This is a genomic window from Streptomyces sp. EDA2-14 (genome assembly GCF_054963755.1).
Genome location: NZ_JBUEGE010000026.1, coordinates 1 through 109,461, shown reverse-complemented (window position 1 = coordinate 109,461; position 109,461 = coordinate 1). Strand labels below are relative to the sequence as shown.

Genomic DNA, 109,461 nt, shown 5'->3' with positions numbered 1-109,461 from the left:
CGGGGCTTGTCCTCGCGGCTGTTGGGCCGTTCCGACGTTCCAAACTTTAGCGGATTCCCCGTCCCCGAGCTAATCGGGGGTTCGGAATTGAATTCGGGCATGCCGAATAGAATCCCGGTTGGAAGGTCGTGCTGAGGTTTGGTGCCGCTGAAGCGGCGAAGTTGCTGTCGCAGAACCGTTACGGCCCCGTGGCAACTCGAAGTACCTTACGGACCGGCCGAGGGCGTGTCAACCTTCCCCGGCGTCGAACTTCAAGTGGTTTTCAGTCGAGGTCGTTGAGGCGGCCGCCGGCGTCCGGCTGGGCGTCCTCCACCCGACGTAGAAGACGGGTGAGGACCTCGCCGAGGGCGCCGCGCTCGGCTGCGGAGAGGTCCTGGAGGAGGTCCTCCTCGAAGACGGTGGCGAGGCGCATCGCCTCCAGCCACTTCTCGCGGCCCTCCGCGGTCAGCTCCACGATGACGCGGACCCGGTTGTTCTCGTCGCGGTCACGGGTGACCAGGCCCTCCTGGACCATGCGGTCGATGCGGTGGGTCATCGCGGCGGGGGTCAGGCCGAGGCGCTTGGCGATGTCGCCGGGGCCCAGCCGGTAGGGAGCGCCGGAGAGGACGAGGGCCTTGAGGACCTCCCAGTCGGTGTTGCTGATCCCGATCTCGGCGGTCTGGCGTCCGTACGCCACGTTCATGCGGCGGTTGAGTCTGCCGAGTGCCGAGACGATCTGCTCGACCTGGGGGTCGAGGGCCTGGAACTCGCGCTGGTACGCGGCGATCTGCTCTTCGAGCGTCGGCTCGGCAGCCGGCGCGCCTTGGGTGTCCGCCATGCCGCGCAGTATGGCACGACCTTGGTTGGCGTTGAAGTCCTTGGGTGTGTACTCTTTAGCTTCTAACTTTAGCTTCGAAGTCTTCAGGGGTAAGGCCCCGAGCAGTGAAAGGGCAGGTGAAAGTGACCAGGGCGATGGGCGCTGCGATGCGCCGGATTCAGGTGGGAAGCGCGCTGAGCGCGTTCGGCATCGGCTTCACGGTTCCGTTCCTCTACGTGTACGTGGCGGAGGTCCGGGGCCTTGGCTCCAGTGCGGCGGGCATCGTGCTCGCCGCGTTCGCCATGGCCGCCCTGGTCGCCCTCCCCTTCGTCGGTCGCGCCATCGACCGGCGCGGTCCGCTGCCCGTACTCGTCGCGGCCTCGGTCGTGGCGGCCGTGGGCGCGGTCGCGCTCGGGTTCGCCACCAATGAGCCGGCCGCCATCCTCGGCGCCGCGGTGCTCGGTGCGGGTACGGCGGTGCTGCAGCCGGCCCTCGCGACGATGATCGTGTGGTGCTCGGCGCCGGAGACGCGGACCCGTTCGTTCGCCACGCAGTTCTTTCTGCAGAACCTGGGGCTCGGTATCGGCGGGCTCATCGGCGGACAGATCGTGGACGAGTCCCGGCCGGACAGCTTCCTGCTGCTCTTCGGCATCGAGGCCGTGATGTTCCTGGTGCTCGCCGGGATCGTGCTGACCGTGCGGATGCCGCAGGCCCCCGCGCTCGCCGAGGGCATGCCGAAGGGCGAGGGCCACGGGGGCATGCGGGCGCTGCTCGGGCACCGGGCGATGGTGCAGCTGTGCGTGCTGGGCTTCGTCCTGTTCTTCGCCTGCTACGGGCAGTTCGAGTCGGGTCTGAGCGCGTACGGCGTCGAGGCGGCCGGGATCTCGGCGTCCACGCTCGGCATCGCGCTCGCCGCCAACACGGCGATGATCGTGGTCGCCCAGTTCGCCGTGCTCAAGCTGGTCGAGCGCCGCAAGCGCACGCGGGTGATCGCCGCGGTGGGTCTCATCTGGACCTTCGCCTGGCTGGTGGCCGGGTACGCGGGGCTCGGGCACGGCAGCCAGGCGATGGCGACCGCCGCGTTCATCTCCACGTACGCGCTGTTCGGCCTGGGTGAGGCGATGCTGTCGCCGACCGTGGCGCCGCTCGTCGCCGATCTCGCTCCGGCCGGTTCGGTCGGCTCGTACAACTCGGCCTTCGCGCTGGTGAAGCAGCTCGCGCTGGCGGTCGGGCCCGCGGTGGGCGGGCCGATGGGCGCGGCGCTGCACGGGCCGTACATCGTGACGTTCGTGCTGTTCTCGCTGGCGATCACCGTGCTGGCGCTGCGGCTCGGCAAGCGGCTCACGCCGGTGCAGGACCAGCCGTCGCTGGCCGGCACCCGCGTGGTGATGCAGAGCTCGCCGGAGCCCGCCGCCGTCACGTCCGGCTGAGCCCTCACGCCGGGGGCGGTTCCTGGCCCTTGCCGGGTGGGAGGACGAACTCGCACCACACGGCCTTGCCGCCGCCCGGCGTGCGCCGCGATCCCCAGTTCGAGGCGATCGTGGCGACGATCGCGATGCCGCGCCCCGTCTCGTCCGCCGGTTCCGCGCGGCGGCGGCGCGGCAGGTGGTCGTCCCCGTCGGTCACCTCGATGATCAGGCGGCGGTCCGTGCGGCGCAGGCGCAGCCGCATCGGCGGGGTGCCGTGCTGAAGCGAGTTGGCGACGAGTTCGCTGGCCGCGAGGACGCCCAGGTCGTGGAGTTCGTCGGCGAAGCGCCAGCTGGTGAGGACGCCGGACGCGAAGGCACGCGCGCGTGGCGCCGCCTCCACACCACCGAGGAGTTCGAGCGCCGCGTTGCGGAAGCGCTCGCCCTCGGTGCCCTTGCGGGCCGGGTGCTGGAGGACCAGCACCGCGACGTCGTCGTCGTGGTCGGCGGTGACACCGGCCGCGCGGATCAGGCGGTCGCAGATCACCTGGGGTGTGCCGGTCGCGCCCGCCAGGGCGTTCTCGAGCGCGGCCACTCCCTCGTCGATGTCCTCGTCGCGCCGCTCCACCAGGCCGTCGGTGTAGAGGACCGCCGTGGATCCGGCACCGAGCGGGACCGATCCCGAGGCGTGCAGCCAGCCGCCGGTGCCGAGCGGCGGCCCCGTGGGTTCGTCGCCGCGGTGGATCCTGCCGTTCTCGTCGCGTACGAGGATCGGCAGATGGCCCGCGGACGCGTAGACGAGGCGGCCCTCGTTCGGGTCGTGGACGGCGTAGACGCAGGTGGCGATCTGATGCGGGTCGATCTCCGTAGCCAGCCCGTCGAGCAGCTGGAGCACCTCGTGCGGCGGGAGGTCGAGGCGGGCGTAGGCGCGGACCGCGGTGCGGAGCTGGCCCATCACCGCCGCCGCTCGCACGCCGCGGCCCATGACGTCCCCGATGACGAGGGCCGTGCGGCCGCCGCCGAGGGTGATCACGTCGTACCAGTCGCCGCCGACCGCTGCCTCGGTGCCGCCGGGCTGGTAGGTGGCCGCAATGCGCAGATCGTCCGGTTCCTCCAACTCCTGGGGCAGGAGCGAGCGTTGGAGCGTGACCGCCGTCTCGCGCTGTTCGCGCTCGCTGGTGCGCAGGCGCTCGGCCGCCTCCGCGTGGTCCGTGACGTCCGCCGCGAAGACCAGCACACCGGGGCCCTCAGAGGTCTCCAGCGGGGTGCAGGTGACGGTGTACGAGCGGCCTCCGGACGTCTTACGGGACTTGACCGTGCGGGGCTTGGCGCTGCGCAGGACCTGGTCGAGGAGCGGCAGCAGGCTGAGTTCGTCGAGCTCGGGCAGGGCCGTGTGCGCGGGTTCGCCCGTGGGGCGCTCGCCGAAGGCCGCGACGTAGGCGTCGTTGACGTACTCGACGCGGTGGTCGGGGCCGTGCACCAGGGCGACGAGGGCGGGGATGCGGTCGAGGACCTTGCGGACGTGCAGCTCGTCGACGCCGCCGACGGCTGCGGCCGCGCCGCTCTCGTCGCGTGGCTCCTCTTCGGACAGGTGCTCGGCGCGGGCCGCGGGCACCGCGCCGTCGCCCCGCTGGTGTCCACTGTGGTCGGCCCGCGCCGCGGCGCGGCGCTGCGTTCCGGGGAGCCGGGCGCTCCAGCGCGTGAAGTTCACAGGGGGAAAGCCTCGTGGGGTCGAGGGCGGGCGAGGGGCCCGCCCAGGGTCGTGGACCAGTCTGGCCGACCGTACTGACAAACGTCAGACGCCGGTCCGTGGGCGGGAGTTCCACGCTCCGGTCACCGGTGGTGCGTCGGGTCCTTCAACGGCTCGCTCAGGGCGATCCCTTCGGGTTTTCCGGGGGTCCCGGCGGGGTGTCGCGGGTGGGTCCTCCAGATGGGTCCGTAGGGGGGACCGTCCCGGCCGCGAGTTCGAACTCGGCGCGGGGCCGTTCCAGCGAACCCAGCGAGACGATCTCCCGCTTGAACAGGCCGGAGAGCGTCCACTCGGTCAGGACGCGGGCCTTGCGGTTCACGGTGGGCACCCTGCTGAGGTGGTAGACGCGGTGCATGAACCAGGCAGGGTAGCCCTTCAGTTTGCGTCCGTAGACATGCGCGACGCCCTTGTGGAGTCCGAGGGAGGCCACCGAACCGGCGTACGCGTGCTCGTAGTCGGCGAGCGGTTCGCCGCGCAGGGAGGCCGTGATGTTGTCGGCGAGGGCGCGGGCCTGGCGCACCGCGTGCTGGGCGTTGGGCGCGCACTCCGTGCCGGGTTCGCCGGCGGTGATGTCGGGGACGGCCGCGGCGTCGCCCGCGCCCCAGGCGTGCGGGGCGCCGTCGACGGCGAGCGTGGCGGTGCACTTGAGGCGGCCGCGTTCGGTCAGCGGCAGGTCCGTGGCGGCGAGCAGCGGGCTCGGTTTGACGCCGGCCGTCCACACGACCGTACGGGTGGGGAAGCGGGAGCCGTCGCTGAGCACCGCGACGCGGTGCTCGCAGGATTCGAGGCGGGTCTCCAGGCGCACGTCGATGTTGCGGCCGCGCAGTTCGCGGATCGTGTACTGGCCCATTTCCGGGCCCACTTCGGGCAGGATCCGGCCCGAGGCCTCCACGAGGATCCACTTCAGGTCCTCGGCCTTGACGTTGTGGTAGTGCTTCGCCGCGTACCGGGCCATGTCCTCCAGTTCGCCGAGCGCCTCCACGCCCGCGTAGCCGCCTCCTACGAAGACGAAGGTCAGCGCCGCGTCGCGGATCGCCGGGTCGCGGGTGGAGGAGGCGATGTCGAGCTGTTCGATGACGTGGTTGCGCAGGCCGATGGCCTCTTCGACGGTCTTGAACCCGATGCCGAAGTCGGCGAGCCCGGGGACCGGGAGGGTGCGCGAGATCGAGCCGGGCGCGAGGACCAGTTCGTCGTATGTGAGGGTGGCCGCGCCCGTGCCCTCCTCCTCACTGGCCAGCGTCGTGTACGTGACGGTGCGCTTGGCGTGGTCGATGGAGCGCGCCTCGCCGACGACGACCTGGCACTGGTCGAGCGCGCGGCGCAGCGCGACGACGACGTGGCGCGGCGAGATGGATCCGGCGGCGGCCTCCGGCAGGAAGGGCTGATAGGTCATGTACGGGTCGGGGGTGATCACGACGATCTCCACGGCACCGCTCTTGAGCTCCGGTTTGAGCTTCTTCTGGAGCCGCAGAGCCGTGTACATCCCGACGTAACCGCCGCCGACTACAAGAATGCGCGCAGGTTCCCTCACCCTCCCATGACGCATCGGGCCCATGCGTTTGTCCACAGCCCCGACCATTTGTATGACGACCGGAAGTACCCTTCCCGGCCCGGCTGCGGGCCTGCGCGCGCGTTAGCTGCGCAGGTCAGGGTTGGAAGCGGGGGCGCGGGGCGGGTCTTCGGGCGGAGTGGCCGTCATGGCGCAATCCAGTACTTCCTTCTTTCGAGGGGCACCCGGTGCGGAACCTGCCTCTTCTGAATCGCCCCCCGCTGAACTATGTTCGTCTCCTGTCGGGGTGTCCGGGGGGATACGCGGGCGGATCGGGAAGCGGTCCTGGAAATCGCTGTCAGTTCCTGCGCCTCCGACAGACAATGGCGGGGAGTGTCTCCGGGGGGAGACGTCATTACCGGGGGATCACATATGCACATTCAGGACTCTCATTGGACCTCGACCTCTGCCGTCGCGCCCGCGGGCGCCGGCGCAGGGGCCAACGGGCGTGGGGCGGGCGACAGTTCGCGCTCCACGCCGCTGCGGGTGGACGCTCAGCGCAATCTGGAGCATGTGCTGCGCGCGGCCAGGGAGGTCTTCGGCGAGCTGGGGTACGGGGCGCCCATGGAGGACGTGGCGCGGCGCGCTCGCGTCGGGGTGGGCACGGTGTACCGGCGTTTCCCCAGCAAGGACGTACTGGTGCGACGGATAGCCGAGGAGGAGACGGCTCGGCTGACCGATCAGGCGCGCACGGCGCTCGGACAGGAGGACGAACCGTGGTCGGCGCTCTCGCGCTTCCTGCGGACCTCGGTCGCCTCGGGCGCGGGCCGGCTGCTGCCCCCGCAGGTGCTGCGGGTGGGGGTCGCCGACTCCGATGAGGGCGCGCGCGACGAGGTGCGCGTCCCCGAGCAGCGCGCCGCGACACCGGAGCTGCGGCTGGTCGAGCAGCGGCCGGGTGTCGGTGGCGAGGGCCTGCCCGCGGACGACGCGGGGGCCGCGGCGCTCCTCGAGGTCGTGGGCCGGCTCGTGGATCGCGCGCGGGAGGCCGGTGAGCTGCGCTCCGACGTGACGGTGTCGGACGTACTGCTGGTCATCGCGACGGCGGCCCCGTCGCTTCCGGACGCCGCGCAGCAGGCGGCGGCCTCGTCCCGGCTGCTCGACATCCTGCTCGAAGGGCTGCGCTCGCGGCCCGCGTGACCGAGCGGCAACCGGACAAAAAAGATGGACCGGACAAGGTCGGACCGGCCGAGCCCCCGCCGGAACGACGACGTCACCGCGGGTTGACCACACCGTCACTCGCGGTCAACCCGCCGTCCGGGCACGGCAGTTGGGGCTTCCCCGAACGAGTGATCCTTAGGGATTGCGTACGCGAAATCTCCACGGATGAGTGGTTGCCGTGCAGCACCCGCTGCGGGGCCCCTCCCGTGTGGCACTCTTTCCCGGTGATCGGGTCAGAGTGGGCGGTCGGGGGCATTCCGCAATGAGCGTTGACGGGCGCGACGAGCAGCGGCCCGAGGGCGGCGGCACAAGCGCCGAGAACCCTCGCCCGCAGCAGGTACCGAGCCAGGGCGGTCCGGGGCGCACGCCCGCCGAGCAGCCGCCCGTCCAGACATCCGTGCCGTCGCAGCGCGAGAGCGGCTCGTCCGGGGCCGCCGACGGCGAGGTCCCCGCGTCCGACGCCGATCTGATCGGCCGCATGCGCGCGGGCGACGACAGCGCCTACGAAGAGCTGTACCGCCGCCACTCCGCGGCCGTGCGCCGCTACGCCCGCACCTGCTGCCGCGACGGGCACACCGCCGACGACCTGACGGCCGAGGTCTTCGCCCGCACCCTTCAGGCCGTCCACAGCGGCAGCGGCCCCGAGCACGCGGTGCGCGCCTACCTGCTGACCACGGTGCGCCGCGTCGCCGCGAACTGGACGAAGTCGGCGAAGCGCGAGCACCTCGTCGACGACTTCGCCGTGTTCGCCACGCAGGACGCCCGCTCGCGGGAGGCCAGCGACGACGACACCCTCGACCTGGGCGCCGACGTCCGCGCGATGCACGAGGCCGAGCAGTCGATGGCGATGCAGGCCTTCCGCTCGCTGCCCGAGCGCTGGCAGGCCGTGCTGTGGCACACGGAGGTCGAGGAGGAGTCGCCCAGCGACGTCGCCACGCTCTTCGGGCTCGACGCCAACGGCACGCGCGTGCTCGCCAAGCGCGCCCGCGAGGGCCTCAAGGAGGCCTACCTCCAGGCCCATGTCTCGACCACGCTCACCCAGTCCGAGGAGTGCGCCCGCTACGCGGACCGGCTCGGTGCCTACGCGCGCGGCAGTCTGCGCACGCGGGCGGAGCGCGGCCTGCGCAAGCACATGGAGGAGTGCGCCAAGTGCCGCCTCGCGGCCGGCCAGCTCAAGGAAGTCGCCAGCGGCATCCCCGGTGTCGTACCGATTGCGGTCATCGGCTGGTTCGGCGCCGCCGGGTACGCGAAGGCCGCCGCGTTCATCGGCGGTGGTGCCGCGGGAGCGGCGGGCGCGGCCGGGGCCGGTGCGGCCGCGGCGACGGGCGGCGGCTCCACGAGCGGTGCCGCCGGCGGCGCGGCGTCCGAGGGCCTTGGCGCCCCCGCGAAGGCCGGGATCGCGGCCGGTGTGGTGGCGGCCGGTACCGCCGTCGCGCTGGCGATCGCGCTCACCGGTGACCCGCAGCCGAAGCCGGAGGCGCACAAGAAGTCGCCGCCGCCCGCCGCCCAGCCGATCGAGCCGAAGAAGCCGAAGCCCGAACCGAAGAAGCCGACGCCGGAGCCGAAGCCACCGGTGGCCAAGCCGACACCGCCACCGCCGAAGCCCGCTCCCAAGCCGACGCCGAAGCCCACGCCCAAGCCGACGCCCCCGAAGCCGAAGCCGACCCCGAAGCCCACGCCGCCCAAGCCGACGCCGAAGCCGACGCCCCCGCCGGCACCGGCCGTCTATCCGGTCAACGAGCTGAAGTACGACACCCTCGGCGACGGCTCGGATCCGGAGATCCGACTCGGCGAGAGCAGCTGGGTGTGGCAGCGCTACGGCCTGTCGATCGACGGCAAGCAGTACGCGAAGGGCGTCACGACGCACTCCGAGTCCTCCGTCACCATCGACCTCAACCGCAGCTGCACGGCGTACGACGCCTATGCCGGGGTCGACGACATGACGCTCGGTCTCGGCGCCGTCCGGTTCTCCGTCTACGTCGACGGGGCGCGGGCCTGGAGTTCGCCCGTGGTCAAGGGCGGGTCGCCCGCGGTACCGGTGCATGTGAACGTGTCCGGGGCGAAGACGATCCGGCTCGTGGCCGAACCGGACAGCCCGGCCGATGCGGTGGCGCTCGCCGACTGGGCGGAGTCCCGCTTCACCTGCAGCTGATCACCCGGCGTCAGTCACCCGTACCGGCATCGGTGTCGGCGTCGATGTCGGTGTCGATGTCGGTGTCCGTGTCGGCGTCGGCGTCGATGTCGGCCGAAAGCTCCGCCAGGAGCTGCTCGTGCGTGAGCGTGCCGCCCACTACCCGCTCGGCCTCGTACCGCTCGTCACCGAGCTCGGCCCGCGCCCGGTCGTCCTCGCCCTGGTACTCCTCGCGCTCGGGCATCGACCTCGGCAGACCGGCGCGCATCCCGTCGGCGGCGGCGAACAGGCGCACCGCGCGCGCCGTGTCTCCGGCGCGCGCGTGCAGCTTCGCTCCGACGTCGACGAGGCCCGCGGTCACCGACTCGGCGATCAGTCCGAGCGCCTGGTCGCGCAGCAGGCGGACCAGCTGCGCGAGGGCGGCCTCCGGGCCCGACTCGGCTGCCGTGATGCGCACGTCGACCCCGCCGAGGGCCGCGACGAACTGCGGTGGCGGCGTGCCGCCCGCGGCCACCGCGCGCGCGGCGTCGCAGTGCTCGCGCGCAGCGGCAACGTCGCCGTCCGCCAGCATCAGGTACGACCACAGCAGCCGCGCGAAGGCCGCCGTGTCCACCACCCCGTACCGCTCGGCCTCGTCGGTCGCCATGTCGAGCGTCTTCTGGGCGGTGGCGCGGTCGCCCGCGCGGAAGGCGATCTCGGCGAGGCGCGCCATGAGGAAGGGCGACTCGGCGTACGCCCCCACTTCGTAGGCGAGCAGCAGCGCCTCCTCGTACTCGCCCTTCGCCTCCTCGAACCGGCCGCGCCCCATGGCGGCCTCGCCCGCGGCGCTGCACACCTGGGCCCGCATCCAGCGGTCGCCGACGCGGCGGCTCAAGGCCCGCAGCTCGGCCAGGTCGTCGTCGACACCGCTCATGTTGCCCGGCATGTCGACCGCCATGTGCGCGCGGAACATCAGCGTGACGCCCAGCTCCCATTCGCCGCCGAAGCGGCGGCAGTTGGCGACGGCGGCGTCGAGGTCGGCCCGTACGTCGCGCCCGTCGAGGAGGAACAGCGTGAACGGCCAGATGATGCCGGGGAAGCGGGCTCCCTGCGGGTTCGGCGGCTCGAAGACCTTCTGCACGCGCAGCGCGTACGCGCGCTGCTCCTCATCGGCGAGGGCGGTGTGCGGATAGACCTCGGAGCGCAGGAACAGGGCGAGCAGCCGCAGGTTCATCTGCGGCCAGTACAGCGGGTCCCCGGGGTCGTCGGGGAGCTCGTGCTCCGGCAGCATCGCCACGATGCGCTCGACCCAGTTCGAGCCCTCGTGGCGGTAGTTGCGCAGCCACCAGAACCAGCCCACGTTCAGCACCAGGGCCATCGCCGACTCCAGGTCGGCCGTCCCGGGGCCCGAGCTGACGCGGGTCAGCGCCGCGCGGATGTTGTCCAGCTCCGTCTCCAGGCGCTGGATCCACGGGAGTTGCTCGGCGGAGCGCAGCTTGGGGTCCGCCTCCTCGACCAGCGCGCGTACGTAGGCGATGTGCCGCCGCTCGGCCGCCGCGAGCAGCCCGGGGTTCCCGGCGGCGCGCTCCGTCGCGTACTCGTGGATGGTCTCCAGCATGCGGTAGCGCATCCCGGCGTCGCGCTGCTCCTGCTGGGGCGCGGCGACGAGCAGGGACTTGTCCAGGAGGGAGCCGATGACGTCGGCGGCCTCTCCGGCGGAGCACACGGCCTCCGCCGCCTCCAGGTCCCAGCCGCCCGCGAAGACCGACAGCTCGCACAGGGCGGTGCGCTCCTGCTCGTCGAGCAGGTCCCAGGACCAGTCGACGACCGCGCGGAGGGTCTGCTGGCGGGGCAGCACCGTGCGGCTGCCGCCGGTCAGCAGGCGGAAGCGGTCGTCGAGCCGGTCCGCGATCTGGCGGGGCGTGAGCAGTCTGAGGCGGGCCGCGGCCAGCTCGATGGCGAGCGGCAGCCCGTCGAGGCGGCGGCAGATCTCGGCGATGGCCGACTGGTCCCGGCCGGGGTCGAAACCGGGGCGGACCGCGGCGGCCCGCTCGGCGAACAGGCGGTGGGCGGGGTCCGGAGGAAGCGGCTCGACGGGGCGCACTGACTCCCCCGGTACGCCGAGGGGTTCGCGGCTGGTGGCGAGGATCGTGAGGCCGGGGCAGCGCGTGAGGAGGGTCTCGGCGAGCTGGGCCGCGGCGCCGATGACGTGCTCGCAGTTGTCAAGGATCAGGAGCAGGCTGCGGTGGGCGCAGTGCTCTACGAGGAGGCTGGTCGGGTCCGTCTGGGGACTCGACAACTCGTTCGTCATCAGGACCGTCTCGCGCAGGTCCAGGGCGCTGACGACCGCACCCGGCACCGCCCCCGGATCGTCGAGCGGCGCCAGCTCGACCAGCCAGGCGTGGGAGAGGGACGCTGCGGCCTCCTCCGCGAGGCGGGTCTTGCCGGAGCCGCCGGGGCCCGTGAGGGTGACCAGGCGTGCTCCTCGCAAGTGGGAACGGATGGCCGCGAGTTCGGGTTCCCGCCCGACGAACGAGTTCAGCCGGGGGCGGAGGTTGCCGGTTCGGGGGCGCGGGGCGAACACATGGAGCCCCTGCGGCGATTGAGCAGCGGGGCCCGGGGCAGAGCCCCGCGACGTCGCCCCCGGCTGGGCGCTCGGGGCGGGGGCGTTCAGCAACTCCATGTGCAAAGCGGCGAGTTCCGGCCCGGGGTCCGTCCCCAGCCCCTCCGCCAGCACACACCGCGCCCCCTCATACGCGGCCAGCGCATCCGCTCCGCGCCCCGCGTCCCGCAGCGCACGGATCAACAGGGCGTGCAGCGGCTCGTCGTACGGGTGCGCGGCGGTCAGCTCCCGCAGTTCCGGTACGAGGTCGTGGGCGCGGCCCAGGCGCAGGTCCGCCTCCACGCGCGCGCGGGTGGCGTCCTGGCGGCGGGCCTCGTGGCGGGTGGCGGCCGGGTCGTCGGGGAGGTCGACGAGGGCCGGTCCGCGGCACAGCGCGAGTGCTTCCCGCAGCGTGCGGGCGGCGGTCTCCGGGTCGTCCGCGGCGAGGGCCGCGGTGCCCTCACGGGTCAGGCGCTCGAAGACGTACAGGTCGATGTCCTCGCGGTGCGCGGCGAGGCGGTAGCCGCCGGCCTCGGAGGTGACGGCCTCCTTGCCGAGTGCGCGGCGGAGCCGGCCGACCAGGGCCTGCAGGGCGGCCGGGGCGTCGGCGGGCGGGTCGGCGGCCCAGACCTCGTCGATGAGCGCGTCCGTGGGGGCGGTGTGCGGGGTGTGCAGGGCCAGCGAGGCGAGGAGTGCGCGCAGCCGCGGGCCGCCCACGGGTACGGGGGTGCCCTCGTCGTCGTATGCCTGTGTGGTTCCCAGGATCTTGTACTGCACTGAGGCATTGTCGCCGCCCCGCGGCTTCAGGGCCCAGTTTTTTGCCCCGCCCGGCCGTCGGCCCCCGGTGGCCCGCCCGGCCGTGGGTGCGCCGTGGCCCGCCCGGTCCCGCTCGCGGCGGTTACCTCGGTCCCGCTCCCAGGGCGCGCTCCGGGACGACGCTTCCCGTCGGCACCGCACGCGCGCGTGCGGGGGTGCCGGTCCAGCAGGTGCCGCGCCGGGCGAGGAGGCGGCGCAGCCACAGTTCGAGGGCGACCAGCTCGGCCAGGCCGTCGAGCGGCAGCGGTTCGCCGTCGGCCGCGGCGCGCACGGCCTTGCGGACGACGCGGGCCTCGACCAGGCCCGTCTGGGCGAGCAGCGGTGTGTCGAAGAGGCCGATCAGGTGGTCCGCCGCGAGGCGCAGTCCCGCGCGGGTCGCGGCGGACGACGAGGCGTGGGAGGGGGCGCCCCAGCCGGACGGCAGTTCGCTGACGCCCGCGCCTTCGAGGACGCGGCGCAGGATCTCGGCGCGGGCCCCCGGCTGGACGCGCAGCGCCTCGGGCAGGGCGCGGCAGGCGCGGACGACCTGGTTGTCGAGGAAGGGGGCGTGCAGCCGCTGGAAGCGGACCTCCGCGGCCTGTTCGAGGATGCGCAGGTCGGCGGCGTGCCGGGCGAGGCTCGCGCGGGCCCGGAACTCGCCGGGGCGCTGTCCGGGGCCCGGTCCGGGGCGGGACGTGCCGTCGTGGAGACGAACCGATACTTCAGCGAGCGCCTCCCCGGTCAGCCAGCGCGCCGCCGGCCCGGGTCTCGCCCACGCGAGGGCGGCGAGCGAGGCCCCCACGGCGCCGCCCGGCTCTTCGAAGCTGCGTTGCAGGAGGCGGCTGGAGAGCCCTTCGAGGCCCGCCTTGTAGGGCGTACGGGCGAGTTTCCTGGCCGCTCCGTAGACGCGCGCCGGCACGCTCAGCGAGCCGTCCACCTTCGTGAGCGCGGCCATGGGGCGCACCATGTGGCGCCTGCGCCGGTCCATCAGCAGGTCGGCGAGGCGCGCCGGGTGGGCGTCCAGGACCTGGCGGGCCCCGTAGCCGGTGAAGTGGTCGGCGCTTCCGGAGGTGAGGCGGGCGCGGTGGCGGGCGGCGGTGACCAGGGACGGGCTCGGCTCGTCGGTGAGCGGTCCCTCCAGCTCGGCGTACGGGAGCGCCTCTTCGCCCGCCGCCACCACGACGTGGTGGAGACGCGGGTTCGCCGCGAGCGCCCCCGCCCTCGCCAGCTCGGCCTCGTGCTGGTCCGCCCGCGACGAGCGGTCGTTGAAGGTGACGGCCAGGAGGCGCTCGCCCGCGCCCGTGCCGTGCCCGAGGATCGTGCCGGGCATGCCGGGCAGTCCCGCCGCGAGGAGGGCGAGGGTGCCGGACGCCGGGCCCCCCGAGACGTCGGCGCCGATGCCGGGCACGGGCATGCCGCGGGCGGCCCGCCGCTCGGCGGGGCCCATGCCAGGCACGGGGCCGGGGTCCAGGTCGGTGCCGGGCACGTGCCGGGGCGCCGCGAGGCGGGTCCGCACGGCGTCCACGAGAGCGTCCCTGACGTCGTCCACGGCGCGGTCGGGGTCGACGGGGCCCGCGCCCACGGCGAGCGACGCCACGGGCTCGTAGCCGGCGATCTCGCGGGACCCGGCGCGCAGGATCAGCGCGTGGCCCGGCGGGATGCGGTGCACGCCCTGGTACGGGGTCGAGTCGTGCAGCGCCTCCGGGACGTCGGGCGCCGCGAGGAGCGCGGCCAAGTGCCCGACGTCCAGGTGGGCTTCGATGAGGTCGGCGAGCGGGAGCGCCGCCGTCGCGTACGCGGTGCCGCCCGCCCACGGCGTGTGGAACACCGGGCGCGCGCCCGCGAGGTCGCCCACCACCGTGACGCGGCGGCCCACTTGGACGACCGCCGTGTAGCTGCCGGGCCAGGCCGTGAGGTGGCGCAGGGCGCCGCCGCGCGCCGCGAACAGGCCCACGCGCAGCTGCTCGTCGGAGGCGCCGCACACGCCGAGGACCGCGATCCGGGTCTGGTCGTCGGCCTTCACGATGCGCACTTCGTCGGGGCGCCAGTCGCCGACCGCCCACAGCGGATCCGGATCGCCCCAAAGGAGTTGGGAACCCACCGGATGGACCGTTTCGCCCTCTGTCCCCATGGCGCCCGCGGAGCCGACGGCAACGGGCCCGGTGGCGGCACTGCTCCACCCCACCAACCAGCGCATCGCCGCCTCCACACACTGTGGACAACACAAGGGATCCCCATGCTGCCACGAAGGCGGCGCCAAGGAGGGCGCAAGTGGAGAGCGGAAAATGGCGTACGCTCCCCCTAATGCGCCCCATTTGAGCCGTGGTTGAACCGTGGCACGACCCTGTTCACTCGGGATTGCAGGGGCGAGATTCGGCCAAATCGGCTCTTGATGGCCGGAGCTGAACACCCCGCTTCGGCCACAGCGTGCAACGCACAGTCCGGGAGGCGCACTTCACCTCCCGGACCGGTCCGCCGCCCGCGGGGATGTAGGCGGCGGTGTCCCCCAGCCCACTGGATCCAGTACAGCGGGCCGACCCACGCAGGTCCCATGCAACAGCCGCCCGGCCGTCCGGGTAAGAGCGCACGCACGGGCGCACGGCACCACGCCAGGAGCACACGGTCACACGGCGTGGCCTGCGCCGTACTTCAGTACGGACAACAATCCCGCCATCCGGAATGCCCACCCTTAACGCTTGGGATGCGGCGAACTACGCTGAGTGTACGAATGCCGCGCGGTTATGCCAGGCCGAAAAGTCGACGGGGTGCCCGGCGCGGCAGCCGTCTGTGTCGAGGGGTGGCTCATGTCCAGGGAGCAACGCGGGCCGAACGAAAAGCTCGGTGCCGTTCTCGCCCTCGCGGGAATCAGCAACGCGGGACTGGCACGCCGCGTCAACGACCTCGGGTCGCAAAGAGGTCTGACGCTGCGCTACGACAAGACCTCGGTGGCGCGCTGGGTGTCGAAGGGCATGGTGCCGCAAGGCGCGGCCCCGCACCTCATCGCCGCCGCGATCGGCCAGAAACTCGGCCGACCGGTGCCGCTGCACGAGATCGGCCTGGCCGACGCGGACCCCGCGCCCGAGGTGGGCCTTGCTTTCCCGCGCGACGTACGGCAGGCGGTGAAATCGGCGACGGAGCTGTACCGGCTCGATCTCGCCGGGAGGCGGGCGGGAAGCGGCGGGATCTGGCAGTCGCTGGCCGGTTCCTTCGCCGTGAGCGCGTACGCGACGCCCGCTTCGCGGTGGCTGATTACACCGGCCGACACTTCCGTGGCGCGGGACCCGCACCACGTGGAGGAGGGCTCGCCCCAGAAGGTCGGCCACAGCGACGTACAGAAGCTGCGCGAGGCCGCAGAGGACGCGCGGCGCTGGGACTCCAAGTACGGCGGCGGCGACTGGCGTTCGTCGATGGTGCCCGAGTGCCTGCGGGTGGAGGCGGCGCCGCTGCTGCTCGGCTCGTACTCGGACGAGGTGGGCCGCTCCCTGTTCGGGGCCGCGGCCGAACTGACGCGCCTGGCCGGGTGGATGGCGTTCGACACCGGGCAACAGGAGGCGGCGCAGCGGTACTACATCCAGGCGCTGCGCCTGGCGCGGGCCGCGGCGGACGTCCCCCTGGGCGGTTACGTCCTCGCCTCCATGTCGCTGCAGGCCACCTACCGCGGGTTCGGTGACGAGGGCGTCGACCTGGCGCAGGCCGCCATCGAGCGCAACCGGGGGCTCGCGACGGCCCGGACCATGAGCTTCTTCCGGCTCATCGAGGCACGCGCGCACGCGCGCGCCGGTGACGGGCACGCGGCCGGCGGCGCGCTGCGGGCCGCCGAGGGCTGGCTGGAGCGGGCCCGCGACGGGGACACCGATCCCTCGTGGCTCGGCTTCTACTCGTACGACCGGTTCGCGGCCGACGCGGCCGAGTGCTACCGCGATCTGAAGGCGCCCCGTCAGGTGCGGCGCTTCACGGAGCAGGCGCTGTCGAAGCCCACCGAGGAGTTCGTGCGCTCGCACGGGCTGCGGCTCGTGGTGTCGGCGGTTGCCGAGCTGGAGTCGGGGAACCTGGACGCCGCGTGCGAGCAGGGGACGCGGGCGCTGGAGGTCGCGGGGCGGATCTCGTCCGCGCGGACCACGGAGTACGTGCGGGATCTGCTGCACCGCCTGGAGCCGTACGGGGACGAGCCGCGGGTGGTGGAGCTGCGGGAGCGGGCCCGTCCGCTGCTGATGGCTCCGGCGTAGACCGGCGCTGCGTCGCGCCGCTGACCGGGACACGACGGTCCGTACCGATGCCCCGGTCTGATTGTCAGTGGGGTCGGGCAAGATGCTGGGTGTGTCGGGAGTGGAGGTGAGGCCCGTGGGGGCGGCTGGTTACGACGGGGACGTGCTGGTGGTCGGCGGGGGGATCGTCGGGCTCTCCACCGCGTATGCGGTCTCGCGGGCCGCGCCGGGGACACGGGTCGTCGTCCTCGAGAAGGAAGAGGGCCCGGCCAGACACCAGACGGGGCGCAACAGCGGGGTCATCCACAGCGGGATCTACTACCGCCCCGGTTCGCTCAAGGCCCGGTTCGCGGTGCGCGGCGCCGCCGAAATGGTCAAGTTCTGCGCGGAGTACGGGATCGAGCACGCGGTCACCGGAAAGCTGATCGTCGCCACCGAGCGGGAGGAGCTGCCCCGCCTGCACGCCCTCGTCCAGCGCGGCAGGGAGAACGGGATTCCGGTGCGCGAGCTGGGCCCCGCCCAGATCCAGGAGTACGAGCCGGAGGTGCGCGGCCTCGCCGCCATCCACGTGGGGACGACGGGGATCGTCGACTACCGCGCGGTCGCCGAGCGGTTCGCCGAGGCGTCCGGCGCCGAGATCCGGTACGGGGCGGACGTCGTGCAGGTCGACCGGCGCGCGGACCGGGGGGTCGCCGTGCGGACGCGGGCCGGGGACGTGGTGCGCGGGCGCGTGCTCGTCAACTGCGCGGGGCTGCGCTGCGACGAGGTGGCGCGGCTGACCGGGGACGATCCGGAGATGCGCATCGTGCCGTTCCGGGGCGAGTACTTCGAGCTCGGCCGCCCGGACCTGGTGCGCGGGCTCGTCTATCCCGTGCCGGATCCGGCCTTCCCGTTCCTCGGGGTCCATCTGACGCGCGGCATCGACGGCGGAGTACACGTGGGGCCCAACGCGGTGCCCGCGCTCGCGCGTGAGGGCTACGGGTGGGGCGTCGTGCGGCCCACGGAGGTGGCGGGGACGCTGGCGTGGCCGGGGGCGTGGCGGATGGCGCGGCGCCACTGGCGGTACGGGGCGGGGGAGATTCACCGGTCCGTGTCGAAGTCGGCGTTCACCGAGGCGGTGCGGCGGCTCGTGCCGGCGGTCGAGGCGGAGGACATGGTGCCGGTGGCGGCGGGGGTGCGGGCGCAGGCGGTGCTGCGGGACGGGACGCTTGTGGACGACTTCTTGATACGGGAGGGGGCGCGGGCGGTTCATGTGCTGAACGCGCCGTCGCCCGCGGCCACCGCTTCGCTGCCGATCGGGCGGGAGATTGCGCGGCGGGTTCTTGCGCTTCTGTGAGGCCGCGGCGGGGTTGACGTCCCGGGGCGCTGCCCCGGACCCCGCTGCTCAATCTCCCCCAGCTACCGCTGGGAGGTGCCCCCTGCAGGGGCTTGAATGTACGGCCGCCCGCCGCAATGCCTGAATTACCGGGGCGCCCAGCCGGGGCTTGGATTGCCCGTAAAATTGGAATCACTGTGTCTGAGTCGTCTGAAACCCCCGCGCCCACCGCCCGCCCCAACGAGCCGCGGTTCCCCGACGGGCCACGGCCCGACCCCGCGCAGTCGCACTACGAGCACCGCATCCGCAGCTTTCAGCCCCGTCGCGGCCGGGTCACCGACGCGCAGGCCGATGCCCTGCAGCGGCTGTGGCCCAAGTGGGGCCTGGACATCGACGGGAAGCACAGGATCGACCTGCCGGAGCTGTTCCCCGGCGTCGAGCGGATCGTCCTGGAGATCGGCTTCGGCATGGGCGAGGCCACGGCGCAGATGGGGCAGGACGATCCGACGACCGGCATCCTCGCGGTCGACGTGCACACGCCGGGCCAGGGCAATCTGCTGAACCTGGCGGACCGCGCCGGGATCGACAACGTACGCGTGGCGAACGGCGATGCGATCGTGCTGCTGCGCGACATGCTGCCCGACGACTGCCTCGACGGGCTGCGCGTCTACTTCCCGGACCCCTGGCCCAAGAAGCGGCACAACAAGCGGCGGCTGATCCAGGCCGACTTCCTGTCGCTCGTCGCGGGCCCGCTCAAGCCGGGCGCGCTCGTGCACTGCGCGACGGACTGGGAGGACTACGCCGAGCAGATGCTCGAGGTCCTCGACGCCCACCCCGACTACGTGAACACGGTCGAGGGCGGCGGCTACGCGCCCCGCCCCGCCTTCCGGCCGCTGACCCGCTTCGAGGGCAAGGGCCTGGACAAGAGCCATGTGGTCCACGACCTGCTGTTCCGCCGCCGGTAGCTTTCCCTGGTCGGGGCCGGGATCGCTCGGCCCCGTCGCGGCGGCCCGCATCCCTCGTTAGGGTCAATCCGTGGCCTCGTATCCCGCCTGCCCGCACCCTCGGGACGACGCCCTCGGAGCGCATCCGGGCGGCGCGGTCCCGCACGGTGCGGTACCGCATCCACGCTGGTGGGAGCGGAAGGGCGTACGGGCCGCTGCGCTGGCGACGCTGCTCGCGATGTCCGGCGCCGTGATCCTCGCCCTCGTCCGGGAGCAGACTGGCACGGAAGGATTTCTGGTCGGACTCGGGCTCGCCGTGCTGCCCGTCCCCCTGCTCATATCCGCGTTCCGCTGGCTGGACCGCGTACAGCCCGGGCCCTGGCGGAATCTGATCTTCTCCTTCGCCTGGGGGGCGTGCGCGGCGGCGCTGATAGCGATCGTCGCCAACAGTTTCGCGACGCGGTGGATAGAGACCGCGACCGCCGACCCGTCGAGCGCCGACACCCTCGGCGCCACCGTGATAGCCCCGATCGTCGAGGAGTCCGCGAAGGCGGCGGCCGTGCTGCTCGTCTTCCTGTTCCGCAGACGGGACTTCACCGGAATCGTCGACGGGGTCGTCATCGCCGGGGTCACCGCGACCGGCTTCGCGTTCACCGAGAACATCCTCTATCTCGGCAACGCCTTCGGCACCGACCAGCTGACCGGCACGGGACCAGGACTGACCTCGGTCACCGCCGCCACCTTCTTCGTGCGCGTCGTGATGTCCCCGTTCGCGCACCCGCTGTTCACGGTGCTGACCGGTATCGGCTTCGGCATCGCGGCGGCCATGGCGCCCGGCCGCGGCCGGATGCGCCGGATGCTGCTCCCGCTCGCCGGGCTGCTCGGCGCGATGGGCATGCACGCGTTCTGGAACGGCTCGTCGTCGTTCGGCGAGTACGGGTTCTTCGCGGTGTACGCGGCGTTCATGGTGCCGGTGTTCGGTGTGCTCACCTGGCTCTCGGTGTACGTGCGCCAGCACGAGCTGCGCACCGTCCGCCAGGAGCTGCCCGCCTACGTCGCCGCGGGCTGGCTCGCGCCGCCGGACCCGTTCGCCCTCGGCTCCCTCAAGGCGCGGCGGCTGGCCCGCGAGTTCGCCGCGCACTACGGCGGCCGGCAGGCCGCGGCGGCGGTCGCCGAGTACGAGGCGTACGCGACGTCCCTCGCGCTGCTGCGCCACCGCGGCCGCAGGGGCAGGGCGGGAGCGGACTTCGTCGCACGGGAGCGGGAGTTGCTGGACGCCCTGTGGGCGCGGCGCGGCTACGCGCGCCCGGCGCTCGCGTACGGCGCGCAGATCGCGGCGCCGATGTGGCTGCCCCAGGTGTACGCGGGGTACCAGGCCCCACTGCCGCAAGGCTCCGCGTATGCCGCGTACACCTACAACCCCTACCGGTACTGAGGGCAGCGGGACCGGGGACTCACGCGGAAGCCGCCGTGAGCCGGTCGAGCTCCGCCTGCGTCAGCTCCACGTCGGCCACCGCGAGCAGCGCCGGGAGCTGGTCGAGGATCCGCGCGGACGCGATCGGCGCGGTCACGGTCGGCTGTGCGGCGAGCCAGGCGAGGGCGATCGTGGCGATCTCGGCGTCGTGCGCCTGCGCGATCTCGTCGAGGGCGGTCAGGACCTTCTGCCCGCGCTCGGTCTCCAGGTACGCGCCGGCCTTCTCGGCGCGGGCGCTGTCCACCCGCTGCCCGGCCCGGTACTTGCCGGTCAGGAAGCCGGAGGCGAGCGCGTAGTACGGCACGGAGCCGAGGCCGCCGCGGGCGGCGACGTCCTGCAGCGCGCCCTCGTACGTGTCGCGCGAGACGAGGTTGTAGTGCGGCTGGAGCGCGACGTAGCGGGCGAGGCCCTCGCGCTCGGAGAAGTCGAGGGAGGCCTGGAGGCGCTCGGCGGAGATGTTGGACGCGGCGATGTGCCGGACCTTGCCCGCCTTCACCAGCTCGTCGAGGGCGCCGATGATCTCCTCGACCGGCACCTCGGGCTTGTCGTAGTGCGTGTAGTACAGGTCGATGTGGTCGGTGCCCAGGCGCTTCAGGGAGGCGTCGGCCGCGGCCTTGATGGTGGCGGCGGACAGGCCCTGGAACTCGGGGTGCTGGCTGCCCTTGGTGGCGATGACGACGTCGTCGCGGCGGCCGCGCGAGGCGAGCCACTTGCCGATGACGGTCTCCGACTCACCGCCCCGGTTGCCGTCCACCCAGGCCGAGTACACGTCGGCGGTGTCGATGAAGTTGCCGCCCGCGGCGACGTACGCGTCGAGCACGTCGAAGGAGGTGGCCTCGTCGGCGGTCCAGCCGAACACGTTGCCCCCGAGGGACAGCGGGAACACGTCGAGGTCGGAGGTGCCGAGCTTGCGCAGCGAGGGAGAGGAGGAAGTCATGCCCTGTCTCAACACCCGTACGGAATACGGTATTCCGTGATCACGCCGGGAATCGCCCCAAGAATGGGCAAACCGGCAGCCCTGACGTCGGGGGGTGAGCGCCAGGACCGCCGGAGCTCACCGGTTCAGGGAGTGAGGCCCTTGTCGCGCAGCCAGGACGCCGGGTCGACCCCGGTGGACTGCCCGTCGGGGTGGACCTCCAGGTGCAGGTGCGGCCCGGTGACATTGCCCGTGGCGCCCACGCGGCCGATGACATCACCGGTGGAGACCTTCTGGCCCGCGCTGACATTGAGCGAGGACTGGTGGCAGAACCAGAGTTCGGTGCCGTCGTCGAGGGTGAGCACCGTGCGGTACCCGTACGCGCCCGCCCAGCCGGCCTCCGTGACCGTGCCGGAGTGGATGGCGCGGATCGGCGTACCGGTGGAGGCCGCGAAGTCGAGGCCCGTGTGGTAGCCGGAGGACCACATGGCGCCCGGCTGGCCGAAGGTGCCGGAGAGCGTGTACGAGGCGACGGGGAGCTTGAAGCTGGCGGCCAGCTTGCGCAGGCGCTCGGCCTCCGCCTTGCGGCGGGCCTCCGCCTCGGCCTTCTTCTTCTCGGCGAGGGCCTTGGCCTTGGCCGCGTCCTGCTTGGCGGCGGCCTCCTCGGCGGCCTGCTTCGCGGCGGCCTCTTCGGCGGCCTGCTTCGCAGAGGCGTCGGCGGCGTCCTGCTGCGTCTCGGCCTGCTGCATGATGCGGGCCCGCAGCGCCTCACCGGCGCCGCCCTGCCCCTCGGCGGCGTCCGCCTGAGTGACACCGGCGCCGCTCAGCGGGGAGGCCGTGGCGCCGGAGTCGGCATCGGAGTCCGAACCGTCGGACATCAGAGAGCCCACGCCCGGCAGCGACTTGGCCTCGGGCAGCGAGTCCTTGACCGCGGACAGGTCGGGCATGGATATGTGCACCGGCGGCTTGCCGCCCTGCGCGGTGGCGATGCCGCCCGCACCGACGGCGGCGACCACGCCGACGCCGAGGACGGTGGAGCTGCGCGCGAATCCATTGCGGCGGCGGGCTACCCGGTGCCGGCCGCGGACGGGAGCCACTGACTCCTCGGTGGGGTTCCACTCTTCCCAGGTCTCGTGCTCGACACCGAAGTCGCCTTCGGGGCCGTGGAGGAACTCGGGGGCAGGCCGGTTCGACGCCACGGGGGCGCTCTCCTTTCCTTCCTTCTCGCCTACCGGGTTAGCTGACGGGTTCGGAGCAGGAAGGTCTCCTACGAACACCAAAGGTGTCCGATTCACCCCAAGTTGGTGGTTCCCCGGTTCCCTTGCGGGATTGAGCGTGTGCGCACGGAGCCGTCTCTTGTGACGGCTGGGACGACCGCGCTGCGTTATCGAACGTTAATAGACAGCAGACAGTAATTCCAAGCGGTTCCCACTGATCGTTCACGACTCTGGCCTGGACTTATCGGATCACGAGGGGTCAAATCCGGCCGAGTTGACCGCACACCGTCCCCACATGTGTCGAACTCACACCTCTGACAGTGCGTCAATTGTTATGCGGAGCGACGCCGTTCGACTACCGTCAGCTACCTGAAGTAACAACGATCAAGGCCTCAGGTCCGGCGCACGGCGAGCAGCGCCATGTCGTCCCGTGTTCCGGTCCCGGTGTGGGCGCGGACCTCCGCCACGAGGGCCGCGAGGAGTTCCTCGGGCCCGGGGAAGAGCCGGCCGGAGAGCCGGGCCGACGGATCGTAGAAATCACCGCCCGCGTCGCGCGCCTCGGAGAGCCCGTCGGTGTAGAGCAGCAGCGTGGCCGCGCTCGGGAACTCCGCCTCAATGGCCCGGTCGGGCCAGCTGCCGAGCTCGCTCATGCCGAGCGGCAGCGCCGCCTGGGACGGGTCGAGTGCGCGTACGGTGCCGTCGCCGAGCAGCAGCAGCGGGCTGGGGTGGCCGCGGTTGAGGACGCGGACGAGCTCGACGCCGTGCGGGATCTCGGCGAGCACCGCGGTGGTGAAGCCCTCGAAGTCGTCGATGCCCCTGCGCCGGCCGCCCTCCCGGGCCAGGGCCCGCTCCAGGCGCTGGGCCACCGCCTCCAGGGACACCTCCTGCTCGGCGGCCTCCCGGAACGCGCCGATGACGACGGCGACCGCCGCGACCGCGCCAAGCCCCTTGCCGCGCACGTCGCCGACGATGATCCGGATGCCGTGCGGGGTGTCCTGGACCGCGTACAGATCACCGCCGATGAACGCGTCGGCCTGCGCCGCCTCGTAGCGCGCCGCGATCGCGAAGCCGCCGAGCCGCCGGGCCGGTTCCGGCAGCACCGCCAGCTGCGCGGCCTGGGCGATCTCGCGGGCCGATGCCAGCTGTTCGTAGCTGCGGCGCACGATCCGGTTGAGCAGACAGGCCAGGACGCAGACGGTGGCCACCGTGACGATCTCGGTGACGAACACGGAGTCGAGGCTCTCCGTGAAGCGCAGGTGCACGGCGGCGATCGCGCCGATCGACACCACGCCGATCACGGCCGTCGCGCAGAGCGAGAAGAACGGCGCGGCCACCAGGGGCGCCGCGCTGTACAGGGGCGCGCCGGGGAAGCCCTTGGGGGTGACGTACTCGTAGACCGTGCCGCCGAGGATGAGGAGCAGCGGCAGTAACCGCACGAAGAGCCGGGTGCTCGTGGCCTCGGCCCCGTGCCGCCCCCGTCTCCCCCCTCGGCCTCCTTCTCGCTTCCCCACCAGTCGTCTCCTGCCGCTCCCTGCCTGCTTCCGGCGTCTCACCAAGAGTTCCCGCACGGAGGCGCGGAGGCGAGCAGGGGTGGGCCGTACGAGTGGGGAACGTGACGTGCGCAACACGGGGCGGGACGAGGACCGGCGCCGGGCACAAAAAAACCGGGGCCGGAATCTGAAGAGATTCCGGCCCCGGTATCAGTAGCGGGGACAGGATTTGAACCTGCGACCTCTGGGTTATGAGCCCAGCGAGCTACCGAGCTGCTCCACCCCGCGCCGTTGTGTTCACAACTCTACGCCATCAGGGGGAGTGAACGCGAATCGCCTCGCGCGACGGCTCACGCGGCGGCGTGCGTCAGCGTCTCCCAGGCCACGAACAGGTCGTCCGTCCCCTCCGGCCGCTCCTTCTCGGTGAGCTTCTCGGTCTGCGGGAGGTCCTTCTTCAGCCGCCCCTGAAGGTGCTGGAGGCCCACCTCCGTGTCGGGCCCCAGGTCCCGCTGCACCTTCCCGCCGCACAGCCAGGCCGGGGGCTTGGCGCCCAGCTGGTACTTGGAGTGCAGTTCGAGCGCGGCGGCGAGCCGGTCCTTCACCTCCCCGTACAGGTCGACGCCCTGGTGCCAGGCGGTCTCTGCCATGTGGGAGGTCGCGGCGAGGGAGTAGCCGGCGTGCTTGAAGTTGCGGCAGGTCTCCTGGGCGAGCCCGTCCTTGAAGGTCGTCTGCCCGAACCAGTACGTCCGCAGCTCCTTCGGGGTGTCGATGGCGCTGCCCTTCGGTTTCACCGGCAGCTTCCCGTCGGACGACAGATAGAAGTACGCGGGGACGCGGGCGCGGAAGTGCGCGACGGCCTGGTCGAAGGCGGACCGGTCGTTGAGGTGGACGCCCATGCTCATCGTCGCGTCGGCCATCACCAGGTCCCAGTTGCCGTTGAAGTCGGCGGAGCCGCCCCGCACTTCGGGCAGATAGGCCTCGCGCAGCATCCGCTGGAACTTCAGCTCCTGCCCGTCCGGCCAGTCCTCGTACGTGTACTGCATCAGCTCGGCGGCCTTCGCCCAGGACGTGGCGGCCCAGGCCGCCTGAAGCCCCGCGTTGTCCTCGCTGTGCCCGGTGATCTTGTCCGCCCAGGCGTCCATGATCTCCACGGCCTTCTTCGCGTGCGCCCTGTCGCGGGTGATGTTCCACAGCAGCGCCTGCGTGTAGGCCGCGATGGCGTCCTCGCGCTCCTCGACGCAGCCCTGCCCGGTCTCGGCGTCGAAGGGGCACTTCACCGTCGCGTACGGCTTGGCCTCGTAGTCGAGGTCCGCGTACTTGCTGTCGCTCATCTCCTTGTACGCGGAGAGCCAGGGCTCCTGCTTACGGGCCACGTGCTGCCGTACGGCGGCCAGTTGGTCCTTGCCGACCAGGACGCCGGGGTGCGCGAAGGTGCTGCCGGCCGGGCGGTGCTCGGGCCGCGCGGCCACATCGGCGTCGGTCCGGGCGGACGCCCCGCCGCACGCCGTCGCGGCCACCACCAACAGGGGCACGAGGCTCCCCAGAAGAACACGTCGCTTCCGCGCGCCCGCTGCCATGCAACACCTCCGGTCGGATCACTGGCAGCCTGACGTGTCAGCAGGGCCGACGCAGTATCTGTTGCGCCGGTCGGGAACCGGAGGGTGCCGTGCCGGGGCCGGTCAGGGGGTTCCTTGCCCGGGCGGGTCCGCGTCTAGGGTTTCGGGAATGCCGCTTGTCGATGTGACCCACGCGCCCACGGTTCCCGAGCCCCAACTGCGCGAACTGTGCTCCGTACTGCCGCATCTGGTGTCCCTGGCCGTGGAGTGCCCCGAGGAGCCGCAGGAGCGCGTGGACGGACTCCACGCGGCCGTCCACGCCGCGACCGGGCTCGACGACTTCGGCATCTACCTGTCGCTGCCGTGCGCCGCCTGGTCCCGGGGCGACTGACCCCATCCTTCTACGAACACCAGGTCAGAGCGCCGAGGGTGTAAACCGCGGTCTGCTTCGAGGGCTGCCGGAGCGGACGCCCGGCGAGTAGCGTGGAGACGCGGAAAAACCCTCCCGGAGTCGGCTCCCGTCCCGCAGGACCGGCGGGGCGAGTCCTCCCGGATGGTTCCCGAACATGTCGCCGCCCTGTCCCCGCGGATCCGAACGACGGAGGCTCCCTCCGGGGTGGAGGCCGGTCATGGCGGTCACCGGACGCGAACTGCGCACCGCACGCGCGGTATTCGACCTGGTGCGGCGGCCCACCGATCTGGACGTGCTGGAACTGCTGCACGACCTCACCTTCCATGCCGCCGCCCTCCTGTCCCTGCGCGCCGGTGTCACCGTGCTGGACGACGGGGGCGACGTCGCCTACCTCACCGCCTCCGACGAACTGTGCCGCCGCCTCGAACAGGACCAGCTCGACCTGGACGAGGGCCCGTGCCTGGACAGCGCCCACAGCCACCGCCCGCTGCCCGTGACCCTGCTGAACAGCCCGGCGGCCACCGCCCGCTGGCCCAGCTTCTCCCGGCACGCCCTCGCCGCGAACATCACCTCCGTCGCGGCCGTGCCGCTGCACACTCCCGACCTCATGCTGGGCGCCCTCAACCTCCTCAGTGAGCGGCCGCCCCTGCCCGAACGCACCGACCTCGACCTGGCGCAGCTGCTGGCCGATGCCGCCACCCTCGCCCTGACCCACCGTCGCGACGCCGCGGACCGTGAGGAGGTGATCCGCCAGCTGCAGAGCGCCCTCGACAGCCGGATCGTCATCGAGCAGGCCAAGGGAGTCCTCTCCGCCCGCCTCCAGGTCAGCGTCGACACCGCCTTCATCGCCCTGCGCGACCACGCCCGCTCCCACCAGGAATCCCTGACCGCCCTGTCGACACGGATCGCCCGCGGAGACATCCCCGACTCACTGATCGAAACGGCCCGCTGATGACGTCGGCCGCGCCCGCGGGACGCCCCGCCCCCCTGCTGGGGACCCGCCATGACCGAAAGTGACTTCGCCGCCCTCCTGACCCGTATGCGCCGCGCCGTCCGCACCGGCCACGACCTGTCCGCTTTCTCCACCCGCACCAGCGCCCGCCACGTCGGCGTGGACTCGCTGACCCTCACCCTCATCTCGGCCGAAGGCGCCCTCGAACTGCTGTGGGCCGCCCCGAAGGACCCGGTCGGCCCCCCGCTCGAAGACCTCCAGTACACCCTCGGCGAAGGCCCCACCCCCGACGCCGCCCGCACCCGGAGCCTCGTCACCACACCCGACCTGCCCAGCGCCGCCGACTGGCCCGCCCTCGCCGAAGCCGCCCCCGCCATCTCACCCGCGCGCGCCGTCGCCGCCGTCCCCCTGCGCCTCGGCGTCGTCGTCCCCGGCATCCTCACCGCCTACCGCACGACGCCGACCCCCTTCACCCCCGGCGAGCTCGACACCCTCACCGTCCTGGCCCACGCCGTGATCCACCCCCTCCTGCAGACCGCCACCCACCTCTCCCCCATCGCCCCCGACCTGCTGCGCGCCGAGGTCCACCAGGCCGCCGGCATCACATCGGTCCAGCTAGACATCCCCATGGACCAGGCGCTCCTGCGTCTGCGCAGCCACGCCTGGACCCACAACCAGCCCCTGCGCGACATCGCCCACGACATCGTCACCGGCCAACTCCACCTGGAGCCCACCTGATCCGTTCGTCTCGGCGGCTCGTCCCGGCGGCTCGTCCCGGCTCGTCCCGGCGGCTCGTCCCGGCGGCTGAACAGGTGACGCGAGTCGCGCTCCCCATTTCATGTCCGGTGGTGTGAATCTGGCGATATGACTTCTACGTCCAAGGCAGCGCAGCCGTTCATCACGCAGCAGCAGGCGGAGCTTCGTGAGCGCCTCCCGTTCGCCGACCGGCAGGACTTCGAGGACGCGGCGCGCGGGCTGATCGCCCGCCGCGTACCGGGCGCCGTCGTCGCCGGGGACGGCACCGTCGTGTGGGACAACGACACGTACGCCTTCCTCAAGGGCGAGGCGCCCGACACGGTGAACCCGAGTCTGTGGCGGCAGTCGCAGCTGGTCGCGGAGCAGGGCCTGTTCGAGGTCGTCGAGGGCATCTATCAGGTGCGCGGGCTCGACCTGTCGAACATCACCTTCATCGAGGGCACCACCGGCGTGGTCGTGATCGATCCGCTGATCTCGACCGAGACCGCCGCGGCCGCACTCGACCTGTACCGGGAGCACCGAGGCGAGCGCCCGGTCACCGGGGTCGTCTACACCCACTCGCACGTCGACCACTTCGGTGGCGTCAAGGGGGTCACCACGCAGGAGGACGTCGAGGCCGGGCGGGTGCCCGTGCTCGCGCCGGAGGGCTTCACGGAGCACGCCGTCGCGGAGAACGTGTACGCGGGCACCGCCATGGGCCGTCGCGCCGCCTACATGTACGGGGCCGCGCTCGACCGCGGCCCGCAGGGGCAGGTCGGCGCCGGGCTCGGCCAGACCACCTCGACCGGCACCGTGACCCTGATCCCGCCGACCGTCGTCGTCACCACGACGGGGCAGGAGGAGACCGTCGACGGGGTCCGCATGGTCTTCCAGATGGCGCCCAACACCGAGGCACCGGCCGAACTCCTCATCCACTTCCCCGACTTCAGGGCCCTGTGCACCGCCGAGGACGCCACCCACACCCTGCACAACCTGCTGACCCTGCGCGGCGCCGTCGTCCGCGACCCGCACGTCTGGTCGCACGCCCTCACCGAGACGATCGACCTGTTCGGCGCCACCACGGACGTCGTGTTCGCCTCGCACCACTGGCCGACCTGGGGCCAGGAGCAGGCCATCCGGTTCCTGGAGACCCAGCGCGACCTGTACGGCTACCTGCACGACCAGTCCCTGCGCCTGATCAACAAGGGCTGGACCGGAGCCGAGATCGCCGAACACCTCGAACTGCCCCCGGCCCTGGAGGCCGCGTGGAACACCCACGGCTACTACGGCTCCGTCAGCCACAACCTCAAGGCCGTCTACCAGCGCTACATGGGCTGGTTCGACGGCAACCCGGCCCACCTGTGGCAGCACCCGCCGGTCGAGCAGGGCAAGCGCTACGTCGAGTTCATGGGCGGCGCCGACGCCGTCGTGGACAAGGCCCGCGGCTCCTTCGACGCGGGCGACTACCGCTGGACGGCCGAGGTGCTCAGCCACGTCGTCTTCGCCGAGCCCGACCACGCCACCGCCCGCACCCTGCTCGCCGACACCCTCGAACAGCTCGGGTACGGCGCCGAGAACGGCACTTGGCGCAACTTCTTCCTCTCCGGCGCCACCGAACTGCGCGACGGCCGGTTCGGCACGCCCACGGTCACCGCGGCGCCCGACATCATCGCGAACCTCTCCCCGACCATGCTGTTCGACGCCCTCGCCATCCAGATCGACCGCCCCAGGGCCCGGGACGAGAAGCTCAGCGTGGACATCCGGCTCACCGACGTCGACGAGCGCTACCGGGTCCGCCTGACCAACGGCGTGCTCACCTACAGCGCGGCCTCCCAGAAGACCGCCGCCGACGTCACCCTCACCAGCACGGTCCCGGCCCTTGCGCACCTCGCCGTCACCGGTCTGACCCCGGAAGGGCTGGAGCGGGCGGGCGTCCGGGTCGAGGGCGACGCGTCGGCGCTCCAGCGGCTGACCGCGGTGCTCGACCCCGGTGACCGGGACTTCCCCGTCGTCACCCCCTGACCCGCGGGAGTTGGCCACCGAGAAGGCCCGGGCCTTCCGCTCCTGAGCACTCCGGCCGGGGTCAGCCCACGGAGGAGTCCCGCACCGTGCAGGTGTCCGTGTCCGACGGGCACCAGTGTGTACGGCCACCCACGAGGTGGAGTTCGAGGTCCGCGTCGCGCATGCCGTTCTTGTCGAGGGCGGCGCGCAGCGCGGTCGGCGCGGGCTGCGGCGGCAGTCCGAGGACACCGATGACGAGGACACCGTTGCGCGCCTCCACCGACGCGATCTGCCACTTGCCCGGCGCGGCCCACTGCTCGGCGACCGGGCGGGCGTCGGCGGCCAGCGAACGGTCCCGGGCGACGCTGACCGTCCCGGTGGTCAGCGGCACCGCGATCAGCAGGACGACCACGACGACCGCGGCCAGCGTGCGTCCGTGGAACTCTCGTACGGCCAGGCCGGACTCCAGGGCCGCGCCCCGGATCCCGTAGACGAGGAAGACGACGGTGCCGGTGGCCACGATGGCCGCCACATTGGTCGCGAACAGCAGCGCCGACTCGCTCGCGTCGTGATAGCGGCCGACCGTGATGAGCAGGCCCGTCACGGCGAGCGGCGGCACCAGCGAGATGGCGATCGCGACACCCGGCAAGGTGTCGGAGATGTCCGCCCGGACGAGCGCGAACGCGCCGACCGTACCCGTCGCGAGCGCGGCGAGCAGGTCGATCAGGCGCGGGCTGATCCGGGAGGAGACCTGGCTGTTGGAGGCGAAGGCATCCGGCGGGGCGGCGATCCAGCCGAGCAGCATGCCGATCGCCACGACGACGAGGGCGCCGCCGAGCACCAGCGCCGCGCACCGCACCACCTGCGCGCGATCGGCGAGAACGAGCGCCAGGGCGCTGCCGAGGATCGGCGTCATCAGCGGGGCGACGATCATCGCGCCGATGACGGTCGCGGTCGAGTCACCGACCACACCGGCGCTCGCGATGACCGCCGCGAGCACGAGCAGACCCCAAAAACGCGTCGAGCTCGGGCTCCTGAAGTCCCGTTCGATGAACAGGGTGTCGGTCATCCTGCGGACCGTGCCCGCATCGGCAGACGCCATGGGTCTTCCCCTTCCGGGCCGGCTGTGCGGCTGACGCCCCTGGTCGGGCCATCGGTGCGGGCTCGGTCGGCGACCATGCTCTGCCCCGTGCTGACCTCAGGGGACCCCGTGTTCCGTGAGCGGGCGAGGCGGGCTCGGCCGTTCAGGTGTCCTGATTCAGGAGATCCGGGGAAGCCATGGACGACTGCGTAGTCGCGTCCTGCCCCGGTCAGGCGGGGTGCACGCAGGTCGTACGGACGGCGGCGGCCAGCGTACGGGCCAGCGCGGCCGCGTCGGCGACGGCCCAGAAGTGCATGTAGAACAGGCGGGGTTCGTCGTCGAGGGCATGGTTGTGCAGCTCCACGACCTGGATACCGCCACCGCGCAGGGTCGTGATCACGTCCTGGACCTCGTGGGCGGCCATCACGAAGTCGCCGTTGACAGCGGCCTTGCCGCCGCCGATCGGCTGGAAGCCGATCGCGGTGTTCACGCCCATCGCCGCCGTCGCCACCCGGCCGTGCACGGCGACGGTCTCGTCGCGGGCGAAGGAGAACTTGTAGATCCCGCCGTCGTTCCTGCCCGGCGTGCCGAACGCGGCGTCGATGGCAGCGGTGTCCAGGTCGATGGGCGGCGGGGTGGTCGGAGGTGCTGGGGGCGGGGTCGCCGTGACGTCCAGGGCGACCCGGATGTTTGCCGCGATATCGGCGGGGTCGCCGATGGCGTGGAAGTGCGTCCACCACACGTCGGGAGTGTGGGCGAGCAGGTGCTTGTGCAGCGCGGTCTGGTCCAGGTCGTGCGCGTGCAGGGCGTCGGTGAGCGGCTGCAGCTCCGCCTCGGTGACCACCAGGTCACCCATCACCATCGCCTTGCCGTCGCGGTAGCGGGCGAACGCCGCGTACGAGCTCAGCGACAGGCCCGCCTTCACCTGTACCCCGTACGACCTCACGGCCAGGTCCCGGCGCGGGAACCCCACCCGGTACACCGTCCCGTCCATCAGCACACCGACCCGGCCCAGCGCATCCGCCACCGGCTTCCAGTCGGCCTCCGTGGTGGGGACGGGCCGCAGGGCCCGGCGCCTGTGGGTACTGCCGTCCGCCACCGCCGGAGCCGCGGCCGTGCCGGTCCCGATTGCGGCCGGAGCGGCCACCGCCAGGGTGCGTAACAACGAACGACGCTGCATCGCCAGCCTCCCGAAGAGTCCAGTGTGATGTAACCGCGGCATCACTATGCTCGATGGGGACGACGGCACCGCCGCTTCTTGGCCAACCGGGCGCAGCAGGGCGGCGGCGGGCCCGATCCCGCGCACACACCTGCCGACCCATCCGCTCACGCATCGCTCACGCAATGGCTCGCGAACGAAGAAGCGCCCGAGCCGACCGAAGCCGACCCGAGCGCTAAGTAGCAGGTCAGAGGGGCTAACCCCTCCCCCACATCCGTAGACCCTGTGGGACTCGAACCCACAACCAATGGATTAAAAGTCCACTGCTCTGCCAATTGAGCTAAGGGTCCACGCGCCGACCGGAGCCGACGCACCCCCGAGCATAGCCCGACGAGGCCGGGAGACCGATCGGGTATCGGGTTCCGTGCGGATCCCGGGTCAGCGAAGGAACCAGTGGCGGGCCGAGACCGCCCACCAGGTGCCCGCGAATCCGAGGACCACGAGGACCGCGATCGGGGCGTAGTTGAAGGTCTCCCAGGTGACCGGGGAGACCTGCGGCAGCATGAAGAGGACCGTGATGACGCCGACCCAGACCACCGCCACCACCCCGATCGCCGTCGACCAGCGGCCCAGGTGCCACGGCCCCCGCTCGAACGCCTCGCCCTTGCGCAGCCGCAGCAGCGTCGGGATGACGTAGGCGATGTAGAGGCCGATGACGGCGATGGAGGTGACGGCCGCGTACGCCGTGACATTGATCAGGTACGGCAGGCCGAGGACCAGGGCGCCCGCCGCCGCGAGCCAGACCGCCGCGACCGGGGTGCGGGTGCGCGGGCTCACCGTGTGCCACACGCGGGAGAAGGGGAGCGCCCCGTCGCGCGAGAAGGCGTAGATCATGCGGGAGTTGGCGGTCACGGACGCCATCCCGCAGAACAGCTGGGCGCCGATGACGACCAGAAGAAGCAGTTTCCCGGCCGTCGCGCCGAGGGCGTCCAGAAGAATCTGGGCGGGCGGCGCGCCCGTCGGCGAGTTGAGGGCCCCGTCGTACGAGCGGATCGCGAAGGTGAAGCCGAGCAGGAGGACGAAGCCGGCGATCCATGACGTCCAGATCGAGCGGACGATGCCCTTCGGGCCTGCCGTGGACGCGTCGTGCGTCTCCTCCGTCATGTGCGCCGACGCGTCGTACCCCGTGAAGGTGTACTGCGCCATCAGCAGCCCGATCAGGACGACATACAGGCCGCTGCCCCAGCCGGTGTTGTTCACGAACTCGCCGAAGACGAAGGACGCCGACTGGTGGTGGTCCGGCACGAAGGCGAGCGCGCCGACGATCAGCGCGACACCCAGCAAGTGCCACCACACGCTGACGCTGTTGAGGAAGGCGACGATGCGTACGCCGAAGGTGTTCAGCAGTCCGTGCAGCAGCAGGATCCCCGCGAAGAGCAGGATCGTGCTGCCCGGCGTCACCTCGAAGCCGAACTGGAGATTCAGGTACGCCCCGAGGAAGGACGCCGCCCCGAAGTCGATACCGGCGGTCACGGCGACCTGCCCCAGCACGTTGAACCAGCCGGTGAACCACGCCCAGGCGGCCGCCGACCGCTCGGGCGCGAGCCGGTGCGCCCAGAAGTACAGCCCCGCCGACGTCGGATACGCCGAGCAGATCTCGGCCATCGCCAGGCCCACGAAGAGCGTCATCAGGCCGACGCCGACCCAGCCCCAGGTGATCAGGACCGGGCCGCCCGTGTTCATGCCGAAGAGGTAGAGGGTGAGGCAGCCGGAGAGGACGGAGATGATCGTGAAGGAGACGGCGTAGTTGGAGAAGGCCGACATCCGGCGGGCGAGGACCTGCGTGTAGCCGAGCTCGGCAAGCCGCTCCTCGTCGGAGCCGGCGGCCGCCGTCGGCGGTTCCGGGGTGACGGCTTCGTTCGCTTCACTTGTCATGCCCCCAGCGATTCCCGTGCCGGGGGCCCGACATGCTCCTGATCAAGAGCCCGCGGGGCGGACCCGCGTTCGCTACGACAGGCCGCCCGCGTAGTTCGTATAGCCGTCCCACACCTGAGAGCGGGACGAGAACGAGCCCCTGCCGTCGCCGAGGTTCCGCCACACACGGCCCGACGTGTCGTAGACCAGCAGGTCGTTGTGGCCGTCGTAGTTCATGTCGCCGACGCCGATGACCTTGCGGTACGACGCTCCCCAGTCGGTGAAGACCGTCTTGCGGTCCTTCAGGGTGCCGTCGCCCGCGCCGTCGTAGCGGAACAGCGTGCCGTCCTTGCGGCGCACGAGCACGTCGCCGACCCCGTCCCCGGTCAGATCGCCCGCACCCAGGATCTGGTTGTACGTGTTCCAGGCCGAGCGGATCTTCTTGCCCGCGGCGAGCTTCCCCGCCGACGTACCGGCGAAGACATAGATGTCGCCGGTCGACGTCTTGCGGGCGAGCAGGTCCGGGCGACCGTCCTTGTTCAGGTCACCGGCCCAGGTCAGGTAGGTGTACGCGGACCAGCCCGTGCCGAGCGAGACGTGCGGGCTCGTCGTGCGGACCGCGCCCGCGCACGACCCGTCGTAGCGGTAGAGGGTGCCGCCCGAGGTGCGCACCAGGACGTCGTTGCAGCGGTCGCCGTTCAGGTCGCCGAACGGGAAGAAGCGGTTGCCGGTCGGCCAGCCCGAGCTGCTGGAGGACCACATGCCGTCCGAACCGTGGAACTCGTCCGCGTGCAGGGTGCCCCTGGAGCTGAAGCCGAACAGTTCGCCGAAGCCGTTGCCGTCGTAGTCGCGGTGCGTGGTCTTCGCACCGGCGACCTCCGTGGTGCCCGTCTTCGCCGTGCGGTAGCCGTCGCCGGCGTCCACGCTCAGGGACCAGGCGTAGCGGCCGCCGTCCGCGACCGCGCCGTCGTCGCGCTTGCCGTTCCAGGTGAGGGAGAGGCGCGCGCCCTGCGCGTCGCCGCCCGTGACGGTGCGCACGGTGCGGCCCGCGACGTCCTTGAACGTCAGCTTCCAGCGGGCGGCGGGGCGGTTGAGCTGGAAGGCGCCGTGCCAGATGTTCTGCTCGGCGTCGTTCACCCAGCCCAGGTTGATGAACGTGTCGGTGGTCGACTCGATGCTGGTGACGGAGGTGCGCGGGACACCGGTGGGGCGGATGTGGATGCGCTGGGCGGCGTCCGCGTAGGCGACGGTGCCGGTGTACCGGTCGACGTCCCAGGTGACGTGACGCCGGGTCGGCTCGCTCCCGGCGGGCAGTTCAGCGAGGTCGCGTGTGGTCACGGACGTGCCCGCGCCGCCGTGGAAGTCCGTGAGCACGAGCTTGTCCGCGCCCTTGTCGTGCCGTACGAGGAACCCGTCGCCGAGCAGGGCGTCGCCGCCCGAGGGCACCGTGACGTTCTTGCCCGCGGTGGTGTCCCACACGCCCGCCTTGCCGGACGGCCCGCAGTTCCAGTAGAGCCAACGCCCCACCGCCTGCAGCTCCTTGGGCACACAGCCCGACCCCAGCTTCACGTCGGCCGACGTCTTCTTCGTCTTCAGGTCGTACGCGTTGACGCTGCCGGTCGTCGTCGCGGGCTTCCACAGCTTGGTGCCCCACAGGGCGGCGGCGGAGCGGGAGCGGGTGTGGACGACGTCGTCCGCGCCGTGGTCCTCGGTGTCGCCGACGTACTGCTTCCCGGTGGCGGCCGACTCGATCAGCAGATAGCGCCCGGACACGTCGACGATCCGGGCGTCCGAGACCCCGGACGGAGCGATCACCGCGTAGCTGTCCCGGGTCAGCGGGACCCGGATCGAGCTGCCCGCCGAGTACGCGGTGGCGCCGGCCCCGGTGCCGTAGAGCTGCACGCACTTGGAGCCCGGCGCGCAGTTCGCGTAGTAGCTGCCCATGCGGTGGCTCAGCGTGCGCTCGCCGGGTTTTCCTGAGGCGTCCAGGTAGTACGTGTACAGGCCGTGCTCCGAGTCCCCCTCGGACAGGGCGGCCACGGACAGCCGGCCCGAGGAGACGGACAGTCCGTCGACGGCGGCGGTCACCGGCTCCACCGCGCGGACCACGGATGCGCCGCCGTCCGGCGTGTAGCGGCGCACCGCCCAGTCCCCGGCGGCGGCGCCGCCCACGGCCAGGACGCTGCCGTCGGGTGCCGCGACCATCCGTTCGTCGGCGTGCGCGAGCAGTTCGGTGGCGCCGCCGCCGATCGCGACGGAGTACAGCTTCTGGCCCTGCGAATAGGTGGGCTGGGCCTCTTCGTGGACGGCGAGGATGCGGTGCCCGGCGAGCGCCATCCGCACGTTCGGGGTGCTGGTGGAGTTCGCCGGCCCCGGCACCGAGGTGCGGGTGACGGGGGCGTCGGCGCGGCCCCGCTCGGTGGTGAACGCGGTGAGTTTCGTGGCCGTGTAGCCGAGCACCGTGTCCTTCGACAGGGCGACGGCCGCGGGCAGTTCGGACCGGTCGAGCGAGGCGAAGACCTCGCTGACGGCGCCGGTGGCGTAGTCGACGGCGTACAGGTGCGCTCCGTCGGAGGCATTGAACCGCAGCACCGCGCCGTGCCGGTCCTGGGCCACCATGCGGCTGAAGGCCACGCCGGGCGGCAGGGCGTCGGTGGTCCGGTCGGTGCCGTCCGCGGAGATCAGGTGCAGCGAGGTCGTGACACCGGCGACGGTGTCGTTCACGGTGGTCAGCAGCACCGACGCGCCGTACGTGTTCGGCCAGCTCTGCCCGGCGGGCACGGTGAAGACGGTGGTGCCTGCGGTGTCCAGGTCGGTGACGGTCACGTCGCGGGAGGGCGAGGCGGACCGGACCGCGCTGAGTCCCGTGTTGACCGTGCCGAAGGTCGCCGACCGCTCCGCTCCGGTGGCGGCGTCGGTCCAGCGGGTGCCGCCCGTGCCCTCCCGTACGTGCAGGTAGCCGGTGTTCCCTGCCGTGTAGAGCACCTCGGACCGCGGCAGGAAGCGTGGCTGAGCTGCGATCACGCTCTCGCCCGGTACGTCGGCGGCGCTCGCCGGCACACCGGCGACGGGCAGCAGTGCCCCGCCGAGCGCGAGTACGGCGCCGACGGCCACCGCGGTGGAACGTCTGTGTACGACCCCCATGGGTCCCCTCCCGAAACGGGCGCGCGGACGGGCGGCGCGCCTTCTACGCATCGGAGGGTGTGGGGCCCCTCGAGCAGAACATGCCCTCTGCACGGGGCATCGGGAGATTAGCAGGCACATGCCATCTCTTCCGCATCCTTTGCCGTACGGGCGTACGACAAAGCGGGCCCGCTCCAGAAGGAGCGGGCCCGCTTCAGTGCTCGGCCTCGGCCGTCAGCGCACGGTCTCAGCCGTTGCGCTTCCAGCGCGGCTTGTCGTCGCGGCGGCCGCCGAAGGAGGAGCCGGAGCCGGTGCCGCGGTGGTCGTCACGGCGACCGTAGGGGCGGTGGCCGCCGGAGGGGCGGTCGCCCTGGCGGTCGCGGTTGAACGGACGGTCGCTGCCCCGGTGGCCCGAGGGACGGTCGTCGCGGCGGAAGCCGCCACGGTCGCCGCCACGGTGGTCGTCGCGACGCTCGAAGGAACGGCCGCCACGGTCGTTGTCCCGACGGAAGCCGCCACGGTCGTTGTCACGACGCTCGAAGGAACGGCCGCCACGGTCGTTGTCCCGGCGGAAGCCGCCACGGTCGCCACCTCGGTCGCCGCCCCGGTCGTCACGACGCTCGAAAGAACGGCCACCACGGTCGCCGCCACGGTCGTTGTCCCGGCGGTCGTCGCGGCGGAAGCCGCCACGGTCGCCACCCCGGTCGTCACGACGCTCGAAGGAACGGCCACCACGGTCGTTGTCCCGACGGAAGCCACCGCGGTCGTTGTCACGACGCTCGAAGGAACGGCCACCACGGTCGTTGTCCCGGCGGAAGCCGCCACGGTCGTTGTCACGACGCTCGAAGGAACGGCCACCGCGGTCGCCGCCCCGGTCGTTGTCCCGACGGTCACGACGCTCGAAGTTGCCCCGGTCGTCGCGGCGCTGACGCGGCTCGTACGAGGACGAACGCTCGGCACGCTCCTGGCGCTGCGCCTCCTCGGCGGCAGCGGCGGCAGCGGCGGCCTGCTCGGCGGCGGCCTCCTGCGCGGCGGTGACGGCCGCGGCCACACCCTCCTCGTCCTCGCCGCGGTCACGGGCGGCGCGGGCGGTGAGGCGGTCGGCCTCCTCGCGCAGCTCGGTGGCGCGACGGGTCGCGCGCTCCAGCTGCTTGGTCAGGTCGGTGACCTCGCGCTCGGCCTGCTGCGCGGCGTTGCCCGCGGACTCGGCCTGCACCTCGGTCATGGAGCGGGCGCCGGTGATCTCGGCGACCTCCGGGTCGAAGGCGGCGCCGCCCTGGATGATGTGACGCCCGGCGTCGACGCCCGCGTCCTCCATGAGGCGGAAGATCTGGCGGCGCTGGTGCGGCAGCGACAGGGAGACGACCGTGCCGGTGCGGCCGGCACGGGCGGTGCGGCCCGCGCGGTGCAGGTAGTCCTTGTGGTCGCCGGCCGGGTCCACGTTCAGGACCAGGTCGATGTCGTCGACGTGGATGCCGCGGGCGGCGACGTCGGTGGCGACGAGGGAGTTGACGTACCCCTTCTTGAAGTCGTCGAGGACCCGGGTACGGGCGCCCTGCGTCATGCCGCCGTGCAGCGCGTCGGCCTTCACGCCGGAGTCGCGGAGCTGCTCGGCGATGCGGTCGGCGCCCAGCTGGGTGCGGACGAAGATGATCGTGCGGCCCTTGCGGGAGGCGATGGCCGCGGTGACCGGCGCCTTGTCCTTGGGCTTCACGATGAGGATGTGGTGCGACATCGTCGTGACATTGCCCTGGGCGCTGTCGACCTCGTGGCTGACCGGGTCGTTCAGGTAGCGGGTGACGAGCGTCTTGATCTCGTTCTCCATGGTGGCGGAGAAGAGCATGCGCTGGCCGCCGGCCGGAACCTGGTCGAGGATCTCGGTGACCTCGGGCAGGAAGCCCAGGTCGGACATCTGGTCGGCCTCGTCGAGGACGGCGACCTCGATGTTGCCCAGGTCGCAGGCGCCGCGGTTGATGAGGTCGCGCAGACGGCCCGGGGTGGCGACGAGGATGTCGACGCCGCGCTCCAGGGCGTAGATCTGGTTGCCCATCGACGTACCGCCGCAGACGACCTTCATCTTCAGGCCGACCTGGTCGCCGTACGGCTGGAGCGCGTCCGCGACCTGCATCGCGAGCTCACGGGTCGGGGTGAGGATGACGGCGCGCGGCTTGTGCTTCTCGCTGCGGGCGCCGGCCAGGCGGGCGATCGTCGGCAGACCGAAGGAGAGGGTCTTGCCGGAGCCGGTGCGGCCGCGGCCGAGGATGTCCTTGCCGGCCAGGGCGTCCGGGATGGTCGCGGCCTGGATCGGGAAGGGGGTGGTCACACCGTTCTGCGCGAGCTTGCGCACGACGCCCTCGGGGAGACCGAGGTCGGCGAAGGTGACGGTGGGCTCGTCGTTCTCGATGACGTCGACGGTGCTGTCGGTGTCGATCGGGTCGACGGTGTCGGCCGCCAGGTTCTCGGCGTTCTCGACGGCCTCGAGGGCCTGGTCAGCGACGTTTTCAGTGGAAATGGACATGCGAAATGCGAAACCTTCCGGAGTCTCGGCACGCGCCCGCAACTCCGTGTATTCGCAATTCAGCAAATCGACCGCCTCAATGCGGTCCAGCCACGGCAAGGGAGAGTACGCGCCACGAGGCGCTCTTCAGCGGCGCCGGGCAAATGGGATCAAACGATCTACCACCATACGCACCCCCCACCCACCGAAGCAAACCAAATCCTTGAGACCCCGGTCACACGATCCCGCGTTCGACCAGGAACGACCGAGGCCCCGGAGCCGACAGGACCCGGGGCTCTAGGCGGGGGACCCCGCCTGCGGACGCGGCTCACTGGCCCCTTCGCTCGCGGTCTCCTCGTGCGCCGACGACGAGGGCTCGGCGGTCGGCGGCGACGACGAGGGCGCGGGGGACGTCTTCGTGGGCGGGGTGGAGGGCGTCTCGCTGGGCGGGCCGGGCCGCTGCGAGGGCCGTGCGGACGCGCTGCGGGACGGTGAGGCGGAGGACGGCGAGGCCGGGACGGACTCCCGCTCACGGGACGGCGAGGCGGAGGACTTCGTGGGCGCGGCGGCGGGCGAGTCGGGCCGCTGCGGCGGCACCGCCGAGGTCGTACCGCCCCGCGTCCCGACCTCCGCCCCGCCGTCGGGGACCTTGGCGCCGCCGTCGGGCGCGGCGTCCGAGCCCCGCTGCGGCGGGGAGTGGGTGGCCGCGCCTGTGCCGTCGGCGCCCACGCTCATGCAGCCCGCGGCCGCGGCGACGGCCACCGTGGTCGCGGCCAACCGGCCCAGACGGAGCGCACTGATCGACAGGGCGCGTTGCGATACGGACAGCTGGCGCACGGGCGGGCACCTCCGGTGCACGGGACGGGTTCACCACGGGGGGGGTACCGTTCCCAACTCCCACTCCCGGCGCGAGGACACGCACCGCGCGAGCACCGCACAAAGCCCCCACAATCAGTGCGGGAACCTCAGACCCTCAGACCCTCAGAAGACATGGAAGGCCTGGAGCGCCTGGAACACCCGGAACGCCCAGAACGCCCAGAACGCCTCAGCACCTCAGCGCCTCACCCGTAGCCCAGCGCGTGCAGTCGCGCGTCGTCGATCCCGAAGTGGTGCGCGATCTCGTGCACCACGGTCACCTCGGTCTCCGCGACCACGTCCTCCCTCGACTCGCACATCCGCAGCGTCGGCCCCCGGTAGATCGTGATCCGGTCGGGCAGCACCCCCGCGTACCACTCGCCCCGCTCGGTCAGCGGGGTCCCTTCGTAGAGCCCGAGCAGCTCGGGGTCTTCCGCGGGCGGCTCGTCCTCCACGAACACGGCCACGTTGTCCATGAGTCGGGTCAGCTCGGGCGGGATCCGGTCGAGCGCCTCGGCGACCAGTTCCTCGAACGTCTCGCGCGTCATCTCCAGCACACGGCCATTGTCCGTTACAGCCCGCATATCCACCCGCGCGCTTGGGCATACGGGAGCAATGGCCCGCTCGCCAGCCGCCGCCATACGTGGAGTCCGCCGCCGCACACGGGGCGTTCGCGGAGCACCGTCGGCTCTCCTGCGCCACTACCGCGACCGGCATCCGCGCCCGGTGATCGAGCTGGTCCACCCGCCGCATCCCTACGTACGCGCCGTGGGTCTGGTGGCCGTCGTACTGCTCGGCGCCTGGCTCGGACTGCTGATCGTCGGCAGCGTGCGGACGCCGGTGGGGCCCATGGACACGAAGATGACACTGCGGCCCTCCTTCACCGGCGGTACGAAGATCAACGTGTCGCCGCTCGGCGCCCTGGAGCTGCACTCCCACACCGCCCCCATCCGCCTGGACGTCGACGTGGACCGCCTCGACCCGGCGCGCGCCCAGGCCCTCGTCGACCACCCCGAGCGGTTCTCCGGGCTCCAGGACGAGGTGGCGCGCGACGTCGAGCACGGGACCGTCGACCTGGCCCTCCGCTCCTGCGTGGCGGTGGTCGCGGGCGCCACGACGCTCGGTCTCGTGGTCTACCGCCGCCCGCGCCGCGCGCTGGCCGCGGGCGGCCTCGCGCTCACCCTGCTCGCGGCCTCCGGCGGCACCGCGTACGCGACGTGGAACCCGGAGTCGGTCCTGGAGCCGAAGTTCTCCGGGCTGCTCTCCTCGGCGCCCTCCGTGGTCGGCAGCGCCCGCTCGATCGTGACCGAATTCGACGCGTACCAGAAGGAGTTGGCGCTCCTGGTCACCAACGTGACGAAGCTGTACGACGCGACGTCCACGCTCCCCACGTACGCGCCGGACCCCTCGACGATCCGCGTCCTGCACGTGTCGGACATCCACCTCAACCCGGCGTCGTGGAAGATCATCGCCTCGCTCGTGGAGCAGTACAAGATCTCCGCGATCGTCGACACCGGCGACACGATGGACCACGGCTCGAAGGCCGAGAACGCGTTCCTCGACCCGATCAAGAAGCTGGGCGTGCCCTACGTCTGGATCCGCGGCAACCACGACTCGAAGAACGCGACGCAGAAGTACCTCGCCGACCGCAAGGGCTTCAAGAACGTCCGTGTGCTCGACGACGGGAGGACGACCACGGTCGCGGGTCTGCGCTTCGCCGGCATGGGCGACCCGCAGTACACCCCGGACCGGGCGGTGAAGGCGCAGGGCGATCCGGCCGAGCGCCTGGCGGGGATCCGGCTGGCCTCGGCGCTGCGCGACCAGCAGGCGGCGGGCACCCCGGTCGACATCGCCCTCACCCATGAGCCGGTCGCGGCCCGCGAGGTGGACGGCGCGGTGCCGCTGGTCCTTGCGGGTCACGTCCACCACCAGGAGATGGAGACGCTGCCGCTCGGCACCCGGCTGCGCATCGAGGGCTCGACCGGCGGCAGCGGCCTGCGCGCGGTGGACGACGGCAAGCCCGATCCGGTCGAGGCCTCGGTCCTCTACCTGGACCGCAAGAGCAAGCGCCTCCAGGCCTGGGACGAGATCCGGCTGGGTGGCCTGGGCCTGACGAAGGCGGAGGTCAGCCGCCATCTGCCGCAGGAGAACCAGCCCGGAGCGACCCCGTCGCCGAGCCCCGGGGAGAGCTCCCCGTAAACCGTTTTGGCGATAGCTCCCTGCATCCCATATGCTTCTCACGTCCCCGACGCGCTGCAAAGCGCGCAGGCGGGCCGATAGCCCTCATCGTCTAGCGGCCTAGGACGCCGCCCTTTCAAGGCGGTAGCACGGGTTCGAATCCCGTTGGGGGCACGCACAACCGTGTGAGACACTTGCTCTCGCTTGTCTCGCACAACAGCAAGGTCCTGTGGAGCAGTTTGGAGTGCTCGCCACCCTGTCAAGGTGGAGGCCGCGGGTTCAAATCCCGTCAGGACCGCTGAAGTTCCTCGTGAACTTCGTGGCTGGGTAGCTCAGTTGGTACGAGCGTCCGCCTGAAAAGCGGAAGGTCGCCGGTTCGACCCCGGCCCCAGCCACAAAAAAGTAGGCCCCGTCTTCGGACGGGGCCTACTGCGTTTCCCACTGGGTCTCACACCGGTGCCGCGTGCAGCGGGCCCGTGCCGCGGCCGCCCGGATGCTTGTGGCGCCAGAACCAGAAGAGGGCGCAGGAGACCAGGGACCAGCCGGCCAGGACCAGGAACGGGAAGGCGTGCTGGTTGCCCTGGAAGTAGACCGCCGTGTGCTGCGCGTTGTACGAGGCGCCCGGTGGCAGCCACTGCCCCAGGCGGCCGATGACCGTGGGCAGCAGCGGGGGCGCCACCGCGCCGCCCGATGCCGGGTTGCCCAGCAGGACGAGCAGGCCCCACGTGGGGATCATCGCCCAGCGGTGGAAGAACGTGTTGAACATCGTGAAGACCATCCCGCACGTGAACATCGTCAGCGCGAGGATCAGCCAGGACTGCACGAACGGAAGCTTCACGGCCCCCAGACCCCAGTCCGCGACCGCCGCCACCGCGAACCCGCCGAGCAGCGCGTAGGCGATCGTGAAGGCGATCCGCTCGGCCGGGTTGAGGCCGCGCGCGTGCACGCTGAGCTGGATCGCCCCGACGAAGCCGATGATCACCGCGGCGAGGGTGATGTAGAAGATCGTGAGGCCGCGCGGGTCTCCGGCCTGGAGCGGGTTCATGTCCTTCACCGTCACCGGGATGCCGGTCGCCTTGCTGACCGGGACCGCCGCCTCGGTGAAGACCTGGGCGACGGTGACCCCGGAGGCCCCGGAGACCTCCAGACGGACGCGGTCCCCGCCGCCCTGCACGTCCAGGACCGCGAAGATCTTCTGGGCGTCGAGGGCCTCGCGGGCCGCCGCGGGCGAGGGGTACTCCTTCAGGTCGAGCTGCGCGTCGAGCGACTTCTCCATGGCGGCGACGAACTCGCTGCGCCGCACCGCGTCGTGCTCCCCGGTGACCCCGGTCGGGATGTGGTGCGGCGTCGGGTTCGCCATGGAGTACGTGTACGAGCCGGCGAAGAGGGCGGCCGCCGCGGCCAGGATCAGCACGAGCACGGTCGCCGGGAAGAAGGGCGACTGCTTGAAGCCGGCCCAGCGCTCGGCCCCGCTCAGCGGTCGCCCGTGCGCGCCGTGCGGCGGGTGTGCCTTCTCCGGTTCCGACCCATCGGGCAAGTGCGACATATCCGCACGTTAAGGCACGCGTCGTCGCTCTACATCCCGGCGCGGGACCCGGCCGCCCCGGCGCACCGGCCGCAAAACCGGTCGCCACGGATTTCGCCGAGGTGAGATCCTTGGGGACGTATGTCTACGCAGCCTGCCCCCGCCGCCGATCAGTTCGCCGCCGTAGCGCGGCGCCTGACAGAGCTCTCCCTGCGCGACGAGCACCGGCTCGGGCGCAGGCTCGAAGGTGCCCGGAAGATACGTAAGCCGGAGGCCCGCGCCGCCGTCCTCACGGAGATCGAGGCGGAGGCCGACAAGGCCGCCGTCCGCACGGACACGCGTCGTGAGCGCCGCGAGGCCCTCGACGTCACGTATCCCGAGCAGCTTCCGGTCAGCCAGAAGAAGGACGAGATCGCCGACGCGATCCGCGACCACCAGGTCGTGATCGTCGCCGGTGAGACCGGATCGGGTAAGACCACCCAGATTCCGAAGATCTGTCTGGAGCTCGGCCGGGGCGTGCGCGGCATGATCGGGCACACCCAGCCCCGCCGCATCGCCGCCCGCACGGTCGCCGAGCGCGTCGCCGACGAGCTGCACACGCCGCTGGGCGAGGCGGTCGGCTGGAAGGTCCGGTTCACCGACCAGGTCGACCAGGACGGCACGTTCGTCAAGCTCATGACGGACGGCATCCTGCTGGCCGAGATCCAGACGGACCGCGAGCTGCGCGCGTACGACACGATCATCATCGACGAGGCGCACGAGCGGTCGCTGAACATCGACTTCCTGCTGGGCTACCTGGCGCAGCTGCTGCCGAAGCGCCCGGACCTCAAGGTCGTCATCACCTCCGCGACCATCGACCCCGAGCGCTTCTCGCGGCACTTCGGGGACGCCCCGATCGTCGAGGTCAGCGGCCGTACGTACCCGGTGGAGGTGCGCTACCGCCCGCTCCTGGAGGAGGACTCGGACGACTCCGACCGCGACCAGATCACCGCGATCACGGACGCCGTCGAGGAGCTGCAGAAGGAGGGCCACGGCGACGTCCTGGTCTTCCTCTCCGGCGAGCGCGAGATCCGGGACACGGCGGACGCGCTGGAGAAGAAGAAGTACAAGTTCACGGAAGTGCTGCCGCTGTACGCGCGGCTCTCCCACGCCGAGCAGCACCGCGTCTTCCAGCGCCACACCGGCCGCCGCATCGTGCTCGCCACGAACGTCGCGGAGACCTCCCTGACGGTCCCCGGCATCAAGTACGTGATCGACCCGGGCACCGCTCGTATCTCCCGCTACAGCCACCGCACGAAGGTGCAGCGGCTGCCCATCGAGCCGGTCAGCCAGGCCAGCGCCAACCAGCGCAAGGGCCGCTGCGGCCGTACGTCCGACGGCATCTGCATCCGCCTGTACTCCGAGGACGACTTCCTGGCCCGCCCGGAGTTCACGGACGCGGAGATCCTCCGGACGAACCTGGCCTCCGTCATCCTCCAGATGACCTCGGCGGGCCTCGGCGACATCGAGAAGTTCCCCTTCATCGACCCGCCGGACCACCGCAACATCCGCGACGGCGTCCAACTGCTCCAGGAGCTGGGCGCGTTGGACCCGAAGCAGAAGGACGTACGCAAGCGGCTCACGCAGCAGGGCCGCAAGCTCGCCCAGCTGCCCGTGGACCCGCGCCTGGCCCGCATGGTCCTGGAGGCCGACAAGAACGGCTGCGTGCGCGAGGTCATGGTGATCGCCGCGGCGCTCTCCATCCAGGACCCGCGCGAGCGCCCCTCCGACAAGCAGGCGCAGGCCGACCAGCAGCACGCCCGCTTCAAGGACGAGACGAGCGACTTCCTCGCCTTCCTCAACCTCTGGCGCTACGTCCGCGAACAGCAGAAGGAGCTGGGCTCCTCCGCGTTCCGCCGCATGTGCAAGCGCGAGTACCTGAACTTCCTGCGCATCCGCGAGTGGCAGGACATCTATACGCAGTTGCGAACGGTCGCGAAGCAGATGGGCATCCATCTCAACGACCAGGACGCGGCCGGCGACTCCGTCCACGTCTCCCTCCTGTCCGGTCTGCTCTCGCACATCGGCATGAAGGACGTGAAGGAGTCCAAGGAGTCGCAGGCCAAGGACCCCAAGCAGGCGGGCCGTGATCGCGGGCGCAACGAGTACATCGGCGCCCGCAACGCCAAGTTCGCGATCTTCCCCGGATCGGCCCTCTTCAAGAAGCCGCCGCGGTTCGTGATGTCGGCGGAGCTGGTGGAGACCTCGCGCCTGTGGGCGCGCGTGAACGCGAAGATCGAGCCGGAGTGGGTCGAACCGCTCGCCGAGCACCTGCTGAAGCGCACGTACAGCGAGCCGCACTGGGAGAAGGACCAGGCGGCCGTCATGGCGTACGAGAAGGTCACGCTGTACGGCGTCCCGCTCGTCGCCCAGCGCAAGGTGAACTACGGGCGGATCGACCCCGAGGTCAGCCGCGAGCTGTTCATCCGCAACGCGCTGGTCGAGGGCGACTGGCGCACGCACCACAAGTTCTACGCCGACAACCGCAAGCTCCTCACCGAGGTCGAGGAGCTGGAGCACCGGGCGCGGCGCCGCGACATCGTGGTCGACGACGAGACCCTCTTCGACTTCTACGACCAGCGGGTCCCCGAACACGTCGTGTCCGGCGCCCACTTCGATTCGTGGTGGAAGAACAAGAAGCGCGAGGAGCCCGAACTCCTCGACTTCGAGCGCTCGATGCTGATCCGCGAGTCGGCCGAGGCGGTCACCAAGGACGACTATCCGGACTCCTGGCGTCAGGGCGGGCTCAAGTTCCGGGTGACGTACCAGTTCGAGCCGGGCGCGGACGCGGACGGTGTGACCGTCCACATCCCGCTCCAGGTGCTCAACCAGGTCACCGACGAGGGCTTCGACTGGCAGATCCCCGGACTGCGCGAGGACGTGGTGATCGAGCTGATCCGGTCCCTGCCGAAGCCGATCCGGCGCAACTACGTGCCCGCGCCGAACTACGCGAAGGCGTTCCTGGAGCGCGCGGTGCCGCTGCAGGAGCCGCTGCCGGTCACGCTCGCGCGGGAGCTGCAGCGGATGGTCGGCGTCCCGGTGAAACCGGACGACTTCGACCTCACCCGTATCCCCGACCACCTGAAGATCACGTTCCGGATCGTCGACGAGCGGCGCCGCAAGCTCGCCGAGGACAAGGACCTGGAAGCGCTCAAGCTCCAGCTGAAGCCGAAGGCCCGGCAGGCGATCTCCCAGGCGGCCAAGGCCACCGCCGAGCGCTCCGGCGGCCCGTCCGTGGAGCGCAAGGGCCTCACCGACTGGACCGTCGGCACGCTGTCGAAGGTCTTCGAGACCCGCCGCGCGGGCCAGCCCGTGAAGGCCTACCCGGCCCTCGTCGACGACGGCGACACCGTCTCCGTACGCCTCTTCGACAGCGAGGCCGAGCAGGCGCAGGCGATGTGGAAGGGCACGCGCCGGCTCATCCTGCGCAACATCCCGGTGAACCCCGGCAAGTTCGCCTCGGACAAGCTGACCAACCCGCAGAAGCTCGCCCTGTCCGCGAACCCGCACGGTTCCGTCCAGGCCCTCTTCGACGACTGCGCGATGGCGGCGGCCGACAAGCTCATCGGCGACTTCGGCGGACCCGCCTGGGACGAGGAGTCGTACCGGAAGCTCTACGACAAAGTGCGCGCGGAGATCGTCGACACCACGGTGAAGGCAGTCGGCCAGGTGCAGCAGGTGCTCGCCGCGTGGCAGGCCTGCGAGCGGCGCCTGAAGTCCACGAAGAGCGCGGTGCTGCTGCCCAACCTCCAGGACGTGCGCACCCAGTTGAACGAGCTGGTGAAGCCTGGCTTCGTCACCGCCACCGGTCTGCGACGGCTGTCCGACCTGATGCGCTACCTCGTCGCGGCGGACCGCCGGCTACAGCAGATGCCGACCAACGTCCAGCGGGACACCACCCGCATGGAGAAGGTCCACGAGATGCGGGACGAGTACCTGTGGCTGCTGGAGCAGATGCCGCAGGGGCGGCCCGTGCCGCAGGAGGTGCTCGACATCCGCTGGATGATCGAGGAGCTGCGGGTCAGCTACTTCGCCCACGCGCTGGGCACCGCGTACCCCGTCTCGGACAAGCGGATCGTGAAGGCGATCGACGCGCAGGTGCCGTGACCGGTCGACCACACTCGGTGAGTTCGACCGCACGGCCTGCGCTGCTGTAGAGTCCTGTCTCGCAGCGCAACGAGGAACAGCGCAGCGAAAACCTGGTCCTGTGGAGCAGTTTGGAGTGCTCGCCACCCTGTCAAGGTGGAGGCCGCGGGTTCAAATCCCGTCAGGACCGCAGTAAAGAAGGCCCGCACCGTTCGGTGCGGGCCTTCTTGCGTCTGCCGTGGACGTCTTGACTCCCCGCCAGCCGGTCGATAGGCCGGAGGCATGCGTCGGGACGACCTCCGCGCGCTGCTGCGCGCCCACCTCTCCGCCGCCGGCGGCCGTCGGCACCTCACCCGTCACTGCCCGGCCTGCCATCAACTCCTGCGCCTGGCAATGGATCCGCCGGGGCGCCCGCCCAGGGGTGCCACGAAGGCCCCTGAAGCGCCTCTGGAGCGCCTGTGAGGGCGGCCGGGACGAAAGTCCCCCGAAGGGGTGACCAAAGCCGACCCTGCGCGGCCTCAACTGGTGGGAGCCTAGGGAGAGTCGGTGGTTCGACAGGACCACCCGCCGACGCCGGAATCCCCATTAGCGCAAGGGTGTCACCTGCAACAAGTGACGAGGCGTGTGACGGGAGTCACCGAAGTTCTTTTGGAAACGCCGTTTCTTACCCCCGCCCTACAACGGCTCAATTTAATATGTGCAATTGCACCACCTACGACAGGTGACCACAGGGGCGCACACGAACCCCCACCGCAGGCCGGCCGCGCGCACAAAAAAGATCGCGCTGGACCCGGCGGAGTCCAGCGCGATCGAGCGACGCTTCCATGAGGCAGTTGAGATGACGCCTCGGCGGCCTTCAAAAGAAGGAGTCCTGTTGGGGCAGGACCCGCGTCGAGTGGAGCTATGGGTGGGCGTCTGACGGGTTGGGGGACCCGGAACGCCCGGTATTGCTGCGTTGTGCGGTGCCTCAGGCCTCGCTGCGCTGCTGCGGGATGCCCGCAAGCAGGGCGCGGACCTCGGCCTCGCGGTAACGGCGGTGTCCGCCGAGCGTGCGGATCGACGTGAGCTTGCCAGCCTTCGCCCAGCGCGTGACCGTCTTGGGGTCGACGCGGAACATCGTGGCGACCTCAGCGGGGGTCAGCAGCGGCTCGGCATCAGGGGTGCGAGCGGTCATGAGCGGCCTCCTCGGAGAACCGAACCTTCTCGGTTCATTCCTCTAAATTCTGCACCTTGACCCGCGTTGCCCGAAATGGCGGACGCGAGTCGAGTCGGTAATAGGACGAACGGCTTGTCCTCGGCACTACAACTACACCATCCGTCCAGCCACGTCGGCCAAACCGATGGAATTGCCCTCCCAGGTGTTCATCAGCGACGGATGCCGATGGACCGTGCCATAGCGGACAGTCACGCCACAGTGACGATCAGTCACAGAGCGATCAGGAGCCATCAGACCCCCCAGCGGCAGTGCAATGCTGAGTAATCCGTCCATGGTTGGACTTAGTTGGACGGAAGGAGCCCTCCCCGGACTCCTTGTCCTATTTTGACACGAGGAGGGGTGATGGGCGCAAGGTTCCCGTTAGTGCCGTCCGTCACGCTTGAGGCAAAAGCCCGGATCGGGACCTAGGTCCCGAAGGCCGCTGTGAGCGGCCTCACTTGGGGAGTCAGTTGGCGAACTGCCGGTCGCGCGCCGACCGCCAGCGTTCCACAAGCCTCGCGTACGCCTCGCCCGCGCCGTCCTCGTCGCCGGAGCGAAGAGCCGCGATGCCCTCGGCGACGTCCGCCGCCGAGTGGTCCTCCTCCAGGAAGTCCTGCGGCAGGGCGTGCACCAGTCCGCCGTAGTCGAGCTCGACGTACGAACGGGGGTGGAACTCCTCCAGCCAGCGACCCACATCTACCAGGCCGTCGATCAGCGGACCTTCGTCGATCGCGTCCTTCAGCGCCTTCAGACCGCGCGCGACCCGGCGCCTGGCCTGCACCATCGGGGTGCGGTAGCGCAGCCGCGGGACGCCGACGCCCCCCGCCCCCTCGTCGGCGCTCTTCTGCTCGTACTCGCGCTCGTCGTCCGACACCAGCACGAACCAGTTGATCGGTACCTGCCAGGTGGACGTACGGATCCACGGCCGGGCGTCCGGATTGCGCTCCAGCCAGCGGTCGTAGTCGGCGGCCGACTGCCGGCGCACCACCGGCGGGATCGCCGCGTCCAGGACCGTGGGCGGCAGCTCCCCGGGCAGTTCGTCCAGGGCCTGCCAGCCGCGCAGCCGGGTCCGCCACGGGCAGACGCAGACCACCCCGTCGATCACGATCACGAACGCGTCGTCGCTCTCGTGGACCGGCACGGGCACCGGCGGAGTGGGCAGCAAATCAGCCAAAGAACGGCGCAATTCATCCTGATAGGAGGGGAGGCACTCGCGTTTCGCGTAGCGCTCCCAATGGCCGCGCTCGGGCTGCGGGAAAGCTGCGAGGGGTTCGTACACGCGGAGGTACGAAGCGTACGGAACGGTCACCGACGACACCTTGGGCACGGCTGCTCCCTCCCCCGCCCACCGGCTGGAAAACACTGCAAATCGTCCCACGTGGCGACGCGACGGGATTCGGTCGTACTTCCCGCACCCATGGGCGCGAGAGAGTGATCCTTCGCACTGCGGCCGTGGCGGCCGACCGCACGCCCTAATCTCTTGCCCACAAGCACCACGGAAGGCCCGCCACCCGCACGGGATTCCGCCCAACCGCCGCTATGTACTTGGGAGTCACCACAGTGACCGATGTGACCGGCGACGCTGTCAGCACCTCTGGCACCTCCGACGTTCTGCACACCCTGTTCCACTCGGACCAGGGCGGGCACGAGCAGGTCGTCCTCTGCCAGGACCGCGCCAGCGGCCTCAAGGCCGTCATCGCCCTCCACAACACCGCCCTGGGCCCGGCCCTCGGCGGCACGCGCTTCTACCCGTACGCCTCCGAGGAGGAGGCGGTCGCCGACGCGCTGAACCTCGCGCGCGGCATGTCGTACAAGAACGCCATGGCCGGGCTCGACCACGGCGGCGGCAAGGCCGTCATCATCGGCGACCCGCGGACGGTCAAGAGCGAGCAGCTCCTGCTCGCTTACGGCCGCTTCGTCGCCTCGCTCGGCGGCCGGTACGTGACCGCGTGCGACGTCGGTACGTACGTCGCCGACATGGACGTCGTGGCGCGCGAGTGCCGCTGGACCACCGGGCGCTCCCCCGAGAACGGCGGAGCGGGCGACTCCTCCGTGCTCACCGCCTTCGGCGTCTTCCAGGGCATGCGGGCCAGCGCCCAGCACCTGTGGGGCGACCCCACGCTGCGCGGCCGCAAGGTCGGCATCGCCGGCGTGGGCAAGGTGGGGCACCACCTCGTCGAGCACCTCCTGGAGGACGGCGCCGAGGTCGTGGTGACCGACGTCCGCGAGGAGTCCGTGCGGCAGATCACCGACCGGCACCCCGAGGTCGCGGTCGCCGCCGACACCGACGAGCTGATCCGGGTGGAGGGGCTCGACATCTACGCGCCCTGTGCCCTGGGCGGCGCGCTCGACGACGACACCGTTCCCGTTCTGACCGCGAAGGTGGTGTGCGGCGCGGCCAACAACCAGCTCGCGCACCCGGGCGTGGAGAAGGACCTCGCGGACCGCGGGATCCTCTACGCCCCCGACTACGTGGTGAACGCGGGCGGCGTGATCCAGGTCGCCGACGAGCTGCACGGCTTCGACTTCGACCGGTGCAGGGCGAAGGCCGCGAAGATCTTCGACACCACGCTTTCGATCTTTGCTCGTGCGAAGACCGACGGGATTCCGCCTGCCGCGGCGGCCGACCGGATCGCCGAGCAGCGGATGGCCGAGGCGCGCGGCAGGGCGTGACGAGGGCCCTCGGGTAACGAGCATCACGCCCCTCGGCGGGTCGCTCGTCAGGAAGAGGTTAAAATCGCAGCTGACCAGCGAGGAAAGGGCTCCTTGCTGGTCCTGCGCACAGGCGCGTCCTGCGGGCGACGTACCGTATGGGCGTGGGCTCAGGTACCGTGGAAGCCCTACGGACCGGTCTCCCTGCGGGGAGTCCGTTCCAGATCATGAACGCGTGTCAAGACTCTGGGGCCATGAAGCCCCATCACCGAGGGGGTCGAGCCATGGGGCGCGGCCGGGCCAAGGCCAAGCAGACGAAGGTCGCCCGCCAGCTGAAGTACAACAGCGGCGGGACTGACCTGTCGCGTCTGGCCAACGAGCTAGGCGCATCCACGTCGGATCCAGTATCGAATCAGCCGCCGAACGGCGAGCCTTTCGAGGATGACGACGAGGAAGACGACCCGTACGCCCGCTACGCGGATATGTACGACGAGGACGAGGACGAGGACGGCGAGTCCGGTCCTTCGTCACAGCGCCGCGGCGCTTGACCTCGTAGCACGTCAGCGGCGTCGCAGTCGCTGCACTTCACCCGGTCCGGGGTGGTCACCACGCCGGACCGGGTTTTGTGCTGTCCGGACGGCGGACCGGCCGGACAGCGGTCCCCGGGGGCGCGCCCCCACGGGGACTACTTCGCGTAGTCACCCGTGAGCTCGGCGCCCGTGGTGTGCCCTGCGCGGTCGACGATCTCGCCGGCCACCCAGGAGTCCACGCCGCGGTCGGCCAGGGTCGCGAGGGCGACCTCCACCGACTCCTGCGGCACGATCGCCATCATGCCGACGCCCATGTTCAGCGTCTTCTCCAGCTCCAGGCGCTCGACCTGACCCTTCGTACCCACGAGGTCGAAGATCGGGTCCGGGGTCCACGTGGAGCGGTCGACCGTGGCGTGCAGGCCGTCCGGGATCACGCGGGCCAGGTTCGCCGCGAGGCCGCCGCCGGTGATGTGGCTGAAGGCGTGGACCTCGGTGGTGCTGATGAGCGAGAGGCAGTCCAGGGAGTAGATCTTCGTCGGCTCCAGGAGCTCCTCGCCGAGCGTGCGGCCGAGCTCCTCGACGTGCTCGCGCAGGTCCATCCCCGCGCGCTCCAGGAGGACGTGGCGGACCAGCGAGTACCCGTTCGAGTGAAGACCGGAGGACGCCATGGCGATCACCGCGTCACCCTTACGGATGCGATCCGGGCCCAGCAGGTTGTCGTACTCCACGACACCCGTGCCGGCGCCCGCGACGTCGAAGTCGTCCGGGCCGAGCAGACCCGGGTGCTCCGCCGTCTCGCCGCCGACGAGAGAGCAGCCCGCGAGGACGCAGCCCTCGGCGATGCCCTTCACGATGCCGGCGACCCGCTCCGGGTGGACCTTGCCCACACAGATGTAGTCGGTCATGAAGAGCGGCTCGGCGCCGCACACCACGATGTCGTCCATGACCATCGCGACGAGGTCGTGGCCGATCGTGTCGTAGACGCCCAGCTGGCGGGCGATGTCGACCTTCGTGCCGACGCCGTCGGTGGCCGAGGCGAGCAGCGGGCGCTCGTACTTCTTGAGGGCGGAGGCGTCGAAGAGGCCGGCGAAGCCGCCGAGGCCGCCGAGGACCTCGGGGCGCTGCGTCTTCTTCACCCACTCCTTCATCAGCTCCACGGCGCGGTCGCCGGCTTCGATGTCGACGCCCGCGGACGCGTAAGAAGCACCGGTATTGGTCTCAGACATTGCCTGGGATCTTTCGCTTGGGTGTACGGGGTCTACGGGCGACGGATCGCGTCGGACGCAGCCGTGGACGCAGGACCTGCGGCCAGTTCCGTCTCCAGGAGCTGCTTGCCGAGGAGCTCCGGGTCGGGGAGGTCCATCGGGTACTCGCCGTCGAAGCAGGCACGGCAGAGGTTCGGCTTGGCGATGGTGGTCGCCTCGATCATGCCGTCGATGGAGATGTACGAGAGCGAGTCGACCCCGAGGGAGGTGCCGATCTCCTCGACCGTCATGCCGTTGGCGATCAGCTCCGCGCGGGTCGCGAAGTCGATGCCGAAGAAGCAGGGCCACTTGATGGGCGGGGAGGAGATCCGGACGTGGATCTCGGCCGCGCCGGCCTCGCGGAGCATGCGGACGAGGGCGCGCTGCGTGTTGCCGCGCACGATCGAGTCGTCGACGACGACCAGTCGCTTGCCCTTGATGACTTCCTTGAGCGGGTTCAGCTTCAGACGGATGCCGAGCTGGCGGATCGTCTGGGAGGGCTGGATGAAGGTCCGGCCCACGTAGGCGTTCTTCACCAGGCCGTTGCCGAACGGGATTCCGGAGGCCTCGGCGTAGCCGACCGCGGCCGGAGTCCCGGATTCCGGAGTGGCTATGACGAGGTCCGCGTCGACCGGAGCCTCCTGGGCGAGCTTGCGCCCCATCTCCACTCGGGAGAGGTACACGTTCCGGCCCGCGATGTCCGTGTCGGGACGGGCCAGGTACACGTACTCGAAGACACAGCCCTTGGGCTTTGCTTCAGCGAAGCGAGACGTTCGCAGGCCATTCTCGTCGATGGCGACGAACTCGCCCGGCTCGATCTCGCGGACGAAGCTGGCGCCGCAGATGTCGAGTGCGGCGGTCTCCGAGGCGACGACCCAGCCGCGCTCCAGGCGGCCGAGGACCAGCGGACGGATGCCCTGCGGGTCACGGCCTGCGTACAGCGTGTTCTCGTCCATGAAGACGAGCGAGAAGGCGCCCTTGACCTGGGGCAGCACCTTGGCGGCCGCGTCCTCCACGGTCAGCGGCTTGCCGTCCTCGTCGACCTGCCCCGCGAGCAGGGCCGTCACCAGGTCGGTGTCGTTGGTGGCCGCGACCTGGGTCGCGCGGCCGTTCTCCTTGGGGAGCTCGGCGACCAGCTCGGCGAGCTGCGCCGTGTTGACCAGGTTGCCGTTGTGCCCGAGGGCGATCGAACCGTGCGCGGTCGCACGGAACGTCGGCTGGGCGTTCTCCCATACGGAGGCCCCGGTGGTCGAGTAGCGGGCGTGACCGACCGCGATATGACCTTGCAGGGACCCTAGGGATGTTTCGTCGAAGACCTGGGAGACGAGTCCCATGTCCTTGAAGACGAGGATCTGGGAGCCATTGCTGACCGCGATTCCCGCGGATTCCTGACCCCGGTGTTGGAGGGCGTAGAGCCCGAAGTACGTGAGCTTTGCGACCTCTTCACCCGGAGCCCAGACACCGAAGACGCCACAAGCGTCCTGGGGGCCTTTCTCGCCGGGGAGCAGGTCGTGATTGAGTCGACCGTCACCACGTGGCACGGCACCGAGTGTAGACGTGATCCCCCAGTGGTCCGAATTGGGGACCGGGGCTACGCGGGTTGACCGGGGCAGATGTGACTGAACTCATCGGCCGGGAGTGCTGTCGGCCGCGGTGAACCCGATGCCGGAGCCGTCCGGCTTCTTCAGCGTGAGCGTCCTGCCCCGGATGTCATAGCTCGCCTTGTCCTTCAGGACGTCGAGCATCGCCTTCTCGACCTCGCCGGCCGCTCCGATGCAGCCCATCCGGGTGCTGGTCAGGGGACCGAAGGTGATGTGGCCCTCCTTCACGGCGGCCTTCGCGGAGGCGCGGTTGCAGCCCAGGCGGGCGCCGACGCGGCCGTCCTTCTCGAAGACGAGGTCGGCCCTGCCCTGCGCGGCCTTCGGCAGGGAGCGGGTGGCGTCGTCGGCGCTCAGGCTGGTGGCGGTCCACTTGGTGCCGACCAGCTCGGCGTCGCGCTGCTTGGCGAGGGTGACGGTGTCGCCGTTCTCCCCTGTGAGGGTCAGCCGGTCGCTCTTGTCCCCGCCGGTCCTGATCGTGTGCTTCCCGGCGAGGGTGCGGGCCAGGGTGTTCTCGAAGGCGCCTACGCCCTTGCCCTCGCAGAGCTTCATGGTCCGCTTCGCCTTGCCGAGGTCGACGCTGTCGCCGGTGACCTTCGCCGTGGCGTCGAAGCCATTGCAGCCGTAGTTGCCGCGCACCCGCTCGTCCGAGACGAACTCGAGGTACGCGCTGCCGGGGGACTTCGTCGTCTTCCCGTCCACCGTGACGCTCTGCACGCTCCAGTGGACGCCCGTGAGCGGGGCGCCGCCGGCCCGCTCGGCTCCGGGGCTCTTCTCGTCGCCGCAGGCGGTGACGGTGGCCAGCGCCGCGAGCGGGAGGGCGGCGGTACTCATCAGGGCACGGACACGGACGCGGGATGTACGTAGCGTGAGCATGGCAATGGGACGAGGTGGGCGCCGTTCCGGTTCCGGCCCGCGGAGCGCCCCCGTACGCATCACGCCATGATCGGCAGCAGCCCCGCCAGATCGGCCCGCTCGCCGCTTGCGCTGACCAGCGCGTCCTCGACCGCAGCGGCCCAGCTCGTCCGGCCCGTGGCGAGGCGGATCCAGGTGAGCGGGTCGGTCTCCACGACGTTGGGCGGGGTGCCGCGGGTGTGCCGGGGCCCCTCGACGCACTGGACGACGGCGTACGGCGGGATGCGCACCTCGGTGGAGGCACCGGGCGCCTTCGTGGCGAGCGCGTCGGCGAGGATCCGGGTACAGGCGGCCAGGGCCTGACGGTCGTACGGGATGTCGAGGCCCGGCACGGCGGCGTTCAGGTCGTCGGTGTGGACGATCAGCTCGACGGTGCGGGTGACCAGGTAGTCCGCGAGGGTCATGGAGCCGGTGCGGTTGGCGACGAGGGCGTCGCCGGAGTGGTCCGCGAGGGCCTGTTCGAGGCTCTGCGCGGCCTCGGCGTACAGCGTGCCGAGGTCGTTGCCCGCGGCGAGCTCCGTCACGTACGCGGCGACGTCCTGCGCGTACGGCGCGGATGTCATCGGCCAGTCCTGCGGAATGAGTTCGGCCTTGGCCGGTTCGGCGGCGGCGAGCCCGCGGGCGACGGCGCTCACCGCCATCGTGATGTGCGCGGCAAGCTCCCGCACGGTCCACTCCCCGAGCCGCGTGGGCCCGGCCAGCTGCTCTGGCGTGAGTCCCTCGACCGCCTTGCGTACGGCGTCGAACTGGGCCAGAACGGCGGTGCGGGTCTTGTCGAGGTTGTACGCGCGGGGGCGCTTCTTCTTGGCCGGTGGCATGGGGTCGAGCCTATGACCGGCGGAAGTCCGTGTGGGGCGGGAAGGCGATGTCCGCGCAGTCGTGGCGGCGGGCCTGCGCGTCGACGTAGGCGCGGAAGACCCGCTCGTACTCGGCCGAGGCCACCTTCCCGTAGCCGAAGGACATGGTCATGGTGTGGATCCGGGGCTTTCCGGCGCAGACCGACGAGGCCCACCAGACCGGCTCCTTGGTGTCGCGGCCCGCCTCACCGGGCTCGGCGTCGATCGGGGCGTCCGAGGCGGTGGAGCGGCGGAGTTGGACGTGGCGGGCGGCCTCGCCGGAGTACGTGTGGAAGGACGCGAAGTACTTGCCGGGGCGGTCCGGGGAGTAGACGCTGTCCAGCCCTTCGCCCTTGGCGTCCCAGACGGCGTGCGCCCGCCGCGCGGACAGGACGAGCGCGCACCGCTCGTCCCACACCCGGTCGTCGGAGCGGCTCTGCAGCACCTGGTCGGCGGCAGAGGCGCCGCGTGCCAGTCCCGAACTCCGGTACCAGGCACAGGTCCCCGAGGCCTTCGCCGCCTGCGTCGGGCCCTCGGTGAGCGCGGGGACCTCGTCCGGGGCGTCGGGCAGGCGGTCGGCGCAACCGGCGCGCTCGGCGAGGCGGTTGGCGGTGATCACGGCCGCGTCGGCCAGGACGCCGCGGTCGTGATCGGTCACCTGCCCGTTCTCGGTGAACGGCGAATCGGACTCGGTGAGCCCGGCCCACGCCCACAGCGTGCCCGCCGACTGCCCGCCCAGCCGGCCCTTGGCGCACGGCAGTTGGACGGTGACCCCGGTGTCGCCGACGGTCCCCGCGACACCGCCGCCGAGCGGCTGCTCCGGGTAGGTGTGGCTGGTGTACGGGCCGCCGGGGTCGAGCAGATCGTCCCAGGGGTCCTCGGGCCGGTACGTCTCCTGCGCCACGGACCCCATCGCGCCGGTGAAGAACCAGCGCTCACCGGTGCTCGTGCCCGCCTTCTCACCGGCCTCGGTGCTGAAGATCTCGCAGTCCTCGCCCGAGGCCAGACCGTCGAGCTGAACCGTGCCCTCGTCGGCGATCCGGTGCGTGACCGTGCCGCCCGCCGGGGACAGCGCGAGCACCCGGCCGGCCGGGACCAGTCCGGCGCAGGCCGCGTCGATCTGGTGCCGGGCGCTCAGCACCTGCCAGGTCTGCTGCCCGCCCCAGCCGATACCGGCGACCGCGGCCAGACAGAACACCACGTTCGCGGACTTGCGCGCCCACTCCGGGACGTTCACGGCACCCTCCCCCTGTTCCCCCGTGCACCGTAAGGCCCCGCCCGAAGCGACGGGCGGGGCCTTACGGAACCGTACGACAGGTGGTGCGACGCCGGTGGTGTTACGTGAGCGGCAGCTACGCGAGCAGCTCCGGGATCGTGCCCTCGTGCGCCGTCCGCAGCTCGTCGAGGGAGAGCGCGAACTCGCCCTGGACGTCGATGGAGTCGCCGTCCACGACACCGATGCGGGTGACCGGCAGGCCACGCGCGCCGCACATGTCGTTGAAGCGGAGCTCCTCGCTGCGCGGGATCGACACGAGCGCGCGGCCCGCCGACTCCGAGAAGAGGAACGTGAACGCGTCCAGGCCCTCCGGGACGATCAGGCGTGCACCCTTGCCCCCCAGGAGCGCAGACTCGGCCACGGCCTGGATCAGACCGCCGTCGGACAGGTCGTGCGCGGCGTCGATCATGCCGTCGCGGGAGGCGGAGATCAGGATCTCGCCGAGGAGGCGCTCGCGCTCCAGGTCGACCTTGGGCGGCAGACCACCGAGGTGGTCGTGCACGACCTGCGACCAGGCCGAACCGCCGAACTCCTCGTGGGTGTCACCGAGCAGGTAGAGGAGCTGGCCCTCTTCCTGGAAGCCGACCGGGGTGCGGCGGGTGACGTCGTCGATCACACCGAGCACGGCCACGACCGGCGTCGGGTGGATCGCCGCCTCGCCCGTCTGGTTGTAGAGCGAGACGTTGCCGCCGGTCACCGGGGTGCCGAGCTGCTGGCAGCCGTCGGCGAGACCACGGATGGCCTCGGCGAACTGCCACATGACGGCCGGGTCCTCGGGCGAACCGAAGTTCAGGCAGTCGGAGACGGCGAGCGGCTTGGCACCGGTCGTCGCGACGTTCCGGTACGCCTCCGCAAGCGCGAGCTGCGCGCCCGTGTACGGGTCGAGCTTCGCGAAGCGGCCGTTGCCGTCGGTCGCGATGGCGACGCCGAGGCCGGTCTCCTCGTCGATGCGGATCATGCCCGAGTCCTCGGGCTGCGCGAGCACGGTGTTGCCCTGCACGAAGTGGTCGTACTGCTGGGTGACCCACTTCTTCGACGCCTGGTTCGGCGAGGAGACGAGCTGGAGGACCTGGTCCTTCAGCTCTGCGCCGTTCGCCGGGCGCGGCAGCTTGCCCGCGTCGTCGGCCTGCAGCGCGTCCTGCCAGTCGGGGCGGGCGAGCGGACGCTCGTAGACCGGGCCGTCGTGGGCGACCGTGCGCGGGTCGACGTCGACGATCTTCTCGCCGTGCCAGAAGATCTCCAGGCGGTCGCCGTCGGTCACCTCACCGATGACGGTGGCGATGACGTCCCACTTCTCGCAGATCTCCAGGAAGCGGTCGACCTTGCCGGGCTCGACCACGGCGCACATGCGCTCCTGCGACTCGCTCATGAGGATCTCCTCAGGAGAGAGCGTGGAGTCGCGCAGCGGCACGTCGTCCAGCTCGACGCGCATACCGCCCGAGCCGTTGGACGCCAGCTCGGAGGTGGCGCAGGAGATACCGGCCGCGCCGAGGTCCTGGATGCCGACGACGAGCTTCTCGGCGAAGGCCTCCAGGGTGCACTCGATGAGGAGCTTCTCCTGGAAGGGGTCGCCGACCTGCACGGCGGGGCGCTTCGACGGCTTGGCGTCGTCGAAGGTCTCGGAGGCCAGGATGGAGGCGCCGCCGATGCCGTCGCCGCCCGTGCGGGCGCCGTACATGATGACCTTGTTGCCCGCGCCGGACGCCTTCGCGAGGTGGATGTCCTCGTGCCGCATGACGCCGATGGCACCGGCGTTGACCAGCGGGTTGCCCTGGTAGCAGGCGTCGAAGACGAGCTCGCCGCCGATGTTCGGCAGACCGAGGCAGTTGCCGTAGCCGCCGATGCCGGCGACGACGCCGGGCAGCACGCGCTTGGTGTCGGGGTGGTCGGCCGCGCCCATGCGCAGCGGGTCGACCACGGCGACCGGGCGGGCGCCCATCGCGATGATGTCGCGGACAATGCCGCCGACACCGGTGGCCGCGCCCTGGTAGGGCTCGACGTACGACGGGTGGTTGTGCGACTCGACCTTGAAGGTGACGGCGTAGCCGTTGCCCACGTCGACGACGCCGGCGTTCTCACCGATGCCGACGAGCAGCGCGTCGGACTGCGGCGCCTTCTCGCCGAACTGGCGCAGGTGGACCTTGGAGGACTTGTACGAGCAGTGCTCGGACCACATGACCGAGTACATGGCGAGCTCGGCGCCGGTGGGCCGGCGGCCGAGGATCTCCACGACCCGCTCGTACTCGTCCTTCTTCAGGCCGAGTTCGGCCCAGGGCAGCTCGACGTGGGGAGTCTTCGCGGCGTTCTCAGTGGTGTCGAGGCTCATGAGGCGGCGACCAGCTTCTTGAGGATCGAGGTGAAGAACGGGAGGCCGTCGGTGCGGCCGCTCCCGATGAGGGGCTCGACGGCGTGCTCCGGGTGCGGCATCAGGCCGACGACGTTGCCGGCCTCGTTGGTGATGCCCGCGATGTCACGGAGGCTGCCGTTCGGGTTGAAGTCGAGATACCGGAAGGCGACCCGGCCCTCCGCCTCCAGCATGTCCAGCGTGCGCTCGTCGGCGACGTAGCGGCCGTCCATGTTCTTCAGCGGGATGTGGATCTCCTGGCCCGCCTCGTAGTCGGCGGTCCAGGCGGTGTCCGCGTTCTCCACCCGCAGCTTCTGATCGCGGCAGATGAAGTGCAGGTGGTCGTTGCCGAGCATGGCGCCGGGAAGCAGGTGGGCCTCGGTGAGGACCTGGAATCCGTTGCAGATCCCGAGGACCGGGAGGCCCGCCTTCGCCTGGTCGATCAGCGTCTCCATGACGGGAGAGAAACGCGAAATGGCGCCCGCACGCAGGTAATCGCCGTAGGAGAAACCACCGGGCAGGACGACCGCGTCGACCTGCTTCAGGTCCTTGTCCTTGTGCCAGAGCGCGACGGGCTCGGCCCCGGCAAGCCGGATGGCGCGCTGGGTGTCGCGATCATCGAGGGAACCGGGAAAGGTGACGACGCCAATTCGGGTGTTACCGCGGCCCGAAGGGCCTCCTTCACGGGCGGTGGTGGGAGACGGGTGGGAGGTCACTTTTCGGCTCCCACCGCGGGCTCTTCCACCTTGACGGTGAAGTTTTCGATCACGGTGTTGGCGAGGAAGGTTTCCGCCAGCTCATGGATACGGGCGAGGGCGGCGTCATCCACCGGCCCGGCCACTTCGAGCTCGAAACGCTTTCCCTGACGTACGTCGGAGATGCCGTCGAAACCGAGGCGCGGCAGCGCACGCTGCACCGCCTGGCCCTGGGGGTCGAGGATCTCCGGCTTGAGCATGACGTCGACTACGACGCGTGCCACTGGCACTCCCGGTGTGTGGGTTGAGCTGGTCCGTTCAGCGTACCTGCCCAAATTTTCTACTCGCGTAGACAGTAGGAAGCTACGAGATGCGGATCACGTTATGGCAACGACATGAGATCCCCACGGAAAATTAAGGGAAAGACTCCGGATATCCACCCCCCGAGACACACCGAGGCTTTTAACTGGTCTTCCCACTGGATTGCCGGACAGGGTAAAAAGGAATTGGCAGATACAGGCACTGGGCCTGAACTCGGGTCGCCGTATTGCTCGAGCTTTGCCTGACAACAGCTGGACAGTCTGCATCACCGCACGTCAAAGCGGGGTGCCGGACGAAGGGACCGATATTCGTGGCGCAGCGTGTCGTGGTCACCCTCTTTGACGACATCGACGGCGGGGAAGCGACGGAAACGGTCGCATTCGGTCTCGACGGCTCGTCGTACGAGATCGACCTCAATAAGGCCAACGCCCATCAGCTCCGCGAGGCGCTCGCCCCCTACCTGGAGGCGGGCCGCAAGCGGTCACGGAAGACCGGCAAGGCGTACAAGCACACCGACCTGAGCCCGGACCCGGCCGCCGTGCGCGCCTGGGCCCGCTCGAACCACTTCGAGGTGCCGCCGCGCGGCCGCATCCCGAAGCGCGTCTACGAGGCCTTTGCCGCGGCCAACTGAGCCCGCGGACCCGCACGTTCCTCGCGGTCAGGAGCCCCTCGCGGGAGCCGACTTGCGCTGCACCCCCGAGGGTCGGCTAAAGTCTGGAGCACGCCGAGGGGCGAGGCCGCAGGGCCGGACCTCACGGGGTACATGCGGGTGTAGTTCAGTAGTAGAACATCCCCCTTCCAGGGGGAAGGCGCAGTGTGCAATTCCTGTCACCCGCTCTGCATCGCGTACCGATCACTTCGGTGGGTACGGTAGGCTGATGCAAGCAGTGCGAACGTAGCTCAGTTGGTAGAGCGCAACCTTGCCAAGGTTGAGGTCGCGAGTTCGAACCTCGTCGTTCGCTCAGAGAACGAAAGCCCCGGTCCTCGGACCGGGGCTTTCGTCGTTGTTCACCGCAGCCGCCTGACATTTGTCATGCGGGCCGATGACAGCGCGCACTGCCGACCGCCCGCGCCGGGCGGAAGGCTGGAGCCATGACCAGCAATGAGCGCGTGATCGACGTCACTGATCTGCGCCGTGTGTACGGGGACAGCACCAAGGGTTCCTTCGAGGCGGTGCGCGGGGTCAGCTTCTCCGTGGGCCGCGGCGAACTCTTCGCCCTCCTCGGCACCAACGGCGCCGGAAAGACCTCCACGGTCGAACTCATCGAGGGACTCGCGGCCCCGGCCGGCGGCCGGGTGCGGGTGCTGGGGCACGACCCGTACGGCGAACGGGAACGGGTACGCCCGCGGATCGGGGTGATGCTGCAGGACGGCGGCTTCCCCAGCGAGCTGACCGTCACGGAGACCGTACGGATGTGGGCCGGGTGCACGAGCGGGGCCCGGCCGATCGACGAGGCCCTGGAGGCGGTGGGGCTCGGCAAGCGGGGGAAGGTCCGCGTCAAGCAGCTGTCCGGCGGCGAGAAGCGGCGGCTCGACCTCGCGCTCGCGCTGCTCGGGCGGCCCGAGGTGCTCTTCCTCGACGAGCCGACCACCGGCCTCGACGCCGAAGGGCGCCGCGACACCTGGGAGTTGGTGCGCCGGCTGCGCGCCGAGGGCACCACCGTGCTGCTGACCACGCACTACCTCGAAGAGGCCGAGGAGCTCGCCGACCGGCTCGCGATCCTGCACGAGGGGCGGATCGCCGCCGAGGGCCGCGTCGACGAGGTCGTCGCCGCGCAGCCCTCGCACATCTCCTTCGAACTGCCCGAGGGGTACTTCGTGGGGGACCTGCCGCCGCTGGGCTCGCTCGGCGTCGAGTCGCACGACGTGGAGGGCCGGCTGATCCGGCTGCGCACCGAGGAGCTGCAGCGGGCCGCGACCGGACTCCTCGTGTGGGCCAGGGACGCGGGCGTCGAACTGCGCCGCCTCGACGTACGGGGTGCCTCGCTGGAGGAGGCGTTCCTGCGGATCGCACAGGACGCCAAGGGTTCCGCAGGGGAAGCGGACCGGGAGAAGGAGATGGCGGTATGAGCACGGGTACGGCTGCACCCACCGGCACGGGCACGGCGGCGCTGACGACCTCGGCGGGACGGCTCAAGGCGCTCGCGCGCGCCGAGTTCACGCTCATCGGGCGGAGCAAGGGCGTGCTGTTCACGGCGCTGTTCGTGCCGCTCGTCCTGCCCTTCAGCGTCTCCCGGACGATGGACAAGAGCGATCTGAAGGACGCCGGTCTCAACCTCGGCACCGTCATGATCTCCTCGGCGATCGCCTTCTCGCTGCTGTTCGCCGTGTACAGCTCCCTGGTGAGCGTGTACGCGTCGCGGCGCGAGGAGCTCGTCCTCAAGCGGCTGCGCACCGGAGAGCTGCGCGATCTGGAGATCCTCAGCGGGGCCGCGGTGCCGTCCGTCGTGATCGGGCTCGTGCAGTGCACGGCGGTGGCCGTCCTGTGTGCAGCCCTGCTGGACGCGGGGGCGCCCGGAGCGCCGCAACTGGTCGTGCTCGGCGTGCTGTTGGGCATCCCGCTGTGTGTCGCGCTCGCCGCCCTCACCACGGTCTTCAGCCGCAGCGTGGAGAGCGCCCAGGTCGCCGCGATGCCCATGCTGCTCGTGTCGATGATCGGCTCCGGCGCCGTCGTGCCGCTGGAGGTCCTTCCGGACAAGATGGCGACCGTGTGCGAGCTGCTGCCGCTGACGTCGTCACTCACGCTGGTGCGGGGCGGCTGGAGCGGAAGCCTGGACGGCGGGGAGGCCGTGAAGGCGATCGTCATCGCGGTGGCCTGGATCGTGGTCGCGGTGTTTGCTGTGCAGAAGCGGTTCCGGTGGGAACCGCGGCATTGAGACGAGGGGCATAGCGGTGCGGGCAAGGCAGTGGTGGGCGCGCCACCGAGGGATTCCCGGCTGGCACAACCGGAGCAACATCGCGCAGATCGAGCTGTACACACGCGTCACGCTGTACGTGGTCGTCTGGATGATGCTGCTCTCGCAGATCGCCCTGTCGGTGACCGAGCCCGTCCGCGCGGCGGCTCCCGGGGCGCTGATCGCGGTGGCCTGCGTCCTGGGGGTGGCCCAGGGGTTCTGGAACACCCGGCTGGCGGCGCGCGGCCTCGACGTCTATCTGGGGCGCGCCTCCTTCGAGCGGAACGCGTTCGTGGTCGGCGCCGTCCTGATGCTGGCGACGACGGGCACGCTGCTCGCTCTGGCCACGTTCGTCGCCCCCGGCGACTTCCCGATGTTCGTGCTCGCGCTCGGCTCGGCGCTGCTGCCCTACTTCGGGGCGCTGAGCCTGGTCACCGCGCGGCGCAGGACCGCCCTGCTCGCGATCCTCGCCCTGACCTGCGCCACGGGCGTGGGTCTTGCGCTCTCCGGCCACCAGCGGTGGATCGTCATCTCGGTGATCGGCGTGCTGTTCGGCGGGCTGTGGGGCGTGTGCACGATGCGTCCCTCGGGATGGACGCTGCGCGGCATGTGGGACCTGCACGAGGCCCGCGAGACCAAGGCCCTGCTCGCCGTCGCCGAGGAACGGCTCCGCTTCGGCCGCGATCTGCACGACGTCATGGGCCGCAATCTCTCCGTCGTCGCCCTCAAGAGCGAGCTCGCTGTGCAGCTCGCCCGGCGCGGGCGGACCGAGGCGGCCGTCGCGCAGATGGTCGAGGTGCAGCGCATCGCGCAGGAGTCGCAGAAGGAGGTACGTGATGTCGTACGGGGATATCGCGAGGCCGACCTCACGGTCGAACTGGCCGGTGCTCAAGGGGTGTTGGACGCCGCCGGGATCACCTGCACGGTGACCGGGTCGGCGGTCGGGCTGCCCGGCGAGGCGCAGTCGGCGCTCGGCTGGGTGGTGCGGGAGGCCACGACGAACGTGCTGCGGCACGGCGACGCGAAGGCCTGCCGGGTGGAGCTGGTGACCGGGGCGGAGGAGATCGTGTTGACGGTGGAGAACGACGGGGCGGGGACCGCGGCCGGGGGCGGTCAGGGGTCGGGGCTCACAGGGTTGCGGGAGCGGTTGGCCGCGGTGGGCGGGGAGTTGGCGGCGGGAGAGGTGCGGGCGGGAGTGTTTCGAGTGGTGGCGAAGGTGCCGGTGACGGGCACACCGGGGGCGGGCACACCAGGGGCGGGCGCACAGGGGGCGGCCGAGATGCGGGAGACGTCCGCGGAGGGCGTCCGATGAGCGTGCGTGTGCTGTTGGCCGACGACGAGCACCTCATCCGGGGTGCGCTCGCCGCGCTGCTCGCCCTGGAGGACGACCTGGTCGTCGTCGCCGAGGCGGCCAGCGGGCCCGAGGCGCTCGCCATGGCACGGGCGCACGAGCCGGACGTCGCCGTGCTCGATCTGCAGATGCCGGGCGCCGACGGTGTGAGGGTGGCCACATCGATCCGGGACGAACTGCCCGGCTGCCGCACCATGATCGTGACCAGTCACGGGCGTCCGGGGCACCTGAAGCGGGCCCTCGCGGCGGGCGTGCGCGGCTTCGTACCGAAGACGGTGAGCGCGCAGCGGCTCGCGGAGATCATCCGTACCGTGCACGACGGAAACCGTTATGTGGACCCGGAGTTGGCGGCCGACGCGATCTCCGCCGGGGACTCTCCGCTGACCGCGCGCGAGGCCGAGGTGCTGGAGTTCGCGGCCGACGGCGCGCCCGTTTCGGAGATCGCCGAGCGGGCCGCGCTGTCGCAGGGGACGGTCCGGAACTATCTCTCGTCCGCCGTCTCGAAGCTCGGTGCGGAGAACCGGCACGCGGCGGTGCGTCTCGCCCGCGAGCGAGGTTGGGTATAGTTGGCGTCGCGCCACGGCGCAGCAGCACCGCGCAAGCGGCGCTTGCGAACGTAGCTCAGTTGGTAGAGCGCAACCTTGCCAAGGTTGAGGTCGCGAGTTCGAACCTCGTCGTTCGCTCCATGAGATAAGGCCCCGGTCCTCCTCGGACCGGGGCCTTCTCTGTTGCCACGTCTCGCTACGCGTCCCAGCTCGTGCCGGTCAGCAGCTCGTACGCCTCGATGTACTTGGCGCGGGTCGCGGAGACGACCTCGTCGGGGAGCGCCGGCGGCGGCTGCTCGCTCTTGCGGTCCCAGCCGGAGGCCTCGGACGTCAGCCAGTCCCGCACGAACTGCTTGTCGTAACTCGGCTGGGCGCGGCCCGGCTGCCACTGGTCGGCGGGCCAGAAGCGAGAGGAGTCCGGCGTCAGCACCTCGTCGGCGAGGATCAGCGAGCCGTCCTTGTCGAAGCCGAACTCGAACTTCGTGTCCGCCAGGATGATGCCGCGCTCGCGCGCGATGTCGCGCGCCCGGCTGTAGACGGCGAGGGTGGACTGGCGCAGCTGGGCGGCCGTCTCGGCGCCGACCTGGCGGGCCACCTCTTCGTAGCTCACGTTCTCGTCGTGCTCGCCGACCTCGGCCTTCGTGGCGGGCGTGAAGATCGGCGCGGGGAGCTCGGAGCCGTCCTCCAGCCCGTCGGGGAGGGCGAGGCCGCAGACCGTGCGGGACTCGTTGTACTCGACGAGTCCGGAACCGGTGAGGTAGCCACGGGCCACGGCCTCGACCGGGACCATGTCGAGGCTCTTGCAGACGAGGGTGCGGCCCGCCCAGTCGGCCGGGGCGCCCTCGGGGAGCTCCTGCGAGATCACATGGTTCGGGATCAGGTCCTGGAGCTGGTCGAACCACCACAGGGACAGCTGCGTGAGGACCTTGCCCTTGTCCGGGATCGGTGTGGGCAGCACCCAGTCGTAGGCCGAGATGCGGTCGGTGGCGACCATGACGAGGTCGCCCGCCGCGTTCCGGTACAGGTCCCGCACCTTGCCGGTGTGGAGATGCACCAGACCCGGCACCTGAACAGGCTCGGGCTTTTCGACGAATCCGGACACGGTTCCTCCCCGTGGTTCTGTACGAGTACCTCTGATTCTCCCGTACATGGGGGCGGGTTTTGGCCACGGGTCGCGCCGGAGCGCTGTGGGCTCGGTCTCGTCGGTCGCGCGCGTCAGTCGCGCTCGTCAGTCGCGTTTGCAGATGCGGTCGAGCAGATTGGCCGTCGCCCGCTGGATACGGGGGTCCACATGGCCGGGGCGGTCCAGGGCAGGGGACCAGGCGAACGTCCCGGACGCGAAGACCAGCGCACCCGACGGCGCCCGGTACAACGATGTCTCCTGGTGCCTGCGGGTCTGGTCGCTGTCGCGGTACGGGGAGTGCGCGAGCAGGATGCGGTCCTGGTGCTCGGGCAGGCAGGTGCGCGGGAAGTAGCGGTCGGCCTCACCGGCGACCAGCCCCTCTATCTCGTCCCCCTCGTGCGCACCCGTCGCCTCCCACAGCCAGTGCTCCGCGTTCCGCACGATCAAGGGGTGCGGCTCGGGGACCCGGCCTGCGTACTGGATGCCCATCAGCTGCTGCTCCGGCTTGTCGATCTCCCGCCACAGCGTCGGCTTTCCGGGGCCCCTGCGCTTGCGGCAGGTGAGCAGCCGGTCCGGTACGCCGGTGGGGGCCGGGCCCAACTCCACCTGCCAGTACATGGTGTTGGCGGAGAGGAAGACGAGCGATGTCCCGTTCTCCCTGGCGAGCTCGGTGGTGCGGCGCATGTTCGCCGACCAGTACTCGTCGTGTCCGGGGAAGACCAGGCCCCGGTAGTGGGTGGGGTCGATGCGGCCGGCGTGCAGATCGCGGGCGTCGGCGTACGCGATGTCGTACCCGTACCGCTCCGCCCAGCGGATGAAGTCGTAGGCGTGGCCCACGTGCAGGGGCAGGCCCGCGCCCGCGTACGGGCGGTCGAAGGAGACCGTGATCGCGGCCTCGCTCTCACCGAGCAGCCGGCCGTCCTCGTCCCACGCGTGGTACAGGCTGGCGCCCGTCCGCCCGTCCTCCGGGTAGAGGTTGTACGCCTGCCAGGTGATGTCCGGGAGCAGGAGCAGCAGATCGGCGGGCTCGGTGTCGCGAACGGTGAAGGGGATGTGCGAGCGGTAGCCGTCGAGGGTGGTGAGGACGGCGACGTACGCGCCCACATTCCAGTACGACGGGACCTGGAGCCGCCACGACAGCCACCAGTGGTGGCAGGAGACCGTGCGGTCCGCGGTGAGCGGGGGCGGCTGGACGATGCCGGAGAGGCGCGGGCTCGTGGTGATCTTGCGGGCGCCGTCACCGCCGTAGTGGCCGATGCGGTAGACGTCCACGGTGAACTGCTGGGGCGGGTCCACCGTGACGTGGAAGTCGATCGCCTCGCCGGGCGCCACCGCGCCGGTCGAGGTGAAACCCTTGATCTGGCGGTGCACGTCGTCGGCGGTGCGGGGGCCGCCGGTGCGGGGGGCCGGGATGTCGCGCGCGCCGGGACTCGGCACATGGTCCACGTACCAGGGAACGACATGACCGGTGTCGTCGAAATAGTGCTCACTTCCGCGCAGCCAGGGGAGCGGTCCTTGTCCGAACGGGTCCGAGACCGCGTGCGCCAGAGCGCCCGATTCCCAACGGGGCGTCCGCGCGCGGGGTGGGGGCATCTCCTTGCTCGCCGGGTCCTTCGGGTGCCTCGCCCTGTCAGGCCCCATGCCAGCTCCCCTCCCTCACTCCCCCGAGCCTCACGCGCCGTGCTTGTTCCGTGGCCGGTCCCAGCACATCACATTACGCACGCACTCCGTCACCCTTCGTCGCGAATTGGCGAGAGTGGAACGATTCCCTCCGGATTTCCGGGGGGTGAGGGGAAGTGGTGAGGCGGCGCCTCACACCAGGCGCACCGGCTTCTCCGCGCGGATGCCGCGGCGGGCCAGCCACTCCTTGAGTGGCTCCACGTCACCGTCCTCGACCAGGCTCAGCACGCGGGGCGTCAGGTCGGCCGCCCGCTCGCCGTCGACCAGGAGCGAGGGGCCGTCCAGCCAGTCCAGGCCCGGCGCCGCGCCTGCCGTGTCCACGGCGGCGCAGCAGACCATCGCGGTGACGTGATCGGCCAGCAAGTCCCGCCCGGTGCGCAGCGGTTGCAGCGGAAACAGGGGCAGCGCCCCCTCGTCCCACAACGCCCCGTCCGGCCCACCCTGCCCCGCGGGCGGCCCATCCGCCACCGGCCGAGCGCTCTCCTCCCGGGCGACCTCGGCGGTGAGGGTGGTGGAGAGCGTGTCGAGGGCACTCAAGCCCGCGCCGTCACCCTCAACCCGATCAGCGTCAGTGCCGGACGCAGCGACATCGAGCCCCTCGGCGCCGGACGCAGCCACATCGAGCGCCTCGGCGCCGGACGCGGGAAAATCAAGCCCCTCGGCGCCGGACGCGGGAGAATCAAGCCCTTCGGCGCCGGGCGCAGCCACATCGAGCGCCTCGGCGCTGGACGCGGGAGAATCAAGCCCTTCGGCGCTGGGTGCGGGAAAATCAAGCCCCTGCGGCGATTGAGCAGCGGGGTCCGGGGCGGAGCCCCGTGGCGTGGGCTCGGGGGACCGATCCGCGGCGGACGCCCGAGGCTCAGGGGACCGCTCCGCGGCGGACGCCCTCGGCGCAGACGCAGCCAGGTGATCCAACACGCGGGCCAACGTCGGCCCCTCCGAACCTCCGGAGGAAACCCGGACGCCCAGCGTGTCCAGCACCCGGTGCAACCGAGCCGCATCCATCCGCCACTTACGGTCCACGACCTCGTCCGGATACTCCTGCCAGTCCACCGGCGCCCAGTCGGGCCCACGCTCGGCGGGCCCGCCGTGGAAGAGCCGGGCCGCGAGCAGGGACGCCGCCTCGTCGACCGTGCCGGGCTCTTCGAGCAGATCGCACGCGGGGCGCTCGCCGAGCCGGGACGCGAACGTCCCGTCCTGCGCGGCGAGGCGGTCGCGCCGGGACAGCTCGGTCAGCGCCGCGACCACGCCCGCGTCGAGCCGGGCCGGCCAGCGGCCCATCCGCCAGGCCGGCAGCGCGACCCGGGTGAGCAGCCGGTCCCAGCCCGCGTACGCGAGCCCGACCTGCTCCTGGGCGACGATCCGCAGTCCGTAGTCCACCGCCTGGGCGCGCTCGGCGGCGGCAGCGGCGACGCCGCGCTCCATCTGGGCGGCGTGCACCCGGCAGCTGGTGAGCAGCAGCCGGGCGACCCGGCCGATACCGCCGAGCACGGCGCGGGCCAGCGGCCCGCGGCCACCGGCGGAGGAGACCGCCACCGCGGCGTCGAGGCCGCGCACGAAGCGCCGGGCCGCCGCTATGTCGGGGTGCGCCGAGGGGCCCGTACCGGCGACGACCGGGGCGAGGACGGCGCGCAGCTCGCCCACCCGCATCCACCACAGGAACGGGGAGCCGATGACGAGGACGGGAGCGGCGGGGGCCTTGGGATCACCGGCGCCTTCCTGGGCGCCGTGCCCGACGCCGCGGCCGGTGCGCGCGGGCGGGCCGTGCGCCGGATGCGTACGGTCCTCGAGCCAGCTGTCGCAGTCCGGGGTGAGCGCTATCGCGGAGGGCGCCGGAACGTCGAGCCGGTCGGCCAGATCGCGCACCATCCGGTACAGGTCCGGGGCGGTGCTCTCGGCGATCGGGACCGTCGGACTGACGGCCGGGCGGGCGCGCGCCACGACGAGGGCGACGGCGGCGGCCGCGAGCAGGACCACGACGGCGATCGCGGTCACGACACCGCGCGCGATGTCCCAGCCGCCGCCCGTCAGATGCCCTGTGGTGCCGCCGACGAGCAGCACCACGGAGGCGGCCGCGGGCAGCACCGCGAGGGCCGTCGCCCTGCTGCGGATGCGCAGCACGGCGAGGGCTTGGGAACGCGCGGTCTGCGCACCCATCTCCACACCCATACCGGACACGACCGATGTCACCCCCTGCTGCCCATGCCTAATGCCCAGCCAGGGGCCGAGGCCCGCAGCAGAGCTCTGGTGGCGTTGCTCACTCCCCCACAATGGCACCCGCCACTGACATCGCAATGCCGGTGGTCCGTCTGGTTCTGCGCGGCTCGCGCGGGCGCCGTAACTCCGTGCGCCGCACCCTAGTTGGGGGTTCCGGCCTCGTCAGCCGGTTGGGCCAGCGGTCACTCGATGGAATGGCTTTGGGCAGAGGTGGGTGACATCGAGCGCCAGGCAGGCGAGGGTGCGGCCTGCCCGGCGCGGCTCGACATCGGCAGCCGGGAAACGGCACAAATGGCCGGAAAGGCGCATCAGTGGCCGGAAGCGGGGCCATTCACCGGAAGTCGGTTCAGCTGCCGGAAGCGGCCTTCGCGGCGATGTCCGTGCGGTGCTGCGAGCCGTCGAGGCCGATGCGGTCCACGGCGGCGTACGCGCGCTCGCGGGCCTGCGTCAGGTCGCCGCCGGTCGCCGTGACGGACAGCACGCGGCCGCCCGCGCTGAGGACCGCGCCGCTCTCGTCGTCCCGCTTGGTGCCCGCGTGCAGCACGTACGCGTGCGGGGCGTCCTGTGCGGCCACCTCGTCGAGCCCGGTGATCGGGTCGCCGGTGCGCGGGGTGCCGGGGTAGTTGTGCGAGGCCACGACGACGGTGACGGCCGCGTCCTCGCTCCAGCGCAGCGGCTCCAGGTCGGCGAGCGTGCCGTTCGCGGCCGCCAGCAGGACGCCGGTGAGCGGCGTCTTGAGGCGGGCCAGGACGACCTGCGTCTCGGGGTCGCCGAAGCGGGCGTTGAACTCGATGACGCGGACGCCGCGGCCGGTGATCGCGAGACCGGCGTAGAGCAGGCCCGAGAACGGGGTGCCGCGCCGCGCCATCTCGTCGACCGTCGGCTGAAGCACCGTGTCGAGGACTTCCTGGACCAGCTTCGGGTCGGCCCACGGGAGCGGCGAATAGGCGCCCATGCCGCCGGTGTTGGGGCCCTCGTCGTTGTCGAGCGCGCGCTTGAAGTCCTGGGCGGGCTGCAGCGGGACGACCGTGGTGCCGTCGGTGATCGCGAAGAGCGAGACCTCGGGGCCGTCGAGGAACTCCTCGATGACGACGCGCTCGCAGGCCTTCGCGTGGGCGCGGGCCGCCTCGACGTCCTCGGTGACGACGACGCCCTTGCCCGCGGCGAGACCGTCGTCCTTCACGACGTACGGGGCGCCGAACGCGTCGAGCGCCTCGTCGATCTCGGCCGCGGTGGTGCACACGTACGAGCGGGCGGTGGGCACGCCGGCGCCGGCCATGACGTCCTTGGCGAACGCCTTGGAGCCCTCCAGCTGGGCGGCCTCGCCGGACGGGCCGAAGACGGGGATGCCGGCGGCGCGGACCGCGTCGGCGACACCGGCGACCAGGGGCGCCTCGGGGCCGACGACGACGAGCTCGGCCGCCAGCTCCTGAGCGAGGGCGGTGACCGCCGCGCCGTCGAGGGCGTCGACCGCGTGCAGCTCCGCGACGTCGGCGATGCCTGCGTTGCCGGGAGCGCAGTGCAGGGCGGTGACGTCGGGGTCGAGGGACATTGAGCGGCACAGGGCGTGTTCGCGGGCGCCGCTGCCGATGACGAGGACCTTCACGCCGGTCAGCCTATCCGCCCGACCGGGGTGGTCTTGTACGGGCTACCCAAGGCGGACCGAGCGAGCGTTTGTGGGTTCCTCCAGCCCGCGGTCGGCCGTCGGCCGGGGAGGACCGGCTGTCGGCCGGGCGGCCGGGGGCCGGGAGCCGGGGCCGAGTGGCCGGGAGCCGGGGGCCGAGTGGCCGGGAGCCGAGTGGCCGGGGGCCGGGGGCCGGGGGCCGGGAGCCGGGCGGCCGGGGGCCAGGAGCCGGGGCCGAGTGACCGGGAGCCAGGAGCCGGGCAGCCGGGAGCCGAGTGACCGGGAGCCGAGCGGCCGGGAGCCGAGTGACCGGGAGCCGGGCGGGCGGGCAGCCGGGAGCCGAGTGACCGGGAGCCGGGCAGCCGGGAGCCGAGTGGCCGGGAGCAGGGCGGCCGGGAGCCGAGTGGCCGGGGGCCGGGAGCAGGGCGGCCGGGGGCCAGGAGCCAGGGGCCGAGTGGCCGGAGGCTGGGCGGCCGGGGGCCGAGTGGCCGGAGGCTGGGCGGCCGGGGGCCGGGGGCCGCTACTCGTTCGTGAATTCCTCGACGACCGTCGCGCCCAGTTCGCGCATGATCAGGTCGTGGCCCGACAGTGCGTTCTCGTCCAGGTCCGGGTCGTCGTCCTCCGGGATGTCGTCCTCCACCGACACCGAGCGGCGGGGCGGCTCGGGCGCGGGGGCCGGAGCCGGGGCGGGCTCCGCGCTGGGCGGGGCGGACTGGGACGAGGACGGCTGGGACTGGGCCGGGGGCGCGGGGGCCGGAGCGGGCGCCGGTGCCGGGGCGGGCGCGGGCGCGTACCCACCGCCTCCGCCGTAGCCGCCGCCCCCGCCGTATCCGCCGGGAGCGGGCGGCGGTGCGCCGCCTCCGCCCGACGCGTCGACGACCGCGTCGATCTTCCAGTTCACGCCGAACTGCTCGGACAGGGCCGCCTTCAGGACGTCCTCGCTGCCGCTGCTCGCAAAGTTGTCACGGGCGCCCGCATTCACGAAGCCGAGCTGGAGCGTGGTGCCGTCGAAGCCCGTGACCTGCGCGTTCTGACTCAGCAGGATCCAGGTGAAGCGGCGCTTGTTCTTCACCACCTCCAGGATGTTCGGCCAGAGCGTGCGGGGGTCGGGGCCGCCGACCGGGGCGGGTGCCGGAGCCGGTGCCTGCTGCTGCGGGGCGGGGCCGGGAGCCGGGGCCGACGCCTGCGGTGCGGCCGGGGCCGGGGCGGACGGCTGGCCGGAACCGGCGGCCGCGGCCGTGGGCCATCCGCCGGGCCTGCGACCGCCACCGCCACCACCGCCACCCGCCGGGGCGGCGGTGGGCCAGGAGCCGGGCGCGGCCGGGGCGGGCTGAGCGGGCTGGGCCTCCACGGGCGGTGCAGGTGCCGGGGTGGGGGTCGGCGCGGGGGCCGGGGGCGCGGGCGCCTGGGCCTGCGGGGCCATCGGCGGCGCCGCGGGGGCCGGGGCCTGAGGCTGGCCCTGAGGAGCGCCGGGACCACGGACCGCGGCCCGGGCCGCGGCGGGCCCGCCCCCCGGCTCGACAGGCGCTTGCGGAGGCGCAGCGGCATGGGCATCGGGCCCGGGAACGTACGCCATGGAAGGCGCGGGACCCTGCCCGCCCGGGGTGAAGACGCCGCCGCGCTCGATGCGGTCGAGGCGGGCCATGACCGAACGCTCGTCGTCGTACGCGGCGGGCAGCAGCACGCGCGCGCAGATCAGCTCGAGCTGGAGCCGCGGCGCGTTGGCACCGCGCATCTCGGTCAGTCCCTCGTTGACGAGGTCGGCGGCCCGGCTCAGCTCGGCGGCGCCGAAGGTCGACGCCTGCGCCTGCATCCGCTCCACGACATCGGCCGGGGCGTCGATGAGCCCCTTCTCCGCGGCGTCCGGCACGGCGGCCAGGATCACGAGGTCGCGCAGCCGCTCCAGCAGGTCGGCCACGAAGCGCCGCGGGTCGTTGCCCCCCTCGATGACGCGGTCCACGACCTCGAAGGCCGCGGCGCCGTCACCGGTCGCGAAGGCTTCGACGACGGAGTCGAGCAGCGAACCGTCCGTGTACCCGAGCAGGCCGGTGGCCATGGCATACGTCACACCGTCCTCGCCCGCGCCGGCGAGGAGCTGGTCCATGACGGACATGGAGTCACGCACGGAGCCCGCGCCGGCCCGGACGACGAGCGGCAGCACGCCCTCCTCGACGGCCATGGCCTCCTTGCCGCAGACCTCGCCCAGGTAGTCGCGCAGCGTCCCCGGCGGCACGAGCCGGAACGGGTAGTGGTGCGTCCTGGACCGGATCGTCCCGATGACCTTCTCGGGCTCGGTGGTGGCGAAGATGAACTTGAGGTGCTCCGGCGGCTCTTCGACCACCTTCAGCAGCGCGTTGAACCCCGCCGACGTGACCATGTGGGCCTCGTCGATGATGTAGATCTTGTAGCGGCTGCTCGCGGGCCCGAAGAAGGCCTTCTCGCGCAGATCGCGGGCGTCGTCCACACCACCGTGCGAAGCGGCGTCGATCTCGATGACGTCGATCGACCCCGGTCCGTTCCTCGCGAGGTCCTGGCAGGACTGGCACTCCCCGCACGGGGTCGGGGTGGGACCTTGCTCACAGTTGAGACAGCGGGCCAGGATGCGCGCGCTGGTCGTCTTGCCGCAGCCGCGCGGGCCCGAAAACAGGTACGCGTGATTGACCCGGTTGTTCCGCAGCGCCTGCTGCAGCGGGTCGGTTACATGTTCCTGCCCGATGACCTCGGCGAACGACTCCGGGCGGTAACGGCGGTAGAGCGCGAGAGACGACACGCATACGAGGTTATAGGCGCCCACTGACAACCGGACCCGCCCACGGGTATCGCCGGCCGCTCCCGGGAACGAAGACGCCCCCCACGCACCCGCCAGAGCCGACTTACCCTTGCTGCCTTCCGGCCCTGGGGGAGTTCAGTCAGATAGCGCCACGTGAGGGGCTGCGCCCAGAGTACATGCTCCGGACCGCCCAAAACCACCTGCTCGGACCTGCGTCCCGACCACCGATCCGACCCAGGGGATCGAGTTCGCGAGCACTCCTTCCGGTCATGTAATGTCTCCAGCGGAGGATTCGCCTAGAGGCCTAGGGCGCACGCTTGGAAAGCGTGTTGGGGGCAACCCCTCACGAGTTCGAATCTCGTATCCTCCGCACCCGCCCGTCAGGGCATCAGTAGGGCCCCGCCGGTCACCGGCGGGGCCCTACTGGGTTGTACGGGGCGCCTTTAAGCTCGCCTGGTGAGTACCACCAGTCGCACCCACCGCTTCGGGAACACCTTGCGCAGCTGGGCTCTTGTGCCCTCCGACGGCGGGGGCGCGGAGCGGTCCGGGCCGCAGGCGCCCCGGCTGCCCGCGCGCGCCGCGGACGTCGTGCTCACGGTCGTGGCGCTGGGGCTCGCGGTGTGGAACAGCCTGCAGAACCCCTACATGGGGCCGGCCGCGCCCTGGGCGAACGTGATGATCGCCGCGGCGAGCGCGCTGCCGCTGCTCGTCCGGCGACGGGCGCCCGAACTGGTGCTCGCCGTCGCGCTGCTCGCCAAGATCTTCCAGGTCTCCGCGTACGCGATGCCCATCGCCTACTACGCGGAGGGCGCCTATCGCGGTCCGCACAGCCGTCGGGCCGTCTGGGCCTCGGCCGCCGTCGGGTTCGTGGTCGTCGCGCCCTGGCAGGCGGAGGCGTGGACCAGTGTCCGGACGGTGGCGCTGTGGTTCTCGGTCAACTTCGTCTTCTCCTGCCTGGTGCCGCTGCTGCTGGGGCTCTACATGGGGCAGCGGCGTGCCGTCGTCGCCGGTCTCGTGGAGCGGGCGGAGCGCGCCGAGCGGGAGCAGCGGCTCGTCGCCGAGGCCGCGCGGGAGGAGGAGCGGCGGCGCATCGCAGGGGAGATGCACGACGTGGTCTCCCATCAGGTGAGCCTGATCGTCGTGCACGCCAATGTGCTCAGCGCCGTCGCCCACGATCCGGAGGTCACGGGCGAGACCGCGGAGATCATTCAAACGGCCGGCCGACGCGCCCTCACCGAACTCCGCGAGATGTTGGGCGTCCTGAGGAACGGGCCGGCCGATCCTGAGCCCGACCCGGGGCCCGAGGCCGAGCAGCAGGCCGTCCCCCGCGCCGCCGTGGACCGGATCACCGAGCTGGCCGACGGCTCCCGGACCGCCGGGCTGCCCGTCACCGTGCACGTGGAAGGTGCGCCGCAGCCGCTCGCGGAACCGGTCGAGCGCGCCGCGCACCGCGTCGTGCAGGAGGCCCTGACCAATGTGCACAAGCACGCCCCGGGCGCCACGACCCGGGTCCAACTCGCCTTCGACCCGCGCACCGTACGGGTCCGCGTCGTCAACGGGCCGGCCGGGAAGCCCGCGGAGCCGGCCGCCGACGGCGATCCGCTGCTGCCCAGCGGCGGGCACGGGCTGATCGGTCTGTCGGAGCGGGTCCGGCTGGCCGGCGGCACGATCGAGTCGGGTCCGACCGGCGACGGCGGCTTCCGGATCGATGCCGCGCTGCCCACGGCGGCGTCGAGCGGCGTCTGACGCGTACGCGGTTCAGGTCAGTCCGGCGTCGTGGGCGATGAGCGCGACCCGGGTGCGGTTGGCGGCTTCGAGCTTGGTCATGATCCGGCCGAGGTGGACCTTGACCGTGGACTGGCTCACGGACAGCTCGGTGGCGATCTCGGCGTTGCTGCTTCCCCGCGCCACCGCCACGGCGACCTCGCGCTCGCGGTCCGTCAGCGCGGCCATGCGGGTACGCGCCCGGGCCCGCGGGGCCGTCGCGCTCGTGGCGAAGGTCGCGAGCAGTTTGGTGGTGATGCTCGGCGAGAGCATCGCGTCGCCGCGCGCCAGGACCCGTACCGCTTCGGCCAGTTCGCGCGGCGAGGTGTCCTTGAGGAGGAATCCCGTCGCACCGTGCTGGAGTGCGGCGTGGACGTATGCGTCGACGTCGAAGGTGGTGAGCACGGCGACGGCGGGCGGGTCGGGGAGCGCGGCGAGCCGCCGGGTGACCTCCAGGCCGTCGACGCGGGGCATCTGGATGTCGGTGAGCACCACGTCCGGACGGTGCTCGGCGACCAGGTCGAGGGCCTGCGAGCCGTCGCCGCCCTCGGCCACCACCTCGATGTCCGGCTGGGCATTCAGGATCAGCCGGATGCCCCGGCGGACCAGTTCCTCGTCATCGAGCAGGACGACCTCGACGGTCACTCACGCCTCCGCCTCGTGCGCGTACGTACGACTCCGTCCGCCCACGGTAGCCGCCGTCCGCCGCCGCCCCGTGGTCGTTCCGCAGCATGACCGGGCGGCGTCGGCGTAAGACTTTCGGGCAACCCCGGCCAGGAGGTCGGGGCGATGTGCCGGGGGTGGCCGCGGGGACAGGATCGACGGCGTCCGGTTCACACGGCAGACGCAGGAGGAGAGATGTTCAAGCGCGGCAAGGCGGCACTGTGCGCGGGGGCGGCAGCGGCGGGCGCGATCGCGCTGAGCCTGGCGGCGGCACCGTCGGCATCGGCCATCATCGGGGGACACGACGCCACCTCCCCGTACCCGTTCATGGTGAGCCTTCAGAAGGACGGCAAGCACTACTGCGGGGGGTCCCTGATCAAGCGGGACTGGATCGTGACCGCCGGGCACTGCTCGGTGAACGTCGAGCCCGGGCAGCTCTCCGTACGGGTCGGTGACCACGACCGTACGAAGGGGGCCGCCGCGAAGGTCACCAAGGTCGTCGCGCACCCGAAGTTCTCCTACGAGCCGTTCCGCGACGACGTGGCCGTCATGAAGCTGGACCACCCCGTGAACGCGCAGCCCATCAAGGTGGCCGCGAAGGCCGGGCCGAAGGGGACCGACACCCGGATCCTCGGCTGGGGCATGACCTGCGAGGACGGCAGCGAGTGCCCGGATCCGCCGGTCACGCTCCAGGAGTTGGACACCGAGCTGGTGGCCGACGACCGGTGCAGCGAGAACTACGACGCGGCCAACGAGCTGTGCACCGACAGCCCCACCAGGAACGCGCAGGCGTGCATCCTCGACTCCGGCGGCCCGCAGATCAAGGGCCGCCCCGGCAACTGGGAGCTGATCGGCGCGACCAGCCGCGACGGCGACGCCGACCCGAAGTGCGCCACAGGACCCGGCATCTACACGGACCTGACCGCCCACCGCGCCTGGATCGAGCGCGCCACCGCGCGGTGACCCGTGCGACCGGGGGTTAACCCCACCCTCAAGACACCCCGTTGCCCCATGTCCCCGCGCCCGTCCGACCGCGAGGCTTGAGGCATGACCTCGACGACGACGCTCACGTACGCGGAGAACAGCGGCCGGACCGCTTCCCCGGTGGCCCCCGCTCCGGCGCCCGGCTTCTGGCGCGGCCCGTTCGCCGCCGCCACCTGGCGCGCGATCGGCCACACGCTCACATCGCTGCCCGTGGCGATCGCCGGGTTCGTCTTCGCCGTGACGATGTTCTGCCTGGGGGTGAGCACGCTCGTCGTGTGGATCGGGCTGCCGGTCCTCGCGGCGGCGCTGGGCGGGGCCCGCGGTCTCGGCGCGGCCGAGCGGGGGCGGGCGCGGGCCCTGCTCGGCCTGGACGTGGCGGCGCCCGCGGCCCCCGCGCCCGGTCTGCGCGGGCGGCTCACCGATGCCGCCGGGTGGAAGGCGCTGCTGTTCCACACGGTGATGTTCCCGTGGCGGGTGCTGACCTTCGTCCTGTCCTTCACGTTCCTGGTCACCGGGTGGGTCGTCGCGCTCTTCCCGACCTACTCCTGGGTCTTCCACCGCTACCTGGACTGGCCCGGCTACCGGCTCTACGACTTCACGACGGACGCCGGCGTGCACCACGCGTACTACGTGGAGTCGCCCGCCCAGATCGCCGCGGTCTCGGCGGTCGGGTTCGTGCTCGTCTTCCTCACGCCGCTGCTGGTGCGCGGCCTGACGAACCTCGACCGCGTCGCGATCCGCTCACTGCTCGGCGCGCGCCGCTGACCCGCGCGTGAGGACCGGCCGCAGCGCGTCCAGGACTGATACGTCGTCGACCGTCGACGGCACCGGTTCGTCCAGGCCGTCGGCGATGCCGCGCATGGTCCGGCGCAGGATCTTCCCCGAGCGGGTCTTGGGCAGCGCCGCCACCACGGCGACGTCCTTCAGGGACGCGACCGCGCCGATCCGGTCCCGTACGAGCTGGACGAGTTCGGCCTCGACCACCGCGGGGTCGGAGGAGACGCCCGCCTTCAGGACCACGAATCCGCGCGGCACCTGCCCCTTGAGCGAGTCCGCGACACCGATCACCGCGCACTCCGCCACGTCCGGGTGCGCGGCGAGGACCTCCTCCATGCCGCCCGTGGACAGGCGGTGCCCGGCGACGTTGATGACGTCGTCCGTCCGCCCCATCACGAACACGTAGCCGTCCTCGTCCACGTGCCCGCCGTCGCCGGTCAGGTAGTAGCCGTCGAAGGCCGAGAGGTACGAGGAGACGAAGCGCTCGTCGTCGTTCCAGAGGGTGGGCAGGGCGCCCGGAGGCATCGGGAGGCGTACGACGATCGCACCGTCCTCGCCGGGCGGCACCGGTTTGCCCTCGCCGTCCACGACCCGCACGTCCCAGCCGGGCAGCGGGAACGTCGGGGAGCCGGCCTTCACCGGGGCGGCCTCGATGCCCACCGGGTTCGCGACGATCGGCCAGCCCGTCTCGGTCTGCCACCAGTGGTCGATCACCGGGATGCCGAGCAGCTCGGCGGCCCAGTGGTACGTCTCCGGGTCGAGCCGCTCCCCGGCGAGGAAGAGGTACTTGAGGCCGCTCAGGTCGTACGCGCGCGTGAACTCCCCTGCCGGGTCGACCTTCTTGATCGCCCGGAACGCGGTCGGCGCCGTGAACAGCGTCTTCACCCCGTACTCCGCCGCCACCCGCCAGAACTGGCCCGCGTCCGGGGTGCCGACCGGCTTCCCCTCGTAGAGGACGGTCGTGGCGCCCGCGAGCAGCGGGGCGTAGACGATGTACGAGTGGCCGACGACCCAGCCCACGTCGGACGCGGTGAACATGGTCTCGCCGGGGCCCACGTCGTACACGGCCTCCATGGACCAGCGCAGCGCCACCGCGTAGCCGCCGCAGTCGCGGACGACTCCCTTGGGCTTTCCGGTCGTTCCGGAGGTGTAGAGGATGTAGAGCGGGTCCGTCGCCGCCACCGATACGCAGGGCTCGGGGTGCGCGTCCCGCACCGCCTCCGCCCAGTCCACGTCCCGGCCCTGCGTCAACTCGGCAGGACCCTCGGGGCGTTGCAGGATCACGCAGGCGTCCGGCTTGTGTTCCGCCAGTTCCACCGCCCGGTCCAGGAGCGGCTTGTACGGGACGACCCGCGCCCCTTCGACGCCGCAGGACGCCGACACGACGACCTTCGGCGCCGCGTCGTCGATCCGCACCGCCAGTTCGTTCGCCGCGAAACCGCCGAAGACGACGGAGTGCACCGCCCCGATCCGCGCGCAGGCGAGCATCGCGACGACGGCCTCCGGGACCATCGGCATATAGAGGACGACGCGGTCGCCGTGGCCCACGCCGAGTCCGGTCAGCACACCGGCGAAGCGGGCGACCTGGTCGGTCAACTCGGCGTAGGTGTACGTGCGTCGGGAGTCCGTCACCGGCGAGTCGTACACGAGTGCGGGCTGCGCTCCGCGGCCCGCGGCGACATGACGGTCGAGCGCGTTGTGGCAGACGTTCAGCTCACCGTCGGGGAACCAGCGGTGGAAGGGGGCCCGCGAGGAGTCCAGGGCCCTGGTCGGCGGCACGTCCCAGTCGAGCGCGCCGGCCGCCGCGAGCCAGAAGCCCTCGGGGTCCTCGGTGCTCGCTCGGAAGACTTCCTCGTACGACGGCATGCCCGCACTCCTTTGCGCAGAACCCGAACCGCGGAGCCCCGTCAACAGGGCTCCCGTGGCGACGGGAACACGATCAGGTCAGGCGGTGACCGCCGTCAACAGCACCGCGGAGTCCGTCAGCGCGACGAGCCCGTGCTTCTCCTGGGGGATCGCGTGCAGCTGGCCCTGCGTGAGGGTGATGTCGCCGGAGACCGCGGTGAGCCGGACGCGGCCGCGCAGCACCTGGAGGGTCGCCGCGGGCGGGGCGTTGTGCTCCTCCAGGTCGCTGCCCTCGGTCAGCGCGATGACGCTCTGGCGCAGCAGCGGATCCTCCCTGATCAGGAGCGCCGCGCTGCGGCCGTGCTCGGCCTTGCGGGCGGCGGTCAGGTGCTCGTCGGCGAGGGCCGCGAGATCGAACGGGGCGGGCGTCGAGGAAGTCATGACGTCAGGGTTACCTCGGACGGCGGCCCTATGCGACGCGATGGCCGCCGATCGTGGCGGCGGCGGCGCGGTGACCCCGGCGTGGCGACGCGGACGGTGCGGCGCGATCATCGACGTATGAGCCGTATGGACGTCACCCTCCACCTCGCCCAGGAGCCCGCCGCCGACGAACTGCTCGGCCGCAGCCCGCTCGCCGCGCTCGTCGGGATGCTGCTCGACCAGCAGGTGCCCATGGAGTGGGCGTTCGCGGGACCGCGCACGATCGCCACGCGGCTCGGGGCCGACGACCTCGACGCGTACGAGATCGCTGCCCGGGACCCCGAGGCCTTCGCCGCGCTGCTCTCCGAGAAGCCGGCCGTGCACCGCTACCCCGGCTCCATGGCCAAGCGGGTGCAGCAGCTGTGCCAGTACCTCGTCGACCACTACGACGGGGACGCGGCGGCCGTCTGGGAGGGCGTCGACACCGGCAAGGAGGTGCTGCGGCGCCTCAACGACCTGCCCGGCTTCGGCAAGCAGAAGGCCCAGATCTTCCTGGCCCTGCTCGGCAAGCAGCTCGGGGTGCGGCCCACGGGCTGGCGCGAGGCGGCGGGCGCGTACGGCGAACCGAAGGCGTACCGCTCGGTCGCCGACATCACCGGCCCCGAGTCCCTCACGAAGGTGCGGGCCCACAAGCAGGAGCTGAAGGCGGCCGCGAAGGCGGAGAAGGCGGCGAAGTCCGCCAAGTAGAACCGGCCGAGCAGCAGCACCCGGCGGCGTCACCCTGCGGCCCTCCGCGTAGCCCATGAGGGCGGATCTGCGCGCCCGCCGATCGCGTCCCGCCCGCCACCGGGCACAAGACGAAGCATGAGCGCCACCACCGCCCGGGCCGACCGGGGCCGTCCGGTCCGGGTCCTCGCGCGTGTGGTCGTGCTGGTGCTCGCCCTGCTGGTCGCGCCGCTGGCCGTCGTGCCCGTCGGGGCGTCCGCGGCGCCGCCCGCCGCTGTCTCCTCCTCCTGTGAGCCGGGTGAGGGGAATCGTGATGCCTCCGAAGAGGCGCTTCGGCTGCCCACGGGGCATCCCGTCCGGCTGCTCACGAACCCGCCGCCGAGCGCCCCGCCGCGCCCGCTCGTCGCCGCACGCCCCGACACCACGGCGCATCCCGCGCCGCCGTCCCGGCGCGCCCTGCGCACCGTCGTCCTGCGCTGCTGACGGGTCCCGCCCCGGACCTGTTCGCACACATGCACGACTTCGCAAAAGGACGGCAGCACTCCCATGCCCAAGGACCCCTATGCGCTCCTGCGCGCCCTGATGCGCGCGGAAGCCGCACGCGAAGCACGCGGCTCGCACGACTCGACCGAGAAGACACCCCCGCCCACCTCGCAGGACCGGCGGGCACCGGGCGAGAAGGACGCTCGCTGACACCGGGTCCCCGCGCCCCCGTGCGGGCGCGGGGACCCGTCCGTCAACGCAGCGCGCCCCACTACCCCGGAAGGGCCACACACACGCCCTCTTTCAACCAACTCACGGCTCGCGCCACTCATTTCAGGCCCCTGTGAGCGGCTCGACTGGACCCGGTTGCAACCGGTTAAGCACGGTATTTCCAGGCCGCACAGTGCGTCCCCGTGGCTGCGCCCGGAGAGCCTTGCCCGGTAGGCTTTCCGTGTGATCTTCAAGCGCATCGGAAACGGCCGGCCGTACCCCGACCACGGCCGGGAAAGCACCCGGCAGTGGGCGGACGTCGCGCCGCGCCCGGTCCGCCTCGATCAGCTGGTGACGACCAAGGGCCAGCTCGACCTGGAGACCCTGCTCGCCGAGGACTCGACGTTCTACGGCGATCTCTTCGCGCACGTCGTGAAGTGGCAGGGCGATCTCTATCTGGAGGACGGTCTGCACCGCGCCGTGCGCGCCGCTCTCCAGCAGCGCCAGGTGCTGCACGCGCGCGTACTTGAGCTCGGCTGATCGCCCTTCACGACTGACGGCGCCTCAGGACCGTATTGGCCCTTTTGGGTTGGACTGAGCGACTGACCGTGATCATTTAATAGGCATCGTCGCCGCACAGGATTACGCTGCGTCCATGAGCATGCTCACTCCACCCGGCATGGGCGGCAAGTACCGCATCACCGGGGACAAGTACCCCCGCATGCGGCGCGGTCGTCCGCGCAGCAGGATCGTGCTCGCGGTCGTCGCGTCCGTCGCCGCGATCGGACTGATCGGCTGGGGCTCGTTCCAGTTGGTCGATGTCTTCACGGGCGGTGACAAGGCCAGCGCCGCGGCGAAGTCCGGCGCCTGCGAGCAGCGGGCGAGCGCCTCGCCCTCCCCCGGCAAGGCGGCGAAGAAGCTGCCGAAGCCCTCCCAGATCACCGTGAACGTGCTGAACGCCACGGCCCGCGGCGGCCTGGCCAAGAGCACCGCGGACGAGCTGAAGAAGCGCGGCTTCAAGATCGGTGACGTGGGCAACGCCACGAAGGCCTACGACAAGAAGGTCAAGGGCCCCGGCATACTGCTCGGCGCCTCCGCGGCCACCGACGCCGCCCTCCCGGTCCTCGGCACGCAGCTGACCGGGGCCGAGCTGAAGGCGGACAAGCGCGAGAAGCCGACCGAGGTCGACCTGATCATCGGTTCCGGTTTCAAGAAGCTGACCAAGAAGCCCGCGGCGGACAAGGCGCTGACGGCGCTGAGCCACCCGAAGCCGGCGCCTTCCGCGTCCCGCCCGGGCTGCTGAGCCCCGGAAGCCGGAAAGCCGCGGACGACCTGCTTCCGCGGCTCTCTCCGTTCCCGTACGGCGTCGGCTACTCGGCGACCCCGTACATCCGGTCCCCGGCGTCGCCGAGGCCCGGCACGATGTAGCCGTGCTCGTTGAGCCGCTCGTCCACGGAGGCCGTCACGACGGTCACCGGCGTGCCCGCCAGCTCGCGCTCCATGATCTCCACGCCCTCGGGGGCGGCGAGCAGCACGACGGCCGTGACGTCGTCGGCGCCGCGCTTGATCAGCTCCTGGATCGCCGCGACGAGCGTGCCGCCCGTGGCGAGCATCGGGTCCAGGACGTAGACCTGGCGCCCGGACAGGTCGTCCGGCATCCGCGTCGCGTACGTCGCGGGCTGCAGCGTCTCCTCGTTGCGGACCATGCCGAGGAAGCCGACCTCGGCCGTCGGCAGGAGCCGCACCATGCCGTCGAGCATGCCGAGACCGGCGCGCAGGATCGGTACCACCAGCGGGCGCGGGTGCGACAGCTTGACGCCGGTCGTCCGCGCGACGGGGGTGTCGATGTCGACCTGCTCGGTGCGCACGTCCCGGGTCGCCTCGTAGGCGAGCAGGGTGACCAGCTCGTCGGCCAGGCGCCGGAAGGTCGGGGAGTCGGTGCGCTGATCGCGCAGCGTGGTGAGCTTGTGCGCCACCAAAGGGTGGTCGACGACGTGGATCCGCATGTCCTCAACAGTAACCGGGCCGGAAAGCCCCGGCTCCCCCGCGCGGTGGCATCAACCGTCGGTGCGGGGGGAAGGTGGAAGGGACTCGCCGACTGGCACGGACTGGGCGGACTGGGGTGGTGTGGCCGATGGCGGACGGGAAGCGCGGGGAGCGGTCGGACCGGAGGACGCAAGGGGCCGGGCCGGGGGCAGGGGCCGGGCCGGGACCGGAGAGCGAGCCGGATCCGGAGACGGAGACGGACGCCGAGCGCAGGCGCAGGCGGGCCGTGTTCCTGCGGGAGCTGACCGAGGCACGGGAGCTGCGGGCCAGGGTCCAGCCGCGCCGCGCCCGGGCCGCGCGGATGCGACAGCAGATGCGCATGCGCACGTTTCGCTGGTGACGACGGCCCGGATGCACGCTCGGCGGGGCCCCGCGGAAGACGCGCCGCGAACACAGCGCGCGGAAGACCTCTCTTGGAGCCGGACTTTCTGCCACGATTCCGAGTGGGCGGGGCTTGAACTGCACTCCCCGCCTCCAAAAGCCCCGCCGGGGGGATTCCCGACCGGCACCCTTAAGACCAGTGGGAGAGTCACGGTGTACTTCGCCGCACTGCTCGCGCGCACCGAAGACGGGTGGGAAGCGAGCGACACAGAGCTCGACGACGTGGAGACCCTGTCGGACCTGTCCGACCTGGCCCGCGAGGCGGCGGCCGAGGCCGGCGCCGAGGACGACACGATCCTCGTCTTCATCGAACAAGAGGACGCCTGGTTCGGCGTCGTACGCATCGACGGCGAGGAGGACCCTCGCATCTACGTCTCCGACGCGGCCGCGGCCGCCCGCAGCAGCTACGGCGAGATCCTGCTCACCGACGAACTGCTCGGCAAGGCTCCGAACGGTTCGGACGCCGTGGACGACCTGGACGCCCTGGACCTGGACGGCACGGAGGACGGCGAACCGGACGGCGACGACGAGTCCGAGGAGGAGGACGCGAGCGCCGAGGTGGTCCCGCCGGGCCCGCTCGGCGACAGCGGGGTCCTCGCCGACCTGGGCGTCCCCGAGAAGAATCTGCTCACCCTCGACGGGGCGGACGCGCTGAGCGAGATCGCCGACGCCCTGGGCGCATCGGAGGTCCTCGAAACGGTGCGCTGACCGCCTCGGGGATAGATTCCTCGCCGTGACACCCTCCGACCCCGTATCCGCCCCCGACTCCGCACCCGATCCCGTACGAGACCCCTGGAAGCCGTCGATGCGGCAGGCCCTGGCCGAGGCCGGGGCCGCCGCGGCCGGCGGTGACGTGCCCGTCGGCGCCGTCGTGCTGGCGCCGGACGGGACCACCGTGCTCGCGCGGGCGCACAACGAGCGCGAGCTGACCGGCGACCCGACCGCGCACGCCGAGGTGCTGGCGCTGCGCAGGGCCGCGCAAGAGTTGAGCACAGCGGCGCGCAGCGCCTCCGGCAAGGGCGGCGGTGGGAGACGGGTGGGCGAATGGCGGCTGACCGGCTGCACGCTCGTCGTCACCCTGGAGCCGTGCACCATGTGCGCGGGCGCACTCGTGCAGTCCCGCGTCGACCGGGTCGTCTACGGGGCCCGCGACGACAAGGGGGGTGCGGCCGGTTCGCTGTGGGACGTGATCCGTGATCGACGGCTCAACCACAGGCCCGAAGTGATCTCCGAAGTCCTCGCCGAGGAGTGTGCGACACAGCTCACCCGCTTCTTCAGAGATACGGATTTCGGACCACGGCCCCCCATGGGCTAGAGTTCCTCTCGGTAGCGTGTCCGAGCGGCCGAAGGAGCTCGCCTCGAAAGCGAGTGAGGGGAAACTCTCCGAGGGTTCAAATCCCTCCGCTACCGCCGTTCGAAGGGGCGGATCCACCAAGGATCCGCCCCTTCGCTTTGCCCGCCGCCTTCTTCGCGGCCAGAAACACCGAAAGGCCCCGACACCTGTTCAGAGGTGCCGGGGCCTTTGTGGGTGGTCGGGGCGGGGGGAGTGGCATCGGGGGGACAAACCACTCCCCCCGACGAGGACGGTCTCCCGTAGCCCGCGCCGCTTCGGGGGGAAGCTGCGGCGCGGACCCCGCAGTCGGGGTGTCCGTCCCTGCCCTTCGGATTCCTGCCAGACCCTCCGGGCTCATCACCAATACTGACCCTTTGCGGGGGTCTGGGAGGACGGCAAAGGACCCGGAACGGGAGGCCGTTGGTCCTTAAAGGTCGCGTCAGTGATCGTCCGCGTTAGACTCGCCGCCGCAACAGGGGCCACAGGGGTCAGACGGGTTACGAACGCGGGCACGGGGAGGCCATCGGTGCAACCGAAAAAGATCGCGCTCTTCGTCGGGGTGGTCTTCGTGCTCTACGTGATCATCACCGACCCCAAGACGGCCGCCGACTACGTCCAGATAGGGTTCGAAGGCGTATCGTCCGCCGCCCAGTCCATAGGCGACTTCATGACCTGGGTCGTCAACGGTGGGAAGTAGCCCCCGGGAGCATCCGTGATCCGCCATCTGGTCCTCTTCAAGCTCAACGACGGCGTGAGCCGTGACGAACCGCGCGTGGCCGCGGGCGTCGAAGCCTTCCGCGCCCTGGGCGAGAAGATCCCCGAGCTGACGTTCTGGGAGTGCGACTGGAACATCACCGACCGGCCGATCGCCTACGACTTCGCGATCAACTCGGCCGTCGAGGACACCGACGCCCTGAAGCGGTACATCGAGCACCCCGCCCACCAGGAGGGCGTCGCGATGTGGCGCGAGTTCGCCACGTGGGTGATCGCGGACTACGAGTTCTGAGCGGATCCGCGCGACCGTCACACGTTCGAGAAGCCTCTCACCCGGAACGGTGAGGGGCTTTTTCGCGCCCCGCGGCCCGTTCCGCCCCTCAACTCGGCCTTCAACACGGCGTTATGCGGTGCTTGCACACAGTGCACATGTCTTGTGATGCTATGACCGCTTTTGACCGATGAGTTGACGGAAACAGAGGTGGAGTTGACCGTGCCGGCCAGTACTGCGCCTCAAGAAGCACCGCCCGCGAAGAGCCGGGGCGCCGACGCCCGCGCGCTGACCCAGGTCCTCTTCGCCCAGCTCAAGGACGTTCTGCCGGGAACCCCCGAGCACTCCCGGCTGCGCGGCGCCCTGATCGAGGCGAATCTGCCGCTCGTGCGCTACGCCGCGGCCCGCTTCCGCAGCCGCAACGAGCCGATGGAGGACGTCGTCCAGGTCGGCACCATCGGTCTGATCAACGCCATCGACCGCTTCGACCCGGACCGCGGCGTCCAGTTCCCGACCTTCGCGATGCCGACCGTCGTCGGCGAGATCAAGCGGTACTTCCGGGACAACGTCCGCACCGTGCACGTACCGCGCCGCCTGCACGAGCTGTGGGTGCAGGTGAACAGCGCGACCGAGGACCTGACGACCGCCTTCGGGCGCTCCCCGACCACCGCCGAGATCGCCGAGCGGCTGCGCATCGGCGAGGACGAGGTGCTCGCCTGCATCGAGGCCGGCCGCTCGTACCACGCGACGTCCCTGGAGGCGGCGCAGGAGGGCGACGGGATGCCGGGCCTGCTCGACCGGCTCGGCTACGAGGACCCGGAGCTGGACGGCGTCGAGCACCGCGATCTCGTACGGCATCTCCTCGTACAGCTGCCCGAACGGGAGCAGCGGATCCTTCTGCTGCGCTACTACAGCAACCTGACGCAATCCCAGATCAGCGCCGAGCTGGGTGTCTCGCAGATGCACGTGTCAAGACTCCTCGCCCGCAGCTTCGCCCGACTTCGGTCCGCAAACAGGATCGATGCCTAGCTCGAACGGGTAGAGAGCTCCTGGGGCGCGTTCTCGGCAGAATCCGCCGCCCCCGTTCGCCACACCCCCTGTTTCCTGCACCGATCCATCCCATACATGTCGACATGTCACTACAGCGTGTTGCCGACATGTGACATTCTGCTGGAACGGCGTTTGGCGCAGCTCCACGTCCGGTATTCAGGTGGAGGCTGCGCTCTTACCTGACGGGAGCGTCCGCCGCGACCGTCCGCGACCTCAAGGGGGTGGCATGTCCGCAGACCAGGGCAGCTCGAAGGTGCTCACGCTCACGCCCGGCGCGCCCGCCGCGACCGACGACCTGAGCGAGCAGACGCCTGCCGCGCTGATCGACACTCCTGTGCCCACGTCGGTTCCGGCCCAGGCCGCCGAGAGCCCCGAGGTGTCCGGGACGCCTCCGACGAGCGGGTCCATCGACACCCGCACTCTGTCCCGTTCCCTGTTCCTGCGTCTTGCCACGCTCGACGAGCACAGCCCGGAGCGGGCGTACGTCCGCGACACCCTGATCGAGCTGAACCTGCCGCTGGTGCGGTACGCGGCGGCCCGCTTCCGCAGTCGCAACGAGCCGATGGAGGACATCGTCCAGGTCGGCACGATCGGCCTGATCAAGGCGATCGACCGCTTCGACTGCGAGCGGGGCGTGGAGTTCCCGACGTTCGCGATGCCGACGGTGGTCGGCGAGATCAAGCGGTTCTTCCGGGACACCTCGTGGTCGGTGCGGGTGCCGCGCCGCCTTCAGGAGCTGCGTCTCGCGCTGACCAAGGCGAGCGACGAGCTCGCGCAGAAGCTTGACCGCTCGCCGACCGTCCCGGAGCTCGCCGCGGTGCTCGGCGTCTCCGAGGAGGACGTGGTCGACGGCCTCGCGGTGGGCAACGCGTACACCGCGTCCTCCCTGGACTCGCCCGCCCCCGAGGACGACGGCGGCGAGGGTTCCCTCGCGGACCGGCTCGGTTACGAGGACACGGCCCTGGAGGGCGTCGAGTACCGCGAGTCGCTCAAGCCGCTGCTCGCGAAGCTGCCGCCGCGGGAGCGCCAGATCATCATGCTCCGGTTCTTCGCGAACATGACGCAGTCGCAGATCGGCGAGGAGGTCGGCATCTCGCAGATGCACGTCTCCCGGCTGCTCACGCGGACGCTGTCGCAGCTGCGGGAGGGTCTGATCGCCGACTGACCGGCGACTGCCGCTCGATCGGGCGCAGACTTTCGGCGGGGCTGGTCCGGACTCCGGACCGGCCCCGCCGCGCTTGTCCGGAGCCGGTCCCGCGGACAACCGGTCCGCGGGGTTCCTAATTGACGACCCGTCAGACACACTGGCGCGATGCTGCGGACTTGGTTGCTCGGTCACAGGAAGGTCGCCGTCGGGGCCGCTTCGGTCGCCGCGGTGTGTGTGAGCGCGGGCGCCGTCGTCGCCCTCGACGGTGGCGACGGGCGCGACGGCTACGTGGCCGTGGGCGCGGCGGGCGCGGCCACCGGCCGGCCGGGCGAGCGGGTCGCCCCCACCGGCAAGGTGGAACTCGTACCGCTGGATTCCCCGACGCCGGACGGCCAGGGCCGGGGGGACAAGGGCTCCGCGGACAAGGACTCCCCGGACAAGGGCGCGGCGGGCGGGACCGCGGCAGGCGGCGGGCAGGCCGGTGCGGCTGGGGAGGGCGGTGCGGCCGGAGAGACCGGTGCGGGCGCGGACGGCGCCCCGTCGGCCGATGTGCCTCCCGCCGACGGCGGCGCACCGTCTGCGGGCGCAAAGCCCTCCGGGAGCGCGGCCCCCGGCCGTGACGCCGCCCCCTCGTCGTCCCCCTCGAAGCCCTCGGGCCCCGCCGCGCTCAAGGTGGTCGGCGACCCCGTGCTCAAGAAGGCCGACAAGCGCTGGTGCCAGGACGTGACGCTGGAACTGCGCAACTCCGGTGGCAGCGCGGTGCGTTCCGGCACCGTGAGCTTCGAGACCCATGTCATCGGGGCGCTGGGGATCGACTGGGCGACCGTCGACGTCAAGAAGAAACTCCCCGTACCCATCGGGGCCGGGGAGAAGAAGCGGAAGACGTGGACCGTGTGCGTCGACGAGTGGCGCGTACCGCTCGGGATGCACCTGGAGACCAAGGACGTCGACGTCGACTGGAAGTGAACTCCGCGGACGGGAGGTGAACTCCCGCTGGGAGCGCCTTACTTGAACGCGAGCCAGGCCACGGCCGCGATCACGACGACCGCGAGCACGATGCCGATGACCAGGCCGGCGCCGGGGCCGGACTTCGCGGGGGCTGCGGCTTGGCCGCGTCCCTGAGGCGGCTCGTCGACGAAGGCGCGGAACATCTGGGTGTTGCCCGCGGGGTCGGGTGTGCCCTGGGGGCCGGGGCCTTGGGGGTTGTTAGCCATGGGGCAGGACCCTAGCGAATTGCCGCGAAGGGCGCCACAGTCCGCGCGCCAGCCGCTGAGCTGCGACTTTACTGATTTGCACTCGATCTTTGCCGCGATTTTATCCGCGATCAACCGCTTTCGTTTGCCTGCGGCAACCAACTGCTTCTATGGTTGCCCTAAGCAACAAATAAAAATCTTCAGGTCAGGAGGTGCCGTGGCCGCACAACGTCACTACGACGAGCTGGCGCGACAGATGAGCGCCTTCGGAGCCGTCAAGAGGGACATGGCGCGGATCATGCCGCACGACTGCCCGACCGGTTCGGCCGCCGTTCTGACGCTGCTCAAGCGCTACGGCGACATGCGGATGAGCCGCATGGCAGAGCTGCTCGCCGTCGATGTGTCGGTGGCGAGCCGACACGTGGCACACGTGGCGGACCGCGGTTGGATCGAGCGCCATCCCGACCCCGCAGACAAGCGCTCGCGCATCCTCAGCCTCACCGAGAACGGCTTGAAGCAGCTGGAGGTGCTCAACGAACTGAGCACCCAACTGCTCGCCGACCGGCTGAGCGACTGGTCCGACGACGAGGTCGATCAGCTGATCGCCCTCATGACCCGGCTGCGCGACAGCTTCGGCGACTGCCGCACCACGGGGTCCCGAGCGACGGTTCCGCAGGCCGCCTCTGAGCCGACCACCGAGTCGACCCAACAGGCCACCACCCGTACACCCGCGTAAGACGTAAGAAAAGGAATCCCATGGCAACAACCACACCAGCCGGTGTGCGGGGCAGCCATCCCAAGCATTCAGGGTCCGCCCCCGAAGCGGGTGCCCCCATGTCGCACCGACAGGTCATGGAGGCGCTGTCCGGGCTGCTGCTCGGCATGTTCGCCGCCATCGTCTCGTCGACGATCGTCACCAACGCCCTGCCGAAGATCATCGGCGATCTGGGCGGCGGCCAGTCCGCGTACACCTGGGTCGTCACGGCCTCGCTGCTCGCCATGACCGCCACCACGCCCCTGTGGGGCAAGATGGCGGACCTGTTCAGCAAGAAGGCCCTGGTCCAGATAGCCCTGATCGTCTACGTGGTGGGCTCGGTCGTCGCCGGCCTCGCGCAGAACCCGGGCATGCTGATCTCCGCCCGTGCGATCCAGGGCATCGGCGCCGGTGGTCTGTCCGCCCTGGCGCAGATCGTCATGGCCGCGATGATCTCCCCGCGTGAGCGCGGTCGTTACTCCGGCTACCTCGGCGCCACGTTCGCCGTCGCCACCGTCGGCGGCCCGCTGCTCGGCGGCGTCATCACCGACACCGACTGGCTCGGCTGGCGCTACTGCCTCTTCGTCGGTGTGCCCTTCGCGATCATCGCCCTGATCGTGCTGCAGAAGACGCTGCACCTGCCGGTGACCAAGCGGAAGGTGAAGGTCGACTGGGCCGGCGCCTTCTTCATCACCGCCGCGGTCTGCCTGCTCCTGCTCTGGGTGACCTTCGCGGACGACAAGTACGACTGGCTGTCGTGGCAGACGTACACGATGGTCGGCGGCTCGATCGTGCTGGCGCTGATCTTCACGCTCGTCGAGTCCAAGGCCAGCGAGCCGATCATCCCGCTGCGCCTCTTCAAGAACCGCACCATCACGCTGGCCTCGGTCGCCTCGCTGTTCGTCGGTGTCGCGATGTTCGCGGGCACCGTGTACTTCTCGCAGTACTTCCAGCTGGCGCGCGGCAAGACGCCCACGATGTCGGGTGTCATGACGATCCCGATGATCGGTGGCCTGTTCATCTCCTCCACCGTCTCGGGTCAGATCATCACCCGGACCGGCAAGTGGAAGGCCTGGCTCGTCGCCGGCGGTCTGTTCCTGACCGCGGGTCTGGGGCTGCTCGGCACCATCGAGTACGACACCCCGTATTGGCGCGTCGCGATCTGGATGGCGCTGCTGGGTCTCGGCGTCGGCATGATGATGCAGAACCTCGTGCTGAGCACGCAGAACCAGGTGGCCCCCCAGGACCTCGGTTCCGCCTCCTCGATGGTGTCCTTCTTCCGGTCCCTCGGCGGCACGATCGGCGTCTCGGCGCTCGGCTCCGTGATGACCACCCGCATCAGCCACCACGCGACCGACACCATCGGCTCGCTCAGCCCGCAGGAGCAGCAGGCGGCCGGCAAGGCGATGGCCGGCAGTTCGCTGCCGGACATGTCCGTGCTGCCCGGCCCGATCCGCAACTGGCTGGAGGCCGCGTACGGGGCCGGCATCGCCGACATCTTCCTGTACGCCGCGCCGATCGCGTTCCTGGCATTCGTCTTCACGATCTTCATCAAGGAGGTTCCCCTGCGTACCACCGGAGCCCTCGAGCAGGCCGCACAGGGCGACGCGACGCCCGCCGCCGCCCCGGCCGCCCAGGCCGCGGCCGCTTCCCCGGCCCCCATGCCGGAGCAGGTCCCGAGCCTGGTCGGTGCGGGTCAGCCCGCGGCCGACACCCAGACCCAGCGGCTCGCGGCCGTCGCCGCCACCGCCGGTGACGTGCCCGTCGGCGGCGGCACCCCGGTCCGCGGTTTCGTCCGCGGCGCCGAGTCCGCCCCGGTGCCGCGCGCCGCGGTCACCCTGATCTCCCTCGGCGGCCGCCAGCTGGGCCGCGCCGTGGCCCAGGGCGACGGCTCGTACAGCGTCGACGCCCCCGGCGCCGGCTCCTACGTCCTGATCGCCTCGGCCGACGGCTACCAGCCGCAGGCCTCCACCGTCCTGGTGGGCGAGGAGTCGGTCACGTACGACATCCTGCTCAGCGGCACCAGCGGCCTCACCGGTGTGGTGCGGGCCAGCGAGACCAAGGCGCCGGTCGCCGGGGCGATGGTCATCGTCACCGACGTGCGCGGCGACGTGCTCGCCACCGGCCAGTCCGGCCAGGGCGGCGAGTTCACCTTCGCCGAGCTGGTTCCCGGCCCGGTCACCGTGGCCGTGAACGCGCCGGGTCACCGGCCCACCGCGCTGCCGGTCGAGGTCACCGGCTCCGGTGTCACCCGCATCGAGATCGACCTGCACTCCGGCTCCCAGGTGCAGGGCACCGTCCGGGCCGCGGGTCGCGCGCTGAACGACGCCCGCGTCACCCTGGTGGACGCGGCGGGCAACGTGGTCGCCACCGCCACCACCGGTGAGGACGGCGCGTACGCCTTCACCGACCTGGACGGCGGCGAGTACACGGTCATCGCGACCGGCTACCCGCCGGTGGCCACCGGTCTCAGCGTGAACGGCAGTGGCGTCGACGGCCACGACATCGAGCTCGCCCACCCCGGCGAGTAACCGACCCCGGGCCACTTGAAAGTGTGGTTCGCGCTTTGAGCGGACGCGGACCACACAGGCCCGGTTGTGAGAATGGGCCCCGGACCCGGTGACGTCGCCAACGGCAGGGGACGGCCGTGACGCGCCGACCGGGGCCCGTCCACGCAGGGGATGACACGACCAACCCCCTGCGTACGTAAGAACTTGAGCTAGGAGACCAAAAGCATGGGACTGAGCGCGCGGATCCGCACGCGGGACGGGTGGGCCCTGCCGCACGCCGTCGTCACGGTGACCGACATGACCGGGTCGCAGGTGCTGCGGGCCGAGGCCGATGACGAGGGCGCCGTGCACGACCCGGCCTCCCTCGCGCCCGGTCCCTACACGGTGATCGTGACCGCCGTCGGTTACGCCCCCGCCGCCTCCACCGCGATGGTGACGGCGAGCGGCCGGGCCGACGTGGGCAGCATCGTGCTGCACCGGCAGGGCGGGGCCGAGCTGCCGCCGCCCGGACCGTGGATGGTCGACCCGATGCACTCGACGATCGCGGCGACGGCCCAGCACCTGGGCATCACGTCCGTGCACGGCCGCTTCACCGACTTCTCCGCGCGCATCGACATAGCGCAGGACGTCGAGAAGTCGCGGGTCGAGGCCGTCATCAACGCGGCGTCCATCGACACCGGCAACGGCATGCGCGACGGCCACCTGAAGTCCCCGGACTTCCTGGACGTCGAGACGTACCCGGAGATCACCTACCGGTCGACCGGCATCGAGCCCGCGGGCACCGACCGCTGGACCGTGCACGGCCAGCTGAGCCTGCACGGCGTGGCCCGCGAGGTCGACCTCGACCTCAGCTACCTCGGCACCGGCGCCGACCCGTGGGGCGGCACCCGCGCGGCGTTCAAGGCGACGGCCGAGCTGAAGCGCGAGGACTTCGCGATGAACTACAACCAGGTCGTGCAGGCCGGCATCGCGGCGATCGGCGCGACGCTGAAGGTCGAGCTCGACATCCAGGCCGTCCAGGGCGACGCGCTGCCCCAGATGTAGCCGGGGGCCGGGCAGCGGCCGGGGTTAGGGTGCCGTCATGGCTCCGAACATCGCGACCAACACCCGTGTCTCCGTCGACGAGTTGCTCGACTTCGTACGGCCCCGCCACCGCGCCCTCCTCATCACCGCCCGCGCCGACGGCACCCCGCAGGCCTCCCCCCTGACCTGCGGGGTCGACGGCTCCGGGCGGATTGTTGTCTCCACGTACCCCGAGCGCGCCAAGACCCGCAACGCGAAGCGGAATCCGCGCGTCAGCCTCGTCGTGCTCAGCGACGAGTGGAACGGGCCGTGGGTGCAGATCGACGGTTCGGCCGAGGTCATCGACTCCCCCGACTCCGTCGAGCCGCTCGTCGAGTACTTCCGGTGCATCTCCGGGGAGCACCCGGACTGGGACGAGTACCGCGAGGCGATGGTCAAGCAGGGGAAGTCGATCATTCGCGTCACCCCGGAGAAGTGGGGGCCCGTGGCCACGGGTGGCTTTCCGGCGCGGCTGGCGTAAGCCGCAACAGCGTTGCGGTCGCGGGGCGCTGCCCCGGCCCCCGCTGCTCAATCGCCGCAGGGGCTCGACTTCGCCACCAGCGCTTCGATGCCCGCGATCTGGAGGTCCAGCGCCACCTCGAAGTCCGCGTCGCGCATCGCGTCCACGTCGCCGAGATCCTCCACCGCCTCCATCATCCGCTCGGCGTGCTGGAAGTCGTCCGCCATCTCCTCCGGGACGGAGAACGCGGCCATGGCCCTGTGGAAGTACTCGTCCTGGGTGAGGCCCACCTCGGCGCAGCGCTGGCGGAAGTGGCCCTCGACCGTGCCGTATCCGTAGACGAACTGGAAGACGGAGGCGACGGCGCCGCGCTGCTGGGCCATGGTGAGGCCGGTGCGGGCGATGACCTGCTGCACCGCCCGCGCGAACAGCAGCGACTTCGGGCCGATGTTCAGGTAGTTGCCGACGAGCGGCGAGATCCACGGATGGCGGATGATCAACTTCCGGTACATGGCGGCCAGTTCCCGCAGCCGGGTCTGCCAGTCCGGCAGGCCGTCCGCGCCCGTCTCCGGGATCTCCAGCTCGCCGAAGACGTGGTCGAGGGCGAGTTCGAGGAGGTCGTCCTTGGTGTCCACGTACCAGTAGACGGACATCGCGGTGACCCCGAGATCGCCCGCCAGGCGCCGCATGGAGAACTTGGCGAGCCCCTCCGCGTCCAGCAGCCGCACCGTCGCCCCGGTGATCCGCTCCCGGTCGAGGCCGCTCGGCTGCTGGCCGCGCCGGCCGCGCTCCGCTCTGGGCTTGGGCTCCGCGGCGCCGTCCGTGTCCTCGAGCCAGACGCTCATCCGCGCTGCCTTCGCCATGGCGTTCCTTCCCGGAAGTTCCTCGTACGCGGGCGGCCCGGCCTGCGCCCGCCGGGTCGCTCCGACCGCCCGCCCCGATGCTAAGCGGAAGTCACCGCTGCTGATTCTGCCCGCTCGGCCCTGCGCAGCAACACCGCCGCGAGCAGCCCGCCCGCGAGCACGGCGACCGCGCCGACCAGTTGGCTGGCCTCGAGACCGGAGGCGAAGGCGTCGCTGATCCGGGCCTTCTCGGCCGCCGAGTCCGCCGCCGCGAACGCCGCGGGGAACGAGGCCGCGGACACCGCCACGAGCGAGCCGAACCGGGCGTTCAGGACCGCGCCGAGGACCGCGACCCCCAGCCCGTTGCCGAACTCCGCGAGAGTGCCGTTGACCCCGGCGCCGACGCCCGCCTTCTCCGGCGGGATGGCGCTCATGATGGCGTTGGCCATGGCCGGCATGGCGAGGGCGATGCCCGCGCCCATGACGATCAGACCGAGCAGCATCCCGCCGTACGCGTCCCCGCCGAGCAGCGAGATCGCCGCGAGCCCCACCGCCATGCACGTCATGCCGGACGCAATGGTCAGCGGCGTGCCCATCTTGGGCAGAAGCTTCGCGCCGACCCCGGTGAGGTTGAGCGCGACGACGGTGAGGGCCATCGGCGCGGTGCGCAGTCCCGCCTCCAACGGCCCGTATCCGAGCAGGAACTGGAGGTGCTGGGTGAGCAGGAACAGCGAGCCGCCCATCCCGAAGGCGACGAGGATCGCACCGGCCACCGCACCCGTGAACTTCTGGTTGCGGAAGAAGTGCATGTCGAGCATCGGATACGGGATCCGCAGCTCCCACACCACGAAACCGGCCATCACGAGGACGCCGATCGCGGCCGAGGTGAGCGTGGTCGCCGACGTCCAGCCGTCGTCCGGGCCCGAGATGATCGCGTAGACGACGCCGGTCATGCCGATGGTGGAGAGCAGCGCGCCGAGCAGATCGGGGCGGTCGCCCTGCGGGTTCTTCGACTCGGGCACCAGGGCGAGCACGGCGACGAGGCCGAGGACCGCGATCGGTACGTTGATGAGGAAGATCGAGCCCCACCAGAAGTGGTCGAGCAGCACTCCGCCGACGAGCGGGCCGACGGCGAAGCCGAGGGTGCTGACGGTGGACCACAGGGCGATCGCCTTGACGCGCTCGGCCTCGCTGAAGATCTGCACGACGACCGCGAGCGTCGACGTCATCATCAGCGCGCCGCCGACGCCCATGCCGGCGCGGGCGGCGATCAGCTGCCCGGTGGAACCGGCGAAGGCGGCGGTCACCGAGCCGATGCCGAAGATCGCGAGGCCCGCGGCGAGCATCTTCTTGCGGCCGTAGCGGTCGGAGGCGCTGCCCGCGGTGAGCAGCAGTCCGGACTGGACGAGCGAGTAGGCGCTGATCATCCACTGGATGTCGGACGTCGAGGCGTGCAGCTCGCGGGTGAGCGAGGGGATCGCGACGTTCAGGACGGTGTTGTCCAGCAGCACGGTCAGCTGGGCGAGGCAGATGACTCCGAGGATCAGCCAGCGCTGGGGGTGGCCCGCGCCGGTCGGGGGTGCCTGGGTGGCCGGGTCGGCCGTGGCGGCCATGGACACTCCTCTACGGTGTATGGGATACGTTTCCCATACACCGTAGAGGGACCGCTGCGGGCCGTACAAACGGTTTTACGTCGTGGGCCGGGTCAGGTCGTAGAACGTGGCGCTGCCCACCGTCACCTTCTTGTAGTTGGCCTTGACCCACTTCGTGATCTTCGACGCCGAGCCGGAGTCGGAGCCGCCCATGCCGCCCGACTGTCCCGCGATGAAGTAGTGGATCTTGCCGTCCTCGACGTACTGCTTGAACTGGGCGAGCGTCGGGGACGGGTCGGTGCCGTTGAAGCCGCCGATCGCCATCACCGGGGAGCCGGTGGCCAGCTGGTAGCTCGACTGGTTCTGCGAGCCGACCGTGGCCGCGGCCCAGGTGTAGTCACCCGCGTTCTTCTGGAGCAGCTTCTTGGCCTTGCTGCTGACCTCGGCGCCGTTGAGCAGCCCGCCCATGCCGCCGCCGCCCTTGCCGCCGCCCTTTCCACCGCCGGGCATGCCGCCCTGCTGCTGGGAGTTGGAGCCCTGCTTGCTCTTGCCGGTGCCCTGGTTGCTCTGGCCCGTGCTCTGCTTGCCGTTGCCCTGGCCGGGCATGCCGCCGCCGGGGAAGCCGCCCTGCTGGTTGCCCTTGCCGTTGGTGCCCGTCGGGGGCTGCGGCATCTGGCCGCCCTTTCCGGTCTGGCCGGTCTTGCCGTTCTGGCCCGGCATACCGCCGCCACCGGGGCCGCCCTTGCCGCCGCCACCAGGACCGCCCATCGCGCTGGCCCCGGAGGGACCCGCCGTCACGATCGACCCGGAGTGCCCGGTGTTCAGCGTGGAGACGGTGTACGCGGTCGGCGCGGCCAGCGAGGCCACGAGGCCCAGGCCCGCCGCACCGAGCGCCAGTCGGCGGCCCAGCCGGCCCGCGAAGGCGAGGCCGAGTCCCGCCACGAGCCCGACGATCAGCACGGCCCAGCGCAGCCACGGCAGGTAGTCCGGAGTCCGGCCGAGCAGCACGTACCCCCACACCGCCGTGACGGCCACGGTCGCCCCGAGCGTCGCCGACGCCGAGAGCCGCGCTCGCCGCTCCCACAGCAGGGTCGCGCCCATGCCGATGACGGCCGCGAGGTACGGGGCCAGGGCCACCGTGTAGTACTGGTGGAAGATGCCGGCCATGAAGCTGAAGATCAGGCCGGTCGTCAGCAGGGAGCCGCCCCACGCGAGGAACGCGGCGCGCGCCGTGTCGGTCCGCCTGGCCTTCCAGGTGAGGACCACACCCGCGACGAAGAGGATCAGCGCGGCGGGGATCAGCCAGGAGATCTGGCTGCCGATCTCGGAGTTGAACATCCGGGTGAGGCCGGTCTCGCCCCACATGCCGGTGCCGCCGCCCGTACCGCCGCCACCGCCGCCGACGGAGCCGGTCTCGTCGCCGTTGATCCGGCCGAGACCGTTGTAGCCGAAGGTCAGTTCAAGGAACGAGTTGTTCTGGGAGCCGCCGATGTACGGCCGCGAGGACGCGGGCCACAGCTCGACGATCGCCACCCACCAGCCGCCCGCCACGATCATCGCGAGCGCGGACAGGGCGAGTTGACCGAAGCGCCTGCGCACCCGGACCGGTGCGAACACCGCGTAGAGGACCGCCAGCGGCGGCAGGATCAGGAAGGCCTGGAGCGTCTTGGCCAGGAAGGCGAGGCCGACGGCCGCACCCGCCCAGACCAGCCACTTCGTCCGGCCCTTCTCCATGGCGCGCAGCACGCAGTAGACCGTGACGGTCATCAGGAGCGCGAGGATCGCGTCCGGGTTGTTGAAGCGGAACATCAGCGCGGCGACCGGGGTCGTCGCGAGGACCACCATGGTGATCAGGCCCGCCGCGGCGCTGAAGCGGCGGCGTACGGCCGCGTACAGGACACCGGCGGTGGCGACGCCCATCAGCACCTCGGGGCCGAGGATCGCCCACGAGTTGAGGCCGAAGAGGCGGACCGACAGGCCCATCGGCCACAGCGCGGCCGGCGGCTTGTCGACGGTGATGGCGTTCGCCGCGTCGGACGAGCCGAAGAAGAACGCCTTCCAGCTCTCGCTGCCGGCCTGGACCGCCGCCGAGTAGAAGGAGTTGGCGTAGCCGGAGGCCGAGAGGTTCCAGAAGTAGGCGGCGGCGATGACGAGGAGCAGTCCGAGGAACGCCGGGCGCACCCAGCGCGCGTCATCGGGCCTGCCGCGCCACACGCGCGTGAGGAAGGAGGTCCTGGGTCGGCCGTGTCCCGCGCCGGGCGGAGGGGACTCGGCGGGCGCCGCGTCGGCGGCGCCGTGGGGAGGCCGGAGGTCTGTGGTCATCGCTGGATCCCGGGGTCGGAGTCGTGGTGGTGCGCGCTCCCGGCGTGCATCGGCACGGTCGCGTCGTCCCAGGTCTGCGGAACCTGAGGGGTCTTCACGGGGGTCGGGGGGAGGGTCGGGGTCGGGCTCGGGGCCGCCGGGGCGGAGGAGCCGCGGTCGGAGCGGTCGTTGAACACCCAGGCCCGGAAGAGCAGGAAGCGCAGGATCGTCGCCGCGAGGTTGGCCGCGATCAGCACGATCAGCTCGGTGGAGTGCGCCGGGTCGCCGGACGCCGTGTTGAGGGCGGCGAGCGAGCCACTGGTCAGGGCCCAGCCGATGCCGAACACGACGATGCCCTGGGCCTGGTGGCGTACGGCGTTGTCCCGGCCGCGCACCCCGAAGGTGAGGCGCCGGTTGGCCGCCGTGTTGGCGATCGCCGAGACGAACAGGGCAGCTGCGTTCGCCAGCTGCGCCCCCGAGAACGTACGGAAGCCGGAGTACAGCAGCAGATACAGCAGCGTCGACAGGCCGCCGACGACGCAGAAGCCGAGCAGCTGGCGGGCCAGGCCCTTGGGTACGTCGGTGAGGCTGCGGTCGCGCGGATCGTCGCCGAAGGGGCGCGCGAGCCGGTCGAGGGGGAGCGAGCCGGTGGCGAGCGCCTTGCCGACGCGCCAGACGCCCTTGAGGTCGTCGGTGGCCGTCTTGACGATGTGGACGGTCGAGTTCGGGTCGTCGACCCAGTCGACGGGCACTTCGTGGATCCGCAGCCCGGCCCGCTCCGCGAGCACCAGCATCTCGGTGTCGAAGAACCAGCCGGTGTCCTCGACCAGCGGCATCAGCACCTGCGCGACATCGCGCCGGATCGCCTTGAAGCCGCACTGGGCGTCGGAGAAGCGGGCCTGGAGCGAGCCGCGCAGGATGAGGTTGTAGGTGCGCGAGATGAACTCGCGCTTCGTGCCGCGCACCACGCGCGAGCTGCGGGCGAGACGGGAGCCGATCGCCAGGTCCGAGTGGCCGGAGATCAGCGGGGCGACGAGCGGCAGCAGCGCGTTGAGATCGGTGGACAGGTCCACGTCCATGTACGCGAGGACCGGCGCGTCGGACGCCGACCACACGGTGCGCAGGGCCCGGCCGCGGCCCTTCTGTTCGAGCCGGAAGTTCTCGACCTCGCGGAACTCCTGTGTCAGGCCGTGCGCCACCTGCGGGGTGCTGTCGGTGGAGGCGTTGTCCGCGACGGTGATGCGGAAGGGGTAGGGGAAGGTGCGGACCAGGTGGTGGTGCAGCCTGCGCACGCACTCACCGAGGTCCTTCTCCTCGTTGTAGACGGGGATGACAACGTCCAGGACCGGCACATCGCCGCTGCCGGCAGGGAGGTGCTCCCGCGCCGGCAGCGCCCGGAACCTCGCGGAGGCGGTGGGGTCGATGCCCGGAGAAGAGTCGGTTCGCATGCCACCGACATTCGCCAACTGCCCTGTTAGGGCTGTGTGGTGAAGCTTTGCTCCGCCTGTGAGTAAGCGGGCGGGCGGGTGACGTGCGTCGTACCGGCCGGTGAAGGGGCCTGGACATGGGCCGGCAGATGCACCGTGAACACGGTCCTGCCGGGCACGCTGTCGACGGTCACGGCGCCGCCGTGCGCGGCCGCGACGGCCTGCACGATGGCGAGGCCGAGTCCGGTGGAACCGGCCTTCCTGGACCGCGAGGAGTCGCCGCGCGCGAACCGTTCGAAGACGTGCGGCAGCAGCTCGGCGGGGATGCCGGGGCCGTCGTCCTGGATGTCGAGGCAGGTCCACGGGCCGTGTCCGTGCACGCGGGCGGTGACGGTGGTGCCGGGCGGCGTGTGCGTACGCGCGTTCGCGAGCAGGTTGACGAGGACCTGGTGCAGCCGCGCGGAGTCGGCGAGCACGGTGGCCGGTTCGTCGGGCAGCTCCAGTCGCCAGTAGTGGCTCTGGTCCGCGGCGCGGGCGTCGCTGAGCGCGTCGACGACGAGGGGCGACAGATCCGTCGGCTCGTACGACAGCGGTCTTCCGGCATCCAGCCGGGCGAGCAGCAGCAGGTCCTCGACGAGGCCGGTCATCCGGTGCGCCTCGGACTCGATGCGGCCGAGCGCGTGCCGGGTGTCGGGGCCGGTCTCCTCGCGGCCGCGCCTGGTCAGCTCGGCGTAGCCGCGGATGGAGGCGAGCGGCGTACGCAGCTCGTGGCTGGCGTCCGCGACGAACTGGCGCACCCGCGTCTCGCTCTGCTGGCGCGATTCGAGGGCGCCGTGCACATGGTCGAGCATGCGGTTGAGCGCGGCGCCGACCTGGCCGACCTCGGTCCTCGGGTCGGCCTCGGACTCGGGTACGCGTTCGTAGAGGGTCACCTCGCCGCTGTGCAGCGGGAGTTCGGAGACCCGGGTCGCGGTCGCGGCGACGCGGCGCAGCGGCCGCAGATTGACGCCGACCATGATCGCCCCGGCGGCGCCGGCGGCCACGAGTGCCGCGGCGGCGACGAGCAGTTCGGTGACGATGAGCTTGTTGACGGTGGAGTCGACCTGGGCGGTGGGGCGGGCCACGTAGAAGTCGCCGTTGGACCCGGAGACGTACTGGACGCGGTAGCTGCCGAGGCCCGGCAGGTCGACGGTGTGCATCGACTTGTCGGCGGTCTGGGGGACCTCTTCCAAGGCGTCGAGCACCGACTGGGACAGACCGCTTGTCTGGAGTTGCCTGCCGCCCTCGGAGTTCGTCGCCTCGACGCTGATCTTGCCGTCGGTGGCCTGCCCGTCACTGACCTCGGCGCCGAGGGTCCCCGCGGGGGAGCCCACGGTCACGAACGCCAGGTCGTCCACGTCCTGTTGTCCCATGGGGCCCGCCCCGGGAAAGTCGCCCTTCGGCCCGCCCGCGCGCATCGCTATGCCGCTCACCTGCTTGTCGAGCTCGTCGTACAGGTACGAGTGCAGCGAGACGGCGGACACGACACCGATCACGGACGCCACGACGGCCATCAGCGCGACGGCCGTGACGACCAGCCGGGTACGCAGCGTCTGGGGCCGGCCCCTGCGCTTCACGACGACGTGGTGGCGGCCATGGCCGGCTTGATCAGATAGCCGGCGCCGCGCCGGGTGTGGATCATCGGCTCGCGCCCGGCGTCGATCTTCCGGCGCAGGTACGAGATGTAGAGCTCGACGACGTTGGCCTGGCCGCCGAAGTCGTAAGACCACACGCGGTCGAGGATCTGCGCCTTGCTGAGCACGCGGCGCGGATTGCGCATGAGGAAGCGCAGCAGCTCGAACTCGGTGGCGGTGAGGTGGATGTTGTCCCCGCCGCGCGAGACCTCGTGGCTGTCCTCGTCGAGCATCAGGTCGCCGACGACGAGGACGGACTCGCTGCGCCGGTCGGCCGCACCGGTCCGCCGGATCAGTCCGCGCAGCCGTGCGACGACCTCCTCCAGGCTGAACGGCTTGGTCACGTAGTCGTCGCCGCCCGCAGTCAGTCCGGCGATCCGGTCCTCGACGGCGTCCTTGGCGGTCAGGAAGAGCACGGGGACGTCGGGCAGTTCGCGGCGCATCCGCCCGAGCACGCTCAGCCCGTCCATGTCCGGCAGCATCATGTCCAGCACGACGGCGTCGGGCCGGAAGTCGCGCGCGGTCTGCACGGCGCCGGAACCGTCGGCTGCGGTGCGGATCTGCCAGCCTTCGTAGCGCAGGGCCATGGACAACAGCTCGGTGATCGACTGCTCGTCGTCCACGACGAGCACCCGGACGGGGCTCCCGTCCGGCCTCAGCAGTTCGGTACGCCCCTGGGGCGAGGTCGTGGTCATGGTGCAACCTTGCGCCGCGCCTCTGAGAGCCCCCTTTCCCGAACCTGTGAAAACTCTGAGAAACCAGTGAGTGTGCTGGGCGTCTCCCGGGTTTCCCGGGTCTCTGAGGTGCCAGGGCCTCCTGGGTCTCAGTCGAGCGCGAACAGCGCGGCGGCGTTGTTCCGGCACACGGCCCGCACCCAGTCGTCCCCGAGCCCGAGCCGCTCGACGACCTCCAGCTGATGCACGTACGGGTACGGGATGTTCGGAAAGTCGCTGCCGAGCAGCACCCGGTCCCCGAGGTCGGCGAGCCGTCCCAGCTCGTCCTTGGGGAAGGGGGCCTGCCGCTCGACGAAGTCGGTGAACGCCATGGTCGTGTCCAGCCGGACCTCCGCGTACCGCTCGGCGAGCCGCATGAAGTCCGTGTACTCGGGCATCCCCATGTGCGCGACCACCAGCGGCAGCCGCGGGTGCCGGGCGAGCAGCCGGGCGATCGGCTCGGGCCCGGTGTGCTTTCCGGGCGCGGGTCCCGAGCCGCAGTGCGTCACGATCGGCACCCCGGCCTCGGCGAGCAGCCCCCACACGGGATCGAGCAGCGGATCGTTCGGGTCGTAGGCGCCGACCTGCACATGCGCCTTGAACACGCGCGCCCCCGCCGCCAGGGCCTGGCGCACATACACCTCGACGCCCGGCTCGGGGAAGAAGGTGGCGGTGTGCAGACAGTCGGGCGTGCGGGCGGCGAAGTCGGCGGCCCAGTCGTTCAGCCAGCGCGCCATCCCGGCCTTGTGCGGATAGAGCATCGAGGTGAAGGCCTCGACCTTGAACTCCCGCAGCCTGGCGAGCCGCTGCCCCTCCTCCTCGCGGTACGTGATCGGCCACTCGGTGCCGACCAGCGGTCCGGCGGAGTCGAAGTACGCCCACACCTTGCGCAGCACGCGCTCGGGCATGAAGTGCGTGTGCACGTCGACGAGGCCGGGAAGCCGGTACCGGTCGAGGAACGCGGCGACCTGCCGGGCCTCGGTCGCGGAGTCACCGTGGTCGGGGTCGGACTCAGTCACGCTCGAACTCCTGGCTGCGCTCGACCTTGGCGACGTGCACGGTGTACCGCTCGTACCACTCGGCGCGGCCCCGCTTCTGCACCGCGCGGTGCTCACCGACGGACCGCCACTGCTCGACGGCGGCGGAGTCGCGGAAGTACGAGACGGTGATGCCGAGGCCGCCGGGGGTGCGCGCGGACTCGTGCCCGAGGTACCCCGGTATCTCCTTGACCAGCTCGTCCATCCGGTCGGCCGCCTCCCCGTACCCGCGGTCCCCCGGAGTGCGCACGGAGCTGAACACCACGGCGTAGTAGGGCGGTTCGAAGGCGGGCAACGGCCGGGGAGCCACCGCCCCGTCAGTCGCATCGGCGTGATCACTCATGTCCATACGATCTCTCGTTCCACGGTCCGGGAAAAGGGGATCCACCGAGACACCTGCCGCGCGGGTGACCGGGCGGCTGGGTGACCGGGCGGCTGGGTGTCCGAGCGGCTGGGCGGCTGGGCGGCCGGGCGGCTGGGCGGCCGGCCCGCTAGAAGAGCCCACCCTGCACCCCCGGAACCTCCCGCACCACGGGCCCCGCCCCGCGTACCCCCTCCGGCACGCGCTCCAACGGCCACCCGGCGAGCACCCGCGTATCGACAACGAGCCGCCGCCCGTCTTCCCCCTCGGCGTCCCCCTCGACGAGGTGCAGATCGGGCCCTGCGGCAGCGACGACCTGCCCCGCCACGACGTCCCCCGCACCGAGCCCGCTCACGACGGCGTCGACCCGGTCGATCCCGGCAAGACCGAACGCCTCGCCGTGATCCACGATCAGACACGGCAGCCGCTCCAAGGACTCGGGCCATCCCGCGAGGCCCGCCGCCACACCGTGCGCCCGCACCAACTCGGCGCCCCGCTCACCGACTCCCGGCAGCGCGCCCCGCACCGCCCGCTTGCGCTCGTACGGAATCCGGTCCGGCACCCCGAGCGCCACCCGCAGCAGCTCCTCGGCCCGCCGCGCCGCCATCAAGGGCCCCTGCCCCAGCCACGTGAACGCCACGGCCCCCTGCTCCAGCAACCGCGCGCTCCCCCTGGCCACCCCCGTGATCCCCACCTTCACGAGCCCGTCCCCGAACCACGCCAAGTACACGCGGTACGGCCGCGGATCATCGGCGAGGGTGTCCGCCGCCACGGACCGGGCCCGGTCGATCCCGGCACACTCCGCGCACTGCGCCCTGGTCCCCCGCACCGGCACGGCATCCCGCCCCGGACAGACGGTCCAGCGCCCGCCCCGCCACACCCCGAGACACCGCCGCGCCCCACCGACCCGAAACGCGAGCCGCTCCCCGAACCGCACCCCGCTCTCCCGCTCGCCCCCGCCGTCCCCCACCCACCCGAAGACCGGCCCGCCCCCACGCCACCGCATCCCGGTGCACCACCACGTCATACGAGCCAGGATGACGCACACCACTGACAACCCCGGAAAAACGCAAGAGGCCCCGGATTGCTCCGGGGCCTCTTGTCTGTGTGCACTCGGCAGGATTCGAACCTGCAACCTTCTGATCCGTAGCTCTATGTGGATCGGTTGTAGGCGGTCATACCGGCCACGATTCGTTGCTACGAGGCCGCTGGCAGGAGCGAGCGGCCATTGTGGTTGCGGTACTTCGTTGCTGTACCGCAGGCTCCTGCCACGACGGCCACCACGGACACAGCATCCGCGTATGCGCCAACAACCTGGGCTACGGGTGCGGATGAGATCACCAGAATCACGATGATCAAAATCACGAAAGGCTGCCAGCTCGGATTTGACACGGGCGGGTGTGCACCGGCCAGACTCATAGGAACGCCTCCTCTTGGAGTCGATGCCCGCTCAACCACGCGCGCCGGGAAGCCTGTGTGGTTGGGCGGGCTTTCTTCGTTCCAGGAGACTTCAGCACGCCAACGCCAGAATCAGTTTTTGGCCAAGCTCACGGCTAGAAGCCTCCCCTCAGACACCATTTCTGATCTTGCAAAAGCAGCTCCCTGGAAAGAATCCGCTGATGAGGAGCCACATCTCCTTCTGCCTGGCAAAGAAATAGAACACGGCTGGAATCGATTCGACAGGTTCCTCGCTCCAAACACTGCCACGCCGTGACCTCACCTTCATCTGGTCGAGCCTGGGCAACGCCGAAGGACAGAGTCCGACTTTCCCAACCGGTCGATTCTGCGCAAAGGTGCACTATCGGGCGTGGAGTACGTGAGCTCCGAGGAGTTCACCAACGAGTTCATCGACTCGATCCGCGACGGCAAGGGCGACTCCTTCCGCAAGCGGTACCGCGAGATGGACATCCTGCTCGTCGACGACATCCAGTTCCTCGCGGACAAGGAGTCGACGCAGGAGGAGTTCCGAACTCGCCAACCTCTCGCTGTAGAAGATCGGCACGCAGGGGGCGTGACTACTGGCGTCCAGGTGGAGCGCGCCACTGTACGAACGACCTGTCAGGTCGGCCAGGAGCGTAGGTGCGCTGCCCGAGATCGAGGGCTACACCCAGACGAGGAAACGCGTGTGCAGTACGGCGCCACAAGGAGCTCATCACGAAGGGCGCCGACTTCATCCGCCACGGCAAGGACGAATGGCTCTGCAAGGGGTACTGCGAGATGGACGTCCAGTTGTACCGGGAGATGGACATCCTCCTAGTCGACGGGATCAAGTCCTGGAGGAAGTTCTACTTGGTCAACGACTGCCTGCATCTGTTGGTCGTCGCGTAGACCGGGCACTTCAAGTACTTCGCCGAGACGTCGAGATGGGGCACATCAGCGGCGAAGAAGCAGATGGACATCATGCTCGGCGACCCGCTGTTCTGCTCGCCGAGCCGCATCGCCAAGGAGCCTCAAGTGGCCCGAAGCGGCGCTGACTTGAGGTTTCACGTGAAACAAGGACCGGTGCAGTCGGCAGTGCGACACGGCTCGCCCCCCAGCGGCCCAGTGGTGTCAGTGTCGTGCCGCAGACTAGTCCCCGCGGCCATCGGTCTCTGCTGGAAACGGCAGCGGCCCCCTGGGTTCAGCAGGAGGCCGCTCACACCGTTGGGATCATCAACCAGTGGAGGTCAACATTCCCAGCAAGAGGAAGTGTAGGCGCGAGCAGTGTCAGCGGCCTGCGTCGAAGACCGCCAGGCTCGCCCGCTCCCGTCGTCGTATATCTCGTGACCTGCATGAACGGTCTGCGAAGCGTGAAGTTAGGCGACTGCTGCAGACGGCCTCGGATGAGGTTACGAGGGTCGCGGTCAAGGCGAGCCTGAGTGGGTTCGGGACCTTGGCCCTCATCTGGTGGCAGCACCGCAGCTAGCGGCCGATGTTGGTAGAGCGCTTGTGTCCCCGCCCATGAACATGCGACACAGGCGCTCTACCGCCCGACCCAGCCCACCACTCAACCCCAGCTCCCATCCCGTCCGCCGTCGACCCACACGCAGTGGAGCGGGCGTGGCCCCTGGTGTCCAGGTGGAGCGCGCCACT

87 protein-coding genes, 11 tRNA genes, 1 other RNA gene, 1 pseudogene and 1 riboswitch are annotated in these 109,461 nt (G+C 71.2%); of the genes and pseudogenes, 51 read left to right on the top strand and 49 right to left on the bottom strand.

Annotated features, from left to right (window positions below):
• Nucleotides 1-262: 262 nt before the first annotated feature.
• Nucleotides 263-817 carry a MarR family winged helix-turn-helix transcriptional regulator gene (locus ACY34M_RS38285; protein ID WP_462720671.1) on the bottom strand — a complete coding sequence of 185 codons (555 nt, stop codon included), beginning with the start codon at nt 815-817 and terminating at the stop codon, nt 263-265.
• A gap of 134 nt (nt 818-951) precedes the next feature.
• Here ACY34M_RS38285 and ACY34M_RS38280 point away from each other — a divergent pair, with 134 nt between their 5' ends.
• Entirely contained in the window at nt 952-2,226 is a 1,275-nt protein-coding gene (locus ACY34M_RS38280) for an MFS transporter (protein WP_462720672.1), read from the top strand.
• Nucleotides 2,227-2,230: 4 nt separating this feature from the next.
• Here ACY34M_RS38280 and ACY34M_RS38275 read toward each other — a convergent pair whose 3' ends face one another.
• A complete protein-coding gene (locus ACY34M_RS38275; RefSeq protein ID WP_462720673.1) occupies nt 2,231-3,913 on the bottom strand; it encodes an ATP-binding SpoIIE family protein phosphatase in 1,683 nt (560 codons plus the stop codon).
• Between the two features lie 157 nt (nt 3,914-4,070).
• Nucleotides 4,071-5,498 (bottom strand): NAD(P)/FAD-dependent oxidoreductase, encoded by a 1,428-nt coding sequence (locus ACY34M_RS38270; RefSeq protein ID WP_462720858.1) that lies wholly within the window; start codon nt 5,496-5,498, stop codon nt 4,071-4,073.
• A 375-nt stretch (nt 5,499-5,873) separates the two neighbouring features.
• Between ACY34M_RS38270 and ACY34M_RS38265 the strand changes: the two genes are divergently transcribed.
• On the top strand, nt 5,874-6,638 hold the full coding sequence (locus ACY34M_RS38265; protein WP_462720674.1) for a TetR/AcrR family transcriptional regulator: 765 nt from the start codon (nt 5,874-5,876) through the stop codon (nt 6,636-6,638).
• Nucleotides 6,639-6,921: 283 nt separating this feature from the next.
• Nucleotides 6,922-8,811, top strand: a complete 1,890-nt coding sequence (locus ACY34M_RS38260; protein WP_462720675.1) for a sigma-70 family RNA polymerase sigma factor — start codon at nt 6,922-6,924, stop codon at nt 8,809-8,811.
• Nucleotides 8,812-8,821: 10 nt separating this feature from the next.
• Here the strand turns inward: ACY34M_RS38260 and ACY34M_RS38255 are convergent, their stop codons facing one another.
• Both ACY34M_RS38255 and ACY34M_RS38250 read right to left on the bottom strand, forming a co-directional pair.
• Complete coding sequence (locus ACY34M_RS38255) at nt 8,822-12,148, bottom strand: AfsR/SARP family transcriptional regulator (RefSeq protein WP_462720676.1); 3,327 nt, start codon at nt 12,146-12,148, stop codon at nt 8,822-8,824.
• 121 nt (nt 12,149-12,269) lie between these two features.
• A complete protein-coding gene (locus tag ACY34M_RS38250; RefSeq protein WP_462720677.1) occupies nt 12,270-14,363 on the bottom strand; it encodes an asparagine synthase-related protein in 2,094 nt (697 codons plus the stop codon).
• Nucleotides 14,364-14,970: 607 nt separating this feature from the next.
• On the opposite strand from ACY34M_RS38250, the gene ACY34M_RS38245 reads away from it, so the two are divergent.
• From ACY34M_RS38245 to ACY34M_RS38230, 4 genes are all read left to right on the top strand, one after another.
• Nucleotides 14,971-16,392: an MFS transporter gene (locus tag ACY34M_RS38245; RefSeq protein WP_462720678.1), complete on the top strand. Its 1,422-nt coding sequence runs from the start codon at nt 14,971-14,973 to the stop codon at nt 16,390-16,392.
• Nucleotides 16,393-16,474: 82 nt separating this feature from the next.
• Nucleotides 16,475-17,707, top strand: coding sequence for an L-2-hydroxyglutarate oxidase (lhgO, locus tag ACY34M_RS38240; protein ID WP_462720679.1), 1,233 nt, complete (start codon nt 16,475-16,477; stop codon nt 17,705-17,707).
• Nucleotides 17,708-17,883: 176 nt separating this feature from the next.
• The gene (gene trmB / locus ACY34M_RS38235) at nt 17,884-18,651 is read left to right on the top strand and encodes a tRNA (guanosine(46)-N7)-methyltransferase TrmB (protein ID WP_462720680.1); all 768 of its coding nucleotides are present in this window, start codon (nt 17,884-17,886) and stop codon (nt 18,649-18,651) included.
• 70 nt (nt 18,652-18,721) lie between these two features.
• Nucleotides 18,722-20,065 (top strand): PrsW family intramembrane metalloprotease, encoded by a 1,344-nt coding sequence (locus ACY34M_RS38230; protein WP_462720681.1) that lies wholly within the window; start codon nt 18,722-18,724, stop codon nt 20,063-20,065.
• Between the two features lie 19 nt (nt 20,066-20,084).
• Here the strand turns inward: ACY34M_RS38230 and ACY34M_RS38225 are convergent, their stop codons facing one another.
• The 5 genes from ACY34M_RS38225 to ACY34M_RS38205 all read right to left on the bottom strand — a co-directional run bounded on the left by ACY34M_RS38225 (nt 20,085) and on the right by ACY34M_RS38205 (nt 25,304).
• On the bottom strand, nt 20,085-21,041 hold the full coding sequence (locus ACY34M_RS38225) for an aldo/keto reductase (protein WP_462720682.1): 957 nt from the start codon (nt 21,039-21,041) through the stop codon (nt 20,085-20,087).
• A gap of 125 nt (nt 21,042-21,166) precedes the next feature.
• On the bottom strand, nt 21,167-22,219 hold the full coding sequence (locus ACY34M_RS38220) for a M23 family metallopeptidase (protein WP_462720683.1): 1,053 nt from the start codon (nt 22,217-22,219) through the stop codon (nt 21,167-21,169).
• 11 nt (nt 22,220-22,230) lie between these two features.
• A riboswitch (cyclic di-AMP (ydaO/yuaA leader) is annotated at nt 22,231-22,366 on the bottom strand.
• Between the two features lie 263 nt (nt 22,367-22,629).
• A complete protein-coding gene (locus ACY34M_RS38215; protein ID WP_462720684.1) occupies nt 22,630-23,748 on the bottom strand; it encodes a PP2C family protein-serine/threonine phosphatase in 1,119 nt (372 codons plus the stop codon).
• 193 nt (nt 23,749-23,941) lie between these two features.
• Nucleotides 23,942-24,015, bottom strand: a tRNA-Met gene (locus ACY34M_RS38210).
• A gap of 62 nt (nt 24,016-24,077) precedes the next feature.
• Nucleotides 24,078-25,304 carry an alginate lyase family protein gene (locus ACY34M_RS38205; protein ID WP_462720685.1) on the bottom strand — a complete coding sequence of 409 codons (1,227 nt, stop codon included), beginning with the start codon at nt 25,302-25,304 and terminating at the stop codon, nt 24,078-24,080.
• 148 nt (nt 25,305-25,452) lie between these two features.
• Here ACY34M_RS38205 and ACY34M_RS38200 point away from each other — a divergent pair, with 148 nt between their 5' ends.
• The 4 genes from ACY34M_RS38200 to ACY34M_RS38185 all read left to right on the top strand — a co-directional run bounded on the left by ACY34M_RS38200 (nt 25,453) and on the right by ACY34M_RS38185 (nt 29,404).
• Nucleotides 25,453-25,674: a hypothetical protein gene (locus ACY34M_RS38200; RefSeq protein ID WP_462720686.1), complete on the top strand. Its 222-nt coding sequence runs from the start codon at nt 25,453-25,455 to the stop codon at nt 25,672-25,674.
• Nucleotides 25,675-25,912: 238 nt separating this feature from the next.
• On the top strand, nt 25,913-26,647 hold the full coding sequence (locus ACY34M_RS38195) for a GAF and ANTAR domain-containing protein (protein WP_462720687.1): 735 nt from the start codon (nt 25,913-25,915) through the stop codon (nt 26,645-26,647).
• Between the two features lie 51 nt (nt 26,648-26,698).
• Nucleotides 26,699-27,385, top strand: coding sequence for a GAF and ANTAR domain-containing protein (locus ACY34M_RS38190; RefSeq protein ID WP_462720688.1), 687 nt, complete (start codon nt 26,699-26,701; stop codon nt 27,383-27,385).
• Nucleotides 27,386-27,511: 126 nt separating this feature from the next.
• Nucleotides 27,512-29,404, top strand: a complete 1,893-nt coding sequence (locus ACY34M_RS38185; RefSeq protein WP_462720689.1) for an alkyl/aryl-sulfatase — start codon at nt 27,512-27,514, stop codon at nt 29,402-29,404.
• A gap of 61 nt (nt 29,405-29,465) precedes the next feature.
• Here the strand turns inward: ACY34M_RS38185 and ACY34M_RS38180 are convergent, their stop codons facing one another.
• The 8 genes from ACY34M_RS38180 to ACY34M_RS38145 all read right to left on the bottom strand — a co-directional run bounded on the left by ACY34M_RS38180 (nt 29,466) and on the right by ACY34M_RS38145 (nt 40,569).
• Nucleotides 29,466-30,485: a DUF389 domain-containing protein gene (locus ACY34M_RS38180; protein ID WP_462720690.1), complete on the bottom strand. Its 1,020-nt coding sequence runs from the start codon at nt 30,483-30,485 to the stop codon at nt 29,466-29,468.
• A 208-nt stretch (nt 30,486-30,693) separates the two neighbouring features.
• Nucleotides 30,694-31,644, bottom strand: coding sequence for a DUF1259 domain-containing protein (locus tag ACY34M_RS38175; protein ID WP_462720691.1), 951 nt, complete (start codon nt 31,642-31,644; stop codon nt 30,694-30,696).
• A gap of 256 nt (nt 31,645-31,900) precedes the next feature.
• Nucleotides 31,901-31,973: transfer RNA gene (locus ACY34M_RS38170), tRNA-Lys, on the bottom strand.
• An 88-nt stretch (nt 31,974-32,061) separates the two neighbouring features.
• Nucleotides 32,062-33,558, bottom strand: a complete 1,497-nt coding sequence (locus tag ACY34M_RS38165; RefSeq protein WP_462720692.1) for an amino acid permease — start codon at nt 33,556-33,558, stop codon at nt 32,062-32,064.
• 72 nt (nt 33,559-33,630) lie between these two features.
• Complete coding sequence (locus ACY34M_RS38160; RefSeq protein WP_462720693.1) at nt 33,631-36,681, bottom strand: FG-GAP repeat domain-containing protein; 3,051 nt, start codon at nt 36,679-36,681, stop codon at nt 33,631-33,633.
• Nucleotides 36,682-36,907: 226 nt separating this feature from the next.
• Nucleotides 36,908-39,178 carry a DEAD/DEAH box helicase gene (locus ACY34M_RS38155; RefSeq protein ID WP_462720694.1) on the bottom strand — a complete coding sequence of 757 codons (2,271 nt, stop codon included), beginning with the start codon at nt 39,176-39,178 and terminating at the stop codon, nt 36,908-36,910.
• A gap of 276 nt (nt 39,179-39,454) precedes the next feature.
• Nucleotides 39,455-39,994, bottom strand: coding sequence for a hypothetical protein (locus ACY34M_RS38150; RefSeq protein ID WP_462720695.1), 540 nt, complete (start codon nt 39,992-39,994; stop codon nt 39,455-39,457).
• 224 nt (nt 39,995-40,218) lie between these two features.
• Nucleotides 40,219-40,569, bottom strand: a complete 351-nt coding sequence (locus ACY34M_RS38145) for a metallopeptidase family protein (RefSeq protein ID WP_460244622.1) — start codon at nt 40,567-40,569, stop codon at nt 40,219-40,221.
• Nucleotides 40,570-40,627: 58 nt separating this feature from the next.
• Here ACY34M_RS38145 and ACY34M_RS38140 point away from each other — a divergent pair, with 58 nt between their 5' ends.
• The 4 genes from ACY34M_RS38140 to ACY34M_RS38125 all read left to right on the top strand — a co-directional run bounded on the left by ACY34M_RS38140 (nt 40,628) and on the right by ACY34M_RS38125 (nt 42,585).
• Nucleotides 40,628-42,211: a metallophosphoesterase family protein gene (locus tag ACY34M_RS38140; RefSeq protein WP_462720696.1), complete on the top strand. Its 1,584-nt coding sequence runs from the start codon at nt 40,628-40,630 to the stop codon at nt 42,209-42,211.
• Between the two features lie 80 nt (nt 42,212-42,291).
• Nucleotides 42,292-42,364: transfer RNA gene (locus ACY34M_RS38135), tRNA-Glu, on the top strand.
• A gap of 49 nt (nt 42,365-42,413) precedes the next feature.
• Nucleotides 42,414-42,488: transfer RNA gene (locus tag ACY34M_RS38130), tRNA-Asp, on the top strand.
• A 23-nt stretch (nt 42,489-42,511) separates the two neighbouring features.
• A tRNA-Phe gene (locus ACY34M_RS38125) sits at nt 42,512-42,585 on the top strand.
• A 53-nt stretch (nt 42,586-42,638) separates the two neighbouring features.
• Here the strand turns inward: ACY34M_RS38125 and ACY34M_RS38120 are convergent.
• A complete protein-coding gene (locus ACY34M_RS38120) occupies nt 42,639-43,736 on the bottom strand; it encodes an ABC transporter permease (protein WP_462720697.1) in 1,098 nt (365 codons plus the stop codon).
• Between the two features lie 120 nt (nt 43,737-43,856).
• On the opposite strand from ACY34M_RS38120, the gene hrpA reads away from it, so the two are divergent.
• The 3 genes from hrpA (at nt 43,857) to ACY34M_RS38105 (ending at nt 48,302) form a co-directional block, all read left to right on the top strand.
• Nucleotides 43,857-47,861 carry an ATP-dependent RNA helicase HrpA gene (hrpA, locus tag ACY34M_RS38115; RefSeq protein ID WP_462720698.1) on the top strand — a complete coding sequence of 1,335 codons (4,005 nt, stop codon included), beginning with the start codon at nt 43,857-43,859 and terminating at the stop codon, nt 47,859-47,861.
• Between the two features lie 94 nt (nt 47,862-47,955).
• Nucleotides 47,956-48,030 (top strand) — tRNA-Asp (locus ACY34M_RS38110).
• Nucleotides 48,031-48,122: 92 nt separating this feature from the next.
• Nucleotides 48,123-48,302, top strand: coding sequence for a DUF6274 family protein (locus ACY34M_RS38105; protein ID WP_462720699.1), 180 nt, complete (start codon nt 48,123-48,125; stop codon nt 48,300-48,302).
• Between the two features lie 505 nt (nt 48,303-48,807).
• Here the strand turns inward: ACY34M_RS38105 and bldC are convergent.
• Entirely contained in the window at nt 48,808-49,014 is a 207-nt protein-coding gene (bldC, locus tag ACY34M_RS38100; RefSeq protein ID WP_003949541.1) for a developmental transcriptional regulator BldC, read from the bottom strand.
• Between the two features lie 487 nt (nt 49,015-49,501).
• Nucleotides 49,502-50,362: a hypothetical protein gene (locus ACY34M_RS38095; RefSeq protein WP_462720700.1), complete on the bottom strand. Its 861-nt coding sequence runs from the start codon at nt 50,360-50,362 to the stop codon at nt 49,502-49,504.
• A 233-nt stretch (nt 50,363-50,595) separates the two neighbouring features.
• On the opposite strand from ACY34M_RS38095, the gene ACY34M_RS38090 reads away from it, so the two are divergent.
• Nucleotides 50,596-51,708, top strand: a complete 1,113-nt coding sequence (locus tag ACY34M_RS38090) for a Leu/Phe/Val dehydrogenase (RefSeq protein ID WP_462720701.1) — start codon at nt 50,596-50,598, stop codon at nt 51,706-51,708.
• A gap of 263 nt (nt 51,709-51,971) precedes the next feature.
• Nucleotides 51,972-52,235, top strand: coding sequence for a DUF3073 domain-containing protein (locus tag ACY34M_RS38085; protein WP_399228641.1), 264 nt, complete (start codon nt 51,972-51,974; stop codon nt 52,233-52,235).
• A 137-nt stretch (nt 52,236-52,372) separates the two neighbouring features.
• On the opposite strand, the gene purM is transcribed toward ACY34M_RS38085, so the two are convergent.
• The 8 genes from purM to purS form a co-directional block, all read right to left on the bottom strand.
• Complete coding sequence (gene purM, locus ACY34M_RS38080; protein ID WP_462720702.1) at nt 52,373-53,443, bottom strand: phosphoribosylformylglycinamidine cyclo-ligase; 1,071 nt, start codon at nt 53,441-53,443, stop codon at nt 52,373-52,375.
• Between the two features lie 32 nt (nt 53,444-53,475).
• The gene (purF, locus tag ACY34M_RS38075) at nt 53,476-55,002 is read right to left on the bottom strand and encodes an amidophosphoribosyltransferase (RefSeq protein ID WP_462720703.1); all 1,527 of its coding nucleotides are present in this window, start codon (nt 55,000-55,002) and stop codon (nt 53,476-53,478) included.
• Nucleotides 55,003-55,086: 84 nt separating this feature from the next.
• Nucleotides 55,087-55,893, bottom strand: a complete 807-nt coding sequence (locus ACY34M_RS38070) for an META domain-containing protein (RefSeq protein ID WP_462720704.1) — start codon at nt 55,891-55,893, stop codon at nt 55,087-55,089.
• A 101-nt stretch (nt 55,894-55,994) separates the two neighbouring features.
• Nucleotides 55,995-56,792: a maleylpyruvate isomerase family mycothiol-dependent enzyme gene (locus tag ACY34M_RS38065; protein ID WP_462720705.1), complete on the bottom strand. Its 798-nt coding sequence runs from the start codon at nt 56,790-56,792 to the stop codon at nt 55,995-55,997.
• A gap of 10 nt (nt 56,793-56,802) precedes the next feature.
• A complete protein-coding gene (locus ACY34M_RS38060; RefSeq protein WP_462720706.1) occupies nt 56,803-58,047 on the bottom strand; it encodes a hypothetical protein in 1,245 nt (414 codons plus the stop codon).
• A gap of 115 nt (nt 58,048-58,162) precedes the next feature.
• The gene (gene purL, locus ACY34M_RS38055) at nt 58,163-60,412 is read right to left on the bottom strand and encodes a phosphoribosylformylglycinamidine synthase subunit PurL (protein WP_462720707.1); all 2,250 of its coding nucleotides are present in this window, start codon (nt 60,410-60,412) and stop codon (nt 58,163-58,165) included.
• Nucleotides 60,409-61,080, bottom strand: coding sequence for a phosphoribosylformylglycinamidine synthase subunit PurQ (gene purQ / locus ACY34M_RS38050; protein WP_462720859.1), 672 nt, complete (start codon nt 61,078-61,080; stop codon nt 60,409-60,411). The genes purL and purQ overlap by 4 nt, the downstream gene beginning before the upstream one ends.
• 62 nt (nt 61,081-61,142) lie before the next feature.
• Nucleotides 61,143-61,415 (bottom strand): phosphoribosylformylglycinamidine synthase subunit PurS, encoded by a 273-nt coding sequence (gene purS, locus ACY34M_RS38045; protein WP_462720708.1) that lies wholly within the window; start codon nt 61,413-61,415, stop codon nt 61,143-61,145.
• A 341-nt stretch (nt 61,416-61,756) separates the two neighbouring features.
• On the opposite strand from purS, the gene ACY34M_RS38040 reads away from it, so the two are divergent.
• The 8 genes from ACY34M_RS38040 to ACY34M_RS38005 all read left to right on the top strand — a co-directional run bounded on the left by ACY34M_RS38040 (nt 61,757) and on the right by ACY34M_RS38005 (nt 66,377).
• On the top strand, nt 61,757-62,077 hold the full coding sequence (locus ACY34M_RS38040) for a histone-like nucleoid-structuring protein Lsr2 (RefSeq protein WP_462720709.1): 321 nt from the start codon (nt 61,757-61,759) through the stop codon (nt 62,075-62,077).
• A 134-nt stretch (nt 62,078-62,211) separates the two neighbouring features.
• Nucleotides 62,212-62,283: transfer RNA gene (locus tag ACY34M_RS38035), tRNA-Gly, on the top strand.
• Nucleotides 62,284-62,335: 52 nt separating this feature from the next.
• Nucleotides 62,336-62,408 (top strand) — tRNA-Gly (locus ACY34M_RS38030).
• A 130-nt stretch (nt 62,409-62,538) separates the two neighbouring features.
• On the top strand, nt 62,539-63,516 hold the full coding sequence (locus ACY34M_RS38025; protein WP_462720710.1) for an ABC transporter ATP-binding protein: 978 nt from the start codon (nt 62,539-62,541) through the stop codon (nt 63,514-63,516).
• Nucleotides 63,513-64,322, top strand: a complete 810-nt coding sequence (locus tag ACY34M_RS38020; RefSeq protein ID WP_462720711.1) for an ABC transporter permease — start codon at nt 63,513-63,515, stop codon at nt 64,320-64,322. The genes ACY34M_RS38025 and ACY34M_RS38020 overlap by 4 nt, the downstream gene beginning before the upstream one ends.
• A gap of 16 nt (nt 64,323-64,338) precedes the next feature.
• Complete coding sequence (locus ACY34M_RS38015) at nt 64,339-65,652, top strand: sensor histidine kinase (protein ID WP_462720712.1); 1,314 nt, start codon at nt 64,339-64,341, stop codon at nt 65,650-65,652.
• On the top strand, nt 65,649-66,257 hold the full coding sequence (locus ACY34M_RS38010; RefSeq protein ID WP_462720713.1) for a response regulator: 609 nt from the start codon (nt 65,649-65,651) through the stop codon (nt 66,255-66,257). Before ACY34M_RS38015 ends, ACY34M_RS38010 begins: the two co-directional genes overlap by 4 nt.
• 44 nt (nt 66,258-66,301) lie before the next feature.
• A tRNA-Gly gene (locus ACY34M_RS38005) sits at nt 66,302-66,377 on the top strand.
• 55 nt (nt 66,378-66,432) lie between these two features.
• On the opposite strand, the gene ACY34M_RS38000 is transcribed toward ACY34M_RS38005, so the two are convergent.
• The 6 genes from ACY34M_RS38000 to ffs all read right to left on the bottom strand — a co-directional run bounded on the left by ACY34M_RS38000 (nt 66,433) and on the right by ffs (nt 75,815).
• Nucleotides 66,433-67,338 (bottom strand): phosphoribosylaminoimidazolesuccinocarboxamide synthase, encoded by a 906-nt coding sequence (locus ACY34M_RS38000; protein WP_462720714.1) that lies wholly within the window; start codon nt 67,336-67,338, stop codon nt 66,433-66,435.
• Between the two features lie 126 nt (nt 67,339-67,464).
• Nucleotides 67,465-68,952 (bottom strand): N,N-dimethylformamidase beta subunit family domain-containing protein, encoded by a 1,488-nt coding sequence (locus ACY34M_RS37995; protein ID WP_462720860.1) that lies wholly within the window; start codon nt 68,950-68,952, stop codon nt 67,465-67,467.
• A 219-nt stretch (nt 68,953-69,171) separates the two neighbouring features.
• Nucleotides 69,172-71,208 (bottom strand): M48 family metalloprotease, encoded by a 2,037-nt coding sequence (locus tag ACY34M_RS37990; RefSeq protein ID WP_462720861.1) that lies wholly within the window; start codon nt 71,206-71,208, stop codon nt 69,172-69,174.
• 394 nt (nt 71,209-71,602) lie between these two features.
• Complete coding sequence (gene purD, locus ACY34M_RS37985) at nt 71,603-72,862, bottom strand: phosphoribosylamine--glycine ligase (protein ID WP_462720715.1); 1,260 nt, start codon at nt 72,860-72,862, stop codon at nt 71,603-71,605.
• Nucleotides 72,863-73,400: 538 nt separating this feature from the next.
• Complete coding sequence (locus tag ACY34M_RS37980) at nt 73,401-75,650, bottom strand: DNA polymerase III subunit gamma and tau (RefSeq protein WP_462720716.1); 2,250 nt, start codon at nt 75,648-75,650, stop codon at nt 73,401-73,403.
• A 70-nt stretch (nt 75,651-75,720) separates the two neighbouring features.
• Nucleotides 75,721-75,815, bottom strand: an RNA gene (gene ffs / locus ACY34M_RS37975) — signal recognition particle sRNA small type.
• 120 nt (nt 75,816-75,935) lie between these two features.
• Here ffs and ACY34M_RS37970 point away from each other — a divergent pair.
• Both ACY34M_RS37970 and ACY34M_RS37965 read left to right on the top strand, forming a co-directional pair.
• Nucleotides 75,936-76,020 (top strand) — tRNA-Ser (locus ACY34M_RS37970).
• Between the two features lie 86 nt (nt 76,021-76,106).
• Nucleotides 76,107-77,396, top strand: coding sequence for a sensor histidine kinase (locus ACY34M_RS37965; RefSeq protein ID WP_462720717.1), 1,290 nt, complete (start codon nt 76,107-76,109; stop codon nt 77,394-77,396).
• A 12-nt stretch (nt 77,397-77,408) separates the two neighbouring features.
• On the opposite strand, the gene ACY34M_RS37960 is transcribed toward ACY34M_RS37965, so the two are convergent.
• Entirely contained in the window at nt 77,409-78,059 is a 651-nt protein-coding gene (locus tag ACY34M_RS37960; RefSeq protein WP_462720718.1) for a response regulator transcription factor, read from the bottom strand.
• A 213-nt stretch (nt 78,060-78,272) separates the two neighbouring features.
• Here ACY34M_RS37960 and ACY34M_RS37955 point away from each other — a divergent pair, with 213 nt between their 5' ends.
• Together ACY34M_RS37955 and ACY34M_RS37950 are read left to right on the top strand one after the other, a co-directional pair.
• On the top strand, nt 78,273-79,040 hold the full coding sequence (locus tag ACY34M_RS37955; protein ID WP_462720719.1) for a S1 family peptidase: 768 nt from the start codon (nt 78,273-78,275) through the stop codon (nt 79,038-79,040).
• A gap of 84 nt (nt 79,041-79,124) precedes the next feature.
• Nucleotides 79,125-79,826: a sensor domain-containing protein gene (locus ACY34M_RS37950; RefSeq protein ID WP_462720720.1), complete on the top strand. Its 702-nt coding sequence runs from the start codon at nt 79,125-79,127 to the stop codon at nt 79,824-79,826.
• Here the strand turns inward: ACY34M_RS37950 and ACY34M_RS37945 are convergent.
• Both ACY34M_RS37945 and ACY34M_RS37940 read right to left on the bottom strand, forming a co-directional pair.
• Nucleotides 79,803-81,749 carry a propionyl-CoA synthetase gene (locus ACY34M_RS37945; protein WP_462720721.1) on the bottom strand — a complete coding sequence of 649 codons (1,947 nt, stop codon included), beginning with the start codon at nt 81,747-81,749 and terminating at the stop codon, nt 79,803-79,805. The two genes, ACY34M_RS37950 and ACY34M_RS37945, sit on opposite strands and share 24 nt — an antisense overlap.
• Nucleotides 81,750-81,782: 33 nt before the next feature.
• The gene (locus tag ACY34M_RS37940) at nt 81,783-82,124 is read right to left on the bottom strand and encodes a cupin domain-containing protein (RefSeq protein WP_462720722.1); all 342 of its coding nucleotides are present in this window, start codon (nt 82,122-82,124) and stop codon (nt 81,783-81,785) included.
• 126 nt (nt 82,125-82,250) lie between these two features.
• On the opposite strand from ACY34M_RS37940, the gene ACY34M_RS37935 reads away from it, so the two are divergent.
• The 5 genes from ACY34M_RS37935 to ACY34M_RS37915 all read left to right on the top strand — a co-directional run bounded on the left by ACY34M_RS37935 (nt 82,251) and on the right by ACY34M_RS37915 (nt 84,825).
• Nucleotides 82,251-82,850 (top strand): HhH-GPD-type base excision DNA repair protein, encoded by a 600-nt coding sequence (locus ACY34M_RS37935; RefSeq protein WP_462720862.1) that lies wholly within the window; start codon nt 82,251-82,253, stop codon nt 82,848-82,850.
• A gap of 117 nt (nt 82,851-82,967) precedes the next feature.
• A complete protein-coding gene (locus tag ACY34M_RS37930) occupies nt 82,968-83,312 on the top strand; it encodes a hypothetical protein (protein ID WP_462720723.1) in 345 nt (114 codons plus the stop codon).
• A 63-nt stretch (nt 83,313-83,375) separates the two neighbouring features.
• Nucleotides 83,376-83,522 carry a hypothetical protein gene (locus tag ACY34M_RS37925; protein WP_462720724.1) on the top strand — a complete coding sequence of 49 codons (147 nt, stop codon included), beginning with the start codon at nt 83,376-83,378 and terminating at the stop codon, nt 83,520-83,522.
• Between the two features lie 243 nt (nt 83,523-83,765).
• On the top strand, nt 83,766-84,062 hold the full coding sequence (locus tag ACY34M_RS37920; protein WP_003955420.1) for a type II toxin-antitoxin system VapB family antitoxin: 297 nt from the start codon (nt 83,766-83,768) through the stop codon (nt 84,060-84,062).
• A gap of 115 nt (nt 84,063-84,177) precedes the next feature.
• Entirely contained in the window at nt 84,178-84,825 is a 648-nt protein-coding gene (locus ACY34M_RS37915; protein WP_462720725.1) for a LytR C-terminal domain-containing protein, read from the top strand.
• 67 nt (nt 84,826-84,892) lie between these two features.
• On the opposite strand, the gene upp is transcribed toward ACY34M_RS37915, so the two are convergent.
• On the bottom strand, nt 84,893-85,528 hold the full coding sequence (gene upp, locus ACY34M_RS37910) for a uracil phosphoribosyltransferase (RefSeq protein ID WP_462720726.1): 636 nt from the start codon (nt 85,526-85,528) through the stop codon (nt 84,893-84,895).
• 128 nt (nt 85,529-85,656) lie between these two features.
• Between upp and ACY34M_RS37905 the strand changes: the two genes are divergently transcribed.
• The 9 genes from ACY34M_RS37905 (at nt 85,657) to ACY34M_RS37865 (ending at nt 91,430) form a co-directional block, all read left to right on the top strand.
• Nucleotides 85,657-85,908: a hypothetical protein gene (locus tag ACY34M_RS37905; RefSeq protein ID WP_462720727.1), complete on the top strand. Its 252-nt coding sequence runs from the start codon at nt 85,657-85,659 to the stop codon at nt 85,906-85,908.
• 194 nt (nt 85,909-86,102) lie between these two features.
• Nucleotides 86,103-86,657 (top strand): tRNA adenosine deaminase-associated protein, encoded by a 555-nt coding sequence (locus ACY34M_RS37900; protein WP_462720728.1) that lies wholly within the window; start codon nt 86,103-86,105, stop codon nt 86,655-86,657.
• Nucleotides 86,658-86,754: 97 nt separating this feature from the next.
• Nucleotides 86,755-87,264 (top strand): nucleoside deaminase, encoded by a 510-nt coding sequence (locus ACY34M_RS37895; RefSeq protein ID WP_462720863.1) that lies wholly within the window; start codon nt 86,755-86,757, stop codon nt 87,262-87,264.
• A gap of 10 nt (nt 87,265-87,274) precedes the next feature.
• A tRNA-Ser gene (locus ACY34M_RS37890) sits at nt 87,275-87,359 on the top strand.
• Between the two features lie 449 nt (nt 87,360-87,808).
• A complete protein-coding gene (locus tag ACY34M_RS37885; RefSeq protein WP_462720729.1) occupies nt 87,809-87,979 on the top strand; it encodes a hypothetical protein in 171 nt (56 codons plus the stop codon).
• A gap of 15 nt (nt 87,980-87,994) precedes the next feature.
• Complete coding sequence (locus ACY34M_RS37880; RefSeq protein ID WP_462720730.1) at nt 87,995-88,288, top strand: Dabb family protein; 294 nt, start codon at nt 87,995-87,997, stop codon at nt 88,286-88,288.
• Between the two features lie 162 nt (nt 88,289-88,450).
• A complete protein-coding gene (locus ACY34M_RS37875; RefSeq protein WP_462720731.1) occupies nt 88,451-89,296 on the top strand; it encodes an RNA polymerase sigma factor SigF in 846 nt (281 codons plus the stop codon).
• A 247-nt stretch (nt 89,297-89,543) separates the two neighbouring features.
• Nucleotides 89,544-90,482, top strand: coding sequence for an RNA polymerase sigma factor SigF (locus ACY34M_RS37870; protein WP_462720732.1), 939 nt, complete (start codon nt 89,544-89,546; stop codon nt 90,480-90,482).
• A 147-nt stretch (nt 90,483-90,629) separates the two neighbouring features.
• Entirely contained in the window at nt 90,630-91,430 is an 801-nt protein-coding gene (locus ACY34M_RS37865) for a hypothetical protein (RefSeq protein WP_462720733.1), read from the top strand.
• 38 nt (nt 91,431-91,468) lie between these two features.
• Here the strand turns inward: ACY34M_RS37865 and ACY34M_RS37860 are convergent, their stop codons facing one another.
• Nucleotides 91,469-91,678 carry a hypothetical protein gene (locus ACY34M_RS37860; protein ID WP_462720734.1) on the bottom strand — a complete coding sequence of 70 codons (210 nt, stop codon included), beginning with the start codon at nt 91,676-91,678 and terminating at the stop codon, nt 91,469-91,471.
• A gap of 196 nt (nt 91,679-91,874) precedes the next feature.
• Between ACY34M_RS37860 and ACY34M_RS37855 the strand changes: the two genes are divergently transcribed.
• The 4 genes from ACY34M_RS37855 to ACY34M_RS37840 all read left to right on the top strand — a co-directional run bounded on the left by ACY34M_RS37855 (nt 91,875) and on the right by ACY34M_RS37840 (nt 96,464).
• Nucleotides 91,875-92,393, top strand: coding sequence for a MarR family winged helix-turn-helix transcriptional regulator (locus ACY34M_RS37855; RefSeq protein ID WP_462720735.1), 519 nt, complete (start codon nt 91,875-91,877; stop codon nt 92,391-92,393).
• Between the two features lie 98 nt (nt 92,394-92,491).
• Nucleotides 92,492-94,942, top strand: a complete 2,451-nt coding sequence (locus tag ACY34M_RS37850) for an MFS transporter (protein ID WP_462720736.1) — start codon at nt 92,492-92,494, stop codon at nt 94,940-94,942.
• A gap of 204 nt (nt 94,943-95,146) precedes the next feature.
• On the top strand, nt 95,147-95,965 hold the full coding sequence (locus ACY34M_RS37845; protein ID WP_462720737.1) for a YceI family protein: 819 nt from the start codon (nt 95,147-95,149) through the stop codon (nt 95,963-95,965).
• Between the two features lie 37 nt (nt 95,966-96,002).
• Entirely contained in the window at nt 96,003-96,464 is a 462-nt protein-coding gene (locus ACY34M_RS37840) for a PPOX class F420-dependent oxidoreductase (protein WP_462720738.1), read from the top strand.
• A 47-nt stretch (nt 96,465-96,511) separates the two neighbouring features.
• On the opposite strand, the gene ACY34M_RS37835 is transcribed toward ACY34M_RS37840, so the two are convergent.
• The 9 genes from ACY34M_RS37835 to ACY34M_RS37795 form a co-directional block, all read right to left on the bottom strand.
• Nucleotides 96,512-97,306 carry a TetR/AcrR family transcriptional regulator gene (locus ACY34M_RS37835; RefSeq protein WP_462720739.1) on the bottom strand — a complete coding sequence of 265 codons (795 nt, stop codon included), beginning with the start codon at nt 97,304-97,306 and terminating at the stop codon, nt 96,512-96,514.
• Between the two features lie 80 nt (nt 97,307-97,386).
• Nucleotides 97,387-98,898, bottom strand: coding sequence for an MFS transporter (locus ACY34M_RS37830; RefSeq protein ID WP_462720740.1), 1,512 nt, complete (start codon nt 98,896-98,898; stop codon nt 97,387-97,389).
• Between the two features lie 75 nt (nt 98,899-98,973).
• Nucleotides 98,974-101,199 (bottom strand): ArnT family glycosyltransferase, encoded by a 2,226-nt coding sequence (locus ACY34M_RS37825; protein ID WP_462720741.1) that lies wholly within the window; start codon nt 101,197-101,199, stop codon nt 98,974-98,976.
• Nucleotides 101,196-102,626: a bifunctional glycosyltransferase family 2/GtrA family protein gene (locus ACY34M_RS37820; RefSeq protein WP_462720742.1), complete on the bottom strand. Its 1,431-nt coding sequence runs from the start codon at nt 102,624-102,626 to the stop codon at nt 101,196-101,198. Before ACY34M_RS37820 ends, ACY34M_RS37825 begins: the two co-directional genes overlap by 4 nt.
• 26 nt (nt 102,627-102,652) lie before the next feature.
• Entirely contained in the window at nt 102,653-104,158 is a 1,506-nt protein-coding gene (locus ACY34M_RS37815) for a sensor histidine kinase (RefSeq protein WP_462720864.1), read from the bottom strand.
• Nucleotides 104,159-104,217: 59 nt separating this feature from the next.
• Nucleotides 104,218-104,973, bottom strand: a complete 756-nt coding sequence (locus ACY34M_RS37810) for a response regulator transcription factor (RefSeq protein WP_462720743.1) — start codon at nt 104,971-104,973, stop codon at nt 104,218-104,220.
• 128 nt (nt 104,974-105,101) lie between these two features.
• Nucleotides 105,102-106,010 (bottom strand): amidohydrolase family protein, encoded by a 909-nt coding sequence (locus ACY34M_RS37805; protein ID WP_462720744.1) that lies wholly within the window; start codon nt 106,008-106,010, stop codon nt 105,102-105,104.
• Nucleotides 106,003-106,371: an antibiotic biosynthesis monooxygenase family protein gene (locus ACY34M_RS37800; protein ID WP_462720745.1), complete on the bottom strand. Its 369-nt coding sequence runs from the start codon at nt 106,369-106,371 to the stop codon at nt 106,003-106,005. Before ACY34M_RS37800 ends, ACY34M_RS37805 begins: the two co-directional genes overlap by 8 nt.
• 148 nt (nt 106,372-106,519) lie before the next feature.
• Nucleotides 106,520-107,416 (bottom strand): DUF2797 domain-containing protein, encoded by an 897-nt coding sequence (locus ACY34M_RS37795; protein WP_462720746.1) that lies wholly within the window; start codon nt 107,414-107,416, stop codon nt 106,520-106,522.
• A 780-nt stretch (nt 107,417-108,196) separates the two neighbouring features.
• Here ACY34M_RS37795 and ACY34M_RS37790 point away from each other — a divergent pair.
• Nucleotides 108,197-108,355, top strand: a pseudogene (locus ACY34M_RS37790) (DnaA ATPase domain-containing protein); the annotation flags it as partial.
• Nucleotides 108,356-109,461 lie beyond the last annotated feature (1,106 nt).

What these genes read in the sequence shown, in the direction of transcription:
- ACY34M_RS38180 (WP_462720690.1), bottom strand. Translation starts at nt 30,485, where the DNA reads ATGGCGTCTGCCGATGCGGGCACGGTCCGCAGGATGACCGACACCCTG.
- ACY34M_RS37795 (WP_462720746.1), bottom strand. Translation starts at nt 107,416, where the DNA reads ATGACGTGGTGGTGCACCGGGATGCGGTGGCGTGGGGGCGGGCCGGTC.
- purL (WP_462720707.1), bottom strand. Translation starts at nt 60,412, where the DNA reads ATGAGCCTCGACACCACTGAGAACGCCGCGAAGACTCCCCACGTCGAG.
- ACY34M_RS38185 (WP_462720689.1), top strand. Translation starts at nt 27,512, where the DNA reads ATGACTTCTACGTCCAAGGCAGCGCAGCCGTTCATCACGCAGCAGCAG.
- ACY34M_RS38020 (WP_462720711.1), top strand. Translation starts at nt 63,513, where the DNA reads ATGAGCACGGGTACGGCTGCACCCACCGGCACGGGCACGGCGGCGCTG.
- ACY34M_RS37845 (WP_462720737.1), top strand. Translation starts at nt 95,147, where the DNA reads ATGGGACTGAGCGCGCGGATCCGCACGCGGGACGGGTGGGCCCTGCCG.
- purM (WP_462720702.1), bottom strand. Translation starts at nt 53,443, where the DNA reads ATGTCTGAGACCAATACCGGTGCTTCTTACGCGTCCGCGGGCGTCGAC.
- upp (WP_462720726.1), bottom strand. Translation starts at nt 85,528, where the DNA reads ATGCGGATCCACGTCGTCGACCACCCTTTGGTGGCGCACAAGCTCACC.
- ACY34M_RS38165 (WP_462720692.1), bottom strand. Translation starts at nt 33,558, where the DNA reads ATGACAAGTGAAGCGAACGAAGCCGTCACCCCGGAACCGCCGACGGCG.
- ACY34M_RS37800 (WP_462720745.1), bottom strand. Translation starts at nt 106,371, where the DNA reads ATGAGTGATCACGCCGATGCGACTGACGGGGCGGTGGCTCCCCGGCCG.
- ACY34M_RS38065 (WP_462720705.1), bottom strand. Translation starts at nt 56,792, where the DNA reads ATGCCACCGGCCAAGAAGAAGCGCCCCCGCGCGTACAACCTCGACAAG.
- ACY34M_RS38085 (WP_399228641.1), top strand. Translation starts at nt 51,972, where the DNA reads ATGGGGCGCGGCCGGGCCAAGGCCAAGCAGACGAAGGTCGCCCGCCAG.
- ACY34M_RS37915 (WP_462720725.1), top strand. Translation starts at nt 84,178, where the DNA reads ATGAGCATGCTCACTCCACCCGGCATGGGCGGCAAGTACCGCATCACC.
- ACY34M_RS38140 (WP_462720696.1), top strand. Translation starts at nt 40,628, where the DNA reads ATGGCCCGCTCGCCAGCCGCCGCCATACGTGGAGTCCGCCGCCGCACA.
- ACY34M_RS38010 (WP_462720713.1), top strand. Translation starts at nt 65,649, where the DNA reads ATGAGCGTGCGTGTGCTGTTGGCCGACGACGAGCACCTCATCCGGGGT.
- ACY34M_RS38195 (WP_462720687.1), top strand. Translation starts at nt 25,913, where the DNA reads ATGGCGGTCACCGGACGCGAACTGCGCACCGCACGCGCGGTATTCGAC.
- ACY34M_RS38205 (WP_462720685.1), bottom strand. Translation starts at nt 25,304, where the DNA reads ATGGCAGCGGGCGCGCGGAAGCGACGTGTTCTTCTGGGGAGCCTCGTG.
- ACY34M_RS37820 (WP_462720742.1), bottom strand. Translation starts at nt 102,626, where the DNA reads ATGCGAACCGACTCTTCTCCGGGCATCGACCCCACCGCCTCCGCGAGG.
- ACY34M_RS38105 (WP_462720699.1), top strand. Translation starts at nt 48,123, where the DNA reads ATGCGTCGGGACGACCTCCGCGCGCTGCTGCGCGCCCACCTCTCCGCC.
- ACY34M_RS38225 (WP_462720682.1), bottom strand. Translation starts at nt 21,041, where the DNA reads ATGACTTCCTCCTCTCCCTCGCTGCGCAAGCTCGGCACCTCCGACCTC.
- ACY34M_RS37825 (WP_462720741.1), bottom strand. Translation starts at nt 101,199, where the DNA reads ATGACCACAGACCTCCGGCCTCCCCACGGCGCCGCCGACGCGGCGCCC.
- ACY34M_RS38270 (WP_462720858.1), bottom strand. Translation starts at nt 5,498, where the DNA reads ATGCGTCATGGGAGGGTGAGGGAACCTGCGCGCATTCTTGTAGTCGGC.
- ACY34M_RS38200 (WP_462720686.1), top strand. Translation starts at nt 25,453, where the DNA reads ATGCCGCTTGTCGATGTGACCCACGCGCCCACGGTTCCCGAGCCCCAA.
- ACY34M_RS38155 (WP_462720694.1), bottom strand. Translation starts at nt 39,178, where the DNA reads ATGTCCATTTCCACTGAAAACGTCGCTGACCAGGCCCTCGAGGCCGTC.
- ACY34M_RS37850 (WP_462720736.1), top strand. Translation starts at nt 92,492, where the DNA reads ATGTCGCACCGACAGGTCATGGAGGCGCTGTCCGGGCTGCTGCTCGGC.
- ACY34M_RS37865 (WP_462720733.1), top strand. Translation starts at nt 90,630, where the DNA reads ATGCTGCGGACTTGGTTGCTCGGTCACAGGAAGGTCGCCGTCGGGGCC.
- ACY34M_RS37830 (WP_462720740.1), bottom strand. Translation starts at nt 98,898, where the DNA reads ATGGCCGCCACGGCCGACCCGGCCACCCAGGCACCCCCGACCGGCGCG.
- ACY34M_RS38120 (WP_462720697.1), bottom strand. Translation starts at nt 43,736, where the DNA reads ATGTCGCACTTGCCCGATGGGTCGGAACCGGAGAAGGCACACCCGCCG.
- ACY34M_RS37815 (WP_462720864.1), bottom strand. Translation starts at nt 104,158, where the DNA reads ATGGCCGTCGTGGCGTCCGTGATCGGTGTCGTGTCCGCCGTCTCGCTG.
- ACY34M_RS37930 (WP_462720723.1), top strand. Translation starts at nt 82,968, where the DNA reads ATGAGCGCCACCACCGCCCGGGCCGACCGGGGCCGTCCGGTCCGGGTC.
- bldC (WP_003949541.1), bottom strand. Translation starts at nt 49,014, where the DNA reads ATGACCGCTCGCACCCCTGATGCCGAGCCGCTGCTGACCCCCGCTGAG.
- ACY34M_RS38245 (WP_462720678.1), top strand. Translation starts at nt 14,971, where the DNA reads ATGTCCAGGGAGCAACGCGGGCCGAACGAAAAGCTCGGTGCCGTTCTC.
- ACY34M_RS37905 (WP_462720727.1), top strand. Translation starts at nt 85,657, where the DNA reads ATGGCGGACGGGAAGCGCGGGGAGCGGTCGGACCGGAGGACGCAAGGG.
- ACY34M_RS38260 (WP_462720675.1), top strand. Translation starts at nt 6,922, where the DNA reads ATGAGCGTTGACGGGCGCGACGAGCAGCGGCCCGAGGGCGGCGGCACA.
- ACY34M_RS38190 (WP_462720688.1), top strand. Translation starts at nt 26,699, where the DNA reads ATGACCGAAAGTGACTTCGCCGCCCTCCTGACCCGTATGCGCCGCGCC.
- ACY34M_RS37995 (WP_462720860.1), bottom strand. Translation starts at nt 68,952, where the DNA reads ATGCCCCCACCCCGCGCGCGGACGCCCCGTTGGGAATCGGGCGCTCTG.
- hrpA (WP_462720698.1), top strand. Translation starts at nt 43,857, where the DNA reads ATGTCTACGCAGCCTGCCCCCGCCGCCGATCAGTTCGCCGCCGTAGCG.
- ACY34M_RS38280 (WP_462720672.1), top strand. Translation starts at nt 952, where the DNA reads ATGGGCGCTGCGATGCGCCGGATTCAGGTGGGAAGCGCGCTGAGCGCG.
- ACY34M_RS37835 (WP_462720739.1), bottom strand. Translation starts at nt 97,306, where the DNA reads ATGGCGAAGGCAGCGCGGATGAGCGTCTGGCTCGAGGACACGGACGGC.
- ACY34M_RS37950 (WP_462720720.1), top strand. Translation starts at nt 79,125, where the DNA reads ATGACCTCGACGACGACGCTCACGTACGCGGAGAACAGCGGCCGGACC.
- ACY34M_RS38265 (WP_462720674.1), top strand. Translation starts at nt 5,874, where the DNA reads ATGCACATTCAGGACTCTCATTGGACCTCGACCTCTGCCGTCGCGCCC.
- ACY34M_RS37870 (WP_462720732.1), top strand. Translation starts at nt 89,544, where the DNA reads ATGTCCGCAGACCAGGGCAGCTCGAAGGTGCTCACGCTCACGCCCGGC.
- ACY34M_RS38070 (WP_462720704.1), bottom strand. Translation starts at nt 55,893, where the DNA reads ATGAGTACCGCCGCCCTCCCGCTCGCGGCGCTGGCCACCGTCACCGCC.
- ACY34M_RS37955 (WP_462720719.1), top strand. Translation starts at nt 78,273, where the DNA reads ATGTTCAAGCGCGGCAAGGCGGCACTGTGCGCGGGGGCGGCAGCGGCG.
- ACY34M_RS38250 (WP_462720677.1), bottom strand. Translation starts at nt 14,363, where the DNA reads ATGCGCTGGTTGGTGGGGTGGAGCAGTGCCGCCACCGGGCCCGTTGCC.
- ACY34M_RS37940 (WP_462720722.1), bottom strand. Translation starts at nt 82,124, where the DNA reads ATGACTTCCTCGACGCCCGCCCCGTTCGATCTCGCGGCCCTCGCCGAC.
- ACY34M_RS37895 (WP_462720863.1), top strand. Translation starts at nt 86,755, where the DNA reads ATGCGGCAGGCCCTGGCCGAGGCCGGGGCCGCCGCGGCCGGCGGTGAC.
- ACY34M_RS37990 (WP_462720861.1), bottom strand. Translation starts at nt 71,208, where the DNA reads ATGGGTGTGGAGATGGGTGCGCAGACCGCGCGTTCCCAAGCCCTCGCC.
- ACY34M_RS37810 (WP_462720743.1), bottom strand. Translation starts at nt 104,973, where the DNA reads ATGACCACGACCTCGCCCCAGGGGCGTACCGAACTGCTGAGGCCGGAC.
- ACY34M_RS37840 (WP_462720738.1), top strand. Translation starts at nt 96,003, where the DNA reads ATGGCTCCGAACATCGCGACCAACACCCGTGTCTCCGTCGACGAGTTG.
- ACY34M_RS38025 (WP_462720710.1), top strand. Translation starts at nt 62,539, where the DNA reads ATGACCAGCAATGAGCGCGTGATCGACGTCACTGATCTGCGCCGTGTG.
- ACY34M_RS38285 (WP_462720671.1), bottom strand. Translation starts at nt 817, where the DNA reads ATGGCGGACACCCAAGGCGCGCCGGCTGCCGAGCCGACGCTCGAAGAG.
- ACY34M_RS38160 (WP_462720693.1), bottom strand. Translation starts at nt 36,681, where the DNA reads ATGGGGGTCGTACACAGACGTTCCACCGCGGTGGCCGTCGGCGCCGTA.
- lhgO (WP_462720679.1), top strand. Translation starts at nt 16,475, where the DNA reads ATGCTGGGTGTGTCGGGAGTGGAGGTGAGGCCCGTGGGGGCGGCTGGT.
- ACY34M_RS37935 (WP_462720862.1), top strand. Translation starts at nt 82,251, where the DNA reads ATGGACGTCACCCTCCACCTCGCCCAGGAGCCCGCCGCCGACGAACTG.
- ACY34M_RS37860 (WP_462720734.1), bottom strand. Translation starts at nt 91,678, where the DNA reads ATGGCTAACAACCCCCAAGGCCCCGGCCCCCAGGGCACACCCGACCCC.
- ACY34M_RS37925 (WP_462720724.1), top strand. Translation starts at nt 83,376, where the DNA reads ATGCCCAAGGACCCCTATGCGCTCCTGCGCGCCCTGATGCGCGCGGAA.
- ACY34M_RS38175 (WP_462720691.1), bottom strand. Translation starts at nt 31,644, where the DNA reads ATGCAGCGTCGTTCGTTGTTACGCACCCTGGCGGTGGCCGCTCCGGCC.